This window comes from Streptococcus respiraculi (genome assembly GCF_003595525.1).
Classification (GTDB): Bacteria; Bacillota; Bacilli; order Lactobacillales; family Streptococcaceae; genus Streptococcus; species Streptococcus respiraculi.
Map to the genome: position 1 here is coordinate 230,685 of NZ_CP022680.1, position 113,097 is coordinate 343,781.

The window sequence follows — 113,097 nt, forward strand, 5'->3', positions numbered from 1 at the left end:
ATTCCAGCACCCCTCGCTTCAGCCTTAGAATGGATTGCCTATACCAGTCGAGTACTAATCAATAAACCGACCATGATTGTCGGCGCCTCGCTTGGTTCTCTAGGAACTTCTCGTGCCCAAGCTCATCTGCGTCAAATTTTGGATGCTCCTGAATTGAAAGCGCGTGTCATGCCAGGAACAGAATTTTTCCTGGGGCACTCAGAACAAGCCTTGGATGATCAGTATCGTTTGCATCATGAAGAAAAAGTCTTGGAATTAGAAGAGCATTTTGCAGAATTTCAACAATTTGTCCAGTTGACCAATCAGCTGGTGCAACAAGCAGACACAGACAATAAGCGAGCTTTTGCTTGGGAAACAGTAGAATAGGAGGCCTGTTTGATGAAATTAATCGGTATCGTCGGCACAAATGCTGAAAAATCCCTAAACCGTCAGCTCTTACGGTTTATGCAAGCCCATTTTGCGGATAAAGCAGAAATTGAGATTTTGGAAATCAAAGATGTTCCCATGTTTAATGAAACTGATGACCAGACAGACTCGCCTATCATTCAACTCTTTAACACAAAGATTGTAGCGGCAGATGGTGTGATTATTGCAACTCCTGAGCACAATCACACCATTCCTTCTAGTCTGAATAGTTTGATTGAGTGGCTATCTTTCAATGTGCATCCTTTGGATGGAAAACCTGTGATGATTGTTGGGGCCTCCTATAATGTTCAGGGGTCTTCACGAGCGCAGCTTCATCTACGTCAAATTTTAGATGCACCAGGGGTCAATGCTTTAGTCATGCCTGGAAGTGAATTTTTGCTCGGACGTGCGCATCAAGCATTTGATGAAGCTGGTCGTCTAAAATCGGAAGGAACCATCGACTTCCTAGAGTCTTGCTTCTATCGTTTCTTACGCTTTGTTACGATTGCAAGCCAATTGAGTATGCCTGAAGAAATTCATTTTGAACCCGGAACCTACTCGGTAACCACTCAAGGACATAATGGACAATTGCCGATGTTTGTCACTTTGTCAGAGGAAAAGATTGAAAAAATAGATATTGATTCCTCAGGTGAATCTTCAGGAATTGCAGACATTGTCTTTACTCGCATTCCAAGTGAAATCATCGAGGGACAGACCTTGAATGTCGATACCATTTCAGGTGCTTCGGTGACCTCACAAGGGGTATTAGATGGCGTTGCTCGGGCGGTCAAACTAGCTGGTGCGAATCCAGATATTCTTCGCAAACGTAGCAAGGCACCATCTGCCTTGGATAAAGAAGACAAGGAATATGAAACAGATGTTGTTGTCGTTGGAGGCGGTGGTGCTGGTCTTGCGGCTGCAGCAGCCGTACTACAAGAAGGCAAACAAGTGATGGTCGTTGAGAAGTTCCCCGCAATTGGTGGGAACACCGTACGTGCTGGTGGACCAATGAATGCGCCTGATCCACATTGGCAAAAAGGTTTTGCTGCACATCCGGGTGAAGATCATAACTTGAGAGATTTAATTGCCCTTGATGAGGCTGAAATTGACCCTGAGTTTTTAGATGATTTCCGTGCATTGAAATTGGAAGTAGAGCAATATTTGCAAGATCCAAGTTATCTCTTTGATTCAACGCTCTTGTACCGCATTCAGACCTATATCGGCGGAAAACGCCGGGATTTAAATGGTCATGAAATCCATGGGGACTATCGTCTCTTGAAAATTTTGACAGAAAATGCTTTAGAGTCTGTCCGTTGGTTAGAGGAAATCGGAGTTGAATTCGACCATTCAGATGTTACCATGCCAGTTGGGGCTCTTTGGAGACGTGGTCATAAGCCTGTTCAACCAATGGGTTATGCCTTTATATCAGTTTTGGAGCGCTTCGTCAAAGAGCAAGGCGGACAGATTTTGACGGATTCTCCTGTAAAAGAGTTAATCGTTGAAGGTGGAATTGTGCGAGGCATCGTCGCTACTGGACGAAATGGTCAGACCTTGACAATTCGTGCTAAGGCAGTCGTATTGGCATCTGGTGGATTTGGTGCTAATACCAAAATGTTGCAAGAATACAACACCTACTGGACAAAAATTGATGACGATATTGCAACTTCTAACACCCCTGCGGTGACAGGTGATGGTATTATCCTTGGTCAATCTGTCGGTGCGGACCTTGTTGGAATGGGCTTTAGTCAAATGATGCCAGTTTCTGATCCAGTAACAGGGGCACTCTTTTCTGGCTTGCAGGTTCCCCCAGCAAACTTTATCATGGTCAATCAAGAAGGCAAACGCTTTGTCGATGAATATGGCAGTCGTGATAAATTATCTCAAGCAGCCATTGACAATGGTGGTCTCTTCTATCTCATCGCAGATGATCGCATTAAAGAAACTGCCTATAATACTAGTCAAGAGAAAATTGATGCCCAAGTGGAAGCTGGCACCCTCTTCCGTGCTGATACCCTAGAAGAATTGGCTACGCAAATCCATATCGAACCTGAAATATTGGTCGATACTATCCGTCGCTATAATCAATATGTGGAAGACGGCTATGATCCAGAGTTTCATAAGGGAGGTTTTGACCTTAAATGTGTACAGGCGCCGTTTTATGCGACCCCTCGGAAACCTGCTGTTCACCACACTATGGGTGGCTTGAAAATTGATCCGAAAACACATGTTCTCGATACCCAGGAACGCGTTATTGCAGGCTTGTATGCTGCTGGAGAAGTGGCAGGAGGTCTCCATGCTGGAAACCGTCTAGGCGGCAATTCACTAACAGATATCTTCACCTTTGGCCGTATAGCAGGTCAGACAGCGGTCAAAGAATATTGCAATTAGCAGAAATACCGCGTCAAACTGTGTACATTCTAAAAGAAGAAGGTCGGGTAATGGGCCCAACCTTCTTCTTTTTGTCTTCTAGTTTTGAAAAAATGCCTAAAACGGCAACTTACCTGCAAAAGCGCCCAACGTTTTTTGTGTAGCTTCATCAATCTTTGTCAAGGCTTGGTTGATTGCCTGAATGGTCATTTCTTGCAAGGTCTCTACATCGTCTGCGTCTACTACCTCAGGCTTGAAATCGATTGAGACCAGCTTTTTATCGCCAGTAAAGCGGACAGACACCAAGTCTTGAGCAGATGCCCCAGTAAACTCTGTTGCTGCCAGTTCAGCTTGACTTTTCTCCATTTTCTTTTGCAATTTCTGCGCCTGTTTCATCATTTGCTGCATGTTCATCATAGTATTTTCTCCTTTGGATAATAAATAGAAACTGAATGACTCTATTATACCATATTTTAATGCGGGCTAGTAGTCACCGTGTCTTTCTTGTTTTGTAAAATATTGAACAAATAAAAACTGTCATTATTTAGAACCTGTATTTATAAGCAAAGTAATTTTAATTGGGAGCTTATACTCCTAAAAAATCAAAGCCTGACATCGTTAACTCACCTTGCTTCAACAGTCCGGGGGACTGTTGAAGGTTGGAAATAAGGATTATGAAATAATCCTCAGCTACCAACAGTCCGGGGGACTGTTGAAGGTTGGAAATAGGGATTATGAAATAATCCTCAGCTGCCATCAGTCCGAACTAGTAGGTCAGTGGAGACGAGCTGTGCTCGTTCTATTTCCAGCCTTCCACAATTCTCAATTGCAAGGGGTGAGCTGCGCTCGTTCTATTTCCAACCTTCCACAATTCTCAATTGCAAGGGGTGAGCTGCGTTCGTTCTATTTCCAACCTTCCACAATTCTCAATTGCAAGGGGTGAGCTGCGTTCGTTCTATTTCCAACCTTCCACAATTCTCAATTGTGGAAGCTAGTCAGATTTTGATTTTTATAGTGGAGTAAAATAAGCTCTGAATAGAGTTGCTGATTTGTGAATACAGGTTCTTATTATCTCATATTGGGGAAGCAGTACCCTACGAACGGTTTTTGATTGGTCGGTAGCGGATATTTACAAATTAATAAATGTTAGGTATAATAATGGGGTATGTAAAAAGGAGAATAAGATGAAAAAATCTTCAGTTGTAAGCGTATTGTTAGTAGGCTTTTGGATATTTTTTGTAGGAGTAACTCCGACATCTCTTCAAGCCCAAGAAACGGATAGTTCGCCATCTTCGAATGTGGTAGAAGAAAATAGTACTCATGCAGAAATAACTAGTAGCCAAACAGTGACTTCAACTAGTCAGTCTGAAGAGCCAGAACCAAGTACGAGTGATCAGAGTGAGGCTTCAACGGATACTGGGACAAGTACAGGTACAGAAGAAGTGCCCGAGGTGGAACCGGCAACCTCAGCGACTGAGACAATAGATTCAGATCAGTCTGTGTTGGAGCCATCTGACACTTCAAGTCCAGAAAATCAAGAGAATATTCTTCCAGCTACAGCTGAGACAGAAAAAGAATCCGCCACAGCTGAAGTGGCTATCTATCGTCTTTACAATCGATTGAATGGAGAACACTTATATACACAAGATGTGAATGAAAAAAATGTTCTCTATAGTAGACATGGCTGGGGCTATGAGGGAGTAGCTTGGTATGCACCTAGCAAGGGAAAACCAGTTTATCGCCTCTATAACCCAGTTCTTCAAAATCATCTTTATACAGCTGATATGAATGAAGTCAGTATTCTGACCAGTCGTCATGGATGGCAAAAGGATAATAACGGTCATCCAGTGTTTTATTCGGATGGAGATGTTTCCATTTACCGTCTATACAATGCTCGTCTACGTGGTTTGCATCATTGGACGACTGATACTAATGAATATGGCATTTTACCAAAGCATAATTGGAAACAAGAAGGAGTGCAATTTAAAGCTCTGCGTCTGGGAAATCCTATCCAAACGCAGTATGCGCATGATGAGGCTATTGCTGCTAAAATTGGAACTTCTGGAGGGTATTCCTTATCATCATCTGCTAAGCTTCAATTAGTAACAGCAATCAAATCTTTCCAAGCTCAAGGCCATGATATAGGCTTTGTCATGATTGATGTCCATACAAAAAAAGGGGGAGAATATAACGCTGACAAGCAATTCTACTCAGCAAGTACTGTAAAAGGTCCATTTGTTGCAAGTTTGGCTGCTAAGAACCCACGTGCTCTTAGAAATAGTGTTGGAACCATGCAAAATGTGCTACGTTATTCTAGCAACGAAGGCTATGAATATTTGGCCAATACTTACGGTTTTTCTAGTCTATCTGCTTGGGCATCCGAAGCAGGTGTGCGGACTAGTATTGCTAGAAATCTCTATCCATATTATAGCAGTCGTGAACTCTTCAAGTTATGGCAACGGAATTATGAGTATTTTACCAATGATAAGACAGGTCAGCAGGTTGGTCTGTGGTTTGAAAATCCAAACTTATCGCCCATTAAGAGTGTTTTAGGCAGCCAGTATCGTGTCCGTAGTAAAGCAGGATGGATTGGCTATCCAGGCTATCATGCAGCTAGTGATGCAGGCATTGTCTATGCCAAAACTGGTCCCTATATCATTGCTATTATGACAGATGCTGACGCTAAATTACCAATGCTTAATACAACTGTTTCAGCCTTGAATCATATTATACTTGCTTTAAACGAAACCCATACAGAAATGGCAGAGCTGGAATAGAAACGATAACCGCTTATCCATCCATCAATCCAAGCTATACTCAATTCTAAAAGTACTTATCCTCTCTTCTGGGAGTGGGACTCAATCGTGATTTCGTAGAAATTAATTTTGTCGTCTTTGCTTTCCAATTTTTAAGCTCAGGTATCAATAGTCACTCCCCTGACTATCCTCGCTCTCTAGTTTCTAGGCTCAGGTATCAATAGTCACTCCCCTGACTATTGATATACGCCAAACTAATTAAACTATAAAAATAAGGGTGTTGGGTCTTCTGTCCCAGCCCTTTTATCTTGTGATATGTATGATGATATGACAAAATGTATTTTTATAAACAGCGAAAAGATACTCTTTTGAATCGATTAGATATTTGCTTCAGGCGTCAGATGTTTTGGATTGGCCTAGTATGTTATGAAGAATATACTAGGCTGTTGTTTTTAATATTTAGACGCCTTTTCTAATGTTAAAAATGAATAATCCAATGAATTTCTACCGTAATGTACGATTTTAGGGAATTGAGAAGAAGCTGAAAACCCAACTCTGATTTCTTTTTTTGTTAGCTAAGGGAATGGAAAAGATATTTCAGAATGAGGACGAAGGATATTTTTAATATATTAACCTATTTTATATTGACGAAAGCGTTTTTATGGAGTATAATAAAAGAAAAACTGGTTATAACCACTAAGGGGGGTCCTATGTTTCATTTACCAAAAGAAGAATTGGAAAGACTAGGTGCGATTATTACAGCGCCTGAAATTTATCAGCAACCGGGCTTGTGGAAAGAGGCATATCAGCTTTACCATGACAAATTAGAAGTGATTACGGCATTTTTGAATGACATTAAGGCTAAGCATGATTTTGTCCAAGTCATCTTTACAGGTGCTGGGACGTCTGATTTTGTTGGCCAAAGTATCGCTAATCATTTGAATCGAGTTAATGACACGAAGCGGATTCGTTTTGTGACAGTTGGTACTGTTGAAATTGTTAGTCGTCCACATGACTATTTGCAGGCAGATATTCCAACAATCCTCGTTTCCTTTGCGCGGAGCGGAAATTCTCCAGAGAGTTTAGCAACAGTTGAGATTGCTAAAAAATTAGTTGATACCCTATATCAAGTGACCATTACGTGCGCACCAGACGGTCAATTAGCAATTGCTTCAGAAGGAGATGCTGATAATCTTCTCTTGCTTCAGCCAGCATTGTCAAACGACAAGGGCTTTGCGATGACAGGTAGCTACACTTGTATGGCCCTGACAGCCTTGCTCGTTTTCTCACCAGAAGCTGCAGAAGTAAAAGCAGGCTGGGTAGATACGATTGTTCGCCTTGGTCAGGATGTTTTAGACCGTGAAGACTATGTGCAAGAATTGGTTGACCTAGACTTTGAACGGGTCATCTATCTAGGAGCAGGTGGCTTCTATGGTCTTGCCCATGAAGCACAGTTGAAGATTTTGGAATTAACCGCTGGAAAAATTGCGACCATGTATGAATCACCACTCGGCTTCCGTCATGGACCAAAATCGCTCATCAATGAAAAAACAATTGTCATTCTTTTTGCCTCAAACGATGCCTATACAAGAAAATACGATGTGGACTTGGTGAATGAAGTGTATGGTGATCAGATTGCGGCTCGTATGGTGGCTCTTTCTGCAGATAAACTCGCAGGCACTGAGGCGCCAAACTTTGTTCTTGCCGAAGGCGGTTCCGAATTGCCAGATGTTTTCTTGACCTTCCCATACATTTTGTTTGGTCAAACCTTTGCCATTATGACAGCCTTGAAGTGCAAGAACCTCCCAGACACACCATCCCCAACAGGAACCGTTAACCGTGTCGTAGAGGGAGTAACCATTCACCCATTGTAGGATTCAAAAGGGCGGGATTTGTTGTTTGCTAGGAAAGAGAGACGCTTTACCCTATTATCTTTTTCTTAGTGAAGACTAGATTTCTACGATTCACGTTTTTCCTCTCAGAAGTAACGGAATCACCTATATTGAATAAAAAAACAGGAGAGTAGTACATACTTTCCTGTTTTTAGGTTTTTAAGCCTTGTCTCATTCTTTTATCAATCCGCTATAAAAACACACTCAGGGTGTTCTTTTGTGCATTAGGGAGCCAATCTTATTTCGCTTGTTATTCATGTGGCATGATCAAGGTTGAATTACTCAAATCTACGTTAATCTGCCAGTCGCCATTGTCACGGATGGTACATTCAAAATCGGTTGTATAAAGGACGACGCGCAGAGTAGCGTTCTTGCCTAGCTTGTAAATAGTCGGCTGCAATTCCCACTCAAGATCCATCCATTCTCCTGCAGGCACTGCTTCAATGGTGAGTAGGTCATTGCGATTTTGCAGGTTGAGATAGCCTTTGGTGATGACACGGTAAGGACTCTCGACAAATGGAAGTTCCATGAGGTTTTCCATAGCGTAGAAGCGACCGTTGTCGAGACTAGCACGGGCTTTCATAGCTGGAATGGGAGCGAGGCGCTTGGCTGGTCCCAAATCCAAGATTTGAGCAGATAAGAGCCCTTTGGCTAAGCTAGATTTAACACGAAGCTTGAGGCGCGCCCGTCCGTTGAGATGCAAGTCTTCTGCAAGAGGAATGTCAATCGTAATTTGTTGAGCTTTGTCTTCAAATAGGTCTTTAAGGAAAGTTTGATAGGCTTTGCCGTATGTTGCAAATACTTCTTCGGGATACTGGTTGTAAATGGTGTGGACATTCGTTCCAAGTGGGAAACTCTGTTCTGTTTGTCCTCCAAACTGAGCTAGTTCTGTCCAGTTTTGTTCCAGACTGTTGTCCTGCCAGATGATTTCTGGAAGTTGGTAGTGGTTTTCTTGTCCAAGCAGTTTCTGCGTGAGTAGGGCGTTCATCGACTCTCTAAAGTCAATCGATTGCCAGTTGTTCATGTAGACATGGGCACCATTGTGGAAGAAGAGGTGCTTGGATACCTGCTCTGGCAAGGCATGAAACATATTCCACACGTGAATCGGCTTGACATTCCAGTCTTGTGAGCCGTGGGTAAAGACGACTTCACAGTTGACCTTGTCTGCTTTGAGTAGGTAGTTGCGGTTGTGCCAATAGTGATTGTAATCACCAGAGTGGCGCTCAAGAGCTTGTCTTTCTGCGTCAAATGCGGCTTGGTACTGGGACTTGGTGCGCAGGAAATCGCCTGCCTGTAGGCTTCTAGAATAGGTCAGCGCTGTCAAGCTATCCAAGTCTTCACCCGGGTAGCCTCCAGGGCTTGTCACAAGCCCATTTTCCCGATAATAGTCATACCAAGAAGAAATACCAGCTTCTGCAATCACGACTTCTAGCCCCTCTACTCCAGTTGTTGCAAGGGCGTTGGACATGGTTCCTAGATAGGAAAGTCCGGTTGTTGCCACCTTGCCATTTGCCCAATCAGCAAGAACAAGCTGCGAGCGGGTGTGGTCTGTATAGGCTCTCGTCCGACCGTTTAGCCAGTCAATCACAGCCTTAAAACTGTAGACCTGTTGGTAGTCGCCTGAGGTCATCATGCCTGTTGAACCAAGGGTTCCTACACCTGAGACATGGATGCTAGCAAAACCACGAGCCAAGAAATAATCATTGAGTGAGTAAGAGTCGATGTGGCCCAACTTCTCAGTTGTAGTGCCAATAGGAAGCGGGCGCTCATCAGAAGGAAGGGTGGAAGGCTCTGTCTGCCCTAGTTCAATCTTTCTAGGCTCTTTGATTGCAAGATCCTCTTCCATTTTATGTAGGGCTTGGTCACTCGCCTTGTCGTTAATTCCTTGGTGATAAGGACTGTTGGTGATGACAGCAGGAATTTTCCCTGTAAAATGAGGGCGTAAAATCGAAACTTTGACCAAATCTGTTTGACCAGAATGGGTCGTATCAACAGGCGTTTCGACATAGACCACTTCACGGATAAGCTGGCTGGTTGAGAAAGTTGCAAGGCTCTTTCCGTTGAAGTAATGATAGTCTTGGTCTTCTGCAATCAGACCGTCACTGACCAGTTGGTCAATCAAGGTATTGCCAGACTTGCTTCGTGTTACAAGTAGCTGGTAGAGGTTTTCAATCAGATTGCTGTAGCGAATTGGAAATTGGCTAGTGGAGACAAAATCTTGAACATCTGTATAGTCTAGTCCAGGGATAAAACCTAGGAGCTGCAAGGCCACTTGATAGAAAATGGAATCTGTCAATTCTGCATCAGATTGGAAAAAAGTCAAGAGATCCATCTCCCAGTCGGCAAGGAGGTTTGACAAAGCGATGTCGGTATTACCTGCTAAGAAAAGGGCTTTTCTGACAAAACGCTCCAAGTTTTCCTTGTCACTCAACTCAGATTGGAGGGGAAATCCCACATCTGCCAGTTCCTTTAGCATAGCTTTTTGGGATGTTTGGATATAAGAAAATTGATTAAAACGCATACATTCTCCTAAATGATAAATTAGTCTTTACATTACCTATTATAGCTGATAGAATAGTATTTGTCGAAAAATTATTGGAGGATATGACAAAAATGGATGTAGCAGTACATGTTAAGTACATTACAGAATTTCTTGCAACAGCCTTGCTCGTTATCTTAGGTAACGGAACAGTGGCAAATGTTGACTTGAAAGGTACAAAAGGAAACAACGCAGGTTGGATTTTGATTGCTATCGGATATGGTCTAGCGGTTATGATGCCAGCCTTGATGTTTGGTAACGTTTCTGGAAACCACATCAACCCAGCATTCACCATTGGTTTAGCTGTATCAGGCTACTTTGATTGGGCAATGGTTCCAGGCTATATCGCAGCACAATTACTTGGAGCGATTGCAGGTCAAGCAGTGGTTGTTGGCGTTTACCGCCCATACTTCTTGAAAACAGAAAATCCAAATCCAATCTTGGGTTCATTCTCAACGATTTCAGCCCTTGATGACGGTACGGTAGCGAGCCGTAAAGCTTCATTGAGTAACGGATTCTTAAACGAGTTCTTTGGTTCATTCGTCTTGTTCTTTGGTGCAATGGCGATTACCAAACATTACTTCGGTGCAGAAGTGGTTGGCTTTTTAACAAAACAAGGTGCGGACTTATCAAATCCAACCTTGAAAATGCAAATGAGCAACTTCTTAAACCCAGGATTGAACGTAGCTCACTTGGCACTTGGTTTCTTGGTAATGGCGCTTGTAGCGGCTGTCGGTGGTCCAACTGGTCCAGCGCTTAATCCAGCTCGTGACTTAGGTCCACGTATCTTGCACCACTTGTTGCCAAAATCTGTTCTTGGTCAAGCCAAAGCAGACTCAAAATGGTGGTATGCTTGGGTACCAGTTGTTGCACCAATCGCAGCAGGTATCAGTGCTATCGCACTTTACAAACTCATCTACGGATAAGAAACAAAGGCCTTGTGGCCTCTTTCAGATTGAAGAAAAAGTTCATTTTGGACAATTTTCTTCAATCTTTTTCTTTGTCTTTTCAATCAAAAAACTCTTAATAATACCGCTATATCAACATTTCTAAGAATTTCTTCTATATGGCAATCAACCCCAAAATAGACATTCTTCTATCTCTAATAGGGTTTGTCACGTTCTGACAGAGCCCTTGTAGCCTCTTTTTATATACTCGTCAAAAATCTGTTTAACCGTTGTTAACTCGTTTTGCCTAATATTAAATCAAAACAGGAAGACGGACAAGGGCAGCAGATTTTACTTTCAATCTACAGTCAATTATTTGTAAATTTTAGCGTTTTCCTTTACAATAGAGAAGTATTGATTGAATAAGGGAAACGGATATGATGAAAGTAAGAAAGATGATTCCAGCTATTCGGATTAACAATCGTGGAGCGAACCAGCGATTTTTAGAAGACCATCTTGGTTTTAAGACTTATTTGGAAGATGCTGCTTTTGCAGAATTTGGTGCTTTAGAAAGTGCAGCTATTCAGCTTGTTTTGATTGAATCACCAAGCATGCGGACACGGGCTGTCAAGGGGACAAAAAAGCTCCACAAGATTGTGATTCATGTGGACAATCCAGCAGAAATTGAGGCTCTATTGGCCAATGGCGCAACTTTTACCAAGCTTTATAAAGGAGCAAATGGCTATGCTTTTGAAAGCATCTCGCCAGAAAATGACCGCTTCTTACTCCATGCAGAAGAAGATGCATCAAAGCTTGTGGAAATCTTACCGCCAGTTGCCTTTCGTACTTTGGACGGCTTTGAGAAATTAACAGCCTTTTCAGTTGAAAAAATCGTGATTAACACACCGCATCCTGAAGCAAGTCGCGCTTTTTATGCGCAACTTTTACCAGATCAGAACATTGTTGATTTCCGTGAAGCAGCAGGTGAAGATTTGCTAGTGGGGGCAGAAACGACTTGGGATTTGGACAGCTTGCGCATTCCTGTTCCAGCAGATACAAATTGGGCAGATATTGAAGAAAAGCTTCAGGCTCCCTTTTTCAAGGATAAGAAAGAGCGCTTTTTGCATACGACTGATATGAGCAATATTGAATTGTGGTTTGAAAAATGAAGGCTATCTTAGATAAAATTGACCAGCAAATGGCTGAAACATTGTACCGAGGAGCGAGTTTGGCTCTGTATTACAATGGCAAATGGGAAGAGTGTTACCTAGGCTATAGTCAAGAAAATGAGCCTACACAAGCGGGATTGACCTATGACCTGGCATCTGTTTCAAAAGTTGTCGGAGTGGGCACAATCCTAATTTTTTTGCTAGAAGAAGGTGTAATTGAGCTAGATAAACCCTTAAAGAACTACTATCCTCGTTTCCACGATGACAGTGTGACCATTCGCCAGCTGGTCACCCATACGACAGGGATTGATCCCTATATTCCAAATCGAGATAGCTTGGGCTTTAATGAGCTGAAAGCAGCGATTGACCAGATTCGGGTGACTGATGATAAGGACTTTCGCTATACCGATATCAATCTGATTTTGCTTGGCTTTATGCTCGAAGAATTACTCGGACAGTCGCTAGATATAATCTTTCAAGAGCGCATTTTTAGACCGTGGGGTATGAAAGAGACACAATTTGGACCAGTTGTGACAGCTGTTCCAACGGTTAAGGGAGAGCCGGAAGGGATCGTCCATGATCCCAAGGCCAAAGTGCTAGGGCTTCACTGTGGTTCTGCAGGCCTCTTTTCGACCGTAGCTGATCTGAAAACTTTTCTCAATCAGTATCTAAAAGGGGACTTTGCGAAAAATCTAGCTCAGAATATCAGCTCTTCCAAATCGCGTTCGGTCGTCTGGAGCTTAAAAGACGGTGGCTGGTTAGATCATACAGGCTATACAGGTCCTTTTATCATGGTCAATCCTGAAAAGCAATTGGCAGCCATTTTTCTCACCAACCGCACCTATGACAAGGACGACCGTCCTTTATGGATTGAAAAACGCAGGGAGCTTTATCAAGTAATGATGATGGCTTTGGAAAGCCAAGCTGAACTTATAGTGAACTGAATAAAGGCTAGGATATCGTTAAGTTGCTTTGCTTCAAGAGTCCAGTGGACTGTTGAAGGTTGGAAATAGAGATTATGGGGTAATCCTCAATTCACGTCAGTTCTATCTGCAGCTCCTTTCTGTTCCTATTCCTTTCTCAATCCACTATACATAGACAATAATCAATAAGAAAAGTAGTTCTGATTTTTCAGAACTACTTTTTTATATTAGTTTCCTGCAATTTCACGAGCAGCATCGTCCATTGAAAGAACTTCGTGGAAGACACGTTGTGTCAATTCAGTTTTTTGTTCCTTAGTGAGGTACTTGGTGTTTACACAGTAACCTGAGATACGTACGATAACATCTTCACCGTTCATAATCTTGTCATAAACATCTTGAAGGTCCATAACGTTCAAGTTAACGTGTTGTCCACCATTTTCAAAGTAACCATCAAGGATTGTTACCAAGTTATTAACTTGCTCATCGAATGTCTTACCGAGTGCTTTTGGTGATACTTGAGTTGTCAATGAAATTCCGTCATTTGCATGTTTGAAGTTCAATTTAGACAATGAGTTCAAGTTTTGTAACCAACCACCACGAGATTTAGATGTTGGGTTTGCACCTGGTGGGAAGAATTCCACTTTAGAAGTGTTGACAGAGCCATCTTCGTTGAGGAATACTCCACGGTGAACAGGTGAGTTAGCTGTTTGTTTAGAGTAAGCAACGTTAGAAGTGATAGTCAAGATAGAAACAGTTGCTTCTGCGTTCTTGTACAATTTATGTTTGTTCAAGCGTGAGAAGAATGCTTCCATGAGCCATTTTGCAATGTCATCTACACGGTCATCATCTTCACCGTAACGTGGGAAGTCACCAGTTACTTCGTAGTCGTAGATAAAGCCGTCTTCATCACGGATTGGTTTTACTTGTGCGTATTTAATCGCAGAAAGTGAGTCAACTGTGTTTGCAAATCCACAGATACCGAATCCCATGTTTGCACGAAGGAAGGTTGGCAAGAATGCCATTTGAACAGCTTCGTAGTTGTACTTGTCTGTCATGTAGTGGATGATGTTCATCGCATCTACATAGGTATCAGTCAACCAGTCAAGCGCTTTTTCAAAGTTCTTGATGACTTCGTCGTATTCAAAGACTTCAGAAGTGTTTGGCTCTACGCAGTCAAATACTTTGTAGTCTTTGTGTACATCGTCGTAACCGTTGTTCCAGCTTGAAAGAAGGGCTTTAAGAACGTTAACGCGAGCTCCGAAGTATTGGATATTATGGCGTTTGTCTTCACTTTCTGGGTCAAGTGGTGATACACAGCATGAGATACAGCTCATCTCACCATATCCGTCTTTAGCCATTGTTGTTACACCTTCGTATTGGATAGAAGAGTGTTTGTGGCTCATTGCCATACAGTAGCGACGGAATGAATATGGAAGCTGGTCAGACCAAAGAACTGTCAAGTTTGGCTCTGGAGAGTTACCGATGTTGTCAAGTGTGTTCAAGAAACGGTAGTCCATTTTTGTAACACGGTGACGTCCATCGTTACCCATACCTGCCATAGAAGTTGTAAGGAAAGTTGGGTCTCCTGAGTAGATTTCGTCAAATGCTTTTGTACGAGCAAATTTCACCGTACGGAGTTTCAATACAAAATCATCTACAAATTCTTGGATTTCTGATTCAGTAAATGTACCGCGAGCCAAGTCACGTTCTGCATAGATATCAAGCACGATTGGCACACGTCCAAGTGAGGTTGCCGCACCGTTAATCACACGACATACTGCCATGAAGGCGATGTTTACCCATTGGATCGCTTCTTTTGTATTCAAAGCAGGACGACGTACATCAACACCATAGTGGTCACCCAAGCGAACAACTTGTTGCAATGCTTGGTATTGCATGTTGATTTCTTCGCGAAGGCGGATTGATTCTTCATCGATTTCGTTGATAGAGTTCCAGTCAGCAACTTTTTCTTCCATCAAGTAGTCAGCACCGTAAAGAGCAAGACGAGCGTACATACCGATGATACGTCCACGTGAGTAAGCATCTGGAAGACCAGAAACGTGGTGAGAGTGGCGCGCACGGCGAATGTCAGATGTGTAAGCACGGAAGATACCGTCGTTTACAGTTGTTGCGTGTTTTGTGTAGATTTCATGAAGAAGTGGGTCTGGAGTATAGCCGTTTTCAATCAATGTTGTTTCAGCCATACGGATACCACCACGAGGCATGAAGTTCAATTTGAACAACTCATCGTTTTGGATACCGAAGATTACTTCGTTTTCTTTGTCGATGAAACCAGCTGGGATATCAGCGATTGAAGTCGCACGGTCAATATCCATTGGGAAACGAGTATCTTCGTATCCAGCTTTTGTTTCTTCGATGATTTTCTTAATATGAAGAGAGCGTTCCGTTGGGCCTGCAAGGAAACTTTCGTCTCCGTCATATGGAGTGTAGTTAGCTTGAACGAAGCGGGTTACGCTAGCTTTTTCTTGCCAGTCATCACCTTTGAAGCCTTCCCAAGCTTGGGCGAAAATGTCTTCAGTTACATTTTTTGTTTTAACCTTTGTTGACATGAGGGTTCTCCTTTTATATTTAGGCGCAGTGCGTCTTTATGCCTATTATTATACCACTTGCAACCACTTTATACAAGGGAGAAATACTTGAAAATAAATGAAAAACCTTTCAAGGGTTTCATGCTTTTTCATATATTTTCATCTTGTCCATATAGCGATTTTTGGTAAAAATGGGAAAGTTAGGCTATACTAGAAGAGGAGGTTAAACGATGCTGATTTTTCCCTTAATCAATGATACATCACGGAAAATCATCCATATCGATATGGATGCCTTTTTTGCTGCCATTGAGGTGCGGGATAATCCGACTTTGAAAGGCAAGCCTGTGATCATTGGGCATGATCCACGCTTGTCTGGTGGTCGTGGAGTTGTTTCAACCTGTAGTTATGAGGCGCGGGCTTTTGGTGTGCATTCAGCAATGAGCAGTAAAGAAGCCTATGAACGTTGTCCTCAGGCGATTTTTATTTCAGGGAATCATGAAAAATACCAGGCAGTCGGCCAGCAGGTGCGGGAGATTTTTCGTCGCTATACAGATTTGGTGGAGCCTATGAGTATTGATGAGGCCTATCTTGATGTGACGGAAAATAAGAAAGGGATTAAATCGGCGGTCAAAATTGCGAAGCTCATCCAGCATGATATCTGGAATGAGCTGCATCTGACAGCTTCTGCAGGTGTATCGTATAATAAATTCTTAGCCAAAATCGCCTCAGACATGGAAAAGCCACATGGCTTGACGGTGATTCTACCAGATGAGGCAATAGATGTCCTGTCGGATTTACCAGTAGAGCAATTTCACGGGGTTGGAAAAAAGACGGTTGAAAAACTGCATGATATGGGGGTCTATACGGGAGCGGATTTACTGGAGATTTCAGAGATGACCTTGATTGATACGTTTGGTCGTTTTGGGTATGACTTATACCGTAAGGCTAGAGGAATTTCCAATTCTCCTGTCAAGGTCAATCGCGTCCGCAAGTCGATTGGTAAGGAACGCACCTATCGCAAGCTGTTGTATCTGGAAGAAGATGCTAAGAAAGAGCTAGCTAGTCTCACGAAGCGTGTGGCAGAAAGTATGCGGCGTCACGAGAAAAAAGGGCACACCATTGTGTTGAAGATTCGCTATGGAGACTTCACTACCCTGACCAAGCGTGTGAGTATAGCAGAAGCGACCGACCAGGCTGAAGTCATTCAAGAGCGGGTCGAAGGTATTCTCGAGGAGGTCGTAGATTGGAATAAGGGAATCCGCTTGCTAGGGGTGACTCTGACGAATTTTGGATAATCGAAGTATCAAAATACGATTGTTTCTTCTCTTCTTTTATGCTATAATTCTAAAAATTAATATTATTTAGGAGGGGATATGAAACAGTTGAAAGTACGTATCAAACGGCATATGTTTTGGGTTGGTTTAGTATCTTTGCTATTGATGTTGATTGACAATATTTTCTACAGTTACTTTGGAATAGAACTAAGTAGACAGTTGAATCAGTTGGAGCAGACAATTTGTATTGTCTTGAGTATCTTAGTCTTTTTGGGGATCCTCAATAATCAAGCAGATAAGAAGATAGCAGATCATAAATTGGAGCTATCTCCTGTTAGAAATAGAAATAAGGCTTGAGATAGAATGAATCGGTAATAAGAGGCTGGCAGTATGTCTAGCCTCTTTAAGTTTATACATTGCAAGGGAGTAGAAAGGATTGTGATTTCACTTTTATCAAAAAAGGACATTAAATGTTAATTCTCTATAATAACATATACAAATAAATATATACAAACCATGAAAAAGGTGCTACAATAAAAGAAAATGCCTAAGGAGGCTTTCAGTATGATGATTCATTTGGTGTGTCCTAACCCAGCCTTGGACCGTACCTTGCTTGTGGAGCGGATTGAGAAAAACATCCCTCTTCGTCCGAGCGAGGTGAGAGAATATCCTGGTGGGAAAAGTTTTAATGTCGCTTATGCCCTCAAAGAAAACGGCGAGTCAAACTACGTGATTCATACCATTTTAGGAGGTCGGATTGGCCAGTATATTCAAGATTTGAATGCGGATAAGGGCAATGCCTTACAGGTTGTGGAAAACTCGCAAAATACCCGGACCTGCAATATTTACATGGAAACCAAGACAGGTGATGTGACCCTGTTTTATGAGAAAGGTTTGGACTTGACGGAAGACTTGCTAGCACAATTCACCAGCCAATTGGAAGCAAGTCTGTCAGACGGCGACTGGTTGGTCTTTTCCGGTAGTCTGATGAAAGGCATGCCAGATGACTATATCAAGCAGTTGATTGACCGTCACCCGAAAGTACATACCATTGTGGATACGAGTGGCGCAGCCTTACGTGCTGCTTATCAATCCCGACCAAGTTTGGTCAAGATTAACAACGAGGAGTTGAAGGATATTTATCCAGAATTGGATGAGAATAGCCCTGAGCAGATTTTGGCAATTTTGAAAGAACAAACGCCTCATGAAAATATGATTGTCACCATGGGAGCAAAGGGCAGTTTGGCTAAGATTGGACAACGCTTTTTCCGAGTGGCACCGTTACGTGTTGAGGCGCTGAACCCGATTGCGTCAGGGGATTTTTACTTGGGTGTCTTAGTCAAAGGCTTGAGCCGACAAGAAGCCCCTGAACGGTATCTCCGCGAAGCAGCAGCTTTTTCAGCAGCTAACTGCCTGCAATATTTCCCAGAAGTGGACCAAGCGCAATACCAAGACTTACTCGAAAAAGTAACCGTTGAGGAAGTCTAGGACGCGATTGTCTACAGGATAATGGAATAAAAAGAAACATCAGTAGCCTGTTTGACCACTGATGTTTTCTTATTGCATGATTTCTTGTTGCTATATTTTCTTTTTAGTCCATGACTCCGAAGGTCACTTTTCCATTGATGGTTTTGATGATGAGTTTATTTGGGGCGTCTTTAGGACTGTGAATCAGTTTAGCCCCGTCTTTGCTTTTCTCGACAGTAAGGTTCTTGTAGTCTGGACCGACTTCGATTCCCATTTGCGCTAAATGCTCTTTTTGGAATTCTTCCTCTTGAAGCTTTGCTTCGTCATCCTGTTCGTCTGTTTGAGAGTTGTTATAGTGACCAGGATAGTAGTAGGTATCGCGTAGCTTTTCCCAGTCATAGGTGGCAGTTACATCGAGTTGAGTATCTTTCTTACTCTTGTCAGATAGTTCTACATTGACTTCAGAGTGGTAGAGGTCGGTTGTTTCTAAGCTGGTAGTACCGAGAATGTTGGTGTTGTGCAGATGAACCGTACGGGCTTGGCGCAGGGTGACATTTTCCAGAGTGCTATCTGTATAAAATTGTGTCGCAGTGGCTGCATCAACCGTTGTGCCTTTCAAATGCGAATTGTGAATGGAGATTGTTGCGCCACTAAATGCGCTGAGTTGTCCATTTTCCAGTTTTACATTCTCAGCATCGATAGAGCCACCCCAGTCGAGGTTTTTGATATGGACCTTATTGAGCAATAAAGAATCCATATAGTTCCAGCCGCTTAATTTTTCAAGTGTTTTTCCTTTAGGAACAAGAATGGTCAATTCTCTGAGTTCGTGATTGCGTCTCATATTGATAGCCAATTCTTGTCCTAGGAATTGCATGATGCCTTGAATATGGAATTTGGGATCTTTTCCCTGGATGGTGAGGGTATGATTGTCCTGTTGCAAAGAGAGGGAACGATAGCGGAAATTATCATAATTCGCATAGCGGACATGGAATTGATCATCTGGGGATTCGTCTATCTGAACCGTCCGCGTTTGGGCATCAATTGTGATTTCGTTGATGTCTTTGTAGGTTTCTTCAATCAAGCTAGGAGTAGAAACGGCTTGGATATCTTCAATACCGCCCATAAAGTAGCCAATACCGCAAAGAATTAAGCCTGAAATCAAGGCAATAAAGCCTGTTAATAGGGTAATCGTAACTTTCTTTTTCATGCTGTTTTACCTCGCTTAAGAATCCATTGAAAGAGGGCCTTGACTAGGCGTCCTGACCAGTAGGCGAAAATGCCAGTGATCACATAGAGAATGGCTGCGCCACCGATGAGGCCAATTCCTGTCCCAAATCCCATGAGAAAGGCTGGGAGGGATTGACCGAGGAGGCTAAAGGCTTCCCAGATAAGGTAACCACCTGTCACGATGAGCCCAAGTCCTAACAGAAATGCTGAGAGGATGAGTCCTACAACTCCTGCGATTATCAGAAAAAGAATACCGATTAAAAGGAGCAACAAGGGAATAGCAATGGGAAGTGACAAGAGAGCAACTACAGCGAGCCAAATGGTTTTAGTCTTACTTTTACGCTCTGTAGTCATCTCTTCTTCGATATGGCGGTCGAGGATGTTGTTGATAATGTCGCTCGCGGCTTCTTTAGGCGAGCCTAGCTCCTCGATCAAGGCTGCTTCACCTTCTGGGCCTGCATCGTCAAAGTATTCTTTAAAATAGTTAACGGCTGCCTGATATTCTTTGTGGGGCAGTTTTTTCAGGTGTTTTTCTAACTGCTCCATGTATTCAGTTCTTGTCATGACGAATGCTCCCTTCTATAATGCCATTGATTGTAGCGGTGTAGGTATCCCAATCTTCCTTGAGTTTAACCAGTTGCTCGTGTCCCAATTGGGTCAAGCCGTAATATTTCCGAGTACGCCCTTGGTATTCCCTAGAGTAGGTCGCTAGGTAATCATTTTGCTCCATTTTTTTTAAAATGGGGTAAAGGGCGGATTCCTTGATGTTGGCAATCAGCTTAATGGTCTGACTAATCTCATAACCGTAGGAATCCCTGGACTCTAAAATCGCGAGAATGAGAAACTCCGTCAGTACAGCAGGTACGGGAAAATACATCTCAAGACCTCCTTTGCTTTGAATATGGGTTTATATTAGATATATATCAAAATTTAGTATATATAAAATATACACCTATAAGTCGAAAATGTCAATAGATTTGATATGAAAAACGGTATAGTAGATTGAGAACGAAACACGGACTAAGCACTGTGTGAAAAAGAGACGCAGATGTTCCAACTTTAGTTGGTTACAGCTGAGGCTCCCTTTAGTGGAGACGCAGATGTTCCAACTTTAGTTGGTTACAGCTGAGGCTCCCTTTAGGGATAAGTCTTCCTAGCTCCAAAGGTATAGTATACCTTTGGAGGTGAGTGATAGGAGTTTGCAGAGTAAACTCTCCTTAGGCTCTTCGTCAGACTTCCTATTTTCACTTTGTGCTTTATACGCCCTCGTATCTTGCGGAACTGAACTCGGGCTAAAAGCTCGGAAAAAAGAGACATAGCCGTTCTAGCTTTAGCTAGATTATAGATATGGCTACCTTTAGGTATAAATGCTCCTAGAAGCTTCCGCTTCTTCGTCGTATTTCCTATTTTTCATTCGCTTTTTTAACGCCCTCGTATCTTATGAATAGGACAAGGCAAGGAGCTGCAGATAGAATTGGCGTTCACCAAAGAGACTGAATGATGTCTTAACCTTTATTCCATTCACTATAAAAAACTGAAGAAACGGAATGGTCTCTTCAGTCGGGATTATTTGTTCTTGAAAAATGCCTGAATATCTTCTTCACTGATACCAATCATGGGGTCAATAGTTAGGAGATTTTCTTCGGTCAGGATATAGGTTTGGGGTCCTTCTTCTTCTGAACTGGTGCTAGCTATGGTCTCAGTTTCTAGCGCAAGCTCGGACTGTCCTGTCTCAAAGCGCTCCTTGAGGTAGGTCTTGCGGCTGGTCCCGGCATTTTTTACAGCATAGTCAAAGGAGCTGTAGTCCCCCAAGAGAATGAGTTTGCTCTTTGAACGGGTAATAGCAGTGTAGAGGAGATTGCGCTGGAGCATGCGGTAGCTGGTTCGAGTAATGGGTAGGATCACTACCTGAAACTCGCTTCCTTGTGATTTGTGAATCGACATGGCATAGGCCAGCGTGATTTTGTACCATTCGTTGCGGGGGTAGATCACTTCGCTCCCGTCAAAGTTAATCGTGATTTCGTCTTGCTTGGAATCGCTATATTTGGCAGGAAGAAGGTCCGTAATATAGCCCAAGTCTCCGTTAAAAACATTGGCTTCGGTGTCGTTGACCAAGTGAATGACGCGATCCCCCTGACGAAAACGAATCTCGTTTTGGAGAAATTCAAGTTGACCTTCTGCGAGCGGATTTAGGAGGGCTTGAGTCGTGATATTGAGCTGGTCAATGCCTGCTTGTCCTCGGTACATAGGAGCGAGGATTTGCACTTCCTGAGGCTTGATTCCTGATTGAACGGCTGCGCTGACAATCCGATCAATAAGCGCAGGAATTTGCTCGTTTTGGGCTTCAAAGTAGGAGCGGTCAGCCTTTTTCTCTCGGAAATCAAGAGGTAGTTGTCCTTTGCGAATATGGTTGGCTAAGGTGACAATCGTTGAATCATCAGATTGACGGAAGATTTTTTCCAAGGTAATGCTTGGAATGGCAGGAATTTTCAGCAGATCTGCAAGGACTTGACCGGGACTGACAGAAGGGAGTTGCTCGGCATCGCCTACGATCAGAACCTGGGTATTGGATGAAATGTGCTGAAACAGCTGGTTGGCAAGCCAGGTATCCACCATGGAAAATTCATCAATGATGATAAATTCGGCATCCAGATACTCGTCGCGGTAGCTTTCTTCCTGTCCCTCAGTCAAGCCAAGGTGTCGATGAATAGTCGCACTTGGCAGTCCTGTCAATTCATTCATTCGTCTAGCAGCCCGACCTGTTGGTGCAGCCAGTAAAATCGGACAATCGCCTGTCGCTTTGGTCAGATTGATACCGTGTAGCATGGCGTAAATAGAAATAATGCCATTGATGACTGTTGTTTTCCCTGTTCCTGGTCCTCCTGTTAGGATAAAGAGCGGATTGTTGAGGGCTTGCTGGATGGCCTGTTTCTGAATGGTATCGTATTGAAAGCCAGACTGTTCTTCGACTTCACGGATGGCAGCGTCAATTTTTTCAGCTGAAAAGGTGTGGACTTCTTGCTTGTCTAATAAGCGCTTGATTTGTTTATGGATACCTTGTTCTGCAAAAAAGAGAGAATTGTCAAAGATTTTGGTGTCCATTTGCTGGACCTTGCCGTCTTGAATCAAACCTGTTAATTCTTGGGCGACAAGAGTAGGCTCCAGTTCAATCTTGCGGGCTGTTTCAAGCACCTCTAGGGTGTGTTCCAATAAATCGCGGGCTTCGACATAGGTGTCGCCCGTCTCCATAGACTTGTGAATTAAACTATAGAGCATGGCAGCCCGAAAACGCTGCGGAGAATCGCTTGCAATTCCTAGATTTTCAGCAATTTTATCAGCAATGGTAAAACCCAGCCCTTGCACATCTTCCACCAGTTGATAGGGGTTTTCGGTAAGGACATCGAGCGTTTTTTCCTTGTATTGGTCTTGGATTTGAAAGGCCAGTTTGTTAGGAATGCCGTACTCAGCTAGCTTTGCTAGCGTGACTTCTGTCCCATAGTTGAAGCGCAGTTTTTCGATAAAAGCCTGCCGATGTTTGGCAGAAAGGCCTGTGATTTGGGTCAATTTCTCAGGCTCAGCGAGAATGTGATCAATGGTATTTTCCCCGTAGAGTGCGACAATTTTTTCAGCCGTTTTGCGTCCAATTCCTTTAAACTGATCGCTGGAAAAATATTTGACTAAGCCCGCGGAAGTTGGTTTGCTACGCTCATAGCGCGTGATTTGTAGCTGTTGTCCATATTTGGGATGGGTGATTAAGTGTCCGTAAAATTGATAATCTTCCCCTTCGATGACATCTGCAATCGTTCCTGTTATGATGATGTCATAGTCATCATAGTTACTATCGGTATCATCGATTTCAAGCAGCAGAATCTTGTAAAAATTGGACGGATTTTCAAAGATGATGCGGTCAATGGTTCCTGTAAAATAAACTTCACTCATATCAGTTCCTAATTCTATCAGCTATTGAAAAATCACAAGCCACTCGCTCTCCAGTTGCGAATTGATGCTGGATATGCGCTTGATAAGCCTGTGATTGATTTTAAAAGCCTTGGATACGGTTAAATGGGTAGACACGGGAGATGATTTTTCCCTTGATAGCCGTTTTTCTAAAGGTTCCGACTTTACGGCTATCTGCTGATACGAGGCGATCGTCTCCTAGGAGATAGTATTGCCCCTCAGGGATTTCGATGGTGAAAGTAGGGTTCCCTTGTGCGTCTAATGTGAAAGCTGATGCATCTTGCGCAATCGCCTGAAAGTTTGGGTTATAAGAATAGGTGGATTGGAGCTTATCTTTGGCAAATGCTGCCTTATATTCTTCCAAATATTTTTCTTTAACTTCCTGGCCATTGACGTAGAGAGTGTCATTTTCATAGTGGATAGTGTCGCCAGGCAGTCCGATGAGGCGTTTTACAATCAATTTTTCTTTGCCAGCATCATCTACCTCGCTTGCGACTACGATGTCAAATCGGTCAATTTTTCCAATTTTTCGCATGATGAGCACATCCTTGTCGCGCAAAGTGGGATCCATTGAATGTCCTTCAACGCTCACCAAACTCCAGATAAATAATCTGGAAAGCAGAATTAGTACGAGAATAAAGGAAAAGAATCCCCACTCTTTCAAAAAATGTTTCATTGATAAAACCTCATTTACGATGTAATAAAAGCGCTTGTGCCTTTTGGGTATTGGCAAAGTGCAGCTTGGCAGTCTGCTCTAGTCCTGCCATGCCGTATCGGGCAAGGATATCGCGCGCGACCTGATCAGATTTTTTTCCAGCGCCTGACGGCAGGTCATATCCAACTTCTTGGCTCAAGTGGGCTAGATTTTCCAAAAACATGGCCCGTGCGATGATGGATGATACAGCAACCGCTAGGTATTTTCCTTCTGCCTTTTCTTCTAAGATGATAGGATTTGGAAAGCGCTTGGCTTCGTGTGCTAGATAGCGATTGTAGTTCTTGCTACTGGTAAAGGCATCGATCACAATTTGCTTTGGCGCTACACCCTTTTGCAAGAGAAGGAAAATCGCCTGATTATGCAGTGCAACCTTGACAGAGACTGCATTGTAGCCATGTTCAATGACATCATTGTATTTTTTGGGGGTAAGTAGCAGAGCTTGGTGCGGAATTTTCTCTTTTAACAAGGGTGCGATCTGGCAGATTTTTTGGTCTGTCAATCGTTTGGAATCATCAACACCTAACGATTTGAGAAAGGCATGGTCACTTGGAGTGACGAAACTTGCAACGACCGCAAGCCCACCAAAATAAGAACCGTTCCCCACCTCATCTGTTCCAATTATGGGAACCTGCTGAGATAGGCTTTGCTGCGGGTGTGGACTTTCTGTCTGATAGCCCCATTTTTGGGCGTGAAGTTCGGCCTTCTCTCCCTGAAACATGACCTTTCCAGAATTGTAGAGAGTAATACTAATCCCGTCTGTCTTGAAAAAAGCTTCGACGTAGGGATTGTTACTCGGTTGTTGGTAGGCAGTATAGTAGGCCTTGATTTTCTCTTTTTGTCTCTTATCTACAGTTATCACAAGATTGTTCATCTTCTTATTATATCACAAAGAAGCCGAAGTGGGACAATCGGGTGAAAAACAAACACTCCGAGATATCAGTATATCACAGAGTGTTTGAGGAGATTTTATGAAAAAGAAAAGTTTTTTAGGATAGATACAGTATAATGCGACAAGCTTAAATTTTTCTTAACAATCTCTGAAATTGTTCCTTAGGGTCAAATTTTTTGGTCAATCAGCCGTTGGATTTGTTTTGGACGGATAAGAATAAAGGCGATAATCGCAACAAATAGCCAGATGAGAACGGAAACAAGTGCTGGTTTTGAAGTTGCATTTGTACCTGCAGTTGCTAAAATGGCAGCAAAGTCAATCATAAAATGAATAAAAATTGTCCACCACAGGCTGCGCGTGCGAATGACAACGGCAGAAAAGTAGATTCCCATTGCCATAGCATAGTAGACCTGAAATAGGGTGACATCAAGTGGCTGAGTACGTAAGTTTCCTAGATGAGCCAGTCCGAAGACCAAACTTGATAGAAGGACGGCTTGCAGGACATTTTTATAAGAATGAAGCCCGTCTTTAAAGGCGATTTGTAACAGAATGCCACGGCAGATGTACTCTTCTACAAATCCAGCTCCCAGAGCCGTTACCAAGGCAACAGGCAAATAGTTTAGATGTTCTACAAGTCCAAAGACCAACAGAGGAATGCAGACTAGAAAGAGATAAACAAAATTGAGCCAGTTGACCCGTAATTGCTCTCCTATTCCAGTACGAGCTTTTAGGGGCATTGTTAAATGGAGAAAGCGATGTCCAACTAGGTAGAAGATAGAGGCCAGTAAGGCTGTTTTGATAATATAGTAGGTAGTGCCCGTGAGGAAGTAGCTGAGAAACCCTAAGGTCCAATTTGTTCCGAGTAATAATAGGCCATAGAGGCAGACTTGCTGTAATGATTTTTTTGACATCTTGTCTCCTTTAGCGATATATATTTTTCTATTCGGTGATGGCTAGCGGTTTTTCAACCCTTTTTCAAAACTCGTTGAACTAGCCTGAACAGAAATGGTTTCAAGGGTAAAAGGGTGAGTAAAGGTGAGTTTGTGGGCATGGAGCATGAGCCTACTAGCAGGAAGCGTGCTGTAGAGAGGGTCTCCGATAATGGCATGTCCGTGATGAGAGAGATGTACTCTGATTTGATGAGTTCGTCCCGTTTCTAACCGACAGGCAACGAGGCTCGTTTTTCCCAGTGCTTTTAATCGAGTGATATGGGTAATGGCCATTTGACCTTTTTGTGGGTCGATTACTCGTTTGCGTCTGTCATGGCGGTGGCGCCCGATTTTATCTGTTATGGTCTGTGTGTTTTTTGGGAATCGTCCTTGGCAGAGTGCAAGATATTCACGGAAAATCACCTTGTCTTCTAAGAGCCGATTGAGAATCGGCAGGATAAAAGGATTTTTGGCAAATACAATCGCACCGCTGGTCTCCATATCGAGACGATGCACGACGTAGCAGGTTTGCTGGACATAAGCGGACACATGATTGAGCAGGGCAATTTCAGTTGGCTCATTGCCGTGAGTTTTCATGCCTTCTGGCTTGTTGACTACAATCAGGTGTTCATCCTCATAGAGAACATCGACTAATTCACTTTTCCCCCAAGGAATGACTTTTTTAGGGTAATCTTCCTCATCAAAGATGAGTTCTAGTTGGTCACCTGCCGTAATCGGACTCTGCCAGTTGATGACATGCTCGTTTACACGGACGTGCTTTTTGGTGCGCAGGAAGTGGCGAATCTTGCGCGGAATTAAAAAGTAATCTTCCAAGGCTTCCTTGACCGTCATAGCCGGAAATTGTGCAGGAATGGTAATGGTATATTTCATAGGCTTACAAACTTGAAGAGTGCTTTGGTTGCACCTTTTCAGCTGGATTGATAAAATGCATGGCGTTGTTAACAGCCGTCGGTGCTTCGCCAAGACCCGTTGCAATCAAGTCCACTTTGCCCTCGTAAGAGCAGCAGTCGCCAACCGCATAGATACCAGGGACAGAGGTCTCTTGCTTGCTGTTGACGAGAATGCGGTTGCGCCCTAGTTTTAGTCCCCATTCTTTTAACGTTCCAACAGAAGACTTGAAGCCGTAGTTGACAAAGAGATGATCAAAATGAAGTGTCAGCTCTTCATCGCTTTTGACCTTGGTCAATTCAATAGCGGCTGCGTGACCATTTCCTCCTTGGAGAGCTTTGGGGATGTAGGGAGTATGAATCGTAACATTCGATGCTTTAAGGGCTTCGACACTATGCTCCATAGCGCGGAAATTGTCCCTACGATGTACGATTTGGGTCGTTTCAGCGATTGGCTCAAAAGCCAGTGACCAGTCCACTGCAGAATCCCCACCACCTAGGACCACCACGTTTTGACCGGCATATTGTTGGATATTGGCTACATGATAGTGAATATTGTCAAAGTCATCTGCCTGCTCCAATTCAAGCGGGCGTGGCTTGAAAGCCCCGCCTCCCATAGCGATAATAACAGCCTTTGAAGCATGCGCACCTTTTGAGGTCGTAATGATGAAATGGTCAGCTTGTGCAATACCTATCACCGTTTCATTAAGGCAAATAGTCGTTTCAAAAGGCTCCAGCTGAGCAAGGAGATTGTCTGTTAATTCCTGTCCTGTCAAGCGAGGAAAGGCTGGGATGTCTAAAATCGTCTTTTCAGGATACAAAATAGCAGGCTGCCCACCCAGTTGAGGAAGGGAGTCAATGATTTTCACCTTAGCCTGGCGCAAATGTGCATAAAAAGCAGTAAATAGGCCCACAGGGCCGCCTCCAATAATCGTAATATCATACAGTTCCGTCATTCGAATGCCTCTTTTCAATTCAGAATATTTCTATTTTACCATAATCTATCGACCAGCGCCCACATGAAAAAAACAAATGATAGCTGTCGTTCTTGAACGATTTGAATGAGAAGTCTGTATCGCGAATCCAGCCACGAAAATTTCAAGGCTTAGACTTGAAAATGAGGATTGCTCAACAGTTTGGGAGACTGTTGAGGGTGGGGAATACAAGCTTATATCCACACTGCTTAAGAAAGAATCAAAGTATTCATTTTAATTGAGAGTTAGTCAAAAATCCTTAGAACGGTCTCTTGTTGAGGTTTGTTGAGGCTGAATGCAAAAAAATGTAGTATAATGGTACAAAATTAAGAACCCGTATTTATAAGCGAAGTCGTTCTAATCGGGAGCTTATTTTACGATCATCAAGGTGTTTTGTTGAAGGAATACTGACTGTATTTCGAAAAAAGCAACGATGAGTAGCGAAAAATAAGCTCTGAATAGTGTTGCTGAGCTATGGATACAGGTTCTGAGTAGAAAGAGAGAGTATCATGGACCAATACGATGTAAGAGAAGATGAAGATGTAGTTGCAGAAGGTCGTCAGATGCGCCGCAGTCGGCGAAAGCCTACAGACCACGAAGTAAAACCCAAGAAGAAATCTCGGATTCCTGAGCCTATTCGCAAATTTTGGAGAAGATATCAGCTGACCAAGATTGTCTTCATTTTGATTGGAGTAATGGTTTTGACAGTAGGAGGCTATCTGTTTTTCCTAGCCAAAACAGCTAATGTCGGAGATTTACAGGCTGCCTTAAAAGCAACGACTGTCATCTATGACAAGGACGGCAACGAAGCAGGGGCTCTCTCTGGTCAAAAAGGGACCTATGTCGAGCTAGATGCGATTAGCCCCAACTTACAGCAGGCCGTTATTGCGACCGAGGACCGCACCTTTTATAAGAATTCGGGTATCAACTACAAGCGGACCATTCTAGCTGTTCTGACCCTAGGTCGGTCTGGAGGCGGATCGACCATTACCCAGCAGTTGGCTAAAAATGCTTTTCTGACCCAAGACCAGACCATCAGCCGAAAGGCCAGAGAATATTTCCTAGCCCTTGAAATCAATAAAAAATACAGCAAGGAAGAGATTCTGACCATGTATCTCAACAATGCTTATTTTGGAAATGGTGTCTGGGGAGTGGAAGATGCCAGTCAGAAATACTTTGGTACCTCAGCCAGTCAACTGACAGTTGAGCAGGCAGCAGTGATTGCAGGAATGCTTAAAGGTCCTGAAATTTATAATCCGTATTATTCTGTCGAATATGCGACCAATCGGCGAAATACCGTGCTGCAAGCAATGGTGGATGCAGGCTATCTAGATCAGGCGACCGCAGATGTGGATGCCCAGATCGATTTGGCTAGTCAGCTGCATGATACCTACGGAGGCAAGCAGAGCAATTACAGCTACCCGTCTTATTTTGACGCTGTTATGGCAGAGGCCATTGATCGATATGGTCTGAAAGAAAGTGATATTATCAATAATGGCTACCGTATTTACACGGAGTTGGATCAAAATTCGCAGGCCAGCATGCAGCTGATTTACGATAACGAATCGCTTTTTCCAAGCTCGAACTATGACGGCTCCTATGCCCAAGCTGCAAGTGTTGCCATGGATCCAAAAACAGGCGGTGTTCGCGCGCTGGTCGGTCGGGTCAATAGCTCAGAGAATCCAACCTTCCGCAGTTTTAACTTTGCGAGCCAGTCTGAGCGCAGTCCAGGCTCTGCCATCAAACCTCTTGTGGCCTATACTCCTGCTATTGTGGCAGGATGGTCAATGAACAAGGAGCTAGACAATCATACGGAGACTTACGGGACCTATACGCTCCATAACTTTGACTATTCAACGTCTGAAACGGTTCCGATGTATCAAGCCTTAGCCATGTCTTACAATTTGCCTGCTGTTTCCGTTGTCAATAGCTTAGGCCTCGACAAAGCCTTTGAATACGGTAAGAAGTTTGGGCTCAACATGGAGAAGGTCGACCACGTCTTGGGAGTTGCAATCGGAAGTGGGGTGTCGACCAATCCCCTTGAAATGGCGCAAGCCTACTCAGCTTTTGCGAATGCCGGAGTGATGAAAGATGGTCACTTGATTACAAGGATTGAGACAGCGAGCGGAAAAGTCTTGGCTAAGCACAAGGAAGAAAGTAGCCGCGTCATGGATAAATCAGCGGCAGATAAGATGACCTCGATGATGCTGGGAACCTTCACCAATGGAACTGGGGTCAATGCCGATGTTTATGGCTATACCCTTGCAGGAAAAACAGGGACAACAGAAACCAGCTTTAATCCTAATTTGACCAATGATCAATGGATTATTGGCTATACGCCAGACTTAGTCATCAGTCAATGGGTCGGATTTGAAAAGACAGATGAGCAACATTACATCGATGGCACTAATTCCTGGATGGCTCCGAGTGTCTTCCAAACGGTTGCTGCTTCCATCTTACCAAATACAGCTGGAACCGACTTTACAGTGGAAAATGCCTATGTTCAAAATGGGATTGAGTCACCAGCTCAGCCTGCACCAACACCAAGTACTAGTAATTACCAAGACCAAATCAAGGATATCAAGAATCGAGCTCAGAATTTGATTGACCAAACCAAGCAAGAAATTATCGATGCCAAACTTCCACAACGGGCTAAAACCCTTTGGGATAAATTCAAGAGTTGGTTTGAGTAGTTGCCAAATCCTAGAAAACGTGATAAAATGGTAAAGATGGAGGGCTTTATGGTACTGAAAAAAGCAAGCCTAGCGTGTGCAGTTTGTGGATCGCGAAACTATTCGATTAAACTCTCAAGCAATCCTAAGCCGACACGATTAGAAGTAAATAAATATTGTAAACATTGTGGACAGTACACTGTCCACAAAGAAACCAGATAGGAGTTTGTTGTGAAATTTTTAAGCGATACGATACAGATTTTAAAAGGAACAACCTGGCCAACCAAAAAGCAAAGCTGGAGAGATTTTGTGTCTGTCATTCAATACACAATCTTTTTCGTAGCGATTATTTATCTTTTTGACTTGATCTTGTCTAAAGGCATTATCAGCCTGATCAATCTTTTCTAGAAAAGACTTGCAAGACGAAAATTGCCATGCTATAATGAAGAAAAGGAAAAAGCCTTCGGGCTTTTTTATTATGAAAGGAAGAAAGCTATGTTAGATAGTTTTGATAAAGGCTGGTTTGTCCTTCAAACTTATTCTGGATATGAGAATAAGGTCAAGGAAAACCTGTTGCAACGCGCCCACACCTACAATATGTTGGAAAATATCCTCCGTGTAGAAATCCCTACTCAGACCGTTCAAGTAGAGAAAAATGGTGAGGTCAAAGAAGTAGAAGAAAATCGCTTCCCGGGTTATGTCTTGGTCGAAATGGTCATGACAGACGAAGCTTGGTTTGTTGTACGGAATACCCCGAACGTTACAGGGTTTGTCGGTTCCCACGGAAACCGTTCAAAACCAACACCGCTCTTGGAAGAAGAAATTCGTCAAATCTTGGTATCTATGGGACAAACCGTTCAAGAATTTGACATTGATGTCAAGATTGGAGATACCGTGCGCATTATCGACGGCGCCTTTACAGACTACACTGGTAAGATTACCGAAATTGATAACAACAAGGTCAAAATGGTCATCTCCATGTTTGGAAATGATACCATTGCCGAAGTGAACTTGAGCCAGATTGCAGAATTGTAAGTTGGATAAAAAAGAGAGAATGTGTGTCGAGCACTAGTTCTCTTTTTTGTTTTATGTTGGAAATATCGGTCTACAGACTGATTTCATTTGTAGCAAAAAAAGCTATACTATAGTCAATCCTAAATATTTTTCATAATCTCCTTAAAACACTAGCAAATCCGCTAGTGTTTTTGTTATACTGAAACTATGAATGACATCAAAAAGATCCAGGAAATGGAAGAAATCTTAAACCAAGCAGAAACAGTATTGACAAATTTGGAGCAGTCTTTAGAAGCATTTGAGCAGTTTCAACCTAGCTTAGCTAGCTTATTTGCCTACTATGAAAGCAAGGAATGGATGCGTCACTATCAAATGGATGAGGCAGGACAATTTCCGAAAAATATGGCGCGTGGGGTATTGTCAGAAGATGCTGTTTATAATACTATAGCTCGTTATCATGAGTTGATGGAGACTATGAAAGAGGTAGGGAGAGCTGAAAATAACAACTAAGTTAAAATATCCGACCTCAGACGGATGTATTTGTGATTTATTTTCTTTATACTAAAGTTAATCCTAAAATTTTTCATAAATATCTCCTGCACCAGTTGAAAGGCTGGTGTTTTTGTTTGCCTGCTGGTTGATATAATTCAAATAAAGATTCTCGTATTTCTGTCAAATCTTCAAGACCAAAAAGATGAGGAAACTTAAAGGAAACAGAGGAGTTGGAATCCTCTCTCAAACGTTAGATAAATTTGTGGAATTGAAGTATAATGATAGCGAGGGATACAAAGAGCTAAAAGACCGGGTACATTGGGGAAATGCTACTTTTCCAACTGAAAAATCGTTTGACGGTCCTTTTAATACTCATGCAAAAGAATTTGGAAATATTAGTAAAACACAGTATCAGCAATTGGCGGCTAGTTTATTGGCAGAGCCAACGTCAGAAACTATTGTAGGCTATGAAACTGACAAAGGTCGAAGAGTACGATATGACAGAAAGAATAATATTATAGTTATCGGAAATCGTACAGTCGGAGGTAAGTTCCGAATTAACACGATGCTAAGACCAGAGGAAGGAGAGAGTTACTATAATGAAAACTACGACAGAGATCATCATGGTTGAGGACGAGGAATGTATTCACTGTCCGGTTTGTAATAGAGTGGTTTTGTTGTTTGATGTTTGTGAATGTAATTGGCAAAATACAGGTGAGACAACCATTGACGGTGGCCCGAATAAAATGACCTTGGCAGAAGCTAAGGTGGCCTATAAAAAAGGTCGTCCACTTTACTAATTCAAGCACTTGGCACAATCTAGGTGCTTTTTTGTATCCATCGAATGAGTGTCTTGATAGTAAGCGAAAAAGCCCGTAAAACCGGGCTTTTTCTTGTATATGAAGGCGGTAGACGGATTATATATCCTTTATATAACAGGTTTTAAGGGCTATTCGTCCGAAATTCGTCCGAAGTTATCAAAGATATTGCGAATTTTATCGTTGTTTTTTTCTTTTAGTTTGTCTAGTTGATGGGCGTAAATTTTAAGTGTGATATTGAGATTTTCATGTCCGAGTATTTGAGAGATAGAAATGAGGTCTACTCCTTGAGCGATTAAAAAGCTAGCGTATGTGTGCCTGAGAGAATGGATAGTGACGGGTCTTCCGACAATTTTCTTGATAGTCTTATTGACTGCGCTGTTGCTGATTTTCGAGATTAAGCGATTTTGCTTATCTAAAGCATGATTTTCTTGATAGTTTTCAATCATGCTCAGAGTATGATTGTCAATTGGGACGGAGCGCTCAGAGCTTTTTGATTTTAAGGGGATAAAATCCATGGTATCTGTGTAATCAAAAGCTTGCTTGAGATGTAGCATTTGGTTTTCTTTGTCAATATCGTCTGACCGTAGACCGAGTAGTTCCCCAAATCGCAGACCAGTAATCGCCGCCAGGTAAATCGTGAAATAGGTGCTGTATTGAATATTGTCTTTGCATATTTGAATCAGTTTGATATACTCATGTTCCTCTAAGTATTTATTTTCGACTGCCTTTTTATTGATAGTTGATTTGACGATGGCTCCTTCACAAAAATTTGTATCAATAATCTTTTCACGCACTGCAATCTTAACAGCTGACTGAATATGATAGTGGAAGTTGTCGGCCGTTTCCTGTGAATATTTTTGGGTAAATTTATTAGCAATGCTTTGATAGTGTGTAGGTGTAATATCTTTGAGTAGGGTGTTGCCGAAGTAATGTTCGATATGTTTTTCGGTTTGCTGATATTTTTTCCACGTTCTTTCTGCAATGTGTGGTTTTTTGTAGATTTCTGCCCATTTTCTGTAGTATTCTAGAAGGGTCTGTTCTTTATTGACAAATGTATTTTTCTTGAGAAATAATTCTACTTCCATTGCGGCGGCTTGCGCTAGCGCTTTCGTTTTGAATCCTTTTTTTGATTTCTCACGGTATTTACCGTTAGCGTCTTTATAAGAAATACGATATTGCCATCCCGATGAGAGTTTCTTATAGAAAGCCATTTGCCTTTACCTCCTTTTGTGATAAAATGGGTATAGTAAAGAGACCTACTGCAAAGCAGGTTTTTACTATACGAAATTGCCTTACGCTCTCGTCGTCCAAAGTTTGAGTGTGGGGCTTTTTGGTTAAATCAGAATAAACTACAATAAACTACAATAAACTACAATAAACTACAATAAACTACAATAAACTACAATAAACTACAATAAACTACAATAAACTACAATAAACTACAATAAACTACAATAAACTACAATAAACTACAATAAACTACAATAAACTACAATAAATTATTTATCTTTCAAAACATAGTATTGAGTAGTATCTCTGGGGCCACTCCCGTACCACTCCAATATACCTTTTTTTGTCAATTCTTTGAGTAACTTTAGGGAATAAGGGCGACTTTTCTGGATTTCTGTCATAACGTCAGGGGTAGTTATTTGAGCGCTTCTATATGCTAATCTAATTATTTTCTTTTCATCTATAGTCAGATTGTTGAAAACTTCAGGAGATAGTCGTTGTTTCAATGTATCATTGACTCTAACCTGCCTATTGAGAATATTATTTTCTAGTAACAGTAAAACATTAGCATTATTGGGTTCGCTGTAAGTAGGTTGTTTAAGGAAGAAGTCTGCCATTTCGTTATAAATCCTTTTCACACCTTCATTCATTTCTTTTACCCATCCAAACTCGGAAAGAACTCGAGCTATTTTAGGATTGCGCGAAAAACGCTCTTCCAAGATATTTTCTAGTGTGACAATATTAGGGAGCATTCCTGGACTTTTTATTTCTAATCGGTCATCGAATAGTACTACAGTGATATGTTGCCCCCTAATAGAATAGTTCCTATGTGTAACAGCATTGACAATTCCTTCAAACCAGGCAAACTCGGGATATTCAGGCATTGTTGTAAATTGTCCATTGTCATCCAAGTATTGAAAATCTCTTAGTTGATTTTTGATAAATTCTCTGCTCTTTATAATGATTTCAGGGATAGGTCCGAAGAAGGTCTGCTCTTTTATGACATTGAATTCTTTCCCAACGCCAGCGGAATTATCATTGTATTTAATCACTCTTAATCTCGCTTGTGGTAAAAATTCAGTGGGGTTACTTCCGAACAATAAAATTCCAGCATTAGTTATCTTACCATTTTTTATTAAGCCTCTTCCTTTTAGAACTTGTAAAGTACCAATATCAGGAAGGCCTATTTTTTCCTTGAAACTTTGAACTAATTCATCGTCAAGATCAGAAAGTTCTGCTCCTTCAGCGATCTCGTCTTCGAAATATCTTTGCCCTCTGTCATATTCTAATTGGACTCGCTGTTCATGCTTTAGTTTAACTGATTTATCTCCCTGTCGTAAATATGCAGTATCATTAGGAGTAGTAACTACCCTATCAATGGATAGTTGGATATTGAGCACTAATACTTTATCTTCCTCGTTTTTTATATTTGTAACATTGATTTCTTTATAATTAAACTTTACAGGAGTGTTCACTAATTGATAAGCAATATTTTTAAAACTTTCAATGTCCCCAGCTTTTGCATGTTTAAAACCTGTAATACGTCCGTCATCTTCAATACCTATTGCAAGGACACCGCCTTCTGCATTAGCGAATGCTACTATATCTTCTAGTATATTTTGAGCTTTTTGAGCAGCACTTTTTCTGTCGAAATGTTGTCCTTCTGGGGCGGATGTTAGATACTCAATATCGTAGATTTTCTCCATAATTAGCCTCCTTTATTTTCTGTAAATATGCTCAACAACCCCGATTGCTTCTGCGAATTCATATTCATTAAAGTAGATGTCATCATAGTTGGGGTTCAGGCTTTCTAGTCTGTCTGGCTGTAATTTCTTTACAAAGTTTCCTTTGCTTGTCCGAAATACGCCAATTTGTCCGATTTCAATTTGTTTTGTGAATGTGACAAAGAGAATATCGCCATTATGAAGTTTAGGTCGCATAGAATCACCGATAACCATTGCAAGGTCGTCAAACTTGTCAGGGATTTGGCTTATTGGAATCCTGATTTCAATATCGACATCATTTTCCTGCCAAATGCCTTCTCCTGCTGATTCTAAACCGTGAACAACGAGGGATTCGAATTCTTCGTTTTGAGGAAGTGGGATAACTTTCTCCGTCTTATATTCGGCTATTTCTTCTCCGATTTCGGCGTTTCCTTTTATTTGCTCCTCTAATTGCTCCGTAGCGTAGCCTAGCACGTTTTCTTGGCGTTCGGGGTGTAATTGTACCACCTTGTCATTTATCGCCTGTACGGTGCCATTTTTTGCGTCTGGTGAGGTGGTGGAGGATTCGCCGAACATCATAACTTCAGGATGAACCCCGAAGAATATTGCAATTTCTTCTATTTCGTATATTTTGGGAGAACGTGTTCCACTTTCCCATTTTGAAATAGTTGATTTTGTTTTTCCGATTTTTTCTGCCAGCTGTTCCATTGTTAAATTATTGGCCAGCCTGTATTCCTTGACCATTGCAGGAAAAGCTATTTTAGTATTCATAAGCGCTCTCCTTTATTTTCTAACCTTATTATATAATCGTGTTTTCTTTTTGTCAACAAAAACGATAATAAAGCATTATCAAAAAAGTTGACTTTTTTAACACAAATCTGTTGACAAAAAGGAAACAAAGGTGTATAATGTATTTGTAAGGTTGAGAAAGGCAATCTTAGACAAGGAAACTAACAGAAAGGATTACTTAATGAAAAGTCGCAAAAGAAAAAAGAAAAAGCTTAGCAACGAACAACTGATAAACTTGATAATCGCACTCATCAACTTAATCATAACGTTACTAAACTTAATCGAAAAAATCTTCAAATAGTGGGCGGGGCGAAAGCCCCAACTACTATATGCGTGTTTTCATTATACTATAAGAGGTATCGACAATGCAAGATAAAACTTATAAATTCATCTTTTGGTCTTTGATTGTCTTAACCGTCATTGTTATTATCATCACTTGGCTAGTGTAGAAAGGGGGGTGGTTAATGAAAAAAACAGAGTTCGAAAAGCTCTTGGATAATAGCGGAATTAAGCGTCAGGTAATTGCTGAACGAATGGGTCTTACTCGCACAGGCTTCTATCGCAAACAGAAGAAACCGAAAGAGAGATTTGACGGTAATGAAATGCTGGCTCTTGCTGATATTTTGGGAGTTGACTCTAAAGTGGTCCTTGAGGCCATTTTAGTTTCATAGGTTTGTTGACAAAAATAACACAAAGGAGCGTCATGGAAGAAAAATGGAAATCCGTAAGGGGCTATGAAGGTCTGTATGAAGTTTCTAGTGATGGCAGGGTTAAAAATAGCAAAACTGGAAGGATACTAACCCCTAGGGTAAATAATTCGGGTTATGTTCGTATCAGTTTGTACAAAAAAGAAGGTTGCAAGGAGTTTTTGGTTCATAGGCTTGTTGCAGAAACGTTTATCCCAGCGGTGAATGGCAAAGAAATAGTCAATCATATAGACGAAAACAAGTTGAACAACAACGTGGAAAACTTGGAATGGGTAACGTCACAAGAGAACGTGCAGCATAGCATTGAGCGTTTGAGAGTTCCGAAAAAACATAAAGTTATCTATCTATATACGCTATATGGGAGATTAGTTCGGGTATTTTCATCAGCGGTTGAAGCAGGAAACTATTTTGGTGTATCAACGACCACAATTATTTCTGCTATCAATAACAAGAGTAAATTTAATACGCTTTATTATTTAGGCACCCCTGATATTATTCCTGATTTCGAAGAGCTTGTTGGCTTGGTGGATTATTTAGAAGATTATCGAACGGCTAAACAGTTGAAAAAAGATGTATTTGCTAAAGCATTGGAAACTACACGCACTAATTACATGATCTGGTTACAAAAGCAAAAAGTACCATATAAAGAACTAAAAAAGGTTGCTAGTTTATTGAACATGACTATTGATAGGGCATGGGATTTAAACGAGGTTTACACATAACCTAAAACCAATTTCAAAAAATTTGCTTGATAAACTACATTTATCAAAGTTTGTTGTTGACAAACACAACAAACTATAACTAATGGAGAGGAGGGCAGATATGACTTATGGTGAGCGCATGCGTAGGCTTCGAGAGGACAAGGAAATGTCCTTGCGAGAGCTAGCGGAGAAGACGCTATTAGATTACGCATTCTTATCTCGTGTAGAGAATGATTTGCGGACGTTAACACTCCCACAGGCAAAGGCGGTGGCTCGTGAATTGGGCTGTACGGTGAATGAGCTGGTGGGGTAGGAAGGAGAGAGGATGAATGAACTAGAAAGAACAGCCCTTAATGAAACACTAAGGACTGTGACGTATATAGCGGAGAAAACAGATGAGCCAATACTCGTAGAATTAGATAAAACTATTTCTTTTTTGGAGTCGAATTATCAGAGACTTTCCGAACAAGTTGAGAAAGACTTGTTGCAACTTGCCTACGTTCGGGGGTGTTTAGAGGGTTTGAAGCAGAGGTAATTGAACTAGCTATTGAGTGGTCTAATTCTGGTAGATTTTTTGAAATAACAGGAGAACTCGTTGGAGCTATACCTCTGTTGAGTTTATGGAGGATTTCATCTATTTTCTTTTCAATAGTAGTTAAATTCGATTCTGGCTTATCTTTTGATTTCTTGATGTTCTCCATATTGAAATCGCCGATACTTTTAACCATTTCTTTTAGCGCTCTTTTGGAGTTTTCAATCTCGGCTACATCGGTATCATAGAGTATAGTTCTATTGCTAGCTACATCAAAGGGAAGTTTCTCATTGTATTTAATGATTGGAATCAGCGGAAGTCCTAGAGCTTCTCTATACCCTAGCTCGTAAAAGGCGTTGGGATTGTGTTCGGTCATATCTGCAATAACTAGCTCATCTGTCTTTAGATGATTGATAATACTTTCGTTGATGTTACCAGTGAAGCTTTCTTGGTCTACACGAATTACCTTATATCCAAGTTCTTCACAGACTGGTCTTATTAGGTAGGTTAAAACTTTATCTGCGTGGGCGTGTGTGGGAGTTCCTGGCGTTCCAATAGCAGTAACAACGAAACAAGTTTTTTCAGTCATATCAATTTCTCCAATCATTTTATTTTTATTATATCACAGAAAAGGAGGGGAGGAGATGAGACCTAAGAAATATCCGTGTAGCAAAAAAGAACCTGCTAAAAAACAAGTTCAGGACGTTATTACCTGTGTAGGTAATACTACAGTTACCGCGAATATTAACGGCATAGAGTTGAAAGCGCCTAAAATTATTGTATAGGTGTCAAGGAGGAGCTGTTATGTGGCAAAGAATCAAGCGAATTATGGATAAAAAAGGTATGACGATGTATGCCGTTAGTAAGAAAGCTGGTATCAATCAGAATGTATTGATTGATTTGAAAGCAGGACGGAGTAAACGCATTTATTATGACAACATGGAGAAAATCGCTGACGCACTAGATGTCAGTTTGGATGAATTTAGAAAATAAAAAGCTACTATTTACATTGGAAAGAGAGTAAGAGATGAAAAATATTGCAGAAAAGGTCATCAGGCTTGAGGCTGATGCGTATGAATTTGTTGCTGATTTTGCGAACAAATATGATTTGAAAATCAGCGAGTCGGCAAGTATGCTGTTTCGGTATTGTGCTACCAAAAATTTGGAGGTTATACAAAGGCAAGTGGAAGTGGTTGAAACTATAACGGTTGCTACTGATAGTTAGAGGGGGAAGAAAAATGAGTCAGCGATTGATTGAAAATTGGCAAAAGAAAAATCATCAGCTCAGTCAACTGGTGATCGATAGTTTAGAGGGGCTAGATGTTTGGGAGACAGCAGTAGCGCTTGGCAAAATTCGAAAAGGAGAAGTATGACGATAACACGGGAAATGACTGCACTTGAGATAAAGGTTTTGAATACCATTCGTAATAGCGCTACTTATGACCTGCCGGTACAGGCAATTGAAATTAGGCAGAGACTGAATATTCCAAAGAGAACGTTAGAAGAAGTTGTGGAGAGTTTGCGTGTTAACTTTGGTCATCCGATTGTTGCGAAGAAAACGAAGCCCAACGGGTATTATCTGCCTAAAACAGAACAGGAAAGGCAGGACGGTCTGGCTCCTTATCGGCGTCAAATTTTGACAGAGCAGAAGAATCTCGCTGCGGTTATGTCAGTGGATTTAGCTGATTATTGGGGGTAGCAATATGGGTAAAAAAGTAAAAAAGCCTGACGGCAATCAGGCTCTAAACAAATAACTTGTAAGGACATAATACCATGAATGAACTTATGAATCAACTATTAGATCAGTTTGAAGCTGGATTGATGGAACGGTATTTGCGGGTCATGAAACGTATCGGGGATGAAAAAGACCAGTATCCGCTTGAGTTGACAAAGGCAAAATGTTCCAAAATGCTATTGGGAACAGAAGATACCACCACTTTTGATATGCGTTTCAATTCTCGTGCTGACTTTCCGAAAATTAAAGGGAAACGAGAGAAGTTCCCCAGAGACGCTGTTATTGAATGGTATCGCAAGAATTGGATGAATACAGGAGTATAAGATGAAAACATATAGCAAATCAAATGAAATTTTTACGACAGATAATCATAGTATTTTTAGCAAAATTAGCAATCGAAAGATTACAGAAAACAGTAAATTAGAAGAAGAACTCCTTTCGGAAGGGCAACGCCAACCAATTTTAGTAAATAGCAAACTACAGGTAATTGATGGGCAACATAGATTATACTATCTCAAAAAACATCGAAAGCCAGTCCGCTACATCGTTGATCCAACTGCTGATTTTAGAACGGTTATATCAATGAACACGTCCGCAGTAAATTGGTCGTTGCGTGATTATGTAGAATCATATTCATTGGAGGGAGACCCTGAATTTATCAAACTTGCAAAATTCTTAGAAACAAACGATTTACTTAGTGATAAGGTGATTATTACGGCTGGCGCAGGTCGCCGAGACGGAACCGCTGCAAAAATTATCCAAAAATTGAAAGAAGGCAACTATGTATTTTCAAATGAGAAACAGTTGAAGAATTTTTGTAGATTCTATGAACAATTGCTTTCTGAAACGAAATTGCCGAATAAACCGTTTCTTCAGTCAATATTATGGACGCTTTATACGACATCTGTTTTTGATGAAACAAGAATGCTACTTCAATTAAAAAAATCAGATTTAACAAATGAAAACATCGAGGGATATTCAAAGAAAAATCTTTTATTAACATTTTTGAAAATCTACAACGGTCGATGGAGTGATGACCATCCGTCTGTTATCCAATATTTTATAAATCGTAAAGGAACATTAGTGATACCTAGTCTACCAAAACAAGATTAACTAGGAATAAAAACAGGAGCATAAGATGAAAGTTATCGAAAAACTAAAAAACTATTTTGGATTTGACAAGCTTGAAGAAGAGCAAACAGACATCGTTTTGACGGATGTTAAGCGGTGGAAGCAGATTGCGCAGGAAAAGCACGAGGAAGCTATCTTGTATCAAGAATTGTACAACGAAGTGATGCATGAGAATCACCGTTTGAGAAAGACACTTCAGGTATTTGAGGAGATAAGAAAGGCAGATGAGTATGCTTAGTGAGTTGTTAGGTGGAATTTGTGTCGTATCGCTGATTCTTGTGCTGTATATGTTTGAAGCCCTTAAAGATATGATACGTGAAGAAAAGGCTCGTAAAAAGTATCAGGAGTATTTGCGTATACAGCGTGAGAAAGAAGAGTACGCTTTGGCTGTTCTTACTGCTTATCAAACAGAGGAGCGAGAAAGAGTGCGTCAATCACTCAGAAGCTGGCAAGGGATTGATGTTGGATAGGAGGGTGTATGGCTAGTGAAATCAAGTGGATTAAAATTGTGACGGATATTTTTGATGATGAAAAAATTCTGCTGATAGAATCATTGCCAGAAGCGGATACTATTCTTGTCATTTGGTTCAAATTGCTTACGCTAGCTGGGAAGCAGAATTACAGCGGAGTGCTGTTAATGAATGACAGGGTACACTATACAGATGAAATGCTTGCAACCATTTTCAGGCGTCCGTTTAACACGGTAAAATTGGCTTTGTCTACGTTTGAGCAGTTTGGAATGATTGAGATTATCAATAATGCGATTACCATTCCAAATTGGGAGAAACATCAAAATATTGATGGGATGGATAAGGTTAGAGAAAGCACTCGTAAGAGGGTGGCACTGCATAGAGAACGCCAAAAAATGCTGGCAAATGGTAACGTTACATGTAACGTTACAGTAACGCATGGTAACGCACTAGATAAAGATAAAGAGAAAGATAAAGAAGAAGATATAAATAATAAATGTCCTTTTCAGGACATCATTGCTTATCTTAATTCTGCTGTCAATAAAAACTATCGTGCCAACAGCAACAATACCAAAAAACTGATACAGGCTCGTTGGAAGGAAGGCTATACTTTAGATGATTTCAAAAAAGTCATTGATAATAAGGTTGCTGACTGGAAGGGGACGGAGTGGGAGAAATATTTGCAACCCTCCACGCTTTTCCGTGAGAGTAACTTTGACAAGTATCTAAATCAAACCATAAGCCCGTCCACTAAAAGTCCAAAAACGAATGTGCCAGAATGGAGCAACAATCCAATCAAGACAGAGCAGACCGTGGAGGGGCAGGCGAAGATGAGGGCGCTATTTGATGAATTAGCGAAGATGGAGAAAGGAGATACCTAGGTGTTTATTTTAAAACATGGCCTGAAGCAGGATAAGCCTTATCTGCGTAATGCAGAGTTTAAGTGTACTGGTATTGATTTGTCTTATTGCGAAGAACCTCGAAAAGCCATGAAGTTCGCTTCTAGGTCCGTAGCGATTTTAGTATCAAGAGCTTTGATTGCTTACGGCAATTTTTACCCGATAGAGGAGGAAGGTCTTGAACGGACTTGATAGATTGTTTGCCATGCAGTCATGGTCATGGGCTAATGATTGTCATTTGAAAATGTCGGAGAAGGTCAGGTTGATGTCTTTATCTGATCAGGAATTTAAAGATGAGCTGGAGAGAATGGCTCGAGAAATAAAAGAAAGTAGGTATATGAATGGACACGTTAATTGAATTTGCAAAAGAAGTCGGAATGGCTTTGATTTGGATTATACTTGGCTATTTAGTCGGTAAAGACAGTGTGAGAAAGGACAGGGAAGATGATTAACAATGTTGTATTAGTGGGTCGGATGACGAGAGATGCGGAGTTGAGCTACACTCAGTCCAATCAAGCGGTAGCGACATTTACGCTTGCGGTGAATCGTAATTTCAAGAATCAGAATGGTGAGCGAGAGGCGGATTTTGTCAATTGCGTGATGTGGCGACAACAGGCTGAGAATTTGGCCAATTGGACTAAGAAGGGTGCTTTAATTGGTATTGCTGGTCGGATTCAGACACGGAACTATGAAAATCAGCAGGGACGACGTGTCTATGTGACAGAAGTGATTGCGGATAGTTTCCAGTTGCTAGAAAGCAAGTCGAAAGAAAATAAGGCAGCAAATCAGGCTTCGATGGAACAACATGCACCACACTTTGGACCAGCTAGTCCAGTAGATGTGTCAGAAGATGATTTTCCGTTTTAGGAGGTAGAGATGTCAAAAGGAATTTTCACAGGGATAAAAATTACAAGTTCATCAGATCTTACGGATGCGACGATTGATGTCAGTGGTGTGAGGGCTTTAGAAAAAACATTGGGGTATATTCGTTATTTGGAGGATGAAAACAAGAAGTTACAAGAGAAAAATGATTTTCTTGAAGATGAGAGACGTCGTTGTTACCTTGACATGAAAAAGGATGAGGAGACGATTGAACGCTTGAAGCGTAGTAATCTTTACCTGACGCAACTGATCATTGATGTACATCAAGGGTCTGATCGGTTAAAACTGGACAGACGGAAGCAGAGAAGGAAGTGGAGAATGGGATGAAACAATTTGATAATATAACAAAACCCCAACACTACCACGGGAAATACGGGCTTGAAGCCATGAGTGTTGTCGATAATTTCATCGGTGATTTAGCTGGGAAAGCAGCCTATTGCTGGGGTAATGTCATCAAGTATTTATTACGGTTTCAGATGAAAAATGGGATTGAGGATTTGAAAAAGGCACGTCAGCATTTAGATTGGTTGATTAAAGAATTGGAGAAAGTAGATGAATAAACAAGAAGCGATTGAGAAACTTGAAGGAATAAGTTGGGAATATGAAGACCGACATTTTAAAATAACAGACGCAGTAGAATTAGATGACGCAATCGACATCATTAATCAAATCGACGACTGCCCGAAAGTCAAAATCCCGCGTTTTGTGGCGGATTGGTATGAGAGGAACAAGGGGGATTTAGAATATAATCTTTATCTTTACCAAATTTCCATTTACGAGGAAAAAGTTAAAGAAGATAATTTCTTTTACTGGACGCAAACATCAGAAAATCCTGTTCATACACTTATTAACATGCACCAATTTGGCTATGAGGTTGAGCAGGAGAAGAAATACAAGGTTAAGATTGCGAATAACGGAAGTCAGCCATTGACGTTTAAAAAATTAGGGCAAAAAATCTTCTTTGTTGATGAAAAATGCGATGAGTCTTTCACTAAACAAGAATTAGAGCAAGCTGGATTTGGATGGGTGTTCGATTGCGCTGGTGTGGAAGTAGTGGAGGTGGAGTGATGAAAATATTATTCAACGGCAAATTCTCCTATATTCTCACATTTGCGTTCCATTGGCTTATTTTATCGTTCGTTTGGACCGAGTTAGAGAACTCTTTTTATAGTCATACTGTACCAAGTCCGGAGGATTCTATTATTCAAATTCTTGCAGTTAGTTATATTACTTATATCTTAGGAAAGGACAACTCATGAGATATTTAGACGACAGATGTGATTTTTGTTATGAGAGGCTAGAAGATTGCACTTGTGATGAAGATGATTGGCTTGTAGATTTGTATCCCTGCGGGTGCTGTACGTGTTGCGGGTGTTCTTGTTGGATGGATGAGGAGGAAGACGAATGACTAACAAATTCAGAGAAGGTCTAGTAAAAGGCTATGTATTAGGCTGTTTCATAGGCCTAATGATCAGTGTAGCTTTTTTAGCGCATAGCGTCGCTAAGTTACAAGACCAGATTGATAGTCTGTACCAACGCAATGAAGTACTTACGCAGCAATTGCAAGAAATGAATAAGTATGTACGGTATCCAGGAGGGTGAAGATGACAACAGCTGAGAAAATCGAGTACATTCTAAAAGTCAACTACTGGACGCAACAGCAACTCGCAGATAAAATTGGTGTAAAACAGACTACTATTTCTGCTTGGAAGCTTGGGCGAGTTGTCAGAAATAGCTATATTCCTCAAATTGAACTACTCTACAATCAGGCAATTCAATTGGAACGGGCGAGGTTGAAACCGAAAAATAGAGTCTTGTCTGAACGTGGGAAGCTGGTGCTGAAGTTCCCGTGGTATAGCTATCAGCAAAAATAAAAAAAGCCAGCCTGCGCTGACTCCTTGTGAATAATAACCATACTAATATTATATCACAAAGGAGAGAGCGAGAGTGACTTTTTTTCCAGAGATTAACGAAAAACAGACAATCAGAAATGCTAAGAGAAAACTGAAAGAATATCCACGTTGGCGCAGAATTGCAGGCGATATTGACGGTCAGAAAGTCACAGCGACTTACTCCTTTGAGCCGAGACAGTCGCATGGAAGTCCGAGCAGACCAGTTGAGAGATTGGTAATAAGTAAGGTAGATGCACTAGCAGAGCTTGAAGCTATCGAGTATGCAGTGGGTCATCTGCTTGATCCGTATCAGCGTAAAATACTTTATGATTTGTATTTGACCAACTATCCAAAATCTAATGCGGAATTAGAGAATGAATTAGGATATGAGAAAACTCGTTATCATGAGATTGTGTCTAATGCTTTACTAGCTTTTGCGGAACTTTACAGAAGTGGTTGCTTGGTTGCTCTGAGCGGAATAATAGCGGAATAATAGCGGAGTTTCTAACCGTTTTTAATGATAAAATAGTATCATGAATGAAAAGGCAAGAGACTTTCTCTTGTCTTTTACTGTATATAAAGGAGGTGCAATCATGAAGCGAGTTGAGCCGATTAGAGACACAGATGATATTGAGCGTTTGAAAGACTATCTACGTTCTCGTAGTGAACGGGATTACGTGCTGATCATGTGCGGTCTTTATTCAGGACTTCGGATTAGCGATATTGTACCTCTGCAAGTAAAGCAAGTAACTGGCGATCGTATTGAGATAGTCGAAAAAAAGACAGGCAAAGTCAAGAAGTTTGCAATCAATGATGAATTAAGAAAGGCACTCAATCATTATATAAAGCAGAATGATTTGAAAGGATACGACTATCTCTTTCCCAGCAAAAAGAAACAGCGAGCAAATGGAGTTCGGATTGCTCACATTGGTCGAGTGGCTGCTTACCAGATATTCAAGAAGGCTGCAAACCATATCGGTCTAACGAATATCGGCACTCACTCGATGAGAAAGACTTTTGGCTATCATTTCTACAATCAGACTGGCAATGTAGTTTTATTGATGGAGTTGTTTAATCATTCATCACCAGACATTACATTAATTTATATTGGCTATAAGCAAGATGAATTGGATGAAGCGATGCTTAATTTTAGCTATTAAAAGGCTATCTATTTAACACAATGAGAATTTGTAAATAAGAAAATAGAAAAACACGGAAGATACTTAGAGAGAGTAAGAGAGACGAACTGTGAATTTTATTTAACAGAATATAAGATATGTTAAATATAGCACCTTAAAAAATACCTTCCCTATACTTAAAAAAATACCTCTACCTTAAAAAACGAAAGGAGCCCCTATGCAAGCAAGAGCAGACCGCAAAGGAAAACACCGGGTGGCCTTTGAAAAGAACAAGAAGGTTATTTTAAAAACTCGTAATACTTGTGGTATCTGTGGTAATCCAGTTGATAAGAGTTTGAGGTATCCTCATCCACTCAGTCCAGTAATTGACCACATCATTCCAGTCATCAAGAATGGTCATCCATCAGACATAGATAACTTACAGCTTGCGCATTGGCAATGTAATAGACAGAAGTCTGATAAGTTGTATGCTGATGAGCGAGCAAGTGATACAAAAGTGATTGGAAATCGCAATCTTCCACAGAGTTGCGATTGGACTTTATACAAAGGATAATGCAATGAAAATGTATAGAGATGAAAAAATGAAAATCTTGCAGTCTTGTCAGAAAGGGGGGGATACCACCCTCCCCTTAGAGGCTCGCGAGCTTCACGCCGTCACTATGCATTTTTTCTCGTGCCAAATGAAAGGAAAATGGAAATTGGAACTAAAAGGGATTAGTTATCTTAGATCTAAGCTGTCTTCGGTGAAGCAACGGGTGGATTTGAGGTATAAGCAGTATGCGATGCAACATCAGGAGTCTCCGATAGGGATTACGATTCCAGCGGAGATTCGTAGGCAGTATCAGGCTGTTCTTGGTTGGTGTGCGAAGGGTGTGGATAGCTTGGCAGACAGGCTGGTCTTTCGTGAGTTTGCCAATGATGATTTTGAGGTGAATGACATCTTTCGGCAGAACAATCCGGATGTCTTTTTTGATAGTGTGGTTTTGTCTGCTTTGATTGGGGCTTGTAGTTTTGTCTATGTCTCAAAGGGAGAAGACGGTGAGCCTCGGTTACAGGTTATTGAGGCAAGCAATGCGACGGGTATTCTTAGTCCGATTACGGGGTTGTTGACGGAAGGATATGCAGTCTTACAGCGTGATGAGTATGGTAGGCCTTTGCAAGAAGCCTACTTTACATCGGATTGGACGCTTTATATTCAGAATGGGAAGCATACTCCTGTCAAGAATGAGACTGGGGTTCCTTTGCTGGTGCCGATTATTCATCGTCCTGATGCGGTGCGTCCGTTTGGTCGTTCTCGGATTACGAGGGCTGGGATGTACTATCAGAGGTATGCGAAGCGTACGTTGGAGCGGGCTGATGTGACGGCGGAGTTTTATTCGTTTCCGCAGAAGTATGTTTTGGGGACGGATCCTGATATGGAGAAGTTGGATAAATGGCAGGCGACGGTTTCTAGTTTGTTGCAGTTTTCGAAGGACGAGGACGGGGACAAGCCAACGGTTGGTCAGTTTACGACTTCTAGCATGTCGCCTTTTACGGAGCAATTGCGGACGGCAGCGGCTGGTTTTGCGGGTGAAATGGGCTTGACCTTGGATGATTTGGGCTTTGTGTCGGATAATCCGTCATCGGTCGAGGCTATCAAGGCAAGTCATGAGAATTTGCGGTTGGCTGGTCGGAAGGCGCAACGGTCGCTCGGGTCTGGGTTGTTAAATGTGGCCTATGTGGCGGCGTGTTTGCGTGATGGATACCCTTATTTACGTAGCCAGTTCATGAAGTTGGTTCCGAAGTGGGAGCCGTTATTCGAAGCGGATGCGACAACCTTGACTATGCTGGGTGATGGTGTCATTAAAATCAATCAGTCCTTGCCTGGTTATATCACTGGGGAGACAATCCGTGATTTGACGGGTATTCGTGGGGATGAGTCGGCTGTGCCGGTGGTTCCCAAGGAGAAGGTAGATGAATGAGGATATTGTACCGAACTTACTAGCGTCTATTCAGGCGGATTTTGAAAAGGCTTATGGCAAGAGTGAAGTGGTGGCGGCTGCTTTTGAGGCTTTGAAGGCTAAGCAAGCGACCTATAAGACGGTCAATGATTTGGCGATTGAGGTTGGCGAAATTTTGTCTGAGGCTCTGGGAGCTTCTCTAAGCGCCGATAAGTTGCCAGACGGTAAAATGTATTATAATATCGCGAAACGTTTGTTAGAGGAGACGCTGGGGCAGAATTTTGAGCTTGTCAGCGGTTATGCGAGAGATGTTCAGCAATTGTTAAATGAAAAGGCTGGTTTGGGCTTAAAAGCGCAAGTGCCGTCTTTGAATCAAGATAAGATTGACGGCTTGGTCAATCGTTTGTCTACCGCAGATGATTTCGAGAGTGTGAAATGGCTCTTGGGTGATCCAATTGTGACGTTTACGCAGGGGATTGTCGATGATGCTATTCAGGAAAATGTGGATTTTCATGCGAAAGTAGGGCTAAGTCCTAAGATTATCCGCAGGCATACGGGGCATTGTTGCGACTGGTGCCGGAATTTGGCAGGGGTCTACAATTATCCAGATGTACCTAAAGACGTGTATCGGAGGCATGGCAATTGTCGGTGTACTGTTGACTACAAAACAGGCGATGGTAAAAGGAAAAATGTTTGGTCAAAAAAATGGAGTAAAGAAAGCGCTGATGTCTTGGAACAGCGTAAGCAAATAAATAGGGATATTCGTGATAATAACCGCAAGGAAGATATCAAAGAATTTAAGAAAATTGTCGAGGTTTTAGGTGCTAAAAATGCTCCCATATCAGTAGCAAAATTTCAAGATTTGAAGTATAATGATGGTGAGGGATATGAGCGTTTAAAAGATAAGGTTTATATCCAAAAGAATTTCAATGATGGAACTTGGTTGGACAAAATTAATCCTGAAAAACAGGCTCGCCATATTCAGTCGACGGCAGGGGACGGTAAAAGTTACTTTTTTGATAGTGTAGATATTAATGCCTTGTATGATAAATATAAAATGACAGGTAGTATTAGAGAATTAAGAAATGGTACTAAAAGTTCTGATGAGAAAGTTGATTTAATTGAAACTGGCTTAGTTGGTATTGATTTTTTCACTGGAAAACCTGTTAATGCAATGACAATTAAATATAGTAAAACAGGTGTACACTTAATACCAACTTACTATGAAAGGAGAGACTGATGGATTTAAAACAGTACAACAATAAGCAAGTCCAGATAACTGATGTAGATAATAAAATTTTTCAAGGTATTTGTATTTTTGAAGATAAAGACACATATGATGAAGAACAAGATGGTCTGTCAGTTAAGACAGGTTTTAAATGGGTTAAGATTTTTGAATCTGAAATCAAATCAATCGAATTAGTATAAGGCACTTAGCATAATCTAGGTGCTTTTCTTGTGCGCAAAGGAGGAAAAATGTTATACACACTTTGGCAATTCGTTGCCTTTTTATTAGGTATTATATTAGCTGTACTTCTACTGGGAGTTACAGCTGTTGTTATTATTGCAGTTGTAAAAGCTGTCTGTAAGGTAATGAGAGGAGAAAGATCATGAACAAACGGATGAAAAAGAAGTGGTTGATACCACTTCTTGAAAAAAGAGTGGCAGACCTTGAACGCAAGAATGCAGGACTGTTAGCTCAAGTGACTTTGCTTACAGAAGCGCAGGTTTATACTATGAGTCGTGTAGAACGGCTTGAAGAACAAGTATCTAAAAACGCTGAGGGAACGAATAAGAACTGTGAGGAGTTACGAGCTGAAGTAGCTTCAAATACGAGCGCTATTTCAATTGCTAGTGAAGAAATCAAGGCTGGTTCTATCGCTTCAAATGGGAAAGCCATTGTGAAAGCTATCCAGAAGGTTGCCTTGGAGTCTGAAAAGATAAAGGGCAGTAAGTTGTTTTCTAAAAACGGCAAGACAATCTTAGATGTCTTGACTGGTAGATTGACGTTTAAAGAGTAAATGGACACGGGCTAAAAGCTCGTTGTATCTTCATTTTGCCTAAAACGTGCTGAGGGCGTTAAAAGCTGCATGGTAGTTGATACGATTGAAAGGACAGGTTATGGCTAGGATTAAGAAAAAACTTGGCAATCAAAATCCTACTCAATCGGTAATTCTTCCATATACTAAAAAGAAATCATTGTCAAAAGAGGCGGTGGAGATTTATGAGCGGACGGGCTTGTCTTGCTACGCTTGGCAGGTCAATCTTTTACGGCCAATCATGGCGGTAGATAAGTCTGGCTTGTGGGTACATCAGAAGTTTGGCTACTCGATTCCTCGGCGAAATGGGAAGTCGGAAATCCTCTATATGCTGGAGCTATGGGGCTTGGAGCATGGGTTGAATATTCTTCATACGGCTCACCGTATCAGCACGTCGCATTCGTCTTTTGAGAAGGTCAAGCGTTATCTGGAAAAGATGGGCTATGTGGACGGGGAGGATTTTAATTCTATTCGTGCCAAAGGTCAAGAGCGCATTGAGCTTTACAAGTCTGGCGGTGTGGTGCAGTTCCGTACTAGGACTTCCAATGGGGGTCTTGGTGAGGGATTTGATTTGCTGATCATTGATGAGGCTCAGGAATACACGACTGAGCAGGAATCTGCCCTCAAGTACACCGTGACAGATAGTGACAATCCGATGACAGTCATGTGTGGTACTCCGCCAACGCCAGTCTCAAGCGGGACAGTTTTCACCAAATACCGTAGCGCTTGTTTATTTGGGAAATCCAAGTATTCGGGCTGGGCTGAGTGGTCCGTTGATACGGAAAGAGAGATTGACGATGTGGAGGCTTGGTATAATTCCAATCCTTCTATGGGCTACCACTTGAACGAACGGAAGATTGAGGCAGAGCTTGGCGAAGATAAGCTAGACCACAATGTTCAGCGTTTGGGGTATTGGCCACAGTACAATCAAAAGTCTGCTATCTCTGAAACGGAGTGGGAATCCTTGAAGGTTTCTCATCTTCCTGCTTTTTCTGGTCCGTTATTTGTCGGCATCAAGTATGGTCAAGACGGTACGAATGTCGCTATGAGCGTGGCAGTACGGACGGAGGAAGGGCAGGTCTTTGTAGAGGTGATTGATTGTCAATCGGTCAGAAATGGCAATCAGTGGATGATCCATTTCTTGAAGAAGGCAAAAGTCGCTCAGATTGTCGTAGACGGGGCGAGCGGTCAGAAGATTTTAGATGATGAGTTGAAGGATTTTCGCATTAAAAATGTGATTCTGCCAACGGTCAAGGAAATCATTGTCGCTAATAGCATGTGGGAACAGGGGATTTATCAAAAGACCTTGTGTCACGCTGGTCAGCCGTCTTTGTCGAAGGTAGCGACTAACTGCGATAAGCGCAATATTGGCTCCAATGGTGGCTTTGGTTATCGTTCTCATTTTGATGATATGGACATTAGTCTTATGGATAGTGCTTTGCTTGCGCACTGGGCTTGTATGACAACAAAGCCGAAGAAAAAGCAAAAAGTTAGTTATTAAGAGGGCGCTGTTAGGCGTTTTTTTAATGCTTGAAATTACCGAACGCACGGGAAATGCGGAGAAAGGAGACAGATATGTCTGAATTTAAAACGATTGAAACACAGGAAGAATTGGATCGTATTGTGGAAACACGCTTGGCGCGCCAAAAAGAGCGGTTTGCGGATTATGACCAATTGAAAGACCGTGTGAAGGAATTGGAAACGGAAAACGTGGGCTTGAAATCAGCTTTGGAGACTTCTAAGCAGGAATCGGCTTCATCTAGCAAGCAGATTGAGGAATTAGAGGGGAAGGTGGCAGGTTATGAAACAACGGCGCTACGGACTCGGATTGCTCTTCAAAATGGCTTGCCGTATGATTTGGCGGATCGCTTACAGGGAAGTGACGAGGCGGAATTGACAGCTGATGCGGAGCGGTTGGCTGGATTTTTGAAAACAACAGAACCAGTGCCACCGTTGAAGGATATTGAGCCAGCACCAACAGAAGGAAAAACGGGTTGGCATCAATTGCTTAATGGATTAAATAACAAAGGAGAATAACTATGTCAGATTCACTTAAACAAGGAACACTTTACACACCAGACCTCATTACCGATTTGATTTCAAAAGTGCAGGGTAGCTCTGTACTCGCTAAGTTAGCAAATCAGACACCGATTCCATTTGCAGGGGTTGAACAATTTGTTTTCAATCTGGAAGGCAATGCACAGATTGTTGGAGAAGGCGAGCAAAAAGGCGCTGGTAAGGCGACTATGGCAAGCAAGGTTATCAAACCGCTCAAATTTGTTTATCAGGCTCGTATTACAGATGAGTTCAAGAATGCGACAACAGAAAAACAAATTGCCTACATGCAAGCCTTCAATGATGGTTTTGCGAAGATTATTGCTCGTAGTTTTGACCTTGCAGCTCTACACGGACTTGAACCAAAGACCATGACAGATGCGTCATTTAAGGCTACCAACTCGTTTGATGGGGTCATTGATGGCAATGTCGTGACGTTTAGCGCTGACAAAATCGAAGACAATATTGAGTCTGCAGTTGCTGCTATCACTGCTAAAGGCGGTGAGGTGACAGGTTTAGCCCTTTCACCAACAGCGGGTCAAGCCTTGGCTAAAATCAAGGTGAATGGCGTGGCTCAGTATCCAGAATTCCGATTTGGTCAAAATCCAGATAGTTTCTATGGCATGAAGTCAGATGTCAATAAGAATCTTACGACTACTGGTGGTACTGCGAAGAAAGACCATGTGATTGTCGGGGATTTCCAAAATCGTTTCAAGTGGGGTTATGCTGAAAATATCCCACTTGAAATCATTGAGTACGGAGATCCAGACCAAACGGGTCGCGACTTGAAAGCCTATAATGAAATATGCTTGCGTACAGAGGTCTTTATCGGTTGGGGTATTCTTGATAAGGATTCATTTGCTCGTGTAGAGGAGGCATAGGATGAAATATCAAGACAAGAAGACGGGAGCTGTTGTTCTTTGTGATAGTATCTTGTCTGGGGATTGGGTTTTGGTGGACGAGAGTGAGAAGGTGGCTTCTCACTCGTCTTCTGACTTGACGGTTTCTGAGATGAAAGCTGTTTTGGAACAGTTGGGCATTGCTTACCACCCAAAGGCTAAGAAATCGGAAATCTTGGCCTTGTATGAAGAACATGCTGTGTAGAGATTGCCATTCTAGGGCGTTTTCAGCTGATTGGGTGACTAGTTATGCGCGAAAACGCCGTAGAATCAAGGTTTGAAAGGAGTTTTGATGGACATTTTTGCAACAAAAGATGACTTGGAGCTGATGTGGCGTTCTCTGAAATTCGATGAGGAGGAGAGGGCAGAAGCCTTGTTAAAGGTGGTTTCTGATTCGCTACGAGTTGAAGCTGAGAAAGTTGGGAAAGACTTGGACAAGATGGCAGAGGAGCGACCTTCGTATGCAACGGTCTTGAAATCTGTTACGGTGGACATTGTGGCTAGGACCTTGATGACTTCGACAGACCAAGAACCGATGACGCAAGTCGCAGAGAGTGCTATGGGGTATTCGTGGAGTGGTTCTTATCTAGTACCTGGTGGCGGTCTTTTTATCAAGGATTCAGAATTGAAGCGCCTTGGACTGAAAAAGCAGAGATATGGGGTGATTGACATCTATGGGACATCTTAAAGGAATACCTGTTGTTTTAATTGACAAGGTAGAGGCTGGTCGTGATCCATTTGGTAAAATCACTTATCAAGATAAGGAAGTTACGGTGGAAAATGTATTGGTTGCTCCGACTGATTCGGAGAATGTCATCAATCAGCTCAATCTGACTGGCAAGAAGGCTATCTATACGCTTGGTATTCCCAAAGGTGATCAGCATGATTGGGAGGACAAGGAAGTCCGCTTTTTCAATCAACGCTGGCGGACTTTTGGGATTCCGCTAGAAGGGATTGAAGCTATGATTCCCTTGTCTTGGAACAAGAAAGTGATGGTAGAGCGCTATGAGTAAGATGCGATTTGAGCTCAATCGTAAGGGAGTTGCTGACTTGATGAAATCGGCTGAGATGCAGACGGTTTTACAGCAGGAGGCAACAGCCATTCGAAACCGATGTGGTGATGGCTATGAGCAGGACATCTATGTCGGTAAAAATCGTGCGAATGCCATGGTTAGTGCTGAGAGTTTTAAAGCTCGGAAAGATAACTCGAAAAATAATACGTTACTAAAGGCGGTGCATTAAATGATTGAAGTTGTGATAAAAGACTATCTTGACGGTCATTTAGATGTACCGTCTTTTTTTGAACATGAAGGTAAGATGCCTTCAACATACGTCTTGATAGAGAAAACGAGTGGAAGAATGCAAAATCAGCTAAAATCAGCAACCTTTGCTTTTCAAAGCTATGCTCCGTCGATGTATGAAGCAGCGTTATTAAATGAACAGGTCAAAACGGCGGTAGACAGGCTCGTAGAGCTAGATACTATCAGCGGGGTTCATTTGAATAGCGATTATAACTTTACAGATACAGCCATGAAGGCTTATCGTTATCAGGCTGTTTTTGATATTAACTATTACTAGGAGGAAATCAAATGTCAAATGCAACAAATGTAACGGCTGCAAAGCCGAAAGTTGGTGGTGCGATTTATTCTGCACCACTCGGAACTAAATTGCCTACGAATGCAACAAGTAAGCTAGATGCAGCTTTTGTCGCTTTAGGCTATGTGTCAGAAGATGGCGCTACAAACTCAAATTCTCCTTCAAGCGAAAACATTAAGGCTTGGGGAGGGGATACGGTCAACTCTGTTCAGACAGAAAAAGAAGATACCTTTTCTTATACGTTGATTGAGGCATTGAATGTCGATGTGCTGAAAGAAGTGTATGGTAATGAGAATGTTTCTGGTGATTTATCAACTGGAATTACCATTACAGCCAACTCAAAAGAATTGAAGGAACACTGTATCATCATTGAAATGCTTTTGAAGGGCGGAGCCATGAAACGGATCGTGCTACCGTGTGCAAAGGTTTCTGAAGTAGGTGAAATCAGCTATAAAGATGGTGAAAATGTCGGCTATGAAATAACAATACAGGCTTTGCCGGACGAACATGAAAACACTCACTATGAGTATATTCAAGCGGCTAAACCAACGGTGGGAGGATAAGCATGTTAAAAGGAACAACGGAATCAGGATTTTCATTTGAAATTAGTGAAGAGCGCTTGGATAACTATGAATTGTTAGAAGCAATGGCAGAGGTGGACGATAATCCTCTGCTTTATTCTAAAGTTGTCAAATTGCTACTGGGTGATGAACAGGCTAAAAAGCTGAAGGAGCATTTGCGCAATGAGAATGGGTTTATCCCAAACGCTTTGATTGGTAACGAGATTAGAGATATTTTCGAGTCGGTCAAAGAATTAAAAAACTCTTAGTCCTCATCAAGATGATTCAGACTGATGAAGAGGCGTTGATTTGTGACTTGGCTGAAACGTATCATATAGTGGATTATCAAGCATTGCCCGCTAGTAAGGTGGCTATTCTAGCGGGTGGTTTACGAGATGATTCAAGAATTAAGATGATTCTTTCTCATCAAGAGATTGCTTTTGATACGTTGGTCTTAGCTGGAATCTTAGACCGATTAAGTCTGTTGTACTGGGCACAGACGAAAGATGGTCAAAAAGGGGCAAATCCGCCGGTTTCTATTGTGAACAAACTGCTCCACAAGGAAGTTGAGAGACAAGAATTGGTCTTTTCATCTGGTGAGGATTTTGAAAAAGCGAAACGGGCACTACTAGAAAAGATAGGGGGTGAGAGTCGATGGCAACTGAATTAGGCAAGGCATACGTGCAGATTGTACCTTCGGCTAAAGGTATTAGCGGAGCTATCCAAAATGTTATGGGTCCAGAAGCTGAATCGGCAGGTAAAAGTGCAGGGCTGAGCTTTGGTTCTACTCTTGTGAAAGCAGTTGGCGGAATTGTGGCAGCCGCAGGGATTGGGAAGCTCTTTTCTGCTAGCTTGATGGAAGGGGCAGACCTCCAGCAATCTATCGGTGGTGTTGAAACATTATTTAAAACTAGTGCTGATACTGTCAAACAGTATGCGAACGAAGCCTATAGAACTACTGGGCTGTCTGCGAATGCCTACATGGAAAGCGTTACGGGTTTTAGCGCTAGCCTGTTGCAATCACTGGGCGGAGATACGGCAAAATCTGCAGAAGTGGCCCACATGGCTATGGTCGATATGTCTGATAACGCCAACAAAATGGGGACTGATATGGGGCTCATCCAAAACGCTTATCAGGGATTTGCCAAGCAGAATTACACGATGCTGGATAATTTGAAGCTTGGTTATGGCGGGACAAAGTCTGAAATGGAACGGTTGCTGGCTGATGCGGAAAAGCTGACCGGTGTTAAGTATGACATCAACAATCTCTCAGATGTGTATTCTGCAATCCATGCCATTCAAGGGAAATTAGATATTACTGGAACAACCGCAAAAGAAGCCTCAACAACTTTTAGTGGCTCATTTGAATCCATGAAGTCTGCTGCTCAAAATGTTCTAGGCAATCTCTCTTTGGGTGCGGATATTGAGCCGTCATTAGTGGCACTGGCTCAAACGACTTCTACCTTTCTTTTTAGTAATTTCTTTCCGATGGTGGGAAATATTTTAAAGGGTTTACCACAGGCTTTTGCGGTTGTTTTTGAAACTGCGGGGCCTATTTTATTGTCTGGTGGTCAGCAAATGCTAGAGCAATTGGGGATTGGTTTTGACAGTGGAATGGCTGGTTTTGGCTCAAAAGTCATGACGACCATTCAACCTGTCATTCAAGGTTTTCAAACTGCTTTTGGGCAATTACCTGGTCTGTTTCAAACGATTGCTAGTTCTGTGGCACCAGTTATTGAAACCATTGCAAATGGCTTTACTCAGTTAGATTTTAGTGGGATTCAAGATTTGATATCTGCTATTATCCCCGCCTTAGAAGCGGGCTTTAGTCGGTTTATGTCGATTGCTGGTCCTGCGATTGATAGTGTGGTTCAATCCTTTGTTGGTTTGTGGAATGCGGCGCAACCATTGATTTCTATACTGGCTGATGCCTTGATGCCAGCTTTTGAAATTCTAGGGTCTTTCCTTGGAGGGGTATTTCAAGGGATTATGATAGGGATTTCAGGTCTGTTTGACGGATTAAAGATTGCGATTGACTTTTTAACGCCAGTTATAGCATTTCTAGTTGATGGTTTGAAGCAATTTGAGCCAGTCTTCAGCATGATTGCTCAGTGGGTCGGCGTTGCCATTGGATTGTTTACTAATTTAGGTTCTATCGGAGAAGGAATGGGTAATATTCTCAAGAATGCATGGTCTAACATTCAATCAGCTGTTCAGACCGCTGGAAATCTTATCAGCACGGCCATCGAGTATATCAAGTTGGCTTTTAGTGGCGCTGGAAACGCTGTAGGTGTTTTGAAAAACATCTTCTCGCTTGCATGGATGGCGATACAAGATGTCGTCAATGTTGCAAAAGGAATTATTGAAGGTGCAATTTCAACCGTTAAGGCTGCCTTCAGCAGTTTCGGTGGCATTGTGTCTAGCGTTGGTGGGAGTGTGACGGGGATTGTCAATAATATCATCTCAACAATCAAAGGACTTGCAAATATTGATATTTCTGGTGCTGGTGCAGCGATTATGAATGGCTTTTTAGGTGGTTTGAAATCTGCTTGGGGAGCTGTGACAGACTTTGTCGGCGGTATTGCAGGCTGGATTGCTGAACATAAGGGGCCGATTTCCTACGATAAGCGGTTGCTGATTCCTGCTGGTAAAGCGATTATGGGTGGACTGAATCAGGGGTTAGTTGCTAACTTTAGAGAGGTTCAATCTACTGTCAGCGGAATGGCTGGAGCTTTGGTGGATTCTTTTGGAGACGATGGGCTAGAAGCTAGTCTGACTAGTGATGTTCGTCAAAGTTTAACTAATGACAACCTGTTAAAAAATTCTATGGGTGTTTCTACTCAATCAGGTCTTTTAGACCGTCTAGCGAGTGTGGAGACGTTACTGCAAGGGATTTTGGACAAGGATTTGTCTGTGTACTTGGATGGTGAAAAGATTGGTCAGAGTACTTATCGTACTCATGGACAAATTATGGCAAGGGAGGGAATGTAGATGTATATGATTATCAATGGTTTCAATACTTCTGACATTCCTTATTGTCAGTTAATTGATGCTGGAGAGGTTGAAAGCGCAGCGCCTCGTGTGGCTGAATCTACAACGATATATGGCGCAAATGGGAAGGTCACTATCTGGGATGGCGCTTATGATAACTATGAAAGAACATTGACTTTTCTCGTTAAAACGTTGGAGGATGTACAACGATTAGTCGAGGTCTTTCGTAGCGAAAAGAATGAAGTAGAATTTTGGTACCAGTTAGGCAGTTTGTTTTATGCTGATTTTAAATCAAGCAAATATAAACCGTATGGAATGCACCATTGGACGGTTGACATTACGCTTGATATGTATCCTTTCCGCTATATGAAGAATGTAGAGGATGTGGTGTTAGCAAGCAGTGGCTCTGTTGTCAACAAGGGGACAGTATATGCGGAGCCAATCATTATCATAGAAGGACAAGGCGATGTTAGTTTGACCATTGGCCAACAAACCATGCGCTTGATCTTAAACGGAAAGGCGACAATTGATTGCCGTCATCGGGAGCAGAAGATTTTAAATAAGGATGGACAAATCCAAAATACCATCCGAAAACGTGGTCCGTTCTTTGAAATCGCAACTGGTCGCTCTGGGGTGACGACAAGTGGCAGTGTGTCGAAAATAACCATAAAGGGAAATTGGAGGTATAGGGTTTGATTTATCTAAAAGAGGGGAATATCCCTTTGAATCTTGCTTGGGACGATGATATTGTCCAAGAAGCAAACAGCACCTACCAGCTTTCTTTTAAGTTTCCAGTGACGGATGAGAAGTGGTCTTTGTTAACAACAGAGACCTTTCTTTTGGCGGATGATTTGCATGGAGAGCAGGAGTTTTTTATCTTTGATGTGGTCAAAGAAAATGGCTATGTGCAGATTTATGCAAATCAAGTATTTACGCTATTAAATTATTACACTATGTCAAGCATAAACGTAGATAGAGTTGTAGGTCAGATGGTGATGAATGCTCTTGCTGGCTCTATCGTTCGTAGCCATCCGTTTTCATTTTCTTCTGACATTATGGGACGTCATACGCTGAATGTGGCTGATAAGTCTGTGATGGATGTACTCGCTAAAGATAAGCACTCTATCCTTGGTCAATGGGGTGGTGACCTTGTCCGTGATAAGTATGATGTGCAATTATTGCAAAATGGAGGGACTGAAAACGAGTCCCTTTTCATGTATAAGAAAAATCTAAGCAAGTACCATGAGAGTAAGTCAGTCAAGAGCTTACGGACAAGGATTCATTTTCGAAAGAAACTCACTTCTCAAGAAAGCAAGAAGGAGCAGGTCATTCGAGTTACTGTAGATAGCCCACTGATAAATAAATATAGTCAGATTTACGAAGCAACCATGGAGGTCAACGACGAATCGGTAAAAGATGTTGCAAGTTTGAAAGAATACGGCAGGCGCTACTTTGCTAGTAATTTGTGTGACCTTGTAGAGGATAGTTTAGAACTTGAGGTGAAAGGTAAGTCGGATGTCCCCGTCAAGCTGTTTGATACGGTCAGCGTATATCATGAGCAATTTGATACTGATATTCGGATAAAGATTTCTAAATATCATTTCTCGCCCATGTCCAAAAAATTGAAATCAATCGGATTTGGTAAAGTGTTCCAATCCATAGGAAGTACACTTAGTGGAATGGTCAACGACGCTGTGTCAGAATCTACCTCAGCCTTGCTTTCGGACTTCGATGTCCGTTTAGCGAAAGAAATCGAAAATGCCAATCGTGCTTTCGATGCGAAATTTGACAAAGAGAAAGAAGCAATTGAAGACAGTATCGAACAAGCCAAAGCCAAGGCTGAACAAGGCTATGCTCAGCTAGCCGATGATTTCGACATAGCGCTCACTGACCAACGTAATGAAGCAATAATTGAGAGGCAATCGTTATTAGAAAGCATAGAGGAAACACGTCAGAAGCTTCAAAATATCCGTGTCGGAAGTCGTAACTACATACGTGATTATAGCTTCAAAGCGGGTTTTGACAGAATCTTGAAGAATCATGGGGATTGGCGCTTTGAACGCATTACGGATAGTCGTATTCCTGGTGGATATGCGGTAAAGGCAACTTATCACGGCGCAGAAAAGAATTCGGGCATTTCTTTGGGTCTTATCAATTTGACAACGAGCGAATGGTTAGGTCGTGAAGTGACGTTTAGTGTCTATGTTAAGGCGAACCGAAATCGCAAATTAACAAACTTTGGGCACGAGACAGGTGGTCTTTTTGGCGAAAAAGATATTACAACGGAGTGGCAACGATTCAGTAAGAGTTTTGTTGTAACGTTACATCCAAGTAATAGCAGTTGGACAGGTGTTGCGTTATATGATGAAAGTGAAGACAAGTTTTCAAATGGCGACGAATTGTACTTTGCAGTCCCTCAACTAGAAGATGGAACTGTCGCTACTACTCCAAAACCTGCACCAGAAGACAACGAGGTCAGTCTTGCGTCGGTTGAACAACGCATAGATAGTATATCTGCTAGCGTTTCTTCGTTGGATTTAGATGGTGTTCTGAAAAAATCTGAGGTTCTGATTGAAGATGGACGTGTTCAAATAGGTACTGGAAAGGTCCTAGACGGAAACGCAGTCGCAAGTCTTTTGACAGTTCAACCAGAAGCAATTCGGGCGGTGACAGATAAGATAGTTATTACCTCAAAACAATACAATCTTGTAAGCGATGAATACAAGAATGTTTGCAGGCGTGTGACCCAAAGTGGTTATGTGATGGACATTCCTTTGGCGATTAATGAGAGAGAGTTTTCGATTACAGGAGAGGCTATGCGTGTATCAGGAAGTGGTAGTCTGCAATTTTACTGCGTGGTATTTTATGGCGATGGAAGCAGGGTGGGAACGGGCTATACATCTAGTCTTATGAACACGACCAAGGCGCCTTTTAGCTTAACTTCCAAATTTACTACAACTAGCGGTAAAAGCGTGTCTGGTATCAGATTTTATATGAACGTCTCATCTTCTGATGTGTGGGAGGTGTGTAACCTATCCATTATGCCGAAAATTGGTGCAGAGCTAATCGTTGACGGGTCTATCACAGCTGATAAACTAAACGCAAATAGCGTGCGAGCAGGTATCCTGACCGCAAACTCTATCACGTCAAACATGATTGCTTCAGAGGCAATCACGGGTGATAAGCTGAAGGTAGATACCGCACTAATCAATAAACTTACAACAAATGATGCACTGATTCGAAATTTGACTGCTAAATCAGCGTTTATTACAGCGATTCAAGCGATTGACTTGAGTGCGTCACGAATTAAGAGCGGAGTCTTGCAAGCACGAAACGGTGCGATGAGGATTGACCTTGATAACGCTGGAATTTCATTTAAAGAAAAAGCAACACTTAAGTTTGAATCAACCGGCAATATCTTTTACAGAGAGAAAAAACATCCAAAGGGGCATAATACCATTGGAGCCCTCATGTTTAAGGATAGTCGAGGCGGAGGTGTTCTGACGGCCTTAGGCAATACCTCTCATCAGTCTGTCGAAGCTATGCGAAATACACAAGGGGAAGGTGGATGGACAGGTGATTTTGCGGGTGTCAGAGTCATTCGTGATGATAGAAACACACAATGGGACCGTGTCGACATCATCGCAGATAGGATTATCATGGCTCACTCTACTAATTTCCAAGATAAACACAATAGCGGATTTTATTTCTATCCTACGGCAGTCAACGGCTGGTGGAATTTGGGGAGAATTTTACAACTTATTAGCAATAAGTTTGAACAACACGGATGGGGAGGAATTGGAAATATCTACAGCTTAACTTATAAAGAAGAAACTAATCCAACTCAATTCACGTAAGCGAAGGAGAAACACATGAACGAGTACTTATATACACACATGATTGCGGACTTGTCTGATCAAGTTAAGAATAAGACGTTGGAATCTGCGGAGTATCGTGCACGTCTAGCGCAGGTAACAGAAGAAAAGGCGCAGGTTGTGCAGGATTTGGCATTTGTCCAAAAAGTTTTAGACTCGGACAAGGACTTGAAAGAGCTCTTTGATGAGCAGACTAAGAAACTAGAAGAGGAGGTAGCACATGGCGCTTAGGGTTTATTCATCGGCTTCTTACAATCCAACGACAGGCAAAACACTTGTCGGGATAAAAGAAAGTGATGACAGAGAGACCGTTTTATTCAATGCAACTCTGGATGGTGACCACACAAACGATTCAGACGCAGATTTGATTAAGCTAGCGCTTGATTGGTTCACGCTTCGGTATGTTAAAGCCTTCTCAGACCAGCTCTTAAATGACAAGGTCAATGAAGCGACAAAGGCTGCCAAGGCTTCTCAGGAAGCAGCGGATGAGGCGAAGGCTTCGACTGAGGAAATCAGACAGGCAACGGAGCAGGTCAAGGCGATGGTTCGTACGGTGTCCTTGACCCTTAATGAAGCGTTAGGTATGCTTTTTGAGGACAAAGACAGTGAAGAAGAGATGTCTGATGACGATGAAGAATCGGAAGATACCGCAGAAACAGAGGTAGTTTCAGATGATGAACATGAAACAACTATTGAAAACAATTAAAACGATAACAGAAAGAGGGACAATTATGATGGTTAATTTTTACGCGATGGAAATTTTAGAAGGCTGGATTACAATCGAACAAGTGCCAAAACGCTTTCGTAAGCGGGTGCAGGAGTTGGTGAAGTTGGCTGAAACTGGATTAGATAAAGAGTAGTCGCAAGGCTACTCTTTAAGGGAAGGAGACACTATGCCAGAAAGTATCAAAGCAGAGTTTTTGCTTTGGCTTGTTGGAACAGCTATTCCTTGTATTAGTATGTACATTACAAATAAAGGCAAAATCAAGGAAGCGGAACATCGTATGACTGTCCTTGAAATGAAAGTGGAGCAAGCCGAATCAAAAGCTGCGCATAATGCGACACGTCTTGACGGACACGATGAGCAATATCGCGCTATGTATGCGATTGTGGAACAGGTCAAGCACTTATCTACAACGCTCGAAGAAGTCAAGCATGATGTCAAGAGTTTAACACGAAAGGAGTAACATACACATGATTAACTGGAAAGTACGCTTACGCAATCCACGTTTTTGGGTTGCTTTATTATCAGCCGTGGCGCTACTGGCGCAACAGATAGGCTTGAATGTGTTCCCTGAAAACTGGAAAGAAGTTTTAAATACTGTCTTGACAGTTCTTGCGATTGTGGGGATTGTAGAAGACCCTACAACAGCAGGTCTATCTGACAGCGAGCGGGCTATGAACTATGAAGAACCAAAATAAGTAAAGGAGACATAGCATGAGAGCGATAAAACGCTTATTGTTAATGATGATGTTATTACCTATGGGTTATATCGCTTTCGTGCTTAGCCCGTTTATAGAATTATTTTATAAGGAGGGAAATAGATGACAGTAAATACTGAGACGGCAATTGCCTGGTTCGAGGCTAGAAAAGGTAAAGTAAGTTACTCCATGGACTATCGTGATGGTCCGAACAGCTACGATTGCTCAAGTTCTGTTTATTATGCTTTGATGTCAGCTGGCGCTATTTCGGCTGGTTGGGCAGTTAATACTGAGTATGAGCATGACTGGCTCATTAAGAATGGTTATACACTCATTGCAGAAAATCAAGACTGGGGTGCAAAGCGTGGAGATGTCTTTATTTGGGGACGCCGTGGTCAGTCTAGCGGTGCAGGTGGGCATACTGGCATTTTCATTGACTCGGATAACATCATTCATTGTAATTGGGGCAGAAGAGGTATTAGTGTTGATCATTATGACACAGTAGCAGCCGCTAGTTGCTATATGTATTGTTATGTTTATCGTTTGACAAATCAAATCAGCACAACCGCTGGAAAAAGCCTTGACACCCTTGTTCAGGAAACCCTTGCAGGTAAGTATGGAAATGGCGAGGAGCGCAAAAAAGCGCTTGGTAATCAATACGAGGCTGTTATGGCAGTCATCAATGGCAAAGCTACGACAGTTAAAAAGACGATTGACCAGATGGCGCAAGAAGTAATTGCAGGTAAGTATGGAAACGGCGAGGAGCGAAAAAAATTGCTAGGTTCTGATTATGACGCAGTTCAAAAACGAGTGACGGAAATTTTACAAGGCTCTACATCGTCACCCGTTTCGAAACCGACAAAAGAAGCTGGCGATTTGTCCTTTAATGGTGCTATCTTGAAAAAAGCAGTACTGGACAAGATTTTGGAAAACTGCAAAAAGCACAATATCCTACCAAGCTACGCCCTAACCATTCTTCATTTTGAGGGCTTATGGGGCACCTCTGCGGTTGGTCGAACAGACAACAATTGGGGCGGTATGACCATGACATCAAACGATGAGCGCATTACTCGTCCAAGCGGTGTCACAGTCACCCGAGGTCTGGCCAGACCGTCAAATGAGGGTGGCTACTATATGCACTATGCGACAGTAGACGACTTTTTGACGGACTGGTTCTATTTGTTGCGAGCTGGTGGCTCTTACAAAGTTAGCAGTGCAAAGACATTTAGCGAAGCAGTCAAAGGCATGTTCAAAGTTGGGGGTGCAGTCTATGACTATGCGGCTACAGGGTATGAAAATTACCTGGTAGGTGCTTCTAGTCGCTTGAAAGCAATTGAAGCTGAAAATGGTAGTTTGACTAAGTATGACCTAATTCCCGACACGCCAAGCAATTTACAGCCCGACAAAATAGACGTTGCGCTTGACGGTATCGAAGTATCTATCAATGGTGTGAAATATACGCTTAATAAGAAGCCGATATAAAACAAGCAACCCCGCTCAGAGGAATCTGGGCGGGACTTTTTTGTTGTGTAAAAAATAAATTCGTCCGAAATTCGTCCGAAATAATTTCTATATTTATCCGTATTTATCCAAATTAAAAATCAAAAAAGCCCGATTTTATGGGCTTTTAACTTGGTTAAATCCTGATAAAACAGGTATAAAAAGGCGGTAGACGGATTTGAACCGACGATCAAGCTTTTGCAGAGCCGTGCCTTACCACTTGGCTATACCGCCATAACAAATAACATTCTACCGAAAAAAAGCCGATTGGTCAAGTGGGAAATGGTCTATATTTGCATTTATTCTCATTAGAAGCAACAAATCCCTTGCCAAATCTTGTGAAATTTGGTAAGATAATAGAGTTGCAAAAAGCAATAAATACTCATCTCAAATCCATTGTGGGCCTGTTGCCGAAGGGTTGGTCTGCAAGCTGACGTTTGAGAGAGGAGAATAAACAAAAAGGAGACATTACTCATGGCAGTAATTTCAATGAAACAACTTCTTGAGGCTGGTGTTCACTTTGGTCACCAAACTCGTCGCTGGAACCCTAAGATGGCAAAATACATCTTTACAGAGCGTAACGGTATCCACGTTATCGACCTTCAACAAACTGTAAAATTGGCTGATCAAGCATACGACTTTATCCGTGATGCAGCAGCAAACGATGCAGTTATCTTGTTCGTTGGTACGAAAAAACAAGCTGCAGAAGCAGTGAAAGACGAAGCTATCCGTTCTGGTCAATACTTCATCAACCACCGTTGGTTGGGTGGAACTCTTACAAACTGGGGAACAATCCAAAAGCGTATCGCTCGTTTGAAAGAAATCAACCGTATGGAAGAAGAAGGAACATTTGACGTTCTTCCTAAGAAAGAAGTAGCATTGTTGAACAAACAACGTGCTCGTCTTGAAAAATTCTTGGGTGGTATTGCAGATATGCCACGTATTCCAGACGTAATGTTTGTTGTTGACCCACATAAAGAGCAAATCGCTGTGAAAGAAGCGAAAAAATTGGGTATCCCAGTTGTTGCGATGGTTGACACAAACACAGATCCAGATGATATCGATGTTATCATCCCAGCAAACGATGATGCAATCCGCGCTGTTAAATTGATCACTGCAAAAATGGCTGACGCAATCATCGAAGGCCGTCAAGGTGAAGATAGCGTTGAATCAGTAGAAGCAGAATTGGCAGCTACTGAAACAGAAGCAGCATCTATCGAAGAAATTGTTGAAGTTGTAGAAGGCGACAACAACTAATTAATCGTAAAACATCCTAAGGGGCGGGGCTCAGCCCTCCCCTTTTTTCTCAATATATTAAAGTAAGATAGGAGATCTAATAATGGCAGAAATTACAGCTAAGCTTGTAAAAGAATTGCGTGAAAAATCTGGTGCTGGTGTCATGGACGCGAAGAAAGCCCTTGTTGAAGTAGATGGTGACATCGAAAAAGCAATTGAGTTGCTTCGTGAAAAAGGAATGGCAAAAGCAGCTAAGAAAGCTGATCGTGTAGCAGCAGAAGGTTTGACTGGTGTTTACGTGGATGGAAATGTAGCAGCAGTTGTTGAGGTCAACGCTGAAACTGACTTCGTTGCGAAAAACGCTCAATTCGTTGAATTGGTAAACGAAACAGCAAAAGTAATCGCAGCAGGTAAACCAGCTAACAACGAAGAAGCACTTGCTCTTACAATGCCTTCAGGTGAAACACTAGAAGCAGCTTATGTAAATGCAACTGCGACTATCGGAGAAAAAATCTCATTCCGTCGCTTTGCCTTGATTGAAAAAACAGATGCACAAGCATTTGGTGCTTACCAACATAATGGCGGACGTATCGGTGTTATTTCTGTCATCGAAGGTGGCGACGAAACACTTGCAAAACAAGTATCAATGCACATCGCTGCGATGAAACCAACTGTTCTTTCATACAAAGAATTGGATGAGCAATTCGTGAAAGATGAATTGGCACAATTGAACCACAAAATTGAACAAGACAACGAAAGCCGTGCAATGGTTGGTAAACCAGCTCTTCCATTCTTGAAATATGGCTCAAAAGCACAATTGTCTGACGATGTGATTGCACAAGCAGAAGAAGACATCAAAGCAGAATTGGCTGCTGAAGGCAAACCAGAAAAAATCTGGGATAAAATCCTTCCAGGTAAAATGGATCGCTTCATGCTTGACAACACAAAAGTTGACCAAGCTTACACCCTTCTTGCACAAGTCTACATCATGGATGACAGCAAGACAGTTGAAGCTTACCTTAACTCAGTAAACGCTAGCGTTGCAACATTTGCTCGTTTCGAAGTGGGTGAAGGAATTGAAAAAGCAGCAAACGACTTTGAATCAGAAGTTGCTGCAACAATGGCTGCGGCTCTTGGTAAATAAGAATTAGAACTAAAAAAGAGAGGAACAAGCGTTCTTCTCTTTTTGTGTGGGTTGGAAATATCCAGATGACTCATCATACCTTCTTAGGCTGTTAAGAAATCGTGGATTTCTTCTTCGGTCATGGAGCTGTCACAGCGGACTTGTACGCCCGCTGGACCTGTGTATAGGAGGGCAGGAACGGTGACTGCCTGGTATTGGGAACGCAGTGCCTGTAGTGTAGGGTCTGGATTGCTACTATCCACAAAATATACTGTTAATCCAGTTGCTTGTGCAACCTTGTGGAGTTTTGGCACAAAACGCTGACAATATGGGCAGGTAGCACGTCCTAGAAAGAGAATGGCCTCTTCTTGTGTCAGCAGGCGCTCCGCTTCTTCTACTGAAATAGTTGTAAAATCTTGTACGAGTTCTTGAAATGAATTGGTAAACATAGTAATTCCTTTCCTCTTGTTATTATAGGAAAATCTAGTAAGAAAGGCAAGAAATTCTGTTTGGCATTTCAATCTGATAATGGAAATGCCATAAAATTATATAGAAAACAAGCACGTATGGGGAAGAGGCAGCGTGGCTTTTTACTTACTATAATAGCAAATCCCTATTGCTTTTGCTTTTCAAAGTTAGGGATTTAGGGTATAATAGTCAAAGATAGTCAGAGAAAGAGGTGGAGTCTATGGCGATGAAAAATACATCTGATTATATTGAAGAGCATATCAAGGCGATTTTAGAGCAGGTAAGTGTGGCAGAATTGCGCAGGAGTGAGTTGGCCAGCCGATTTGAGGTAGTGCCGAGCCAGATTAACTATGTGATTAAGACGCGATTTACAGCCAGCCGTGGCTATATTGTTGAAAGTAAGCGTGGGGGTGGAGGTTATATCCGCATCGGTCGAATTACCTTTTCGGATAAGCATGAATTGGTCCACGATTTGTTGCACAATATGGGGACAGAATTGTCTAGTGCGGTATTTGCGGATATCTTGCAACTCTTATTTGATGAGCAGTTGATGACAGAACGTGAAGGCAATTTAGTCTTATCAGCTGGTAGCGATGCGGTGTTAGGAAACGATGCAAGTGCCATTCGGGCGCGGATGATGCGACAGATTTTACGACGATTGGATAGGAAAGAGGACTAGGATGAAATTTTCAAATGGACTACAGCGTGCTTATGAAGATGCCCAGCTAATCGGGCAACGGTATATGTGCGATTACTTAGAGACGTGGCATCTGTTGCTGGCTTTTGTTATCAATCCTGACACAATTGCAGGAGCTGTTTTGGCAGATTATCCTGCTGATGTTACGGATTATGAACAAGCGACTTATATGGTGACCGAGCGTGTCTACCGTGAGGAACTAGAGGATTTCACCCTTTTACAGAGTTCAAAGCGACTTGACGAAGCAGCTCGTTTTGCTCATAAGATTGCAGAAGTCGTCAAAGCTAAGCAGATCGGGACAGAGCATTTGTTTATGGCCATGCTTCTTGACAAGCGTTCAATTGCTTCTCAAATCTTGGATAAGGCTGGGTTTCATTTTGAGGATTCAGATACCAAGATTCGTTTCATTGATTTGCGTAAGAACTTAGAAGCAAAGGCTGGATTTACGAAGGAAGATTTGAAGTCGATTCGTAGTATCCTGAAAGGCGGCAAGGCGAGTCGTCCAACTATGGCCAATATGATGGGTATGCCCCCAGCACCACAAACAGGTGGTTTGGAAGATTATACACGGGATTTAACCGCCCTAGCGCGTGCGGGTCAGATTGAACCTGTTATTGGACGTGAAGCTGAAATTTCCCGCATGATTCAGGTCCTTTCGCGTAAGACCAAGAACAATCCTGTCTTGGTCGGAGATGCAGGGGTTGGTAAAACAGCACTTGCCTTGGGCTTGGCTCAACGGGTAGCAGACGGTGAAGTGCCAGCTAGTCTAGCCAAGATGCGGGTCTTGGAGTTGGACTTGATGAATGTCATTGCAGGAACGCGTTTCCGTGGTGACTTTGAAGAGCGAATGAACAATATCATCAATGATATTGAAGAAGACGGCCAAGTCATTCTCTTCATCGATGAGTTACATACCATCATGGGTTCTGGCAGTGGAATTGATTCAACCCTAGATGCAGCAAATATCTTGAAACCAGCTCTTGCGCGGGGAACCTTGCGGACAGTAGGAGCGACGACCCAAGATGAGTATCAAAAACATATTGAAAAAGATGCGGCTCTCTCCCGTCGTTTTGCCAAGGTAACGGTCGAAGAGCCTAGTGTGGCTGATAGTATTGCCATTTTGCAAGGCTTAAAGAATGCCTACGAACGCCACCATAAAATTCAGATTACCGATGAGGCAGTTAGCACTGCCGTAACCTTTGCCAAGCGGTATTTGACTAGTAAAAATTTACCAGACTCAGCGATTGACTTGCTCGATGAGGCTAGTGCAACAGTGCAAAATCAACAAAAAACAGGTGGGAAACAGTCTAGCTTATCCGCAGCAGACAAGGCGCTTATGGCTGGAAAACACAAGACGGTCAGTCAGTTGCTCATCAAGGAATTAGAGGCTGAAAGTCAAGAGACGTTGGGTGATGCCCAAGTAACAGAAGAAGATGTCCTGTTGACACTTAGCCGTTTATCAGGCATTCCAGTGGCTAAATTGAGCCAGACAGATGTTAAGAAATACTTGAGTCTAGAAGCCGAGTTGCACAAGCGGGTGATTGGACAGGACGCAGCTGTTTCTGCGGTCAGTCGTGCCATTCGCCGTAATCAATCAGGAATTAGGACTGGTAAACGCCCAATTGGCTCCTTCATGTTCTTGGGACCTACTGGGGTCGGAAAGACCGAATTGGCCAAGGCCTTGGCAGAAATCTTGTTTGATGACGAGTCAGCCCTCATTCGTTTTGATATGAGTGAGTATATGGAAAAATTCGCAGCCAGCCGTTTGAATGGTGCCCCTCCGGGCTATGTCGGCTATGAAGAAGGTGGGGAGTTAACCGAAAAAGTACGGAACAAACCATACGCTGTCCTACTTTTTGATGAGGTTGAAAAAGCCCACCCTGATACCTTTAACATTCTCTTGCAGGTATTGGATGACGGTGTCTTAACTGATAGTAAGGGGCGGAAAGTTGATTTTTCAAATACCCTCATTATCATGACTTCAAACCTTGGGGCAACAGCCTTGCGCGATGATAAGACCGTTGGCTTTGGCGCACTTGATTTATCGCAGAGTCAGGAACACGTTGAAAAACGGATTTTTGAAGAATTGAAAAAGGCCTATCGACCAGAGTTTATCAACCGGATTGATGAAAAAATCGTCTTCCATAGCTTGACTGACCAAGATATGCAAGCGGTAGTGAAAGTGATGATTCGTCCGCTTCAAGCAGTCATGTCTGAAAAAGCTATTCAGTTCAAGATTCAACCATCTGCCTTGAAATTATTGGCGCAAGAAGGTTATGATCGGGAAATGGGAGCACGTCCGCTCCGCCGCCTAATTCAGACGAAAGTTGAAGATCCTCTAGCTGAAATGCTCCTTCGTGGAGAATTACAGGCGGGAGACACATTGAAAATCGGTGTCAAGGCTGGAAAATTGAATTTTGATATCAGTCGCTAAATACAAAATGAGGCTGGACAAAAAGTCTTAAAAATAGTAAATGGCTTAGATTAACGTTGTCAAGAAACGTTGATTCTAAGCCATTTTATATTGTTCGGTTTTTAAGAGAAAGGTTAAAAATTGAGTTTTTGCCCAGCCTTATTTTGTATAGGCTTCGCGTGCTTGTTTAAAGAGTGCTTCGACTTCTTCGATAGATTCGGCACGAGCGACTGCTCCACGAATTTTAGCAGCACCTGCTGTTCCACGTAGATAATGAGGGGCAAGGCCGCGGAATTCGCGCACGGCAATGCTTTCCCCTTTTAGATTGACGAGGCGAGTCAGGTGTTCAAAGGCGATGTTGAGCTTATCGTCAAAACTCAAATCAGGCAAGATTTCACCTGTTTCGAGGTAGTGATTGATTTGCTCGAAAATATAAGGGTTTCCCATAGCAGTTCGTCCGACCATGACTGCATCTGCACCGACTTCTTCGATTCGCTGACGAGCGTCTTGGACGGTGCGAATGTCGCCGTTTGCGATGAAGGGAATCTTAGTGAGGGCCTTTGCGACCTTGCTGAGGGTGTCAAGGTCAACAGTTCCCGTATACATTTGTTCCCGAGTCCGACCGTGCATGGCAAGAGCTGCTACTCCAGCGCTTTCTGCGGCGAGGGCATTTTCAACAGCTAGGCCAGGGTCTGCCCAACCTGTTCGCATTTTGACGGTCAGAGGAATATTAAGGACAGAGCTGACCTGCTTGATAATGTGGTAAATTTTATCAGGATCTTTGAGCCATTTGGCACCTGCTTCATTTTTGATGACCTTGTTGACAGGACAGCCCATGTTGATGTCTACGATATTTGCCTTGGTATTTTTTTGGATAAATTCTGCAGCGCGGGACAGTCCATCAGCGTCTCCTCCAAAGAGTTGGATAGACATCGGGGCTTCATTTTCTTCGATATGCAGCATGTGCAAGGTTTTTTCGTTGTTATAGAGCAGTCCTTTTTCAGAAATCATTTCCATGACCACGAGCCCCGCGCCCATTTCTTTTGCAATGGTCCGAAAGGCAGAGTTGGTCACGCCAGCCATAGGGGCTAGGACTGTTCGATTGGGGATTTCGACCTTTCCAATCATAAATGGGGTGTTGAGATTAGCCATTGATGAGTTCCTCCAAGTCGTTTTCGTCAAAGTGATAATGGGTTTGACAAAATTGGCAGGTAATGTCTGCACCCTTATCTTCTTCTTTCATTTCTTGTAAATCTGTTTTTGGCAAGCTAGCAAGAGCATTTAAGAAGCGGTCTTTTGAGCAATCACAAGCAAAACTAAGGTTCTCTTCGGACAAGCGTTTGAAAGCTTGATCACCATAGATGGCTTCTAAAAGTGCTTCGATATGGTTGTTTGAAGCAAGCAATTGTGAGATAGGAGGCATTTGTTGAATCCGCTCTTCAAATTGTGCGATTTCAGCCTCAGTCGCTCCAGGTAAGGCTTGTACAAGGAAGCCTCCTGCCACCTTGACCTTGTCTTCTTCATCAAGCAAGACATTGAGTCCAACTGCTGACGGAGTTTGCTGGCTTTCTGTCAAGAAGTAGGCAAAGTCTTCTCCGATTTCTCCTGAAATCAAAGGTGTCATGGAATGGTAGGGGTGTCCCATACCGTAGTCTGTAATCACCAAAAATTGACCTTGACCGACAAGAGGGCCTACGATGACCTCACCAGTTGCTGTCTTTTTCAAGTCGATGTCTGGGTTTTGAATGTAGCCCTTGACCTGCCCCTTGGTATCTGCCACGCTGATAATGGCACCAAGTGAGCTGTTGCCGAGGATTTTAAGAGTGATGGTAGTATCGCCCTTTTCGTTTGCAGCAAGCATCTGGTTGGCAATCAAGGTACGGCCCAAGGCAACGGTTGACGAAGCCATAGTATCATGCTTTTCTTGAGCCACTCGAACCGTTTCGGTACTATCTAACACAAAGGCACGGAAGTGCCCATTTTCTGAAATTGTTTTAATCATTTTGTCCATAAGAATTATTATAGCATACCCACGCCAAAATGCCAGCTGCTTGGGTTTGGGATGTATGTTGAAAAAGGAGAAAAGTAAAAAAGGAGTGGGACAAAAATCGTGATTTCGAAGAAATCGATTTTGTCGCTCTCGCTTTCTCATTTTTAGGCTCAAGTATTAACAGTCCACTGGACTGTTAATACCCCGCATGTTGACTAGCTTTCACAATTGAGAATTGTGAACGGTTGGAGATAAGAGGCTGGGCAAAAACTCAATTTTTAACCTCTCTCTTAAAAAACGGACAATATAAAATGGCTTAGAATCAACATTTCTTGACAACGTCAATCTAAGCCATTTACTATTTTTAAGACTTTTTGCCCAGCCTCTCTTTAATAGAATGTTGCTTTATCAATGTTTTACAGACCAGACAACTACTGCGCTAAACTGTTAAATCTACAAAAACAATGAGATTAGGGACTTTTGTCCCAGGCTCCTTTCGCTACAGCTGATGTTTATGAAATTGGTTTAATGATGACTTGATCAAGAAGCAATGAGACAACCTCGTTTTTAGCAACGCCCACGCCTTGCTCCATCGCATTTGCTGTTCCACTGGCGATAGCGTAGCGAATCACCATTTCATCGCTCATTCCATGTTCAAATGCGTAGATAGCTCCTGCCACAGTTGAATCGCCCGATCCAGTTGGATTAACGAGTTCGATGCTAGGGGCTGTCACGTCGTATAGTTTTCCATTGAACTGCGCAATGGCCCCTTGCTCTCCACACGAAACCAAGGTGTATGGAACGGGGATAGGGGTAGCTTTTAAGTAGTTAAGAACTTGCTGCTTATCGCTTAAGCTTTGTCCGATCAGTTCTGAAAATTCATCAATGTTTGGCTTGATAAAATCAGGTTTGTAGAAAGAATCATTTACGATAAGGTGGAGAGATTCTTTAGAGAAATCTGCAAAAATTTTGGTCTCGGATGGGAGATTTCTTCTCAAAAGGGCAATCAAATCATTGTAAAAATAGGGGTCATCTGAATGAACAGAGCCGTTGAGAGAAATCACATGTGGTTTCTCTTTTTTTGCAAGTTTCAAAATGGTATCGAATATTTCAAGTCGGAGTTCAGGGCTTGACACTTTTGGTCCTGCTTCTACAATTTCCGTATGGACACCGTCATTGTGCATGATAGTAATGGAATGTCGCGTTTCATCATCGATTGATAAGAAGACGGGATGAAAGGTTTCTGTCTTGAGTAATTCTTTAAAGAAGACCCCGGTCTTACCACCGACCAGTGCTAGGGAGGTAGCTTGAATGCCTAGATAAGAGAGGGCGCGTGAACAGTTAATACCTTTACCTGCTGCCATGATGGTCGAATGTTGAAAACGATTATGAGCAGCAAGAGAAAAGTTTTTTTCAAAATAAAGTAGATCAACAGATGGATTTAATGTAACAATTAGTACCATATATGATTCCTTTCTTGATAAAGACTAGTTAATAATTTCAGTATATACTCCGTAGTAGTCTTTGATCTCATCGGGAATATCTTTATCGGTCAAAATAGCAGTTAAACTACTTAATTTTCCAAAGATATACGAATCGCTATTACCAAATTTGGAATGATCCGCTAATAGATAGCTTTCCTTGGATTGATTGAGAACGACAGACTGTAAGCGTCCTGCCGAGGGAGAGAAGGTCGTCATGTTTTCATCGGTGATTCCATTCGTTGCAAGGAAAGCATAGTCGATTGAGAAATCAGTGATTAAGCGCTCAGCGTGTTGCCCATGAAACTCACCTGTTTTGGCATAAAACTCTCCACCTGTTAGGAGTACGTTTTCAAAATGATTTTCAATCAACCAGTTAAAGGTGATCAAGCTATTGGTGATAATATGTTTATGATCATTACGGAGGTGTTTTGCCAGAGCGAGAACGGTTGTTCCAGCTCCTAAATAGAGAACGCTTTTGGGGCGTATCATATTTGTAGCAAGGTCGGCGATGTACTCTTTTTCTGTTGTAAAGAGTGTCATTTTTTCATAAGTTGGTTTGATGCGAATGGCTTTTCGGACGCCACCATGTTCTTTGATAATCTTTTGTTCTTTTACGAGCTCATTGATATCACGACGAATGGTCATGACGGAAACCCCCAATGATTGAGCGAGTGCTGTATAGGAAATAATCTCAAATTTATCTGCTAATGCGAGGATTTCCTTCTGCCGATTGGCTTTCATATACGTTCTATTCCTTTCTTGTATTCAGACACTTTAAGACTATCATATCATAAAAAAACTAGATACAAAAACAAATGGTATGGTTGATGTTTTGGTTCAAAAACAAAAGTTTAACAAATAAATCAAAAAACATCATTGAAAGCGTTGACAACATCTAAAAAATAACTTATAATCAAATTATAACAAAAGTTTAACAAAATGTTAACAAAAAGAGGTGAAAAATGTATAAAGATATGTTGCAAGCTGATTTGGTAAAGTTGGATTGTAATGTTTCTACCCACGTTGATTTGTTCCAAGTAATCGGAAAGGAGCTCAGAGAAAAAGGATATGTGACAGATCAATATGTGGAGGCCTTGTTGGAGAGAGAACGACAATTTCCGACAGGTCTAAAGACAAAATTTGTAAATATTGCAATTCCTCATACCGATCCACAGGTAATTAAAAAACCGTTTATTTTTATTGTGAAGAATCATCAACCGCTCGATATGCTCCAAATGGGGGATAACTCAGAAATGACATGTCACTATTTCATGTTTTTGGGAATCAAAGATCCGACGGGGCAAGTTGGCCTACTTGCAAAGCTGATGGAAATTTTTTCGCAGGAAGCATTTGTAAAGGAATTTGTTCAAACGGAAAACGATTTGGACATGTATCAATTGGTAAATCATTATTTATAAAGGAGTCTATTTTATGGCTAGAAAACTTATTGTCGCATGTGGTAGCGGAGTGGCAACGAGCACTACAATTGCAGAGAAAATTAAATCACGCTTTGAAGATGATAACATTAGCTATCCGGTAGAAGCAGTTGATTACAAATCTATTTTGAACGAGCTGCCTCAAGCAAGTATCTATGTCTACATTGCAAAACCAGAAGCAGAGGTGCTAGAAGAAGCAGAACGTTTGGGTGTGGATGTTTTCCCAGGAGTTCCATTTTTAACAGGTATGGGTGTAGACGGTGTTTATGAAGACATTGTTGCAGCAACTAAAAAATGATTTATTGAGAGGAGTGAAAAAATATGAGTATCTTTAAAGATGTCATTCAATGGATTTTGAATTTAGGATCAGCTGTATTTGTGCCATTGATTATCCTAGTTTTAGGGTTATTGGTGGGCATGAAGTTTAAAAAAGCATTTATTTCAGCTATTACTTTGGGGGTTGCTTTCACAGGAATGGGCATGATTATTGGTTTCATGTCTGGGGCGGTGTCGCCTGCCTCTGAAGCTCTTGCCTTAAATACAGGTATTTCCCTACCGGCCTTAGATTTGGGTTGGACTGGTGCAGCAAGTATCGTATGGTCTTGGACCTTTGCGTTCACATTTTTCGCAGTTCAAATTGCAATCAATATTTTAATGCTCAGCTTTAACTGGACCAAGACCTTGAACGTGGATATGTGGAACGTCTGGGGTAAGGCTTTGACTGGATATCTTGTCTATTATGTAAGTGGAAAATTATGGGCTGGTTTTCTTGTGGCGGCAATCCAAGTGGTGCTTGAGTTGAAGCTAGGCGATATGTTCCAAAAGCATATTGAAGATTTGACTGGTATTCCGATGGTCACTGTTACACACTGTATGAACCTATCAGCAGTTTTCATGTTGCCAGTAAATAAATTGATGGATAAAGTTCCATTCTTGAATAAAAAAGCAGATACAGACTCACTTCGCAAGAAGATTGGTATCTTCTCGGAAAACTCTGTAATGGGCTTTATCATTGGGGTGTGTCTTGGTTTTGCAGGAGCATACTCTGTTTCTAAGTCATTGAATTTAGGAATTCAAGTAGCGACGGCCATGGCTTTATTCCCGATGGTGAGCAAACTGTTCATGCAGTCTCTATCACCGCTCGCAGATTCCATGTCTGAATTTATGAAAAAACGATTCAATGATCGTGAAGTCTATATCGGAATGGACTGGCCATTGCTGGCAGGTCGCTCAGAAGTTTGGGTAACGCTTATCTTGATGGTGCCATTCTTCATTGGGTATTCATTGATTCTTCCAGGAAATACAGTATTACCAATTGCAGGAGTATTAAACTATTCTATCGCAGTAGGCGGGCTCTTGCTTACAGGTGGTAACTTGGCGCGTATGATGATTTTAGGCGTGATTTACTTACCACTTTACCTCTACAGTGCAACCTACTTTGCGCCAATTTTGACTGGTTTAGCAAATCAGACTGGTGCTGTTGATGTCGAAAAAGGAAAATTGATTACATGGTCTACTATCGAAGCACCAGAGTTGCGGATACTATTTGCTGAGGCCTTTAATGCAAATGTGCTTGCAATTGGAGGGGCGGTGTTATTCCTTGTCTTGTTCGTATGGTTATACAAAACAATGATACAACAAGATGTGCCGTCAAAACGCTATGAAAACTAAGAAAGCCTTTTGGTTAACATTACTATTAGTTGGTATTCTCTTATTCTTGCTTGGTCTCAATACAGGCTACTATATCTATAATCTAGCAGCGATTGTGCTAAGTTTTATCGTCTACCGTCAAGGATACGATGTCTTGTTTAAAGAATATGATGAAAGCCAAAAAGAAAAACGTGAGACCGCTGAAAAAATTTATGCGGCCTTACGTCAAGGAAAAAAGAAAGGGGAAGAGTAGATGACGAGTGGAAAAATTCTATTTTCAGAAGAAAGAAAAGCTCTCGCGGATGCGGTGTATTTGACCTATCATCGTAAAAATACAAATACAGCTGGAGGGAATTTCTCCTTCAAAACAGTTGATAAAAATGGTAAGGAATATATCATCATGACACCGTCCATGATGTCAGAAGCCTACCATGGAAAAATTAGTCCGTCACAAGTATTGGTTGTGGATTATGACACGGAAGAATTGGTTGCTGGTGAGGGTAAAGTGACGCGTGAAATTAACATGCACTTTGCTTGCTATCGTACTAATCCTGAGATTAAATGTGTATTCCACGCTCATGCTCCAAATGCCATGTTTTGGGCAACCAGCCATTTAGATATGCCTAATGTGACAGAATCAACTCAGAAAGTGGAATATATCAAAGTGTTGGATTTTGCTCCAAATACGACACCTGAATTGGCAGAAATTGTTCGGCAAGAGTTGTTGCAGTCAGATGGCAAGCTACCTAAAGAATACCTATTAGATAGTCACGGGGTATTGATTTTAACGCCCGGTGCTGATGGGGAAGAGGCCTTGAATAAAGCCCTCCAAATTCTCGATACTGTTGAGTGGAATGCAGAAATTGCCTACAAACAAACGATTTTCCAAAAATTAGGGATTTTAGATGGCTACTACTCAAAAGGCCACAAAATTGGGACAATTGATGATTTAATCAATCGTAGGCCAATTTGGAATCATATTGAACAAGATGAAGGATATGAATAAGTAGACATGAGAGGGAGAGGCTGGGAGAAGCAACCAGCCTCATCTTTTTATTTGTATGTAGAAAGGAATACGAATATGAAACCATTTGAGCAATCTACAGTTGTGAAAGAGCTTTGTGAAATCACTTATGATATGTGGCAACAAGGCTGGGATGAGTATAATGGAGGCAATGTTAGTTATCTGTTGGTAGAAGATGAAGTCGGTGACTTGATACATGCGACACCTCAAACCAAGGTAGAGGTTGAGGGCATTCCAGAGAGTCTTGTTGGTCGTTATCTCTTAATTACTGCTTCAGGTAGCCATTTTAGAACATTACGAAATCATGTAAAAAGAGATACGGGAGTTGTACGGATCGTAGCTAGTGGTTATGAAGTTGTTTGGGGATTTGAAGAAAATAGGAAGCCAACAAGTGAATTTTATATGCATATCTTGGCGCATGCGAAACGTTTATCTATCAACCCCAACCACCGTGTGGTAGTCCATAATCATGCGACTAACATTGTCTTGTACTCTCTGTTAAACGAGGTGACGAGCCGATCGTTGACACTTGATTTGTGGTCTGTCTTGACAGAATCCATTGTTGTATTTCCAGATGGAATTGCGGTACTGCCGTGGGAAGTTCCTGGGACTCAGCAAATTGGGCTAGATACGGCTGAAGAATTGGCAGAGCACCGAATGGTAGTCTGGGCGAAACACGGCGTCTTGTCGACAGGTGTGAATTATCAAGATTGTTTTGGGCTGATTGAAACAGCAGATAAGGCCGCCAAATTGGCCTTGGATTTGCAACGGATTAGTGGAAAACCAATTGTAGAAAATAACGTTTTATCTACAGATAATCTCCGAGCAGTCTGTCGAGCATTGAAGGTGCAGGGAAAATACTTGGATGAATAGAAAAATCAGCTGGAATTCCGGCTGATTTTTTGTTTATGCCTGTGCGGGGATAATTTCTGGAAACAACTTTCCAATAATTTTCGGTGTCAATGCTTGCCCCGGTCCGTCGTAGCAGTAGGTGTGCATATACATGGACGGGTTGAAGTTAAGCTCGATACAGGTGCAGTTGGGGTGTTCTTTTGTGGAAATGAGCGCAGGATCTGGGATAATTAAATCGACTCCGCAGACCCAAGCTCCGATTGCAGTAGCCATGTCAGCTGCTAAGCGTTTGTAGCTGTCGTCCATTTGAACGGTTACGTCAATCGAGTCCCCACCTGTTGAGATATTGGAGTTGCCGCGCAATTCTGCTTTTTGTCCTGCTTCTAAAATGGTTTCTGGACTATAGCCCTGCTGGTCTAGCATCAGTAGCTCGATATCGCCTAGGTTGATGATTTCAAGCGGAGAGCGGTGGTCGCGGCCACGTAGCGGATCTTGATTTTTGAGGTCAACCAATTCGCGAATCGTATGAATTCCATCCCCAACGACATTTGCAGCGACGCGTAGCAGTACAGCTTCGCATTTTCCGTCAAGGACAAAAAAGCGGTATTCGGTTCCTGCGATAAATTCTTCGACCAAGACCTGCTTATCCTCGGAAAAGGCGATGTCAAGGGCTTTTTCATAGTCTTCTAGGCTGGCTCCGTCTTGGAAAATGGAGATACCAAGACCAAAGTTGGTTGATTTTGGCTTGACAACAATGGCCCGCTTTTCAATCTGTCCGTAGTAGCGTAAGGCATCTGCCTTGTTTGGAAATTCTGCCCCTGCTGGAACAGGAAATCCAGCGGCTGCGAGGATTTTCTTGGTGACCGTTTTATTGGCCATGGCAAGAGGGACAACATAGTTGTCTTTTGAGGTCATATTGCCATTTTTGACATACTCGACATGATCCTTGTGCCAGAGTTTGAGAAATTGATCTTCTTCATCAAGAATCTCAAGATTGACCCCCTTTTGAAGGGCATCAAACATGAGCATCTGGGTAGAAAGTTCCATGTGTTCGTACCCTTTGAGGGCGTACGGCGCAGTCCAAGCATACTCATGGAAGGTTTGCCCCTGCTTGCGACCAAAATCTTCTAGGGAGTGCTGTGCGATATGTGTTAGTAGTTGTCCTGATACTGTTAATTCGGGTTGGACAAGTTGTTGTTTGACCTTGTCTACTAGTCCTTGGTATTTTTCACCTAAGTGAAAATGAGAGACAACAGCCGCCATGGCATCCAGAATCATTTGGACATCTGCTTCTGTTGGTAGAGGAGTGAGAGGATGAGCAAGGGCAATCTGATTGTTCAGCTCGGCTGCTTTTTTTAAGGTTTCATCGACATGTTCAGGGCTATCAATCCAAAGTAGAGCAAGTGTAAAGAGATGAACGGTGTCCAAGGTCTCCTCGCTAATCGCTAGAAAATCAAAGGGATTGAGGTCAAAGGAGCGAAATTCGAGATAGCGAATGCCTTGCGTTAGGTAATCCCTGCTGTGTTTGTGACCCCGCAGGCGGACAGCTGAATAGAACTCTTTTTCGGCAGAAAGCTGACCGGTTTCGACATAGTGCTCAATATCGCGAACATAGCTTTCTAAATCAGCAAAGGAAACATGGACGTCATTGGTATTGACATAGCCGTAGGAACTGTTGCGCAGGGAGCGGACAGGGTGTCCCAATTCTTCCTTTAAAAAGCCTTTTTCAGCAATGGGACTGGCACCGTATAAGTAGGTCAATAACCAGCGGTAGCGCAGGAATTGCTGGGCTAGTTTGAGATAGAGGTCGTTTTTAAATGACAGTAATGAACTGTAGTTGCTTTGCTCAAATAATTGCTGAATCAAATCTGTGCCTAGTTCTATATTATAATGAATCCCAGACATGGACTGGAGCAGTTTTCCATAGCGTTTTCCTAGCCCTTCTCGGTAGCGATATTCGTAGGCATCATCAAGCTGAGCGATACGGATATCGTCTTCGCTTGCCTGAGGTGGCATAGACAGTGGCCAAAGGTATTCATCCGACTTCATTGACCGATAGGCAACCTCGGTGATTGCTCCTAATACTCGTCTGGCTTCACTGGTTGACGGGCTGACAGGCGTAATCAATTCAAGTTGGGATTCGCTGTAATCCGTCTGGATATAGGGGTGAAAATTGCGAGAGCCAAGCTTTTCTGGGTGGGGAGTTTGTGCAATACGATGTTTAGTATTCATGCGTAAGGACTCGCGTTCTAAGCCAAAAGTGGCTTGGAGAATGGGAAGGTTTTTTGGAGCTTCTTGCAATATGTGATTGATTATCATAAGTCTATTCCTCGTCGTATCTAGGAACCTGTATTTATAAGCTCTCGCTTAGAATTACTTCGCTTATGAATACAGGTTCTAATACTAATATTGTAGCGATTTTAGAATTGAAAAACAAATTTTCGCTACGTTCTACGTGCTTTCTTTGGTCTGAGATAGAAGAAAGTAGAAACTTTTTCTTGAAACATGGTATAATATAACATGCATAAGGAGACATCATGGTTGCAATAGGAAGATCAACAGGAAAGATTATTTTGATAGGAGAGCATGCAGTGGTTTACGGTCAGCCAGCCATTGCCATGCCTTTTTCTGCTGTCCAAATTACAGCAGAGGTTCGTAAAGAAGGCCAAGCTCTTTCTGTTAGTTGTGATTTTTACCAAGGCTTGGTTCATGAAATGCCTAAAATCTGGGAAAGTTTGAAACACGCTATTCGCTTTTCCCTCTATCGGATTGGCGCACCGACAGACCCAGCCATTCATATTGAGATTAGCTCCACGATTCCAGCAGAGCGGGGAATGGGCTCGAGCGCTGCGGTAGCTGCAGCAGTAGCGCGAGCGCTATTTTCCTTTTATGAAAAAAACTTATCAGATGAAGAGTTATGGGAAATTGTCCAATCGTCTGAAAAGATTGCCCACGGAAATCCGTCTGGCATTGATGCAACAACTGTAACAGGCACTACACCAATCTTTTTCATTAAGAATCAGTCGATTGAGCCTGTAGCCCTTTCCTTAGATGCCTATCTGGTTGTCGCAGACACGGGAAAGACAGGAAACACACTCGAAGCAATCACCGATGTGGCGTTGCTTTATAAGCGCCGTAGCGAGGTGGAAAGTTGGATTGAGGCTCTGGGGGAGCTGGCCTATCAGGCACGAGACTATCTGGCGCATAATCAGGCGGAATTGTTGGGACGGGTGATGAACCAAGCTCATGCCTATCTGACGGATTTGAGTGTGTCAGACGAGAGTTTGGATAGACTGGTGACCATTGCCTGTGAAACGGGCGCCTTGGGGGCCAAACTAACCGGAGGTGGCAGGGGTGGCTGCATGATTGCCCTAGCAAGAACTGAGGAAGAAGCAAAGACAATCGCTCAGGCCCTAGCAGGAGCAGGTGCCAGCCAAACATGGATACAGTACTTAGGAGAAGGACATGACTAAGAAAGTAGGAATCGCGCGTGCCCATACCAATATTGCCTTGATTAAATATTGGGGAAAGCGGGATAAGGACCTGTTTTTGCCGATGAATTCGAGTTTATCGCTGACACTGGACGCTTTTTATACAGATACCAAGGTCATCTTTGACGATTCCTTGCCAGCTGATGTCTTTTACTTGAACAAGAAAAAACAATCCGAAAAAGAACATCAAAAAATTTCGCAATTTTTGAATTTATTTCGCGACTATACAGGTGAGCGGAGATTTGCCCGTGTAGAGAGTTTGAATTTTGTGCCGACAGCGGCAGGTCTTGCTAGTTCGGCTTCAGCCTTTGCTGCCCTATCACTTGCAACTTCAACGGCCTTAGGCTTAGAGCTGTCTCGTGAGGAATTATCGACCTTTGCCAGACGTGGTTCAGGCTCTAGTACCCGCAGTTTATTTGGCGGCTTTGTCGAATGGGACATGGGGACGAGTGCAGCAGATTCTATGGCGCATCCGATTGACGATGCGACTTGGGATATTGGGATGATTATTTTGGCGGTAGATACAGGTAAGAAAAAGATTGCTAGTCGTGTAGGAATGGATCATACTGTTCAGACCTCTCCTTTTTATTCTATGTGGGTTGAAACAGCAGCGCAGGACTTACAAGATATCAAAGCTGCGATTGCCCGACGGGATTTTGAAAGACTTGGGCAAATCACAGAGCATAATGGCATGAAAATGCATGCGACAACCTTGTCGGCTAATCCCCCGTTTACTTACTGGACAGCAGATACGATGAAAGCGCAGGAAGCAGTTCGTCAGGTGAGAGAAGACTTGGGTGTGCCTGCTTATATGACCATGGATGCAGGACCCAATGTCAAGGTGCTTTGCCGAGCGAGCGATATGGAGCGCCTAGTTACAGCCTTGACAGACCATCTGCCAACAGAGCAAGTCTTGACCAGTCTTCCGGGAGCGGGTGCCTATGCCTTATCAGAAGCAGATTGGCAGGAATCGCAGGCTGTTTTTTTAAGAAAGGAACATCATGATTGAGGCGAGCGCACCAGGGAAATTATACTTGGCAGGGGAATACGCGGTCGTTGAAGCAGGGTATCCAGCAGTGATTGTAGCAGTCAACCAGCGCCTGTTTGCCAAACTGCAACAGGCAGAAGTCGGAAGTATCTACTCTACGCAGCAGCCTGATCTTGAGGTGGTATGGTCGCGCCAAGGCGAGTTGATTTGTACAAGGTCAAGTAATCCCTACCAGTTGATTACGAGCAGTATGCAGGTGGTTGAGGACTATGTTCGTGCGCTTGGAGTAGACATAGACAAGGTTTATCGTCTTGAAATTCTCTCAGACTTAGATGATGAAGCGTCTGGCACCAAGTATGGGCTTGGCTCTTCAGGAGCTGTGACGGTTGCAGTCGTTAAGGTCCTGCTTTCCTACTATCAAGAGGAATTAACACCGACCTTGATCTACAAGTTGTCGGCACTTGCCCAGTTGCGAATCGGGATGACAGGCTCTTTTGGCGACCTTGCTACCTCTAGCTTTGAAGGCGTTGTTGCCTATCGCTCGGTAGATAGAAAGTGGCTCAAAGAGGCCATGAATCGCTTGTCTATTTTGGAATTGGTGGCACAGGACTGGAAAGAATTATCCATTCAAGAGCTTGAACTACCAGATGGGTTAGATTTACTGGTCGGCTGGACAGGCTCTGCTGCTTCAACGGATCGATTAGTAGCAAGTATGCAAGGGCAGCTCAATCAGGAAGAAAAAGAAGCAGTTCATCGTCACTTTTTGGCAACCAATCGGACTTGTGTCGAAGCACTGATTCGCGCCTGTCACGAAAATGATAGGGTGGCAGTCAGAGAAGCCATAGTGACCAATCGCAAGCAACTACAGGACTTTTCAGCTGGTATGGGTATTCTCATCGAGACTCCTCAGCTGTCCCGCTTGTGTCAATTGGCGATGGAGCAAGGTGCTGTTGCCAAGTCCTCAGGTGCAGGTGGCGGTGATTGCGGGATTTGTCTAGTAGACTCCCTCGTACAAAAGGAAGGGATTGTAAAGGCCTGGGAAGAAGCGGGAATTGTTCCCTTAACTCTTTCAATTGGGTATAGAAAATAGGAGAAATCATGTTGGGAAATGAAGCTGTTGGTCTAAATCGTAAAGATGAGCATGTGGCCTTGGCGAACCAGCAATTTACACTGGCATCAGCAAGCGACTTTGAAGAGACCCGCTTTGTTCATCATTCTCTCCCAGAGATGAAGGTGGCAGATGTCAGCTTGAAAACATCAATAGCTGGTTTGGAACTAGAAATGCCCTTTTTTGTCAATGCTATGACAGGCGGGAGCAAAAAGACTGGGGAAATCAACCAATTATTAGGGATTTTAGGACGGGAAACCAAGATTCCGATAGCAACTGGTTCTGTCAGTGCGGCGTTGAAAGATCCGAGTGTGGCCCACACCTTTTCGATTGTGCGCAAGGAAAATCCCAATGGACTTATCTTTGCTAATCTAGGGGCTCATCATGATGTAGAAAATGCCAAAAGAGCGGTGGATATCCTTGAAGCAGATGCCTTACAAATCCACTTGAATGCGCCTCAGGAAATGGTCATGCCAGAGGGTGACCGTGATTTTTCCATGTGGATGAATAATATTGAAACTCTTGTCCGTGAACTTGAGGTGCCAGTCATTGTTAAAGAAGTTGGTTTTGGAATGAGTCGTGAAACGGTGGGGCAATTGACCTCTATTGGTGTAAAGACAGTGGATATTTCTGGAGTTGGTGGGACAGATTTTGTAAGAATTGAAGATGCCCGTAGGACACGAAACACTTACGATTACCTCCATGGTTGGGGGCAATCGACCATTATTTCCATGATAGAGGCCATGGGTTTGTCTGCAACTAGTCGTCCGCAACTCATTGCTTCAGGCGGAGTTAAAACTCCTTTAGACATCGTTAAATTGCTAGCGTTAGGGGCAGAAGCAGTCGGTCTATCCAACCGCTTTTTGCAGTTGGTCAAGGATAGACGGTCTGTGGAGCAGGCAATTGAGGAAGTCCAAGTATTTTGTGAGAGTATCACAGCGATTATGACCTTGCTCGGTGCGCGTGATGTGGCAACCTTGCGCCAGACCGACCTAGTTTTAGCACCAGCTGTTCAACATTGGTGTACAGCTCGAGGGATTGATTGGACATATTATGCCAATCGTTCGTCCAACCGCAGCGAGTAATGCATTTTTGAAAAAATATTGAAAATTTCAAGTAAAGAGCTTGATTTTTTCTTTTGTTTCGCCTATAATTGATTTGTCAATAGTTGATAAATCAATTATGAAACCTTTTTCGTTTTATAGTCATTTCGTTTTGAGTTCGTACTAGTCAAGGAGTTGCAGGCGTAGTCAGCATTAGGCAAGCTGCCTTCACCATACAGCACACAATAGATGAAAACAAAACGATGCTACTAGAAACGGTGAGGAAACGACATATCCAGAAACATGGAAAGATTAAGAACCTGTATTCACAGCTAGCGCAGCAACTCTATTCAGGGCTTATTTTACGCTACTCATCGTTGCTTTTTTTCGAAATACAGTCAGTATTCCTTCAAAAAAAGCGCCTTAATGATCGTAAAATAAGCTTCCGATTAGAATGACTTCGCTTATGAATACAGTTTCTAAAAGGAACTGTCATGACCGCAATTAATCACCTACTTTACCAGCTTCATGTTACCGATCAGACCCTGACCCAATTGTTTGAAAAGCGTTTGGGGATTAGCTTGACACGGTATGAGATATTGCAGTTCTTGCTTGCCTTTGCGCCCTGTAATCAGATTCGGGTGCAGGAGGTCTTGCAAATTGACCAAGCCGCTCTGACCCGCCATTTTAAGATTTTAGAAGAAAAGGGTTATGTGACTCGAGTCCGTAATCCACAAAATCAGCGGGAGGTTGTGGTGGATTTGACCGACTTTGCAAAAGACCAGCTCGTCACCTCCCCTCCGCCTCATCATGCGGATGTGAAAGCGCAAATGGAAAACATTTTATCAAGTGAAGAACGTGAAACCTTAGAAGCTTTGCTTGATAAGTTGGTAGATGGGTTAGAAACGATTGCCATTGACGAGAATTAGAACCTGTATTCATAAGCCCTGAATAGAGTGGCTGAGCTGAGAGTACAGATTCTTGGAAAGAAGGAGATTTTATGTCACTTATTACTACTATTTTAGCTACTATTGTTGCTCTTGAGCATCTGTATATTTTTTATTTGGAGAGCATTGCAACACAATCAGATAAGACTAGCCAGACTTTTAGCATGAGCAAGGAAGAGTTGTCTCGTCCTTCGGTCGATACCCTCTTTAAAAATCAAGGAATTTACAACGGTCTGCTCGCTATTTTTCTCTTGTACGGAATTTTTATCTCACACAATTTGGAAATCGTAACGATTTTTGTTTTGTATGTTATCGGAGCAGCAGTGTATGGCGCAGCTACATCAAATAAGGCTATTCTCTTGAAACAAGGTGCTCCAGCCATTTTAGCGTTGTTGAGTATTTTAGTATTGAAGTAAACGTAAGGGAACCTTCGTTTTTTCTTATCTATTGGATAACGAGCCTTTCCATTGAATACAGTGCTAGGCAGACGTGTTTATAACGTAATAAAGAAGAGCAAGTGACTACAGCTCTTCTTTATTCTTAATTGGGACCATTTTTATGAATTCATAGTGATGGTGGTTTAGTTATGCTAAGATGTTGGTAACCAGGATAGGTTGAAAACAATCTGTTTGGTAGCAAGGAGTTCTTTGTGTGAAAAGTTGGTCACGGGTTTGTCATCAAGGGTGATGCTGTTGACAAAGTTGAAATGAGAGTAATTGTTATGGCTGGTGATGGTAAGCCACGTGTCACTCGTAGGAAGGTAGATTTTGACTTGTGGAAAGAGTGGCACACCGCAGACATATTCGTCCTTTCCAGGGCAGAGGGGGTAGAATCCGAGACAGCTGAAAATGTACCAGGCTGACATGCTACCGTTGTCTTCGTCACCGGGATAGGCCTCAAAGCCTGGTTGAAAGCTTTCCTTGCGAATGCCTTTGATGAGTAAGCTAGTATATTCGGGGCGGAGACTCTTCTGGAATAGATACGGAATATGGAAACTAGGCTGGTTGGAAATAGCCAGCTGGCCGAAGTTTTGGGTCGACATTTCACTCATTTCGTGAATTTCATAACCATAGCCTGTAACCTCAAAGAGGGGTTGACTGTTGCAAAGTTCAACGAGGTAGTTTGTAAGGGATTTGCTGCCGCCCATAATCTGTTTGACTCCATCTACATCGTGGAGGATGCCGAGAGTTGCTTGAATGCTAGAGCATTCTGCATAATCTTGTCCCCAACTATAGGGAGAAAAGTTTGGGCGCCAGTTGCCCTTTTCATCTTTTGCTCTTAGATAGCCCGTTTCAGAATCAAAGAGCAGTTGATAGTTCTGGGATTGTTTTTTGTATTCTCTAGCGGTGTTCATGTGTCCGAGTGCTTCAGCGACACTTGCAATGCAAAAGTCGCTGTAGGTGTAGTCAATAGTGTGGCTAACACTTTCGTGAAATTGTGTATAAGGAAGATAACCTAGTTGTTTGTAAATATCAGCTCCGTGCCGCCCAAAGATACCATTCGGGTCTGTCTTTTCAGCGGTATCTAACATGGCTGTAAAAAGCTGTTCATGGAGGTGAGGGGCGATGTCTTTGCTACAGGCATCTGCGATAACCCCATCAATTAGGGTACCAGGCATCATACCGCGTTCGTCAGGGGCTAGCCATTTTGGCAGAAATCCTGTTTCTTGGTAGAAATGTAGAAATCCCTCTAAGAAAGCCGCATATTGTTCAGGTGCGACAAGGGAAAAGAGAGGAAAAGAAGTGCGGAAGGTGTCCCAAAAGCCATTGTTGGTAAAGAATTTTCCGGGGCGGACTTGGTTGGAGGTAAGGTCGAGGTGGATTTCTTGTCCTTCGGGGGTTTGTTCATAGAAAGTCTGAGGAAAAAGAAAGGTCCGGTAGAGGGCATGGTGAAACATGCGAGTATCGGAGTTACCACTATCAGTAATATCAAAACGGTGTAGGTAATGGAGCCAGCTTTCCTTAGCCTTGCTTTTACAGTCTTTAAAATCAAAGTCTGGTGTATTAAATAGGGCCTGTTCATGGGAGATATAAGAAGTCCCAAGTTGAATTTCGAGATTTGGTGTAGCAAATTCAAGCACAGTATCGAGCTCTAGCTGTCTGACCTCTGTTACTGGTCTGTCAAACCGCAGATGGACATAGAGGGTAATCGGTTTTCGGGTTGTTTCAGTTACATCCTTCACGCAACCTCGGATGGAATACTCGTCAATCTGCTCAAATGAGCATCCTTTTTCACTATGGAGGAAAAGAGAAAGATCTTGCTGTGTGAGACTGTTTAGTTTGAAGCAGGCGCCATAGGTTGTAGGCGCAAGCTCCGTTTGAATCTGGTAGCGCTCGGAGTGAATCACCAAGTGATGTGGATTAAAGGTGGCTTCATTGGGACGATAGCTACTTTGCCGATGAAAGAGGCTAGCTTGTGTCATCTTTCCTGTAACAGGAGTTAGTAACAGCCAGGCGTAATCTCCAATCCAAGGACTTGCTTGGTGAGTCAGCCGTATGCCTTGAAAAATCGGAACGGTCGGATTGAAGAACCAGGAACCTTGAGTATCGGTCGTTTGGGGAACAAAATAATTCATGCCAAATGGAAGTCCCGTGTAGGGAAGGGTGTTGCCATTTGAGTAAGCGTGGCAGTTGTTAGAACCGTAGCGGGTATCAATTTGTTCGAGTATACTTTTCATGTCATGTTCTCCGTGAAAGTGTTTTCTAAACTCATTATATCACGATTCTTTTCCCTAGGAACAAGTGGAAAAGATATTATCGAAAGGTCTATAGTTTGTGTAGGATTTTTATCGTGCTTTGTTTTATACTAGAAACTGAGAAATAGTCTAAACAAAGGAGACAATATGTATTCAAAAAAACTAGTAAATAAATGGTTGCAAGCAATCGCAGAACGGGCAAAAAATCATCCTGAATGGGTGCAGGTATTTGAACGATGCTATACAGATACGCTGGACAATACAGTTAAAATAGTAGATGATGGCACAGCTTTTGTCTTGACTGGAGACATACCTGCCATGTGGTTGCGTGATTCAACCGCTCAAGTGAAGCCTTATTTGTTTTTAGCAAAAGAAGATGAACAATTACGCAAGACCATTCTAGGAGTATTGAGACGCCAGCTTCGTTTTATCTTGCACGATCCATATGCAAATGCTTTTAACATGGAGGATAATTGGAAAGGGCACCATGAGACGGATCGGACAGATTTGACGGGATGGATTTGGGAGAGAAAGTATGAAGTGGACTCGCTTTGTTATCCCTTGCAGCTAGCCTATCTCTTGTGGAAAGTAACGGGAGAAACCAGCCAATTCGATGAGGAATTCATCTCAGCAACAAAAGCAATCATTCATCTTTGGCAGGTAGAACAAGATCATAGTCAATCATCCTACTCATTTGTTCGTGAAGGAGAGCGTCTGGAAGATACGTTGGTAAATGATGGGACTGGACCAGCCTTTGGTCTGACAGGTATGACCTGGTCTGGATTTCGTCCGAGTGATGATGCCTGCGAGTATAGCTACCTTGTTCCGTCCAATATGTTTGCGGTAGTTGTCTTGGGGTATGTCGTGGAAATTTTTGAACAGCTCAACTTGTCTGATAGTGAAGATATCGTATCTCAGGCTAGAGTCTTGCAAGGTGAAATCAAAGAGGGGATTGAAACCTATGGCAAAACTCAAAATCAGGCAGGAGAAACCATTTATGCCTTTGAAGTAGATGGTTTAGGCAATGCCAGTATCATGGATGATCCAAATGTACCAAGCCTTCTTGCTGCGCCTTATCTAGGCTACTGTGATTTGGATGACGAGGTGTATCAGGCGACACGCCGTACAATTTTAAGTAAGGAAAATCCTTATTATTATGAGGGGGAGTATGCCAAAGGCTTGGGAAGTTCTCATACCTTTTACCGTTATATTTGGCCAATTGCGCTCTGTATTGAGGGCTTGACCACCAAGGATCAGGCTGAAAAAGAGCGAATTTTAGATTTACTGATAGCTTGTGACGGTGGAACAGGTGTTATGCATGAGAGTTTCCATGTTGATGATCCAACTAAATTCTCCCGCGAGTGGTTCTCATGGGCCAATATGATGTTTTGTGAATTAGTACTGGATTACTATGGTATGCGAGTGGAGGTCTAAAGTGGAGAATAGTGTAGTTCATATTATCTCTCATAGTCACTGGGACCGCGAATGGTACCAGTCCTTTGAGGGGCACCGGATGCAGCTGATTGAGCTCTTTGATGATTTATTTGACTTGTTTGAAAATGATCCGGAATTTAAGAGTTTTCATCTGGACGGTCAGACCATTGTTTTAGACGATTATTTGGCTATTCGTCCTGAAAATCGCGAGAAATTGCAGTCTTATATCGATCAAGGGAAATTAAAAATCGGACCATTTTATATCCTGCAAGATGATTACCTCATTAGTAGTGAGTCCAATGTTCGCAACAGCTTAATCGGTCATCAAGAATGTCAAAAATGGGGTCAGTCAACGGCAGTTGGCTATTTTCCAGATACCTTTGGAAATATGGGACAGGCACCACAATTACTCAAGCAAACAGGACTCGATGTAGCAGCCTTTGGTCGTGGCGTTAAGCCAATTGGCTTTGATAATCAGGTTCTATCCGATCAGCAATTCACCTCGCAATTCTCGGAAATGGTCTGGCAGGGAGCGGACGGTAGTGAGGTTCTAGGAATCTTATTTGCTAACTGGTACAGTAATGGAAATGAGATTCCTGTTGATAAGACAGAAGCAGCAGTCTTTTGGGAGAAAAAACTGGCAGATGTTAAGCGCTATGCAGCAACTAATCAATGGTTGATGATGAATGGCTGCGATCATCAGCCTGTTCAAAAGAATTTGAGCGAGGCCATTCGAGTCGCAAATGAATTGTATCCTGACATTACCTTTGTCCACAGTAGTTTTGATGACTATATAGCAGCAGTCAGGGAACATCTGCCCGCTAACTTGTCTCAGGTAACAGGTGAATTGACTAGTCAGGAGACAGATGGGTGGTATACCTTGGCGAATACCGCTTCTGCTCGAATTTATCTCAAACAGGCCTATGTCGAAACCAGCAATCTCTTAGAGCAGGTGGTCGAGCCGCTTCTTGTCTTGACGGAGGGAGAATCTTACCAAGACCAGCTGACCTACGCTTGGAAAACCTTGCTTCAAAATGCTCCGCATGATAGTATTTGTGGCTGTAGTGTGGATGAAGTCCATCGTGAAATGGAAGTGCGTTTTGAAAAGGCAAAAGCAGTAGCAGCATTTGTCAAGACCAATGCCCTGAACGTTTGGAAAGACCAGCTAAATACCGAACGGGCAAGTGGAGACTATCTATTTACGGTAGTGAATACTGGCTTACACCGTAAACGAGATCAGGCGAGTGTCGTGCTAGAAGTAGCCACATGTGATTTTAAAGAAGCCCCACCTACGATTGCTTTTCAACGGATGTCAGAACTAGAACTTCCTACTTTTTGTATCGAAGATTTAGAAGGGAATCGGATTCCTGCTGTCATTGAAGATTTAGGAGCGCATTTCAACTATCAATTGCCAAAAGATGCTTTTCGTAAGGCTTATATTGCACGTCAAGTCAAGGTAACAGTTCCTGTTGATTTAAAAGCTGTTTCCTGGCAGACATTCCAGCTTGTAGTCGCTGAGCCAGTGGCAGAAAAGGGGCTCTACCAAGATGGGCAGATTGAGACAGACTATCTTAAACTTTCTGTGGGAAAAAATAGTTTGACCCTTCATGATAAGCAGACAGGCCAGATTTATTCAGATTTTCTCCAGTTTGAAGATCGAGGTGATGTTGGGAATGAATACCTCTATTTCCAACCGATTAATACCGAACCAATCTATGCTGATTTGATTAGAGTGGAAGTGCTTGAAAATACTAGCCAAGTAGCTCGTCTGTGTTTGGTTCATTCCTTGACAATTCCCGTTAGTGCAGATGAACGGTTAGAACGGGAACAAGAAGGCCTGGTTGAATACATGAAACGAAGCTCAGGTCGTTCGCAGGAAATGATAGAAATAGAGCTTACGACAGAAGTGACAGTCTTTGCTTCAGACCCGCAAATTCGCTTTAAAACACATTTTACCAATACGGCAAAAGATCACCGGATCCGCGTGCTCTTTCAGACACACCATAAGGGCTCGAGACATGTGGCGGAGAGTATTTTCGAAGTGGTTGAGCGGCCAAATCAGCCGTCAGCTTCATGGGAAAATCCTGAAAATACCCAACGGCAACAGGCTTTTGTCAGCTTGATAGATGACGAAAAAGGCGTAACAGTTGCCAATAAAGGATTATATGAATATGAAGTGTTAAATGACAAAACACTTGCCCTTACAATTCTGCGTGCAGTGGGTGAGTTGGGCGACTGGGGCTATTTCCCAACACCAGATGCAGAGTGTTTACGAACATTTGAAGTGGAATATGCACTTGAATGCCACCGTCCAGAAGAGCGTTTTGCAGCCTATAGACGAGCCAAAGCTTTTCAGACACCTCTGACGGTAGTTCAAGTTCCTGTCCAAACTGGAACAATTGCCCCAGCAGGTCATGCTCTGGAACATCCAGCCTTGGCAGAAGACAGGATTTGTCCAACAGCCTTGAAATATGAAACAGCAGGCACCCAAGCACTTCTTCGCTACTATAACATGAGTCAGGAGCCGATATTCTTAGTGGAAAATGCCCAGTATGTCAATCTGCTAGAAGAAGTTTACCAAGTAGAAGGCGATTGGATAAAAGCGCAAGAAATTCGCACGGAAGTCCTGCGACAAGGAGAATAATATGGTAATAGCGTGTATTGATATTGGTGGGACCAGCGTTAAATTTGCCAAGATGACGAAGGAAGGAGCGGTGCTTGAAAAAGAAACCTGCCCGACACCTGAAAACTTGGAAGACCTGCTTGCCTTTTTGCAGAGCTGTCTGTCAAAAGCACCCTATGAGGGGATTGCTTTTAGCGTGCCAGGGGCTGTCAATCGAGAAACAGGTATCATCGAAGGCATTAGTGCGATTCCCTATATTCATGGCTTCTCTTGGTATGACAAACTGGCAATCTATGGGATACCTGTGACTTTGGAAAATGATGCCAATTGCGTTGGTCTCAGTGAGCTCCTGTCCCATCCTCACCTGCAAAATCTTGCTTGTGTAGTCATTGGGACGGGCATTGGTGGTGCCATTATCATAAATGGCAAGTTGCATCGAGGACGGCACAATTTAGGGGGTGAATTTGGCTATATGACCTTGCGAAAGCCAGACCAGCACCTCCATAATTGGTCGACACTTGCTTCTACAGGGAAATTGGTGCGTACCGTACGTGAAAAAACGGGAGATGACACCTATGATGGTCGTAGGATTTTCCAAGAGGCTGACCAGGGCAATCTGATATGTCGTGATAGCATTGAACAGATGTATCATTACTTGGCCTTGGGGATTCTAAATATCCAGTACAGCCTTGACCCAGACATTATAAGCATTGGTGGCAGTATCAGCCAGAATGACATTTTTATCGCAGGCTTACAGAAGAAAATCGAAAAATTGGTTCATCAGTATCCCGAATACAGTATTGTTCCAAGTATTGCTGCTTGTCATTATCAAGAAGATGCGAATCTATACGGAGCCTTGGTGAATTGGCTTCAGGAGGAAAAACAATGGTAGTTGTGAGAGGTTTGTCAAAACAGCAGGAAAAAGCTGTTCAACAAGTTCAAAAACGTTTGAAGTTAGAGGATTGTCAAATAGATAGTACACAAAGTGCAACACATTCCCTTGTCCTTGAGGGGGAAAATGGCCATTATCGTCTCAGTTATGACCAGCCTTTTCGTCTTTATCGTGGGCTTAGTCTCCTAAAAGCAGCTTTGGAACGGGGAGACAAGGTTGCTATTACAGAAGATGCAGGCTATGAACGCTTGGCTTACATGGCAGACTGCTCCCGTAATGCGGTACTAACGGTTGAAGCCTGCAAAGAGATGATTGAACTTCTTGCTCTCATGGGCTACTCCACCTTTGAGCTTTACATGGAAGATACCTATGAAATTAAGGGACAACCTTATTTTGGTTATTTTAGAGGTCGCTATACGGTTGAGGAATTAAAGGAAATCGAGGACTATGCAGCTCTTTTTGATATGGAGTTTGTCCCTTGTATCCAAACCCTTGCCCATCTCAGTGCATTTGTCAAATGGCAGGTCAAAGAAGTTCAGGAACTACGGGATGTAGATGATATTTTGCTAGCTGGTGAAGATAAGGTTTACCAACTAATTGAGCAGATGTTTACGAGCTTGTCGGCTCTCAAAACGCGGAGAATCAATATTGGCATGGATGAAGCCTATCTAGTCGGACTTGGTCGCTATTATGATAAACATGGCGCACGAGAGCGTAGTCTTATTATGTGTGAGCACTTGGATCGGGTTTTGACCGTAGCGGAGAAATACGGTTTTACATGCCAGATGTGGAGTGACATGTTTTTCAAATTGATGTCTGCAACAGCCAATTATGAAGGTGAATTACAGATTCAACCTGAGACGCAAGCATATCTCGAACGCTTAAAAGATCGTGTAACCTTGGTGTACTGGGATTATTACCAAGACGCCAGTGAGAAATATGAGCGTAATTTTGAACGACATTTAAGTGTCAGCTCTAATCTTGCCTTTGCAGGTGGAGCATGGAAATGGATTGGGTTTACACCGCATAATCACTTCAGTCAGCTGATTGCAAAGGAAGCACATCAAGCTTGTCAGCGCTATCAGATTAAGGAAGTGATTGTGACTGGATGGGGAGATAATGGTGGAGAAACGGCTCAGTTTTCTATACTTCCTGCCTTGCAAACTTGGGCTGAATGGACCTACCGTAATGATTTGGAGAAAATCGCCGAACATTTTGTCGTCAATACAGGTGTGGATTTTGAGGATTTTATGCAGATTGATTTGGCAAATTTGCTACCGCATATACCTGAACATCTCAGTGGTATCAATCCAAACCGCTATGTCTTCTATCAGGATATTCTCTGTCCCTTGTTGGATCAGCATATTGTGGTAGAAGATGCCCAGCATTTCTTGCAGTCCGCAAGGCTACTGGATTCCATTGCTCAAACCGTAGGGAATTTTGCATATCTATTTGAAACACAAGCCTTACTCAATCAGATTCTCGCAGTTAAGGCTTGTCTGCCTAAGGATATTCGTAAAGCCTATAAGCAAGAGGATAAGGAGAAATTGTTAATCTATGCTGAAGCAGATTTGGTTCAGCTAGAAGCAGATTTGGAGCGCTTTATCGCTTGTTTCAGTCGTCAGTGGTTACGGGAAAATAAGGTATTTGGCTTAGATACGGTAGACATTCGCTTGGGAGGCTTGTTGCAACGTGTGCGCCGTGCCAAAGAACGCTTGACCCTTTATGCTAAGGGAGAATTGACCAACCTACCAGAATTGGAAGAAGAACTTTTGCCGTTCAATGACTTCTATACAGGTAAGAGTCAGTCAGCGACCACTGCAAATCAATGGCATTTTATCGCTACAGCGTCGACGATTTATACGACATAAGAAAGAGACCAAATGGTCTCTTTCTGCCATTTTTAGCGATTCATATTCTTCTGAGAAAACGAGTTTCGTATTGCAGTTGGGCTGTTGGAGGAGAGGGCTTGTGATAAGAGTTGGTTCTAGTGAAAAATCAGATAGAAACTCTAAGAAAATTCATCCTCTTTTTTAGAGTAAAGCAGACACATCTATTTATTTTCTACAAGATTTGAAAAATTTGTAGAATTTTTTCTATAAATAGTAGTTAATACTTTGAAGAAAAAGGAGGTATACTAGTTATGTAAACGTTAACAAAGGAGGGCTTCGGATGAAAAAACTAGGAAGAACGCTGAAAGAAAACTGGATATTTCTATTGATGGTTTTTCCAGGAGTCGTCTGGTTAATACTGTTTTTCTATATACCAGTAGTTGGAAATGTTGTCGCTTTTAAGAATTATCGCTTGAGTGGCGAAGGGTTTATTCATAGTTTACAGACGAGTGAATGGGTCGGATTAGATAACTTTAAATTTTTATTTAGTTCGAGCGATGCCTATATTATTACGCGAAATACCATTCTTTATAATGCTGGTTTCATTATTTTAGGACTGATTGCAGCTGTATCACTTGCGATTATCTTTAGTGAATTACGTTCTAAGCGCTTGGTAAAAATATATCAGACCACAATGCTCTTTCCTTACTTTTTATCATGGATTATCATTTCTTTTTTTGTCTATGCTTTTTTGAGCCCAGACAGAGGACTGCTCAATCATGTATTAACAAGTATAGGGATGGAAGGAAAAAGTTGGTATAATGTAGCAGCGTTTTGGCCACCTTTTCTTCTCTTCATTGGTATTTGGAAGGGCTTGGGCTACAACAGCATTATTTATTATGCGACCATTATGGGAATTGATCCGACCTATTATGAGGCCGCTACGGTGGATGGCGCTACGAAGTGGCAACGAATTCGCCATGTTACGATTCCCCAATTGACCCCACTCATCATTATTTTAACGATTTTAGCTGTGGGAAATATCTTCCGCGCCGATTTTGGGCTTTTCTTCCAGATTCCGCGTGACTCGGGTACTATTTATAATGTTACAAATGTTTTAGATACTTACGTCTATCGAGGACTTGCGACGACTGGTGATATTAGTATGGCAGCGGCGGCCGGTTTGTATCAATCGGTGATTGGCTTGATTTTAGTGTTAACGACTAACTTCATTGTCCGTCGTATCGATAAAGAATCTGCTTTATTCTAGAAAGGAGCACTATGAAATCAAAAATTTCTAAAGAAAAAATTGACAAAGTTGGCATCCATTCTTTCAGTAAGAAAGCAGATCTTTTCTTCAATATCCTTGTTGCCCTCTTTGCCCTATCATGTGTATTGCCGTTCTTCTTTGTGATTATCATTTCTGTGACGGACGAAACACGGTTAGTGATTGATGGCTTCCAATTTTGGCCATCCCAATTTAGTTTTGCAGGTTATGAATTCTTGCTTCAATTGAAGGACAAGCTATTTCAATCTCTTTTTATTACGATGTTTGTCACGGTTGTAGGGACGACTTTAAATGTTTTTTTCACAACGACGTATGCCTACGCTATTTCTCGGAGAACCTTTAAATTCAGACGTTTTTTCACCCTCTTTGCCATGCTGAGTATGCTCTTTAGTGCGGGGATTGTGCCGAGCTATATTGTTATGACGAGCTTACTTGGTCTAGGTGATACTGTTTTAGCATTAATTTTACCGATGTTACTCAGTCCATTTAATATCATGGTTATGAGAACATTTATTAAAAAGACAATCTCTGAATCGATTATTGAATCTGCTCGTATTGACGGCGCGAGTGAAGCGAGAATTTTTTTCCAGATTTGCTTACCTCTCGTATTACCTGGGATTGCAACAATTAGCTTGTTCACTGCCTTGGCTTTCTGGAATGATTGGTTCAACGCACTTCTTTACATTAAGAGTGACAATTTAGTGCCTCTCCAATATTTACTGATGAAAATTCAGGCAAATATGGAATACCTCTCAAAGAATGCTGGGCTAGGAACTCAATTTGCTGCACTAAACAGCAGTTTACCAAAAGAGTCTGCTCGAATGGCGATGGTGGTAGTCGCAACTTTGCCGATTGCCTGCATTTATCCATTCTTCCAACGTTACTTTGTCAAAGGACTGACGATAGGAGGTGTCAAAGAGTAAATATATGTCTTCTGTAAGAAGAGAAATACCTGAAGCAAGTGCTTCGTAACTGATTTTTGGAATAAATAAAAAAGGAGAAAAAGAATGAAGAAATGGCAAAAATATGCTGTTTTATCAGCAGGTGTAGTAGCTGCGGCTAGTTTAGCAGCTTGTGGTAGTTTAAAAGGGGACAATAGCAAGCAAGCGACGTCAGATGATGGCAAGACAGTTATCAAGATGTATCAAATTGGTGATAAACCAGAAAATCTAGATCAATTACTAGAAAATGCCAATAAAATTATCAGTGAAAAGACAGGCGCAAAACTAGATATTCAATATATTGGTTGGGGTGAATATGCTGATAAGATGAATGTGATGGTGCAATCTGGTGAAAACTTTGACATCGCCTTTGCCCAAAACTATGTTATTAATGCGCAAAAAGGTGGTTATGCTGACTTAACTGAACTCTATCAAAAAGAAGGAAAAGCCCTTTACGATTCACTTGATCCAGCTTACATTAAAGGAAATATGGTCAATGGAAAGATTTATGCTGTACCAGTCAGCGCCAATGTGACTTCTGCTCAACATCTAGCCTTTAATGGTCCAATGGTTGAAAAATATGGTATTGATGTCAGTGGTATCAATAGCTATGAAGGACTTGAGCCCGCTTTGAAAGTGATAAAAGAAAAAAATCCTGAGACAACACCATTTGCTATCGGTAAGAACTATGTACCATCAGAAGATTTTGACTACCCAATGTCTAATGAATTGCCGTTTGTTATTGACCTGAAAGGGGACACAACAAAGGTTGTCAACCGCTATGAGGTGGATCGATTTAAAGAACATTTGAAAACTTTGCATAAATACTACAAGGCAGGTTATATTCCACAAGACGCGGCTACAAGCGACACTTCTTATGAATTAGGGACAGACACTTGGTTTGCACGTGAAGAAACAGCAGGACCAGCAGACTATGGTGACAGTCTCTTGACACGTGTTTCGAATCGTAAAATCATCATCAATCCATTGACACAGTTCATTAAGAAAAACCAGACTACTCAAGTTGCGAACTTTATTATTTCTAATACATCCAAAAATAAAGAAAAAGCAATGGAAATCTTGACTTTGTTAAATACTGACAAGGAATTGTTGAACGGTCTTGTATATGGTCCAGAAGGTGAAAACTGGGAAAAAGTTGAGGGAACTGACCGTGTGAAAGTCCTTGAAGGCTATAATGGAAATACCCACATGTCTGGTTGGAATACTGGTAACAACTGGAATCTCTATATCAACGAAAACGTAACAGATGAGCAAATTGCAGAGTCTAAGAAAATTTTGGAAGAAGCAACAGAATCTCCTGCTCTTGGCTTTAACTTTAATACAGAGCCAGTTAAATCTGAATTAACGGCTGTAACAAACACAATGAAACAATATGCAGCAGCTATCAATACAGGTACAGTAGACCCTGATGTTGAAATTCCAAAACTCATGGAAAAACTTAAATCAGAAGGTGCTTATGAAAAAGTACTGAAAGAGTTGCAAAAACAATATGACGAGTTCTTGAGTGCTAAAAAATAAGCTGATAAAGAGAGGAGGCTGAGACAAAAGTGTCCCAGTCTCGCTTTCTTGATTCGAGGCTCAGGTATTAATCGCCACTCTCTTGACTATTGATATACGTCAAACTGTTCAAACGATAAAAGAAACAAGCCTGGACATTTTTGGCCCAGGCTCTTTTCAAATCAAGCTAATCACTATATGGTATAATAGACCTATAAAAGGAGGATAGTATGGGACGATTGATTGAATTTATTTTTCAGAGAGTTTACCTTGCTCTACTCGTTTCGGGGATCTTTTTTCTGTTAACCATTTGTGGTGGGATAGTGTTTGGAATCGCTCCTGCAGGGGCAACAGTGATGTCCTTGTTTGCAGAACATGGTTATGATTACCGTGGCTACAATTGGTCTGTAGCTTGGTCTTTGTTTAAAGGAAATATCAGAGGAAGTAATCTGGTTTTTTATTCTCTGGCTTTCGTAGAGTCGGTCTTGTTGTATGGGCTTTATCTGACAGTACAGCTTCCTCCATCTCTACTGACTGTAATAGTGACCTTTGTTCAAGCCCTGTTAGCCCTTTTTGTTTGTTTGGCTTATTCGATTTATTTAAAATTGCAAGTTTATTTTGAAATGTCTTATCTGGTGAGTCTGAAACTCTCTTTTGTAGGATTGTTTATTAGTGTTGCTGCGCTTATAAAATTGTTAGTAGGGACGATTCTGTTAGTTTGGTTGAGTCTGCGCTTCCCAGCAGTTGGCTTTTTCTTATTGATAGGAATCTGGCATTTTTATATAAGTGATGTACTTGAGCCCATTTATGAAGGTTTACAAGCGAAAATGAGATAGGATACAGAATGAAACAATTTTGGTTAAATTCGCTTCTTAGAATTTATGCATCTACCATGATTGTCATCATGGCGTTGACAGCTTGTCTTTTAGCCTATTCGAACTGGCATTTAAAAGATCAAGAAGCGCAAAGGGTGTTGCGGCATGTGTCTGATCGTATGGTAGATGAGGTAGAGTATCAGTACCGTCGCTCTAGTCAAGTGACTGAATCTCTGACACAAAATGCTATTCAGCTAGAAGGCTTGTATAAATATTTTTCCCTCAGTCCATCAGAATATGCTTCGTGGCTATTAAATACAAATGCTCCTCGGGGAGTTGACCCATCTATTCATCGGAACATCCGAATGTTGTATATGCAAAATGAGTCCATCGAGGGTATTGCGATAGCCTTAAATGATTATAAGACAGTATTTGTATCCAATCGTGAGGCAAGAAATGGTAAGCAGATTGAGGCAGAAGATTTTAAGCCAGATTCGCAGGCTTTTCCGGTGTTAATGTATGACAAGGTGTCCGATCAAGTAATTGGGACGGCTTATGTGACAGTCAATGAGGAAGTGTTTCGGAAGTTGGTAGAAAATGCGGCAGTTCCATTGGTTGTTCGCATTGTCTCTCCCTATAAGCAGGAGATGATGATTCTAGCAGATCAGCAATCCATAGAAGTCACGCAATGGCTCAGAAGAGAGACTGCCCATGATTATGTTGTGGGTATTGCTCTTCCAAAAGACTATCTCTTACGCTTGAATTTCCTACAGACACTGGGTATTGTAGGGACAAGTCTTGTCTTATCGGCAATTCTATACTTTTTGTTGAAGCGCGTCTTTAAGAATTACCAAGAGCAGGTCAGTGATATTGTTGATACCATGCAAGTGATTTCATACGGAGATTCTGACAAGCGGATTGATGTGAAAACCAAGGAGCGCGAATTACTGCTGATTGCAGATAATACAAACCAAATGCTTGATAATCTAAATCAGAATTTGCATGATATTTACCAATTGCAGTTGAGCCAGAAAGATGCGACCCTGCGGGCCTTACAAGCGCAAATCAATCCACATTTCATGTACAATACCTTAGAATTTATCCGCATGTATGCGGTGGTCCATGATCAGGATGAGCTAGCAGATATTATCTATGAATTTAGCAGTCTTTTGCGTAATAATATTTCAGATGAAAAAACAACGACCTTAGAACAAGAATTGGAATTTTGTCGAAAATATAGCTATATCTGTATGATGCGCTATCCAAAATCAGTCGCCTACGATTACAAGATTGATCCAGCTCTAACATCTTTTCGTATTCCGAAATTTAGTATTCAGCCCCTGGTTGAAAATTATTTTGCTCATGGTATTGAGCACCATCGTCACAATAATGCTATTAGCGTTAAGGCAGTGCAACGGGAACACGGGATTGAAATTCTAATTCGTGACAATGGAAAAGGGATGACAGAAGAAGTCACAGAGCGCCTTCAAAGAGTTTTGCAACAACGTAGGTTCACTCATACTGATCAAGAACAGCGTTCTATTGGTATTGTCAATGTACATGAGCGTTTTGTCCTATTTTTCGGAGATCGGTACGAGATACAACTAACTTCTGAAGAGGGACGTGGTGTGACTTACCGCATTTTCATCGCTCAGGAGGACTAGTATAACCTTATTCGATATGTTATAGTTGGTCAGTCTTGATTTATTAGAAGACTTGACAAGAGAGTTAACGAGGTGAGCAAATCGAAACGGAAGGACGATAGATTAGAAGATTAGAAAGAGGAAAGCATGTATAAAGTATTACTGGTTGATGATGAATACATGGTCATTGCGGGATTGAAGAAATTAATTCCTTTTCAGCAGTATGATATGGAAGTTGTCTATGGGGCGAGTAGCGCCCAAGAGGCCCTGTCCTATATTGAGAAGCAGCCGGTGGATGTCGTTATTACAGATGTCAATATGCCAGGAGTGAATGGGCTTGAAATGGTACGTCAGATGAGGGAGCGCTTACCACATGCTGCTTATATCGTTTTGTCTGGCTATAAGGAGTTTGAGTACGTGAAGTCAGCTCTTAATTTACAGGTAGTTGACTACCTGGTTAAGCCTGTTGACAAGGTAGAGTTAGGAAATTTGTTAGCCAAGATTGCCCGCCAGTTCGCGAAAAAAAACACTCATCCTCTGTTACGAGTAGATACCACGGAAGAAGAATTTGTGGAGTCCTTGCAGAATCAGTCCTCTGTCCTTCTTGCAGCAGCAAGAACAGAACAGGGAGAGCACGCCGTTCCTTTTACTGTATTGGGACATTCAGTTTTTCTTTTTCTGACAGAGAAGGAGGGCGATGTGGTACTTAGCAGGTCTTTTGAAGCTCCGTATGTGCAATCGTTTCAGGAATTTATCAAAGAATTGGAAATCTATTTTTTCTATGGAAAGATAGCCGACCAGCCAAAGGCTACTGTCTTTCGCTATTATGAGCCTATTTATCGGGTTATCATTCAGGGGAATTTGCAGCAAATTCTAGAAGAGCTCAGTTTATTAGAGGAAATTGTCCTAAAAACAACGCCTCGAGTGTCTACGACTAAGCAGTTATTCATCCAATTTGTCATGGATGTCGTTCATCTTTTTGAACATTTACAGGCAGACGACATGGCACAGATTATTAGAAAATTAGAAAATAGCAGGACCTTTGAAGAACTCTCTCAGTGTATGCACGAAGAGATTACTCATCTCTTTAGCCAGTATCGCTTAAATGATAATGTAGCCAATGCGCTTGAGTTAATCAGTTCTCACTATCGGCAAGATATTTCTTTGAAAGATATTAGTGCTCAACTCTTTATTAATCCTGTTTATCTTGGTCAGTTGATTAAGAAAGAAACCAATTCAACCTTTGCAGAACTCTTGAATAAGCAACGGATTAAGGCTGCTCAACAGCTCCTACTGGCCACTAACAATAGCATCGAAGACATTTGCTACGCCGTAGGGTACAGCAATGTAGGCTATTTCTACAAGGTCTTTCGCAAGTTATGTGGTAAGTCTCCGAAAGCCTATCGCCAACAGATGTAACAGCAGTTTTAGTTTTCTTTAAGAGAAAAATACTATTCTATAGTTATTCTTAAAACATTTCTTTTTCATATATCTCCTGAAACTCTAAGAACCTGTATTCATAAGCTCTTGATTAAAGTTGCTGAGCGGTGAATACAGGTTCTTAGTCATTTGGCTAGGAGTTTTACTTATTGTATTCAATTTATACTCAATTAGACTCAAAGGTAGCATTTTGGGATACTTTCTTAAATCGTGCGGTCGCAAGCAACCTCTCTTGGAGTTTTAATTGCTTATTTTTGAGCCTAAGATCTCAAAAATACTGTGGCTAGCAACTACTTTTTTGTTGCGAGTCATTCCACTAGTTCAAATGTATCGCCTTTGGCTCACTTCGTTCATTCCTTTTTCTTAAAGAGTAGATATTGATAAGATAAAATAGCTATTTTAAATTTTCGTTGAGTATAAATCGTTCAGCTTTTGCAAAAAATAGCGCTAGTTTTTACGGTTTGTTCGGAGAGTTCACGGACAATACTGGGTCAAATCTTGAAAAAATCGCTAAAATCGGCTATAATGAATTGTAAGAGAAACTAGCAGGTGAGAGTCCTGCCGTGCGTGAAGAAAGGAAGCAGAGCTTTCTCTGCTGTAAATAAGTAAAGATATGACATCAGTTGTTGTTGTAGGAACCCAGTGGGGGGACGAAGGTAAAGGAAAAATCACCGATTTCTTGTCTGCCAATGCAGAAGTGATTGCACGCTACCAAGGTGGTGACAATGCAGGTCATACGATTGTCATTGACGGCAAAAAATACAAGTTGCACTTGATTCCATCAGGGATTTTCTTCCCAGAAAAAATCTCTGTGATCGGAAACGGTATGGTGGTCAATCCAAAATCTTTAGTCAAGGAATTGAACTACTTGCATGAAGAGGGCGTGACAACAGATAATCTTCGGATTTCAGACCGTGCCCATGTTATCTTGCCTTATCATATCAAGTTGGACCAATTGCAGGAAGAAGCCAAAGGTGACAATAAAATCGGAACGACCATTAAAGGGATCGGACCTGCCTATATGGATAAGGCTGCGCGTGTGGGAATCCGCATTGCAGACCTATTGGATCGCGAAATTTTCAGAGAGCGCTTGGAGCGTAATCTAGCAGAAAAAAATCGTCTGTTTGAGAAATTGTATGATAGCACAGCGATTGCCTTTGATGAAATCTTTGAAGAATACTACGAATACGGTCAACAGATTAAGAAGTATGTGACAGACACGTCTGTTATTTTAAACGATGCTTTGGACCAAGGCAAACGGGTTCTCTTTGAGGGAGCGCAAGGGGTTATGCTTGATATCGACCAAGGAACCTATCCGTTTGTAACCTCATCAAACCCAGTTGCAGGTGGCGTGACCATTGGTTCAGGTGTTGGCCCAAGCAAGATTGACAAGGTAGTTGGGGTCTGTAAAGCCTACACAAGTCGTGTCGGAGACGGACCGTTTCCAACTGAACTTTTTGACGAAATTGGAGACCGCATTCGTGAAGTTGGACATGAGTATGGGACAACGACAGGTCGTCCGCGCCGTGTTGGCTGGTTTGATTCTGTTGTGATGCGTCATAGTCGCCGCGTATCAGGAATTACTAATCTATCTTTGAACTCAATTGACGTTCTTTCAGGTCTTGAAACGGTAAAAATCTGTGTCGCCTATGACTTAGATGGACAACGCATTGACCATTACCCAGCAAGCCTTGAAGAACTCAAACGCTGCAAACCAATCTACGAAGAATTACCAGGCTGGTCTGAAGATATTACAGGTGTCCGTAGCCTCGAAGACCTACCAGAAAATGCACGCAACTACGTCCGCCGCGTCAGCGAACTCGTCGGCGTCCGCATCTCAACCTTCTCCGTAGGCCCAGGCCGCGAACAAACCAATATCTTGGAAAGCGTATGGGGCTAAAACAACCCTGACGGGTTGTTTTAGGTTGAAGATAGAAATTCGCGGAGGCGAATTTTCTTCTTAACAAGGTGCAGTGCACCTTTTTAGGTTGGAAATAAGGATTTGTGGTAACAAATCCTCCGCTTGATAAGGTCCGGGGGACGTTTTTAGGCTGGAAATAGAAATTCGTGGAAGCGAATTTTCTTCTTAACGAGGTCTGACGGGTTGTTTTAGGTTGGAAATGAGAACTACCGGCAGGTAGTTTTCTTCTTTACAGGCTTACGCCTCGTTTTAGGTTGGAAATAAGGATTTGTGGTAACAAATCCTCCGCTTGATAAGGTCCGGGGGACGTTTTTAGGTTGGAAATAGAAATTCGTAGAAGCGAATTTTCTTCTTAACGAGGTCTGACGGGTTGTTTTAGGTTGGAAATGAGAACTACCGGCAGGTAGTTTTCTTCTTTACAGGCTTACGCCTCGTTTTAGGTTGGAAATAAGGATTTGTGGTAACAAATCCTCCGCTTGATAAGGTCCGGGGGACGTTTTTAGGCTGAAAATAGAAATTCGTGGAAGCGAATTTTCTTCTTAACGAGGTCTGACGGGTTGTTTTAGGTTAGAGATGAGAACTACCGGCAGGTAGTTTTCTTCTTTACAGGCTTACGCCTCGTTTTAAGTTGGAGATAGAAACAGGAACTATCGTAAGTTAGTTTTCCGCTTTTTGAGGCTTATGTCTTGTTTTAAAATGAGAATAATTCTGCATCATTCTTTTGATAATATAAAAAATAGAAGCGCACGTTTGACGGCACTTCTATTTTTCGTTATTCTTCTGTTCGAATGCCATATTGATAAGGCACGCTGATATGCTCTCGTAAGGTGGAGCCTTCGTAGTCTTTATGGAAGAGCCCCCGTTCTTGAAGAATCGGTACGACTTGTTCGACAAAGGCACGCACGCCATCATGAGCTAAATCTGGTACAATGGAAAATCCGTCTGTTGCTCCTGCTTCAAACCATTCTTGCAAGAAGTCAGCTACATCTTTGGCAGTTCCTACAACGACTGGGTGGTAGTTGATGACTCCGTGTGCCAGTGTATCAACTGGGGAATGCCCTTCTTTTAGCACAGCTAAGGCACGTGGAGAACGAGGATCGTGTGGATTGGCCCGAGCGAGCTTCAACCAATTATCAGAAAGAGGTTGATAAGGATCGATACCTTGAAAATTCAAGCCGACCATTGCTCCGAGATAGGACAGACGATGTGCTAACTCTTCCTTATCAAACTCTAATACCCTTCTGCGACGAGCAAGTGCTTCTTCCTTACTGTCTGCAATGGTAAACATAAAGCCTGTAAAGACGTTGATGTCATCTGCAGAACGTCCATGAGCAACGGCACTTTCTCTCAGTATATTTCGGTATTCACGAGATTCTTCAATGGTGAAAGGATTGGCATAGACACCAGAAGCAAATCTTCCTGCTAGCCGAATGCCTTCTGGACTAGGTCCTGCTTGGAAAATGGGTGGCTGCCCCTGTTCAGATGGCGGAATAGGAAGGGGACCCGTAGTCTGAATGTATTCACCTTGATAGTTAAGAGGTTTAATTCTCCCCATATCAGCAAATTGCCCAGATTGTTTATCGTGGATGTAGGCTCCTTTTTCCCAAGAACCCCAAAGTCCTTGAACAGCTTCAATCATCTCGTGAGCTCTGCCATAACGCTCCTGCGTAGATTTTAGATGGGTTCCAAAATTTGCAGCTGTTGCTGGTGTAGAAGTGGTTACCGCATTCCAACCAATTCGTCCATGACTGATTACATCTAGTGCTTTGAGGTGACGGGCAAGGTTATAGGGTTCGTTAAAGGTTGTTGAAAAGGTCCCGACTAGGCCAATATGCTTGGTTGCTCGAGCAACAGAAGTCATGGCAATCAGCGGATCCATGGAATGCATGGGCGTATCATGTGTCAAATTATTGACAAGAGCAGGAGTGTCTGCCATAAAAAGGGCATGGAGTTTGCCTTTTTCTGCCAATTGCGCCATTTCAACATAGAAATCCATATCTGTATAGGCGTCTTCTTTGGCTTCTGGTAGTCGCCATGTCTTAAACTCGCCACCATAGCCAGATACCATTTGCAAGACAATTTTCATTTGTTTTTTCATATTCATTATACTAACTCCTCAATTCCAGACATGAGCTTATCCATAATGACAGCAATAGGCTCAATCGTATCAATCATGGAAATTCCTAGTCCAAAGGAAGCAAATCCCTTGGTCAAATCCCCAAATAACATACCATCGCGCATCCCATTATAGGCACCTTGCACCTCAAAAATTTCTTCCTCACTAGCACCAGCTTGACTCATTTCAAGCAGTTTATTGGGAATGACTCCTGGTAAGGAACGGTAAAATGCTGGTACTGTACGATAGAGTAGGAGATCAGAAGCATTTGCAGCTAAGGCTTGTTCTTTGATGTTTTGTGCGAGGATAGATTCTTCAGACATCATAAAGGCGGTTCCGACAAAGAGCCCTTCGGCTCCTAAAGCAAAGGCTGCTTTTGCAGTTCGTGCATCCGCAATACCACCGGCTGCCATGACTGGAACGCGCCCTTTTGCGGCATCCACAATCATTGGAACAATTGAAAATGTGCCAATTGCCTTTTCAGGTACAGTTCCGCCTTCATCAAAACCAGTCGCAACGATAATATCTGCGCCACCTTGAATGGCTTCTTCTGTATTTTCAACTGTTGGAGTGGCCGCTCGAAAGACAACCTTTATCCCCTTGTCATGGAATCTCTTGGTCCACTCGGCTGAAAATTCTCCAACCATAACAGCAACCTCAACACCTTCTTCTGCCATTAAATCCATCATGGGTTGTGTGAAAATATCCTTCGAAGGATGACCTGGAGCGACATTGAGTCCGAGAGGTTTGTCTGTAATGTGACGGACAATACGAATCTCGCGGCGCATGTTTTCAACAGTTTCTTCCACCGTTGTCGCAGCGATGGTTTGTCCTGCACTAATCCCTAGGACACCGAGACCTCCTGCTGCACTCACTGCGCCAGCGTAGGATCCGTTTGTCAGCCACGCTAAAGGACCTTGAATAATCGGCTTTTCAATGCCTAATATTTCAGTAATACGATTTACCATTTGTCTTCTCACTTTCTTTCTGTTATAGTCTATATAGTACACGTGTCATTTAAAAGAGTCAATTGACAATTTTTGCCAATCTGTCACTTAACAGACACAAAAGAAAGGACTGTCCTATTGAAACAAGATTTACGGTTCCAAAAAACGGAATTAGCGCTCCAAAAAGCCTTTTTAGAGTTACTCCAAACGAAAGACATCGCGAAAATCTCTGTGAAAGAAATCTGCACAGTCGCTCAAGTATCGCGTAATGCCTTTTATCAACATTATGAAACCAAAGAGCATCTTTATGATAATATGCTAAAAGAGATTTTGCGATCGATTGAGGAGGCTTGTAAACCGCTTGCCAAAGATTTAGCTAACATTTCGACAGTTGAACGTCGCTTGTTCTTGGATAATATTCTTCGGGCAGTTGAAGATCATCGCTTTGTCATCTATCAATTGTTGACCAGTCAGCCAGCTATTTTTTCTGCCGCCTTTCAAGAAATGCTCCTTTCTGCAAATCTGCAAGGCAGTAAAGAAGTTATTGCTCCGCCTCACACCTCCTATATCCATGTATTCTCGGGAGGAGTGGCTGCTTTTGTCAGCTATTGGATTTTAGAAACGAGTTTTAGCTTGGAAGAAGCACAAGAAACATTATTCAGTATTTTAGGACAAATGATGGTTGTTTCAGATTAAATGGCTATCACCCAAGTAGGACAATGTTGCTCACTAACTTCAAAAATCGAGGAAGTATTTCAGTTTTATTTAAGTTTTATGTACTATACTAGGATTATCAAATAAAGACCTCCTCCTTATTTGATAACTTTCCAAATTTTTCATAATATCTCCTAAAGAAGTCGCCAAGTGGTGGCTTCTTGCACTGTAGTCTAAACTTTCCTTTTGGAGAATCTTTTGGTATAATGAGGTATATTTGAAAAGGAGTGATACTATGGGTCCATTTTTATTTCCATTGTTGATGCTGGCGATGCTAGGTTTTATGATGTTTTCTCAGCGTAAGCAGCAAAAGAACCGTATGGAGACTCTCAACCAAATTAAAAAAGGGGATGAGATTATCACTATTGGCGGCTTGTACGGGATTGTCGATGAAATCAGTGAACAAAAAGTCGTGTTGGATGTCGATGGGGTTTACTTGACATTTGAACGATCTGCCATTCGTGGTCGCGTTAGTCAGGCAACTGCAGTTGAAACAACTGCCGAAGAGCCAGTCGTAGAAGAGACAGCTGTGACAGAGGAATAATTAATTTAAAGGCACCTGAGGTGCTTTTTCTTTTTAGACAGGGGAAGTTTGGTGTCTAAACCCTAGCAGTTTCGCATTTTTATTAAAATATGGTATAATAAACTGATTATACTGTGAGGATAAAACATGTTCCGCTTTCCATTTAAGAAAAAAGAAACAATAGAAACCGCAATTCAAGTGCCCAAGCACATTGCCGTGATTATGGACGGGAATGGTCGCTGGGCAAAAAAACGCATGCAGCCACGGATTATGGGCCATAAGGCAGGCATGGATGCACTACAAAACATTACCAAGGCAGCCTCTGATATGGGGGTCAAGGTGCTGACTGTCTATGCTTTTTCAACAGAAAATTGGACCCGACCTGAAAAAGAGGTTAAGTTTATTATGAACTTACCGGTTGAATTTTATGACAAATATGTGCCTGATTTGCATGCCAACAATGTTAAAATTCAGATGATTGGTGAACACTCACGCCTACCAGAAGCAACCAAAAAAGCGATGGAAAATGCCATGGAAAAGACCAAGCACAATACGGGCTTGATTTTGAACTTTGCCCTGAATTATGGAGGACGTGATGAACTGACGCGGGCAACGAAAGAAATCGCCCAAGCTGTCTTAAATTCGGAGTTCAATCCGGGAGACATTGATGAGAAGCTGATTGCTAGCTATCTCTACACGAACAAATTGCCCGCTAGCCTACGCGACCCAGACTTGGTTATCAGGACTAGTGGAGAATTGCGTTTGAGTAATTTTTTACCCTGGCAAACCGCTTACAGCGAGCTTTATTTTACAGATACTGCCTGGCCAGATTTTGATGAAAAAGCGCTACATGACGCGATAAAAGAATACAATAGACGCCATAGACGTTTCGGTGGCATCTAAGAGGGAGAAATTATGTCAAAGGATTTACAGAAACGAGTGATTTTTGGGGGAGTGGCCTTGGCTATCTTCATTCCTTTTTTGTTAAAAGGTGGAGTGCCTTTCCAGCTCTTTGTTGGTCTTCTAGCCATGATAGCGACTGCTGAGTTGCTTAAAATGCACGGCTTATTACCCAACTCAATCGAGGGGCTGCTTGCCATGCTGGGAAGTTTAGTTCTAACCCTGCCATTAGAAAATTACCTGACCTTCTTGCCGGCAGACGGCAATTATACAGCCTATGCCATTGTGGTTTTTTGCCTGCTAGGCTCAACGGTCTTTAATATTCAGAAATACTCCTACTCAGAAGTGGCTTTTCCAATTGCTTCTAGCTTCTACGTCGGAATCGGTTTTCATCATTTGGTTTTAGCACGCATGGACGGGCTAGATAAGGTTCTCTTCGCCTTGTTTATCGTTTGGGCGACGGATATCGGGGCTTATATGATTGGTAGCCGTATTGGACGGCGCAAGCTCATGCCAAAGGTCTCACCCAATAAGACGCTAGAAGGAAGTCTTGGTGGGATTGTTTCAGCTGTTATTGTGTCCCTTATTTTTATCTTGATAGATAAAGGTGTGGCATCAGACTATTCACTTGTGACCATGTTGCTTTTGGTGTTGCTCTTTTCTATTTTTGCCCAGTTTGGCGATTTGGTTGAAAGTGCCATTAAACGTCGCTTTGGGGTCAAGGATTCAGGGAAAGTAATCCCAGGACATGGTGGCATTTTAGACCGCTTTGATAGTTTGATTTTCGTCTTTCCTATCATGCACTTTTTTGGGTTATTCTAAGGAGGAATGATGAAGGGAATTTTAGCATTTATTTTAATCTTTGGTGTGATTGTCGTTGTCCATGAATTTGGGCATTTCTACTTTGCCAAGAAATCAGGGATTCTTGTACGAGAATTTGCAATTGGAATGGGACCGAAAATCTTTGCCCATATTGGTAAGGATGGGACTGCCTACACCATTCGGATTCTCCCTTTGGGAGGCTATGTGCGCATGGCTGGTTGGGGCGAAGACAAGACAGAGATTAAGACAGGGACTCCTGTTTCACTCAGTGTCAATCCAGACGGTGTTGTAACGCGCATCAATCTTTCTAGTAAGGTCTTAGATAATACTAGCCTTCCGATGAATGTAACAGCCTATGATTTTGAAGAACAGTTAGAAATCACAGGTCTCGTTTTAGATGAAAGTAAGACGTTTGCTGTAGACCACGATGCGACCATTGTGGAGGAAGACGGGACAGAAGTCCGCATCGCTCCGCTTGATGTCCAGTATCAAAATGCCTCTATCTGGGGACGTTTGATGACGAATTTTGCAGGACCGATGAACAACTTT

121 protein-coding genes and 1 tRNA gene (2 of these 122 running past the window's edge) are annotated in these 113,097 nt (G+C 42.2%); 96 read left to right on the top strand and 26 right to left on the bottom strand.

Annotated features, from left to right (window positions below; genetic code table 11):
• Positions 1 to 366, top strand: the 3' portion of a protein-coding gene (locus CHF41_RS01090) for an NADPH-dependent FMN reductase (protein ID WP_119875629.1). Its footprint begins 237 nt before the window's first position; the window shows 366 of its 603 coding nt (coding positions 238-603); the start codon falls outside the window, past its left edge; it ends in the stop codon at positions 364 to 366.
• 12 nt (positions 367 to 378) lie between these two features.
• Positions 379 to 2,793, top strand: coding sequence for a flavocytochrome c (locus tag CHF41_RS01095; protein WP_119875630.1), 2,415 nt, complete (start codon positions 379 to 381; stop codon positions 2,791 to 2,793).
• Positions 2,794 to 2,889: 96 nt separating this feature from the next.
• Here the strand turns inward: CHF41_RS01095 and CHF41_RS01100 are convergent, their stop codons facing one another.
• On the bottom strand, positions 2,890 to 3,189 hold the full coding sequence (locus CHF41_RS01100) for a YbaB/EbfC family nucleoid-associated protein (RefSeq protein ID WP_119875631.1): 300 nt from the start codon (positions 3,187 to 3,189) through the stop codon (positions 2,890 to 2,892).
• Between the two features lie 767 nt (positions 3,190 to 3,956).
• Here CHF41_RS01100 and CHF41_RS01105 point away from each other — a divergent pair.
• A complete protein-coding gene (locus CHF41_RS01105; protein WP_119875632.1) occupies positions 3,957 to 5,549 on the top strand; it encodes a serine hydrolase in 1,593 nt (530 codons plus the stop codon).
• Between the two features lie 689 nt (positions 5,550 to 6,238).
• On the top strand, positions 6,239 to 7,402 hold the full coding sequence (locus CHF41_RS01110) for an SIS domain-containing protein (protein ID WP_119875633.1): 1,164 nt from the start codon (positions 6,239 to 6,241) through the stop codon (positions 7,400 to 7,402).
• Positions 7,403 to 7,670: 268 nt separating this feature from the next.
• Here the strand turns inward: CHF41_RS01110 and CHF41_RS01115 are convergent, their stop codons facing one another.
• On the bottom strand, positions 7,671 to 9,941 hold the full coding sequence (locus CHF41_RS01115; RefSeq protein WP_119875634.1) for a Xaa-Pro dipeptidyl-peptidase: 2,271 nt from the start codon (positions 9,939 to 9,941) through the stop codon (positions 7,671 to 7,673).
• Between the two features lie 92 nt (positions 9,942 to 10,033).
• Between CHF41_RS01115 and gla the strand changes: the two genes are divergently transcribed.
• The 3 genes from gla to CHF41_RS01130 all read left to right on the top strand — a co-directional run bounded on the left by gla (position 10,034) and on the right by CHF41_RS01130 (position 12,959).
• Entirely contained in the window at positions 10,034 to 10,885 is an 852-nt protein-coding gene (gla, locus tag CHF41_RS01120) for an aquaglyceroporin Gla (protein WP_119877111.1), read from the top strand.
• Positions 10,886 to 11,283: 398 nt separating this feature from the next.
• Positions 11,284 to 12,015 (top strand): CppA N-terminal domain-containing protein, encoded by a 732-nt coding sequence (locus CHF41_RS01125; protein ID WP_119875635.1) that lies wholly within the window; start codon positions 11,284 to 11,286, stop codon positions 12,013 to 12,015.
• Positions 12,012 to 12,959, top strand: coding sequence for a serine hydrolase domain-containing protein (locus tag CHF41_RS01130; RefSeq protein WP_119875636.1), 948 nt, complete (start codon positions 12,012 to 12,014; stop codon positions 12,957 to 12,959). The genes CHF41_RS01125 and CHF41_RS01130 overlap by 4 nt, the downstream gene beginning before the upstream one ends.
• Before the next feature lie 206 nt (positions 12,960 to 13,165).
• Here CHF41_RS01130 and pflB read toward each other — a convergent pair whose 3' ends face one another.
• On the bottom strand, positions 13,166 to 15,508 hold the full coding sequence (pflB, locus tag CHF41_RS01135) for a formate C-acetyltransferase (protein WP_119875637.1): 2,343 nt from the start codon (positions 15,506 to 15,508) through the stop codon (positions 13,166 to 13,168).
• 209 nt (positions 15,509 to 15,717) lie between these two features.
• On the opposite strand from pflB, the gene dinB reads away from it, so the two are divergent.
• The 3 genes from dinB (at position 15,718) to CHF41_RS01150 (ending at position 18,249) form a co-directional block, all read left to right on the top strand.
• A complete protein-coding gene (dinB, locus tag CHF41_RS01140; RefSeq protein ID WP_119875638.1) occupies positions 15,718 to 16,782 on the top strand; it encodes a DNA polymerase IV in 1,065 nt (354 codons plus the stop codon).
• 78 nt (positions 16,783 to 16,860) lie between these two features.
• Positions 16,861 to 17,118: a phage holin gene (locus CHF41_RS01145; protein ID WP_119875639.1), complete on the top strand. Its 258-nt coding sequence runs from the start codon at positions 16,861 to 16,863 to the stop codon at positions 17,116 to 17,118.
• 207 nt (positions 17,119 to 17,325) lie between these two features.
• A complete protein-coding gene (locus tag CHF41_RS01150) occupies positions 17,326 to 18,249 on the top strand; it encodes a 1-phosphofructokinase family hexose kinase (protein WP_240622962.1) in 924 nt (307 codons plus the stop codon).
• Between the two features lie 103 nt (positions 18,250 to 18,352).
• Here the strand turns inward: CHF41_RS01150 and CHF41_RS01155 are convergent, their stop codons facing one another.
• The 9 genes from CHF41_RS01155 to CHF41_RS01195 all read right to left on the bottom strand — a co-directional run bounded on the left by CHF41_RS01155 (position 18,353) and on the right by CHF41_RS01195 (position 27,809).
• Entirely contained in the window at positions 18,353 to 19,435 is a 1,083-nt protein-coding gene (locus CHF41_RS01155; protein WP_119875640.1) for a DUF4097 family beta strand repeat-containing protein, read from the bottom strand.
• On the bottom strand, positions 19,432 to 20,019 hold the full coding sequence (locus CHF41_RS01160; RefSeq protein ID WP_119875641.1) for a DUF1700 domain-containing protein: 588 nt from the start codon (positions 20,017 to 20,019) through the stop codon (positions 19,432 to 19,434). Before CHF41_RS01160 ends, CHF41_RS01155 begins: the two co-directional genes overlap by 4 nt.
• A complete protein-coding gene (locus CHF41_RS01165) occupies positions 20,006 to 20,332 on the bottom strand; it encodes a PadR family transcriptional regulator (RefSeq protein WP_119875642.1) in 327 nt (108 codons plus the stop codon). Before CHF41_RS01165 ends, CHF41_RS01160 begins: the two co-directional genes overlap by 14 nt.
• 689 nt (positions 20,333 to 21,021) lie before the next feature.
• Positions 21,022 to 23,394: an SF1B family DNA helicase RecD2 gene (gene recD2, locus CHF41_RS01170; protein WP_119875643.1), complete on the bottom strand. Its 2,373-nt coding sequence runs from the start codon at positions 23,392 to 23,394 to the stop codon at positions 21,022 to 21,024.
• Positions 23,395 to 23,494: 100 nt separating this feature from the next.
• The gene (gene lepB, locus CHF41_RS01175; protein ID WP_119875644.1) at positions 23,495 to 24,088 is read right to left on the bottom strand and encodes a signal peptidase I; all 594 of its coding nucleotides are present in this window, start codon (positions 24,086 to 24,088) and stop codon (positions 23,495 to 23,497) included.
• Positions 24,089 to 24,098: 10 nt separating this feature from the next.
• Positions 24,099 to 24,998: a ribonuclease HIII gene (rnhC, locus tag CHF41_RS01180; RefSeq protein WP_119875645.1), complete on the bottom strand. Its 900-nt coding sequence runs from the start codon at positions 24,996 to 24,998 to the stop codon at positions 24,099 to 24,101.
• A 185-nt stretch (positions 24,999 to 25,183) separates the two neighbouring features.
• Complete coding sequence (locus tag CHF41_RS01185) at positions 25,184 to 25,927, bottom strand: CPBP family intramembrane glutamic endopeptidase (protein WP_119875646.1); 744 nt, start codon at positions 25,925 to 25,927, stop codon at positions 25,184 to 25,186.
• A 42-nt stretch (positions 25,928 to 25,969) separates the two neighbouring features.
• Positions 25,970 to 26,836 carry an RluA family pseudouridine synthase gene (locus CHF41_RS01190; RefSeq protein WP_119875647.1) on the bottom strand — a complete coding sequence of 289 codons (867 nt, stop codon included), beginning with the start codon at positions 26,834 to 26,836 and terminating at the stop codon, positions 25,970 to 25,972.
• Positions 26,837 to 26,840: 4 nt separating this feature from the next.
• Positions 26,841 to 27,809 carry an NAD(P)/FAD-dependent oxidoreductase gene (locus CHF41_RS01195; protein ID WP_119875648.1) on the bottom strand — a complete coding sequence of 323 codons (969 nt, stop codon included), beginning with the start codon at positions 27,807 to 27,809 and terminating at the stop codon, positions 26,841 to 26,843.
• Between the two features lie 527 nt (positions 27,810 to 28,336).
• On the opposite strand from CHF41_RS01195, the gene pbp2a reads away from it, so the two are divergent.
• The 7 genes from pbp2a to CHF41_RS01230 all read left to right on the top strand — a co-directional run bounded on the left by pbp2a (position 28,337) and on the right by CHF41_RS01230 (position 32,805).
• On the top strand, positions 28,337 to 30,520 hold the full coding sequence (pbp2a, locus tag CHF41_RS01200; RefSeq protein WP_119875649.1) for a penicillin-binding protein PBP2A: 2,184 nt from the start codon (positions 28,337 to 28,339) through the stop codon (positions 30,518 to 30,520).
• A 48-nt stretch (positions 30,521 to 30,568) separates the two neighbouring features.
• Positions 30,569 to 30,721, top strand: coding sequence for a 50S ribosomal protein L33 (gene rpmG / locus CHF41_RS01205; protein ID WP_119875650.1), 153 nt, complete (start codon positions 30,569 to 30,571; stop codon positions 30,719 to 30,721).
• A gap of 9 nt (positions 30,722 to 30,730) precedes the next feature.
• Entirely contained in the window at positions 30,731 to 30,907 is a 177-nt protein-coding gene (secE, locus tag CHF41_RS01210) for a preprotein translocase subunit SecE (protein ID WP_119875651.1), read from the top strand.
• An 87-nt stretch (positions 30,908 to 30,994) separates the two neighbouring features.
• Positions 30,995 to 31,534, top strand: a complete 540-nt coding sequence (gene nusG / locus CHF41_RS01215; protein ID WP_119875652.1) for a transcription termination/antitermination protein NusG — start codon at positions 30,995 to 30,997, stop codon at positions 31,532 to 31,534.
• A gap of 213 nt (positions 31,535 to 31,747) precedes the next feature.
• Positions 31,748 to 32,023, top strand: coding sequence for a DUF4298 domain-containing protein (locus CHF41_RS01220; RefSeq protein WP_162911899.1), 276 nt, complete (start codon positions 31,748 to 31,750; stop codon positions 32,021 to 32,023).
• A 184-nt stretch (positions 32,024 to 32,207) separates the two neighbouring features.
• Complete coding sequence (locus CHF41_RS01225; protein ID WP_119875654.1) at positions 32,208 to 32,636, top strand: MafB; 429 nt, start codon at positions 32,208 to 32,210, stop codon at positions 32,634 to 32,636.
• Positions 32,605 to 32,805, top strand: coding sequence for a hypothetical protein (locus CHF41_RS01230; RefSeq protein ID WP_119875655.1), 201 nt, complete (start codon positions 32,605 to 32,607; stop codon positions 32,803 to 32,805). The genes CHF41_RS01225 and CHF41_RS01230 overlap by 32 nt, the downstream gene beginning before the upstream one ends.
• 149 nt (positions 32,806 to 32,954) lie before the next feature.
• On the opposite strand, the gene CHF41_RS01235 is transcribed toward CHF41_RS01230, so the two are convergent.
• The 3 genes from CHF41_RS01235 to CHF41_RS01245 all read right to left on the bottom strand — a co-directional run bounded on the left by CHF41_RS01235 (position 32,955) and on the right by CHF41_RS01245 (position 36,551).
• Positions 32,955 to 34,037 (bottom strand): tyrosine-type recombinase/integrase, encoded by a 1,083-nt coding sequence (locus tag CHF41_RS01235; protein WP_119875656.1) that lies wholly within the window; start codon positions 34,035 to 34,037, stop codon positions 32,955 to 32,957.
• Between the two features lie 288 nt (positions 34,038 to 34,325).
• A complete protein-coding gene (locus CHF41_RS01240; protein WP_119875657.1) occupies positions 34,326 to 35,762 on the bottom strand; it encodes an ATP-binding protein in 1,437 nt (478 codons plus the stop codon).
• Positions 35,763 to 35,774: 12 nt separating this feature from the next.
• Positions 35,775 to 36,551 carry an XRE family transcriptional regulator gene (locus CHF41_RS01245; protein ID WP_119875658.1) on the bottom strand — a complete coding sequence of 259 codons (777 nt, stop codon included), beginning with the start codon at positions 36,549 to 36,551 and terminating at the stop codon, positions 35,775 to 35,777.
• Between the two features lie 482 nt (positions 36,552 to 37,033).
• On the opposite strand from CHF41_RS01245, the gene CHF41_RS01255 reads away from it, so the two are divergent.
• The 3 genes from CHF41_RS01255 (at position 37,034) to CHF41_RS01265 (ending at position 38,290) form a co-directional block, all read left to right on the top strand.
• Entirely contained in the window at positions 37,034 to 37,240 is a 207-nt protein-coding gene (locus CHF41_RS01255; RefSeq protein WP_067087725.1) for a helix-turn-helix domain-containing protein, read from the top strand.
• Between the two features lie 32 nt (positions 37,241 to 37,272).
• Complete coding sequence (locus tag CHF41_RS01260) at positions 37,273 to 37,998, top strand: NUMOD4 domain-containing protein (RefSeq protein ID WP_119875660.1); 726 nt, start codon at positions 37,273 to 37,275, stop codon at positions 37,996 to 37,998.
• Positions 37,999 to 38,098: 100 nt separating this feature from the next.
• Positions 38,099 to 38,290 carry a helix-turn-helix domain-containing protein gene (locus CHF41_RS01265; RefSeq protein WP_067087730.1) on the top strand — a complete coding sequence of 64 codons (192 nt, stop codon included), beginning with the start codon at positions 38,099 to 38,101 and terminating at the stop codon, positions 38,288 to 38,290.
• A gap of 112 nt (positions 38,291 to 38,402) precedes the next feature.
• On the opposite strand, the gene CHF41_RS10020 is transcribed toward CHF41_RS01265, so the two are convergent.
• Positions 38,403 to 39,116 carry a hypothetical protein gene (locus CHF41_RS10020; protein ID WP_162911900.1) on the bottom strand — a complete coding sequence of 238 codons (714 nt, stop codon included), beginning with the start codon at positions 39,114 to 39,116 and terminating at the stop codon, positions 38,403 to 38,405.
• A gap of 37 nt (positions 39,117 to 39,153) precedes the next feature.
• Between CHF41_RS10020 and CHF41_RS10025 the strand changes: the two genes are divergently transcribed.
• From CHF41_RS10025 to CHF41_RS01485, 44 genes are all read left to right on the top strand, one after another.
• Complete coding sequence (locus CHF41_RS10025; protein WP_162911901.1) at positions 39,154 to 39,294, top strand: hypothetical protein; 141 nt, start codon at positions 39,154 to 39,156, stop codon at positions 39,292 to 39,294.
• Between the two features lie 19 nt (positions 39,295 to 39,313).
• Positions 39,314 to 39,502 (top strand): helix-turn-helix domain-containing protein, encoded by a 189-nt coding sequence (locus CHF41_RS01275; RefSeq protein WP_119875662.1) that lies wholly within the window; start codon positions 39,314 to 39,316, stop codon positions 39,500 to 39,502.
• A 34-nt stretch (positions 39,503 to 39,536) separates the two neighbouring features.
• Entirely contained in the window at positions 39,537 to 39,734 is a 198-nt protein-coding gene (locus CHF41_RS01280) for a hypothetical protein (protein WP_119875663.1), read from the top strand.
• Between the two features lie 13 nt (positions 39,735 to 39,747).
• Positions 39,748 to 39,882: a hypothetical protein gene (locus CHF41_RS10260; RefSeq protein ID WP_276308854.1), complete on the top strand. Its 135-nt coding sequence runs from the start codon at positions 39,748 to 39,750 to the stop codon at positions 39,880 to 39,882.
• Positions 39,879 to 40,208, top strand: coding sequence for a hypothetical protein (locus CHF41_RS01285; RefSeq protein ID WP_119875664.1), 330 nt, complete (start codon positions 39,879 to 39,881; stop codon positions 40,206 to 40,208). Before CHF41_RS10260 ends, CHF41_RS01285 begins: the two co-directional genes overlap by 4 nt.
• A 74-nt stretch (positions 40,209 to 40,282) precedes the next feature.
• Positions 40,283 to 40,567: a DNA-binding protein gene (locus tag CHF41_RS01290; RefSeq protein WP_119875665.1), complete on the top strand. Its 285-nt coding sequence runs from the start codon at positions 40,283 to 40,285 to the stop codon at positions 40,565 to 40,567.
• A 1-nt stretch (position 40,568) separates the two neighbouring features.
• Positions 40,569 to 41,357: a ParB N-terminal domain-containing protein gene (locus CHF41_RS01295; protein ID WP_119875666.1), complete on the top strand. Its 789-nt coding sequence runs from the start codon at positions 40,569 to 40,571 to the stop codon at positions 41,355 to 41,357.
• A 25-nt stretch (positions 41,358 to 41,382) separates the two neighbouring features.
• The gene (locus tag CHF41_RS01300; protein WP_119875667.1) at positions 41,383 to 41,613 is read left to right on the top strand and encodes a hypothetical protein; all 231 of its coding nucleotides are present in this window, start codon (positions 41,383 to 41,385) and stop codon (positions 41,611 to 41,613) included.
• Positions 41,600 to 41,845, top strand: coding sequence for a hypothetical protein (locus CHF41_RS01305; RefSeq protein WP_162911902.1), 246 nt, complete (start codon positions 41,600 to 41,602; stop codon positions 41,843 to 41,845). The genes CHF41_RS01300 and CHF41_RS01305 overlap by 14 nt, the downstream gene beginning before the upstream one ends.
• Positions 41,846 to 41,853: 8 nt before the next feature.
• The gene (locus tag CHF41_RS01310) at positions 41,854 to 42,726 is read left to right on the top strand and encodes a phage replisome organizer N-terminal domain-containing protein (RefSeq protein ID WP_119875669.1); all 873 of its coding nucleotides are present in this window, start codon (positions 41,854 to 41,856) and stop codon (positions 42,724 to 42,726) included.
• Entirely contained in the window at positions 42,727 to 42,936 is a 210-nt protein-coding gene (locus CHF41_RS01315) for a hypothetical protein (RefSeq protein WP_119875670.1), read from the top strand.
• Positions 42,937 to 43,188: 252 nt separating this feature from the next.
• Positions 43,189 to 43,611: a single-stranded DNA-binding protein gene (gene ssb, locus CHF41_RS01325; protein ID WP_119875672.1), complete on the top strand. Its 423-nt coding sequence runs from the start codon at positions 43,189 to 43,191 to the stop codon at positions 43,609 to 43,611.
• A gap of 9 nt (positions 43,612 to 43,620) precedes the next feature.
• Positions 43,621 to 43,953, top strand: coding sequence for an FtsB/FtsL family cell division protein (locus tag CHF41_RS01330; RefSeq protein ID WP_119875673.1), 333 nt, complete (start codon positions 43,621 to 43,623; stop codon positions 43,951 to 43,953).
• Positions 43,950 to 44,186 carry a DUF3310 domain-containing protein gene (locus CHF41_RS01335; RefSeq protein WP_119875674.1) on the top strand — a complete coding sequence of 79 codons (237 nt, stop codon included), beginning with the start codon at positions 43,950 to 43,952 and terminating at the stop codon, positions 44,184 to 44,186. The genes CHF41_RS01330 and CHF41_RS01335 overlap by 4 nt, the downstream gene beginning before the upstream one ends.
• A complete protein-coding gene (locus tag CHF41_RS01340; protein WP_119875675.1) occupies positions 44,179 to 44,694 on the top strand; it encodes a DUF1642 domain-containing protein in 516 nt (171 codons plus the stop codon). The genes CHF41_RS01335 and CHF41_RS01340 overlap by 8 nt, the downstream gene beginning before the upstream one ends.
• Before the next feature lie 336 nt (positions 44,695 to 45,030).
• Positions 45,031 to 45,228 (top strand): hypothetical protein, encoded by a 198-nt coding sequence (locus tag CHF41_RS01350; protein ID WP_119875677.1) that lies wholly within the window; start codon positions 45,031 to 45,033, stop codon positions 45,226 to 45,228.
• Between the two features lie 2 nt (positions 45,229 to 45,230).
• Positions 45,231 to 45,500 (top strand): helix-turn-helix transcriptional regulator, encoded by a 270-nt coding sequence (locus tag CHF41_RS01355; RefSeq protein WP_119875678.1) that lies wholly within the window; start codon positions 45,231 to 45,233, stop codon positions 45,498 to 45,500.
• A gap of 73 nt (positions 45,501 to 45,573) precedes the next feature.
• Positions 45,574 to 46,011 (top strand): ArpU family phage packaging/lysis transcriptional regulator, encoded by a 438-nt coding sequence (locus CHF41_RS01360; protein ID WP_119875679.1) that lies wholly within the window; start codon positions 45,574 to 45,576, stop codon positions 46,009 to 46,011.
• Between the two features lie 100 nt (positions 46,012 to 46,111).
• Complete coding sequence (locus CHF41_RS01365; RefSeq protein ID WP_119875680.1) at positions 46,112 to 46,678, top strand: site-specific integrase; 567 nt, start codon at positions 46,112 to 46,114, stop codon at positions 46,676 to 46,678.
• A gap of 196 nt (positions 46,679 to 46,874) precedes the next feature.
• The gene (locus tag CHF41_RS01370) at positions 46,875 to 47,210 is read left to right on the top strand and encodes an HNH endonuclease (RefSeq protein ID WP_119875681.1); all 336 of its coding nucleotides are present in this window, start codon (positions 46,875 to 46,877) and stop codon (positions 47,208 to 47,210) included.
• A 145-nt stretch (positions 47,211 to 47,355) separates the two neighbouring features.
• The gene (locus CHF41_RS01375) at positions 47,356 to 48,618 is read left to right on the top strand and encodes a phage portal protein (protein ID WP_119877113.1); all 1,263 of its coding nucleotides are present in this window, start codon (positions 47,356 to 47,358) and stop codon (positions 48,616 to 48,618) included.
• Positions 48,611 to 49,837 carry a polymorphic toxin type 50 domain-containing protein gene (locus tag CHF41_RS10030; protein WP_162911903.1) on the top strand — a complete coding sequence of 409 codons (1,227 nt, stop codon included), beginning with the start codon at positions 48,611 to 48,613 and terminating at the stop codon, positions 49,835 to 49,837. The genes CHF41_RS01375 and CHF41_RS10030 overlap by 8 nt, the downstream gene beginning before the upstream one ends.
• Positions 49,837 to 50,025 (top strand): hypothetical protein, encoded by a 189-nt coding sequence (locus tag CHF41_RS01385; RefSeq protein WP_119875682.1) that lies wholly within the window; start codon positions 49,837 to 49,839, stop codon positions 50,023 to 50,025. Before CHF41_RS10030 ends, CHF41_RS01385 begins: the two co-directional genes overlap by 1 nt.
• A 182-nt stretch (positions 50,026 to 50,207) precedes the next feature.
• The gene (locus tag CHF41_RS01390; protein WP_119875683.1) at positions 50,208 to 50,618 is read left to right on the top strand and encodes a hypothetical protein; all 411 of its coding nucleotides are present in this window, start codon (positions 50,208 to 50,210) and stop codon (positions 50,616 to 50,618) included.
• Positions 50,619 to 50,718: 100 nt separating this feature from the next.
• Entirely contained in the window at positions 50,719 to 52,137 is a 1,419-nt protein-coding gene (locus tag CHF41_RS01395) for a terminase (RefSeq protein ID WP_119875684.1), read from the top strand.
• A gap of 74 nt (positions 52,138 to 52,211) precedes the next feature.
• Positions 52,212 to 52,673: a capsid assembly scaffolding protein Gp46 family protein gene (locus tag CHF41_RS01400; RefSeq protein ID WP_119875685.1), complete on the top strand. Its 462-nt coding sequence runs from the start codon at positions 52,212 to 52,214 to the stop codon at positions 52,671 to 52,673.
• A gap of 2 nt (positions 52,674 to 52,675) precedes the next feature.
• Complete coding sequence (locus CHF41_RS01405; RefSeq protein ID WP_119875686.1) at positions 52,676 to 53,572, top strand: phage major capsid family protein; 897 nt, start codon at positions 52,676 to 52,678, stop codon at positions 53,570 to 53,572.
• A gap of 1 nt (position 53,573) precedes the next feature.
• Positions 53,574 to 53,795, top strand: coding sequence for a hypothetical protein (locus CHF41_RS01410; RefSeq protein ID WP_119875687.1), 222 nt, complete (start codon positions 53,574 to 53,576; stop codon positions 53,793 to 53,795).
• An 87-nt stretch (positions 53,796 to 53,882) separates the two neighbouring features.
• A complete protein-coding gene (locus CHF41_RS01415; protein ID WP_119875688.1) occupies positions 53,883 to 54,278 on the top strand; it encodes a phage Gp19/Gp15/Gp42 family protein in 396 nt (131 codons plus the stop codon).
• Positions 54,265 to 54,603, top strand: coding sequence for a hypothetical protein (locus tag CHF41_RS01420; protein WP_119875689.1), 339 nt, complete (start codon positions 54,265 to 54,267; stop codon positions 54,601 to 54,603). The genes CHF41_RS01415 and CHF41_RS01420 overlap by 14 nt, the downstream gene beginning before the upstream one ends.
• On the top strand, positions 54,596 to 54,832 hold the full coding sequence (locus tag CHF41_RS01425) for a hypothetical protein (protein WP_119875690.1): 237 nt from the start codon (positions 54,596 to 54,598) through the stop codon (positions 54,830 to 54,832). Before CHF41_RS01420 ends, CHF41_RS01425 begins: the two co-directional genes overlap by 8 nt.
• A complete protein-coding gene (locus CHF41_RS01430) occupies positions 54,833 to 55,168 on the top strand; it encodes a hypothetical protein (protein ID WP_119875691.1) in 336 nt (111 codons plus the stop codon).
• Positions 55,169 to 55,179: 11 nt separating this feature from the next.
• Positions 55,180 to 55,749 (top strand): phage tail tube protein, encoded by a 570-nt coding sequence (locus CHF41_RS01435; RefSeq protein WP_119875692.1) that lies wholly within the window; start codon positions 55,180 to 55,182, stop codon positions 55,747 to 55,749.
• A gap of 2 nt (positions 55,750 to 55,751) precedes the next feature.
• The gene (locus CHF41_RS01440; protein ID WP_119875693.1) at positions 55,752 to 56,015 is read left to right on the top strand and encodes a hypothetical protein; all 264 of its coding nucleotides are present in this window, start codon (positions 55,752 to 55,754) and stop codon (positions 56,013 to 56,015) included.
• An 11-nt stretch (positions 56,016 to 56,026) separates the two neighbouring features.
• Entirely contained in the window at positions 56,027 to 56,416 is a 390-nt protein-coding gene (locus CHF41_RS01445; protein WP_119875694.1) for a DUF5361 domain-containing protein, read from the top strand.
• Positions 56,401 to 58,737 carry a phage tail protein gene (locus tag CHF41_RS01450; protein WP_119875695.1) on the top strand — a complete coding sequence of 779 codons (2,337 nt, stop codon included), beginning with the start codon at positions 56,401 to 56,403 and terminating at the stop codon, positions 58,735 to 58,737. Before CHF41_RS01445 ends, CHF41_RS01450 begins: the two co-directional genes overlap by 16 nt.
• Entirely contained in the window at positions 58,738 to 59,433 is a 696-nt protein-coding gene (locus CHF41_RS01455; protein WP_119875696.1) for a phage tail protein, read from the top strand.
• A complete protein-coding gene (locus CHF41_RS01460; RefSeq protein ID WP_119875697.1) occupies positions 59,430 to 62,594 on the top strand; it encodes a phage tail spike protein in 3,165 nt (1,054 codons plus the stop codon). Before CHF41_RS01455 ends, CHF41_RS01460 begins: the two co-directional genes overlap by 4 nt.
• A gap of 15 nt (positions 62,595 to 62,609) precedes the next feature.
• Positions 62,610 to 62,843, top strand: coding sequence for a hypothetical protein (locus CHF41_RS01465; RefSeq protein WP_119875698.1), 234 nt, complete (start codon positions 62,610 to 62,612; stop codon positions 62,841 to 62,843).
• Positions 62,833 to 63,318, top strand: coding sequence for a hypothetical protein (locus CHF41_RS01470; RefSeq protein WP_119875699.1), 486 nt, complete (start codon positions 62,833 to 62,835; stop codon positions 63,316 to 63,318). The genes CHF41_RS01465 and CHF41_RS01470 overlap by 11 nt, the downstream gene beginning before the upstream one ends.
• A 25-nt stretch (positions 63,319 to 63,343) precedes the next feature.
• Positions 63,344 to 63,472 carry a hypothetical protein gene (locus CHF41_RS10265; protein ID WP_276308855.1) on the top strand — a complete coding sequence of 43 codons (129 nt, stop codon included), beginning with the start codon at positions 63,344 to 63,346 and terminating at the stop codon, positions 63,470 to 63,472.
• 33 nt (positions 63,473 to 63,505) lie between these two features.
• Complete coding sequence (locus CHF41_RS01475) at positions 63,506 to 63,799, top strand: DUF7365 family protein (protein ID WP_119875700.1); 294 nt, start codon at positions 63,506 to 63,508, stop codon at positions 63,797 to 63,799.
• A gap of 7 nt (positions 63,800 to 63,806) precedes the next feature.
• The gene (locus CHF41_RS01480) at positions 63,807 to 64,034 is read left to right on the top strand and encodes a phage holin (RefSeq protein WP_119875701.1); all 228 of its coding nucleotides are present in this window, start codon (positions 63,807 to 63,809) and stop codon (positions 64,032 to 64,034) included.
• Between the two features lie 123 nt (positions 64,035 to 64,157).
• On the top strand, positions 64,158 to 65,516 hold the full coding sequence (locus CHF41_RS01485; RefSeq protein WP_119875702.1) for a peptidoglycan amidohydrolase family protein: 1,359 nt from the start codon (positions 64,158 to 64,160) through the stop codon (positions 65,514 to 65,516).
• Between the two features lie 181 nt (positions 65,517 to 65,697).
• Here the strand turns inward: CHF41_RS01485 and CHF41_RS01490 are convergent.
• Positions 65,698 to 65,768 (bottom strand) — tRNA-Cys (locus tag CHF41_RS01490).
• 240 nt (positions 65,769 to 66,008) lie between these two features.
• Here CHF41_RS01490 and rpsB point away from each other — a divergent pair.
• Positions 66,009 to 66,791: a 30S ribosomal protein S2 gene (rpsB, locus tag CHF41_RS01495; RefSeq protein ID WP_119875703.1), complete on the top strand. Its 783-nt coding sequence runs from the start codon at positions 66,009 to 66,011 to the stop codon at positions 66,789 to 66,791.
• 82 nt (positions 66,792 to 66,873) lie between these two features.
• Positions 66,874 to 67,914, top strand: a complete 1,041-nt coding sequence (tsf, locus tag CHF41_RS01500) for a translation elongation factor Ts (protein WP_119875704.1) — start codon at positions 66,874 to 66,876, stop codon at positions 67,912 to 67,914.
• Between the two features lie 83 nt (positions 67,915 to 67,997).
• On the opposite strand, the gene CHF41_RS01505 is transcribed toward tsf, so the two are convergent.
• Entirely contained in the window at positions 67,998 to 68,342 is a 345-nt protein-coding gene (locus tag CHF41_RS01505; protein WP_119875705.1) for a DUF6568 family protein, read from the bottom strand.
• A 239-nt stretch (positions 68,343 to 68,581) separates the two neighbouring features.
• Here CHF41_RS01505 and CHF41_RS01510 point away from each other — a divergent pair, with 239 nt between their 5' ends.
• Both CHF41_RS01510 and CHF41_RS01515 read left to right on the top strand, forming a co-directional pair.
• Positions 68,582 to 69,040 carry a CtsR family transcriptional regulator gene (locus CHF41_RS01510; protein ID WP_119875706.1) on the top strand — a complete coding sequence of 153 codons (459 nt, stop codon included), beginning with the start codon at positions 68,582 to 68,584 and terminating at the stop codon, positions 69,038 to 69,040.
• Between the two features lies 1 nt (position 69,041).
• Positions 69,042 to 71,492 (top strand): ATP-dependent Clp protease ATP-binding subunit, encoded by a 2,451-nt coding sequence (locus CHF41_RS01515; RefSeq protein WP_119875707.1) that lies wholly within the window; start codon positions 69,042 to 69,044, stop codon positions 71,490 to 71,492.
• Positions 71,493 to 71,630: 138 nt separating this feature from the next.
• On the opposite strand, the gene dusB is transcribed toward CHF41_RS01515, so the two are convergent.
• The 4 genes from dusB to CHF41_RS01535 form a co-directional block, all read right to left on the bottom strand.
• A complete protein-coding gene (gene dusB / locus CHF41_RS01520; protein WP_119875708.1) occupies positions 71,631 to 72,623 on the bottom strand; it encodes a tRNA dihydrouridine synthase DusB in 993 nt (330 codons plus the stop codon).
• Positions 72,616 to 73,482, bottom strand: a complete 867-nt coding sequence (hslO, locus tag CHF41_RS01525) for an Hsp33 family molecular chaperone HslO (protein WP_119875709.1) — start codon at positions 73,480 to 73,482, stop codon at positions 72,616 to 72,618. The genes dusB and hslO overlap by 8 nt, the downstream gene beginning before the upstream one ends.
• A 491-nt stretch (positions 73,483 to 73,973) precedes the next feature.
• Entirely contained in the window at positions 73,974 to 74,924 is a 951-nt protein-coding gene (locus CHF41_RS01530; protein WP_119875710.1) for a 1-phosphofructokinase family hexose kinase, read from the bottom strand.
• Between the two features lie 24 nt (positions 74,925 to 74,948).
• Positions 74,949 to 75,686: a DeoR/GlpR family DNA-binding transcription regulator gene (locus tag CHF41_RS01535; protein ID WP_119875711.1), complete on the bottom strand. Its 738-nt coding sequence runs from the start codon at positions 75,684 to 75,686 to the stop codon at positions 74,949 to 74,951.
• A gap of 221 nt (positions 75,687 to 75,907) precedes the next feature.
• Between CHF41_RS01535 and CHF41_RS01540 the strand changes: the two genes are divergently transcribed.
• The 6 genes from CHF41_RS01540 (at position 75,908) to rhaD (ending at position 79,928) form a co-directional block, all read left to right on the top strand.
• On the top strand, positions 75,908 to 76,363 hold the full coding sequence (locus CHF41_RS01540) for a PTS sugar transporter subunit IIA (protein ID WP_119875712.1): 456 nt from the start codon (positions 75,908 to 75,910) through the stop codon (positions 76,361 to 76,363).
• A gap of 13 nt (positions 76,364 to 76,376) precedes the next feature.
• On the top strand, positions 76,377 to 76,679 hold the full coding sequence (locus CHF41_RS01545) for a PTS sugar transporter subunit IIB (protein ID WP_119875713.1): 303 nt from the start codon (positions 76,377 to 76,379) through the stop codon (positions 76,677 to 76,679).
• A 23-nt stretch (positions 76,680 to 76,702) separates the two neighbouring features.
• A complete protein-coding gene (locus CHF41_RS01550) occupies positions 76,703 to 78,052 on the top strand; it encodes a PTS galactitol transporter subunit IIC (protein WP_119875714.1) in 1,350 nt (449 codons plus the stop codon).
• Entirely contained in the window at positions 78,042 to 78,284 is a 243-nt protein-coding gene (locus CHF41_RS01555) for a hypothetical protein (RefSeq protein WP_119875715.1), read from the top strand. Before CHF41_RS01550 ends, CHF41_RS01555 begins: the two co-directional genes overlap by 11 nt.
• Entirely contained in the window at positions 78,285 to 79,037 is a 753-nt protein-coding gene (locus CHF41_RS01560) for a class II aldolase/adducin family protein (RefSeq protein ID WP_119875716.1), read from the top strand.
• A gap of 75 nt (positions 79,038 to 79,112) precedes the next feature.
• Positions 79,113 to 79,928: a rhamnulose-1-phosphate aldolase gene (gene rhaD / locus CHF41_RS01565; RefSeq protein WP_119875717.1), complete on the top strand. Its 816-nt coding sequence runs from the start codon at positions 79,113 to 79,115 to the stop codon at positions 79,926 to 79,928.
• A gap of 33 nt (positions 79,929 to 79,961) precedes the next feature.
• Here rhaD and gshAB read toward each other — a convergent pair whose 3' ends face one another.
• Positions 79,962 to 82,226, bottom strand: a complete 2,265-nt coding sequence (gene gshAB, locus CHF41_RS01570; RefSeq protein ID WP_119875718.1) for a bifunctional glutamate--cysteine ligase GshA/glutathione synthetase GshB — start codon at positions 82,224 to 82,226, stop codon at positions 79,962 to 79,964.
• Between the two features lie 218 nt (positions 82,227 to 82,444).
• On the opposite strand from gshAB, the gene mvk reads away from it, so the two are divergent.
• From mvk to CHF41_RS01600, 6 genes are all read left to right on the top strand, one after another.
• Positions 82,445 to 83,380 carry a mevalonate kinase gene (mvk, locus tag CHF41_RS01575; RefSeq protein ID WP_119875719.1) on the top strand — a complete coding sequence of 312 codons (936 nt, stop codon included), beginning with the start codon at positions 82,445 to 82,447 and terminating at the stop codon, positions 83,378 to 83,380.
• Entirely contained in the window at positions 83,373 to 84,407 is a 1,035-nt protein-coding gene (gene mvaD / locus CHF41_RS01580) for a diphosphomevalonate decarboxylase (RefSeq protein ID WP_119875720.1), read from the top strand. Before mvk ends, mvaD begins: the two co-directional genes overlap by 8 nt.
• Positions 84,400 to 85,476, top strand: coding sequence for a phosphomevalonate kinase (locus CHF41_RS01585; RefSeq protein ID WP_119875721.1), 1,077 nt, complete (start codon positions 84,400 to 84,402; stop codon positions 85,474 to 85,476). Before mvaD ends, CHF41_RS01585 begins: the two co-directional genes overlap by 8 nt.
• 8 nt (positions 85,477 to 85,484) lie before the next feature.
• Positions 85,485 to 86,579, top strand: a complete 1,095-nt coding sequence (fni, locus tag CHF41_RS01590) for a type 2 isopentenyl-diphosphate Delta-isomerase (protein ID WP_119875722.1) — start codon at positions 85,485 to 85,487, stop codon at positions 86,577 to 86,579.
• A gap of 452 nt (positions 86,580 to 87,031) precedes the next feature.
• Positions 87,032 to 87,466, top strand: a complete 435-nt coding sequence (locus CHF41_RS01595; RefSeq protein ID WP_119875723.1) for a MarR family winged helix-turn-helix transcriptional regulator — start codon at positions 87,032 to 87,034, stop codon at positions 87,464 to 87,466.
• 71 nt (positions 87,467 to 87,537) lie between these two features.
• Positions 87,538 to 87,900 (top strand): DUF1304 domain-containing protein, encoded by a 363-nt coding sequence (locus CHF41_RS01600; protein ID WP_119875724.1) that lies wholly within the window; start codon positions 87,538 to 87,540, stop codon positions 87,898 to 87,900.
• 173 nt (positions 87,901 to 88,073) lie between these two features.
• Here CHF41_RS01600 and CHF41_RS01605 read toward each other — a convergent pair whose 3' ends face one another.
• Positions 88,074 to 90,161, bottom strand: a complete 2,088-nt coding sequence (locus CHF41_RS01605) for a GH92 family glycosyl hydrolase (RefSeq protein WP_119875725.1) — start codon at positions 90,159 to 90,161, stop codon at positions 88,074 to 88,076.
• A 165-nt stretch (positions 90,162 to 90,326) separates the two neighbouring features.
• Here CHF41_RS01605 and CHF41_RS01610 point away from each other — a divergent pair, with 165 nt between their 5' ends.
• From CHF41_RS01610 to CHF41_RS01660, 11 genes are all read left to right on the top strand, one after another.
• Complete coding sequence (locus CHF41_RS01610) at positions 90,327 to 91,613, top strand: glycoside hydrolase family 125 protein (RefSeq protein ID WP_119875726.1); 1,287 nt, start codon at positions 90,327 to 90,329, stop codon at positions 91,611 to 91,613.
• A gap of 1 nt (position 91,614) precedes the next feature.
• Positions 91,615 to 94,257: an alpha-mannosidase gene (locus tag CHF41_RS01615; RefSeq protein ID WP_119875727.1), complete on the top strand. Its 2,643-nt coding sequence runs from the start codon at positions 91,615 to 91,617 to the stop codon at positions 94,255 to 94,257.
• A 1-nt stretch (position 94,258) separates the two neighbouring features.
• On the top strand, positions 94,259 to 95,128 hold the full coding sequence (locus CHF41_RS01620) for an ROK family protein (RefSeq protein WP_119875728.1): 870 nt from the start codon (positions 94,259 to 94,261) through the stop codon (positions 95,126 to 95,128).
• Complete coding sequence (locus tag CHF41_RS01625) at positions 95,122 to 96,999, top strand: beta-N-acetylhexosaminidase (RefSeq protein ID WP_119875729.1); 1,878 nt, start codon at positions 95,122 to 95,124, stop codon at positions 96,997 to 96,999. The genes CHF41_RS01620 and CHF41_RS01625 overlap by 7 nt, the downstream gene beginning before the upstream one ends.
• Positions 97,000 to 97,300: 301 nt before the next feature.
• Entirely contained in the window at positions 97,301 to 98,230 is a 930-nt protein-coding gene (locus tag CHF41_RS01630; protein WP_119875730.1) for an ABC transporter permease, read from the top strand.
• Between the two features lie 11 nt (positions 98,231 to 98,241).
• The gene (locus CHF41_RS01635) at positions 98,242 to 99,171 is read left to right on the top strand and encodes a carbohydrate ABC transporter permease (protein WP_119875731.1); all 930 of its coding nucleotides are present in this window, start codon (positions 98,242 to 98,244) and stop codon (positions 99,169 to 99,171) included.
• 84 nt (positions 99,172 to 99,255) lie between these two features.
• Complete coding sequence (locus CHF41_RS01640) at positions 99,256 to 100,728, top strand: ABC transporter substrate-binding protein (RefSeq protein WP_119875732.1); 1,473 nt, start codon at positions 99,256 to 99,258, stop codon at positions 100,726 to 100,728.
• 209 nt (positions 100,729 to 100,937) lie between these two features.
• Complete coding sequence (locus tag CHF41_RS01645; RefSeq protein ID WP_119875733.1) at positions 100,938 to 101,543, top strand: DUF624 domain-containing protein; 606 nt, start codon at positions 100,938 to 100,940, stop codon at positions 101,541 to 101,543.
• An 8-nt stretch (positions 101,544 to 101,551) separates the two neighbouring features.
• Positions 101,552 to 103,186 carry a sensor histidine kinase gene (locus CHF41_RS01650; protein ID WP_119875734.1) on the top strand — a complete coding sequence of 545 codons (1,635 nt, stop codon included), beginning with the start codon at positions 101,552 to 101,554 and terminating at the stop codon, positions 103,184 to 103,186.
• 126 nt (positions 103,187 to 103,312) lie between these two features.
• A complete protein-coding gene (locus CHF41_RS01655) occupies positions 103,313 to 104,584 on the top strand; it encodes a response regulator transcription factor (protein ID WP_119875735.1) in 1,272 nt (423 codons plus the stop codon).
• 634 nt (positions 104,585 to 105,218) lie between these two features.
• Positions 105,219 to 106,505 carry an adenylosuccinate synthase gene (locus CHF41_RS01660; RefSeq protein ID WP_119875736.1) on the top strand — a complete coding sequence of 429 codons (1,287 nt, stop codon included), beginning with the start codon at positions 105,219 to 105,221 and terminating at the stop codon, positions 106,503 to 106,505.
• A gap of 793 nt (positions 106,506 to 107,298) precedes the next feature.
• Here the strand turns inward: CHF41_RS01660 and CHF41_RS01665 are convergent.
• Positions 107,299 to 108,630, bottom strand: a complete 1,332-nt coding sequence (locus CHF41_RS01665) for an NtaA/DmoA family FMN-dependent monooxygenase (RefSeq protein ID WP_206269757.1) — start codon at positions 108,628 to 108,630, stop codon at positions 107,299 to 107,301.
• On the bottom strand, positions 108,630 to 109,610 hold the full coding sequence (locus tag CHF41_RS01670) for an NAD(P)H-dependent flavin oxidoreductase (RefSeq protein WP_119875738.1): 981 nt from the start codon (positions 109,608 to 109,610) through the stop codon (positions 108,630 to 108,632). Before CHF41_RS01670 ends, CHF41_RS01665 begins: the two co-directional genes overlap by 1 nt.
• Before the next feature lie 117 nt (positions 109,611 to 109,727).
• Here CHF41_RS01670 and CHF41_RS01675 point away from each other — a divergent pair, with 117 nt between their 5' ends.
• The 5 genes from CHF41_RS01675 to rseP form a co-directional block, all read left to right on the top strand.
• Positions 109,728 to 110,285, top strand: a complete 558-nt coding sequence (locus tag CHF41_RS01675) for a TetR/AcrR family transcriptional regulator (protein WP_162911904.1) — start codon at positions 109,728 to 109,730, stop codon at positions 110,283 to 110,285.
• 253 nt (positions 110,286 to 110,538) lie between these two features.
• Positions 110,539 to 110,847 (top strand): preprotein translocase subunit YajC, encoded by a 309-nt coding sequence (gene yajC / locus CHF41_RS01680; RefSeq protein WP_119875740.1) that lies wholly within the window; start codon positions 110,539 to 110,541, stop codon positions 110,845 to 110,847.
• A 126-nt stretch (positions 110,848 to 110,973) separates the two neighbouring features.
• Positions 110,974 to 111,729, top strand: a complete 756-nt coding sequence (locus CHF41_RS01685) for an isoprenyl transferase (protein ID WP_119875741.1) — start codon at positions 110,974 to 110,976, stop codon at positions 111,727 to 111,729.
• 12 nt (positions 111,730 to 111,741) lie between these two features.
• Positions 111,742 to 112,548 (top strand): phosphatidate cytidylyltransferase, encoded by an 807-nt coding sequence (locus tag CHF41_RS01690; RefSeq protein WP_119875742.1) that lies wholly within the window; start codon positions 111,742 to 111,744, stop codon positions 112,546 to 112,548.
• Positions 112,549 to 112,557: 9 nt separating this feature from the next.
• Positions 112,558 to 113,097: the start of an RIP metalloprotease RseP gene (gene rseP, locus CHF41_RS01695; protein ID WP_119875743.1), read on the top strand. It continues 720 nt past the right edge of the window; only the first 540 of its 1,260 coding nucleotides appear in the window; the start codon lies at positions 112,558 to 112,560; its stop codon lies beyond the right edge, outside the window.

Excerpts from the sequence above, each read along its gene's own strand:
- dusB (WP_119875708.1), bottom strand. The coding sequence starts at position 72,623 with ATGGCTAATCTCAACACCCCATTTATGATTGGAAAGGTCGAAATCCCC.
- CHF41_RS01595 (WP_119875723.1), top strand. The coding sequence starts at position 87,032 with ATGACCGCAATTAATCACCTACTTTACCAGCTTCATGTTACCGATCAG.
- CHF41_RS01290 (WP_119875665.1), top strand. The coding sequence starts at position 40,283 with ATGAATGAACTTATGAATCAACTATTAGATCAGTTTGAAGCTGGATTG.
- CHF41_RS01185 (WP_119875646.1), bottom strand. The coding sequence starts at position 25,927 with ATGTCAAAAAAATCATTACAGCAAGTCTGCCTCTATGGCCTATTATTA.
- CHF41_RS01415 (WP_119875688.1), top strand. The coding sequence starts at position 53,883 with ATGGACATTTTTGCAACAAAAGATGACTTGGAGCTGATGTGGCGTTCT.
- CHF41_RS01370 (WP_119875681.1), top strand. The coding sequence starts at position 46,875 with ATGCAAGCAAGAGCAGACCGCAAAGGAAAACACCGGGTGGCCTTTGAA.
- nusG (WP_119875652.1), top strand. The coding sequence starts at position 30,995 with ATGTTAGATAGTTTTGATAAAGGCTGGTTTGTCCTTCAAACTTATTCT.
- CHF41_RS01470 (WP_119875699.1), top strand. The coding sequence starts at position 62,833 with ATGGCGCTTAGGGTTTATTCATCGGCTTCTTACAATCCAACGACAGGC.
- CHF41_RS01585 (WP_119875721.1), top strand. The coding sequence starts at position 84,400 with ATGATTGAGGCGAGCGCACCAGGGAAATTATACTTGGCAGGGGAATAC.
- CHF41_RS01245 (WP_119875658.1), bottom strand. The coding sequence starts at position 36,551 with ATGAATACTAAAATAGCTTTTCCTGCAATGGTCAAGGAATACAGGCTG.
- CHF41_RS01430 (WP_119875691.1), top strand. The coding sequence starts at position 54,833 with ATGATTGAAGTTGTGATAAAAGACTATCTTGACGGTCATTTAGATGTA.
- CHF41_RS01465 (WP_119875698.1), top strand. The coding sequence starts at position 62,610 with ATGAACGAGTACTTATATACACACATGATTGCGGACTTGTCTGATCAA.
- CHF41_RS01300 (WP_119875667.1), top strand. The coding sequence starts at position 41,383 with ATGAAAGTTATCGAAAAACTAAAAAACTATTTTGGATTTGACAAGCTT.
- CHF41_RS01450 (WP_119875695.1), top strand. The coding sequence starts at position 56,401 with ATGGCAACTGAATTAGGCAAGGCATACGTGCAGATTGTACCTTCGGCT.
- CHF41_RS01160 (WP_119875641.1), bottom strand. The coding sequence starts at position 20,019 with ATGACAAGAACTGAATACATGGAGCAGTTAGAAAAACACCTGAAAAAA.
- CHF41_RS01405 (WP_119875686.1), top strand. The coding sequence starts at position 52,676 with ATGTCAGATTCACTTAAACAAGGAACACTTTACACACCAGACCTCATT.
- tsf (WP_119875704.1), top strand. The coding sequence starts at position 66,874 with ATGGCAGAAATTACAGCTAAGCTTGTAAAAGAATTGCGTGAAAAATCT.
- mvaD (WP_119875720.1), top strand. The coding sequence starts at position 83,373 with ATGACTAAGAAAGTAGGAATCGCGCGTGCCCATACCAATATTGCCTTG.
- rnhC (WP_119875645.1), bottom strand. The coding sequence starts at position 24,998 with ATGAACAATCTTGTGATAACTGTAGATAAGAGACAAAAAGAGAAAATC.
- CHF41_RS01635 (WP_119875731.1), top strand. The coding sequence starts at position 98,242 with ATGAAATCAAAAATTTCTAAAGAAAAAATTGACAAAGTTGGCATCCAT.
- CHF41_RS01420 (WP_119875689.1), top strand. The coding sequence starts at position 54,265 with ATGGGACATCTTAAAGGAATACCTGTTGTTTTAATTGACAAGGTAGAG.
- CHF41_RS01560 (WP_119875716.1), top strand. The coding sequence starts at position 78,285 with ATGACGAGTGGAAAAATTCTATTTTCAGAAGAAAGAAAAGCTCTCGCG.
- CHF41_RS01235 (WP_119875656.1), bottom strand. The coding sequence starts at position 34,037 with ATGGCTTTCTATAAGAAACTCTCATCGGGATGGCAATATCGTATTTCT.
- CHF41_RS01275 (WP_119875662.1), top strand. The coding sequence starts at position 39,314 with ATGTGGCAAAGAATCAAGCGAATTATGGATAAAAAAGGTATGACGATG.
- CHF41_RS01400 (WP_119875685.1), top strand. The coding sequence starts at position 52,212 with ATGTCTGAATTTAAAACGATTGAAACACAGGAAGAATTGGATCGTATT.
- gla (WP_119877111.1), top strand. The coding sequence starts at position 10,034 with ATGGATGTAGCAGTACATGTTAAGTACATTACAGAATTTCTTGCAACA.
- CHF41_RS01510 (WP_119875706.1), top strand. The coding sequence starts at position 68,582 with ATGGCGATGAAAAATACATCTGATTATATTGAAGAGCATATCAAGGCG.
- CHF41_RS01630 (WP_119875730.1), top strand. The coding sequence starts at position 97,301 with ATGAAAAAACTAGGAAGAACGCTGAAAGAAAACTGGATATTTCTATTG.
- CHF41_RS01145 (WP_119875639.1), top strand. The coding sequence starts at position 16,861 with ATGAAACAGTTGAAAGTACGTATCAAACGGCATATGTTTTGGGTTGGT.
- CHF41_RS01280 (WP_119875663.1), top strand. The coding sequence starts at position 39,537 with ATGAAAAATATTGCAGAAAAGGTCATCAGGCTTGAGGCTGATGCGTAT.
- rpsB (WP_119875703.1), top strand. The coding sequence starts at position 66,009 with ATGGCAGTAATTTCAATGAAACAACTTCTTGAGGCTGGTGTTCACTTT.
- recD2 (WP_119875643.1), bottom strand. The coding sequence starts at position 23,394 with ATGAGTGAAGTTTATTTTACAGGAACCATTGACCGCATCATCTTTGAA.
- CHF41_RS01475 (WP_119875700.1), top strand. The coding sequence starts at position 63,506 with ATGCCAGAAAGTATCAAAGCAGAGTTTTTGCTTTGGCTTGTTGGAACA.
- CHF41_RS01550 (WP_119875714.1), top strand. The coding sequence starts at position 76,703 with ATGAGTATCTTTAAAGATGTCATTCAATGGATTTTGAATTTAGGATCA.
- CHF41_RS01355 (WP_119875678.1), top strand. The coding sequence starts at position 45,231 with ATGACAACAGCTGAGAAAATCGAGTACATTCTAAAAGTCAACTACTGG.
- CHF41_RS01165 (WP_119875642.1), bottom strand. The coding sequence starts at position 20,332 with ATGTATTTTCCCGTACCTGCTGTACTGACGGAGTTTCTCATTCTCGCG.
- CHF41_RS01390 (WP_119875683.1), top strand. The coding sequence starts at position 50,208 with ATGAACAAACGGATGAAAAAGAAGTGGTTGATACCACTTCTTGAAAAA.
- fni (WP_119875722.1), top strand. The coding sequence starts at position 85,485 with ATGTTGGGAAATGAAGCTGTTGGTCTAAATCGTAAAGATGAGCATGTG.
- CHF41_RS10025 (WP_162911901.1), top strand. The coding sequence starts at position 39,154 with ATGAGACCTAAGAAATATCCGTGTAGCAAAAAAGAACCTGCTAAAAAA.
- CHF41_RS01365 (WP_119875680.1), top strand. The coding sequence starts at position 46,112 with ATGAAGCGAGTTGAGCCGATTAGAGACACAGATGATATTGAGCGTTTG.
- CHF41_RS01645 (WP_119875733.1), top strand. The coding sequence starts at position 100,938 with ATGGGACGATTGATTGAATTTATTTTTCAGAGAGTTTACCTTGCTCTA.
- CHF41_RS01600 (WP_119875724.1), top strand. The coding sequence starts at position 87,538 with ATGTCACTTATTACTACTATTTTAGCTACTATTGTTGCTCTTGAGCAT.
- CHF41_RS01410 (WP_119875687.1), top strand. The coding sequence starts at position 53,574 with ATGAAATATCAAGACAAGAAGACGGGAGCTGTTGTTCTTTGTGATAGT.
- CHF41_RS01620 (WP_119875728.1), top strand. The coding sequence starts at position 94,259 with ATGGTAATAGCGTGTATTGATATTGGTGGGACCAGCGTTAAATTTGCC.
- CHF41_RS01685 (WP_119875741.1), top strand. The coding sequence starts at position 110,974 with ATGTTCCGCTTTCCATTTAAGAAAAAAGAAACAATAGAAACCGCAATT.
- CHF41_RS01255 (WP_067087725.1), top strand. The coding sequence starts at position 37,034 with ATGAAAAAAACAGAGTTCGAAAAGCTCTTGGATAATAGCGGAATTAAG.
- CHF41_RS01665 (WP_206269757.1), bottom strand. The coding sequence starts at position 108,630 with ATGAATATGAAAAAACAAATGAAAATTGTCTTGCAAATGGTATCTGGC.
- CHF41_RS01385 (WP_119875682.1), top strand. The coding sequence starts at position 49,837 with ATGGATTTAAAACAGTACAACAATAAGCAAGTCCAGATAACTGATGTA.
- CHF41_RS01230 (WP_119875655.1), top strand. The coding sequence starts at position 32,605 with ATGAAAACTACGACAGAGATCATCATGGTTGAGGACGAGGAATGTATT.
- CHF41_RS01340 (WP_119875675.1), top strand. The coding sequence starts at position 44,179 with ATGAATAAACAAGAAGCGATTGAGAAACTTGAAGGAATAAGTTGGGAA.
- CHF41_RS01105 (WP_119875632.1), top strand. The coding sequence starts at position 3,957 with ATGAAAAAATCTTCAGTTGTAAGCGTATTGTTAGTAGGCTTTTGGATA.
- CHF41_RS01555 (WP_119875715.1), top strand. The coding sequence starts at position 78,042 with ATGAAAACTAAGAAAGCCTTTTGGTTAACATTACTATTAGTTGGTATT.
- mvk (WP_119875719.1), top strand. The coding sequence starts at position 82,445 with ATGGTTGCAATAGGAAGATCAACAGGAAAGATTATTTTGATAGGAGAG.
- CHF41_RS01240 (WP_119875657.1), bottom strand. The coding sequence starts at position 35,762 with ATGGAGAAAATCTACGATATTGAGTATCTAACATCCGCCCCAGAAGGA.
- CHF41_RS01640 (WP_119875732.1), top strand. The coding sequence starts at position 99,256 with ATGAAGAAATGGCAAAAATATGCTGTTTTATCAGCAGGTGTAGTAGCT.
- CHF41_RS01605 (WP_119875725.1), bottom strand. The coding sequence starts at position 90,161 with ATGAAAAGTATACTCGAACAAATTGATACCCGCTACGGTTCTAACAAC.
- CHF41_RS01530 (WP_119875710.1), bottom strand. The coding sequence starts at position 74,924 with ATGGTACTAATTGTTACATTAAATCCATCTGTTGATCTACTTTATTTT.
- CHF41_RS01455 (WP_119875696.1), top strand. The coding sequence starts at position 58,738 with ATGTATATGATTATCAATGGTTTCAATACTTCTGACATTCCTTATTGT.
- CHF41_RS01220 (WP_162911899.1), top strand. The coding sequence starts at position 31,748 with ATGGAAGAAATCTTAAACCAAGCAGAAACAGTATTGACAAATTTGGAG.
- CHF41_RS01610 (WP_119875726.1), top strand. The coding sequence starts at position 90,327 with ATGTATTCAAAAAAACTAGTAAATAAATGGTTGCAAGCAATCGCAGAA.
- CHF41_RS01150 (WP_240622962.1), top strand. The coding sequence starts at position 17,326 with ATGATGATTCATTTGGTGTGTCCTAACCCAGCCTTGGACCGTACCTTG.
- CHF41_RS01155 (WP_119875640.1), bottom strand. The coding sequence starts at position 19,435 with ATGAAAAAGAAAGTTACGATTACCCTATTAACAGGCTTTATTGCCTTG.
- CHF41_RS01225 (WP_119875654.1), top strand. The coding sequence starts at position 32,208 with ATGAGGAAACTTAAAGGAAACAGAGGAGTTGGAATCCTCTCTCAAACG.
- CHF41_RS01445 (WP_119875694.1), top strand. The coding sequence starts at position 56,027 with ATGATTCAGACTGATGAAGAGGCGTTGATTTGTGACTTGGCTGAAACG.
- gshAB (WP_119875718.1), bottom strand. The coding sequence starts at position 82,226 with ATGATAATCAATCACATATTGCAAGAAGCTCCAAAAAACCTTCCCATT.
- CHF41_RS01130 (WP_119875636.1), top strand. The coding sequence starts at position 12,012 with ATGAAGGCTATCTTAGATAAAATTGACCAGCAAATGGCTGAAACATTG.
- CHF41_RS01505 (WP_119875705.1), bottom strand. The coding sequence starts at position 68,342 with ATGTTTACCAATTCATTTCAAGAACTCGTACAAGATTTTACAACTATT.
- rhaD (WP_119875717.1), top strand. The coding sequence starts at position 79,113 with ATGAAACCATTTGAGCAATCTACAGTTGTGAAAGAGCTTTGTGAAATC.
- CHF41_RS01190 (WP_119875647.1), bottom strand. The coding sequence starts at position 26,836 with ATGAAATATACCATTACCATTCCTGCACAATTTCCGGCTATGACGGTC.
- CHF41_RS01295 (WP_119875666.1), top strand. The coding sequence starts at position 40,569 with ATGAAAACATATAGCAAATCAAATGAAATTTTTACGACAGATAATCAT.
- CHF41_RS01395 (WP_119875684.1), top strand. The coding sequence starts at position 50,719 with ATGGCTAGGATTAAGAAAAAACTTGGCAATCAAAATCCTACTCAATCG.
- CHF41_RS01650 (WP_119875734.1), top strand. The coding sequence starts at position 101,552 with ATGAAACAATTTTGGTTAAATTCGCTTCTTAGAATTTATGCATCTACC.
- CHF41_RS01480 (WP_119875701.1), top strand. The coding sequence starts at position 63,807 with ATGATTAACTGGAAAGTACGCTTACGCAATCCACGTTTTTGGGTTGCT.
- yajC (WP_119875740.1), top strand. The coding sequence starts at position 110,539 with ATGGGTCCATTTTTATTTCCATTGTTGATGCTGGCGATGCTAGGTTTT.
- CHF41_RS01100 (WP_119875631.1), bottom strand. The coding sequence starts at position 3,189 with ATGATGAACATGCAGCAAATGATGAAACAGGCGCAGAAATTGCAAAAG.
- CHF41_RS01330 (WP_119875673.1), top strand. The coding sequence starts at position 43,621 with ATGTCAAAAGGAATTTTCACAGGGATAAAAATTACAAGTTCATCAGAT.
- CHF41_RS01440 (WP_119875693.1), top strand. The coding sequence starts at position 55,752 with ATGTTAAAAGGAACAACGGAATCAGGATTTTCATTTGAAATTAGTGAA.
- CHF41_RS01655 (WP_119875735.1), top strand. The coding sequence starts at position 103,313 with ATGTATAAAGTATTACTGGTTGATGATGAATACATGGTCATTGCGGGA.
- CHF41_RS01285 (WP_119875664.1), top strand. The coding sequence starts at position 39,879 with ATGACGATAACACGGGAAATGACTGCACTTGAGATAAAGGTTTTGAAT.
- CHF41_RS01545 (WP_119875713.1), top strand. The coding sequence starts at position 76,377 with ATGGCTAGAAAACTTATTGTCGCATGTGGTAGCGGAGTGGCAACGAGC.
- CHF41_RS10020 (WP_162911900.1), bottom strand. The coding sequence starts at position 39,116 with ATGATTGGAGAAATTGATATGACTGAAAAAACTTGTTTCGTTGTTACT.
- CHF41_RS01095 (WP_119875630.1), top strand. The coding sequence starts at position 379 with ATGAAATTAATCGGTATCGTCGGCACAAATGCTGAAAAATCCCTAAAC.
- CHF41_RS01305 (WP_162911902.1), top strand. The coding sequence starts at position 41,600 with ATGAGTATGCTTAGTGAGTTGTTAGGTGGAATTTGTGTCGTATCGCTG.
- CHF41_RS01435 (WP_119875692.1), top strand. The coding sequence starts at position 55,180 with ATGTCAAATGCAACAAATGTAACGGCTGCAAAGCCGAAAGTTGGTGGT.
- CHF41_RS10265 (WP_276308855.1), top strand. The coding sequence starts at position 63,344 with ATGATGGTTAATTTTTACGCGATGGAAATTTTAGAAGGCTGGATTACA.
- CHF41_RS01485 (WP_119875702.1), top strand. The coding sequence starts at position 64,158 with ATGACAGTAAATACTGAGACGGCAATTGCCTGGTTCGAGGCTAGAAAA.
- ssb (WP_119875672.1), top strand. The coding sequence starts at position 43,189 with ATGATTAACAATGTTGTATTAGTGGGTCGGATGACGAGAGATGCGGAG.
- CHF41_RS01515 (WP_119875707.1), top strand. The coding sequence starts at position 69,042 with ATGAAATTTTCAAATGGACTACAGCGTGCTTATGAAGATGCCCAGCTA.
- CHF41_RS01670 (WP_119875738.1), bottom strand. The coding sequence starts at position 109,610 with ATGGTAAATCGTATTACTGAAATATTAGGCATTGAAAAGCCGATTATT.
- CHF41_RS01335 (WP_119875674.1), top strand. The coding sequence starts at position 43,950 with ATGAAACAATTTGATAATATAACAAAACCCCAACACTACCACGGGAAA.
- CHF41_RS01425 (WP_119875690.1), top strand. The coding sequence starts at position 54,596 with ATGAGTAAGATGCGATTTGAGCTCAATCGTAAGGGAGTTGCTGACTTG.
- CHF41_RS01115 (WP_119875634.1), bottom strand. The coding sequence starts at position 9,941 with ATGCGTTTTAATCAATTTTCTTATATCCAAACATCCCAAAAAGCTATG.
- CHF41_RS01625 (WP_119875729.1), top strand. The coding sequence starts at position 95,122 with ATGGTAGTTGTGAGAGGTTTGTCAAAACAGCAGGAAAAAGCTGTTCAA.
- CHF41_RS01350 (WP_119875677.1), top strand. The coding sequence starts at position 45,031 with ATGACTAACAAATTCAGAGAAGGTCTAGTAAAAGGCTATGTATTAGGC.
- CHF41_RS01690 (WP_119875742.1), top strand. The coding sequence starts at position 111,742 with ATGTCAAAGGATTTACAGAAACGAGTGATTTTTGGGGGAGTGGCCTTG.
- CHF41_RS01125 (WP_119875635.1), top strand. The coding sequence starts at position 11,284 with ATGATGAAAGTAAGAAAGATGATTCCAGCTATTCGGATTAACAATCGT.
- pbp2a (WP_119875649.1), top strand. The coding sequence starts at position 28,337 with ATGGACCAATACGATGTAAGAGAAGATGAAGATGTAGTTGCAGAAGGT.
- CHF41_RS01110 (WP_119875633.1), top strand. The coding sequence starts at position 6,239 with ATGTTTCATTTACCAAAAGAAGAATTGGAAAGACTAGGTGCGATTATT.
- CHF41_RS01660 (WP_119875736.1), top strand. The coding sequence starts at position 105,219 with ATGACATCAGTTGTTGTTGTAGGAACCCAGTGGGGGGACGAAGGTAAA.
- CHF41_RS01265 (WP_067087730.1), top strand. The coding sequence starts at position 38,099 with ATGACTTATGGTGAGCGCATGCGTAGGCTTCGAGAGGACAAGGAAATG.
- CHF41_RS10030 (WP_162911903.1), top strand. The coding sequence starts at position 48,611 with ATGAATGAGGATATTGTACCGAACTTACTAGCGTCTATTCAGGCGGAT.
- rpmG (WP_119875650.1), top strand. The coding sequence starts at position 30,569 with ATGGTACTGAAAAAAGCAAGCCTAGCGTGTGCAGTTTGTGGATCGCGA.
- CHF41_RS01260 (WP_119875660.1), top strand. The coding sequence starts at position 37,273 with ATGGAAGAAAAATGGAAATCCGTAAGGGGCTATGAAGGTCTGTATGAA.
- CHF41_RS10260 (WP_276308854.1), top strand. The coding sequence starts at position 39,748 with ATGAGTCAGCGATTGATTGAAAATTGGCAAAAGAAAAATCATCAGCTC.
- lepB (WP_119875644.1), bottom strand. The coding sequence starts at position 24,088 with ATGAAACATTTTTTGAAAGAGTGGGGATTCTTTTCCTTTATTCTCGTA.
- pflB (WP_119875637.1), bottom strand. The coding sequence starts at position 15,508 with ATGTCAACAAAGGTTAAAACAAAAAATGTAACTGAAGACATTTTCGCC.
- CHF41_RS01535 (WP_119875711.1), bottom strand. The coding sequence starts at position 75,686 with ATGAAAGCCAATCGGCAGAAGGAAATCCTCGCATTAGCAGATAAATTT.
- CHF41_RS01195 (WP_119875648.1), bottom strand. The coding sequence starts at position 27,809 with ATGACGGAACTGTATGATATTACGATTATTGGAGGCGGCCCTGTGGGC.
- CHF41_RS01310 (WP_119875669.1), top strand. The coding sequence starts at position 41,854 with ATGGCTAGTGAAATCAAGTGGATTAAAATTGTGACGGATATTTTTGAT.
- dinB (WP_119875638.1), top strand. The coding sequence starts at position 15,718 with ATGCTGATTTTTCCCTTAATCAATGATACATCACGGAAAATCATCCAT.
- CHF41_RS01540 (WP_119875712.1), top strand. The coding sequence starts at position 75,908 with ATGTATAAAGATATGTTGCAAGCTGATTTGGTAAAGTTGGATTGTAAT.
- hslO (WP_119875709.1), bottom strand. The coding sequence starts at position 73,482 with ATGGACAAAATGATTAAAACAATTTCAGAAAATGGGCACTTCCGTGCC.